The following is a 112,619-nucleotide window of genomic DNA, read 5'->3' as shown; positions in this document are numbered from 1 at the left end:
TTTCGGGTGGGGTATTCCCAGCCGAGCGCGAGGATGCGCTCATGACCCTTGATCGCCGTGTCGAGAATATCGACGGCGTAGGTGAGACCGAGGATGCCGAAGAACCATTTGCGCCGCGAGATGAAATATTCCTCGTAGCCGCCATATTCATCGAGGCTCGCCGGAAAGAGCAGGGCGCAGAGCAGGAAGAACAGGCTGCAGAAGCAGACGAGGAAGAGGTAGATGCCGAAGCCGATGGCCGGCACGGCCTGCAGGCGATATTCCCACCACCAGATATGGATGATGAACAGGAACATCGACAGCGCCCAGCCAAGATGGACGGCATAGACCTTCGCCTTACCGGGATGCTGGACGATGCCGGCAACGCCGGTCAGCATTCTGGCAAGCGAAAGGCTGATGACCATGCCCATCACCACCTTGATGTGAAGGAAGACCTCCGGCGAGCCGACCGTTTCCATGCTCTCGACCCCTGGTGCGTCACGCCTCGGGAACTTGTTTCGGTTTGCCGTCTTCGTCGAGCGCCACCATGATGAAGGTGCCGGCTGTGACTTTTTCCATCTTGGCGTAACGTGCACGATGCGCCCAGGCTTCGACGATCAGGGTGATCGAGGTGCGGCCGACGCGATCGATATCGGTATAGACCGACAGCGTGTCGCCGATCTTGACCGGCAGCTCGAAGGCCATCTCCTTGACGGCAGCGGTGACGACGCGGCCTCTGGCGCGTTCGGTGGCGCGGATGCCTGAGGCAAGGTCCATCTGCGCCATGACCCACCCGCCGAAGATATCGCCGGCCGGATTTGCATCGCCAGGCATGGCGAGCGTCCTGAGCGTCAATTCGCCTCTCGGCTTGGCGGCATCGGTCATCAAGGGTTCTCCATCTGGTGCGGGCCATAGGCCGGCGATTCACTGGACGATAGCCTAGTGCAAAGGCTGTGGGCTGTAAAAGACGGCGTGGCCCCGCGCTGCAGCTAAGCGCGGGGGAAAAATATTGCAGCCGTTGCAGTTTGAAATTCCATGCGATTTCAATCTGTTGATTTTAAGTGCTTCGGCCTTCCCTTACGGTATTTAACTATTCTCTAATTAAGCTTTACGCTCCAGTAATTCCGGCAATTCAAGATGGGTCTACCTCATTTACGAGAATCGCCGGGAACCTCATGCGCAACGTCAAGATTTCCACCCGCCTTTACTGCCTCGTCGGCTTCACCCTTGCCGTGCTGGCGGCGACGATGGTGTTCTTTCTGAACTATTCCTATTCCGAACTGGAAGCGGAGCGGAAGGCGGGGTTGGCGCAGATGGATGCGACGGCGCTCGGCATCTTCGACAAATATTACAAGATGGAGCAGGCGGGCACCATGACCCGCGAACAGGCGCAGGCGGCCGCCAAGGACGTGATCGGCGCGATGCGCTACGGCGCCGACGGTTATTTCTGGATCAACGACATGCATCCCACCATGGTGATGCACCCGATCAAGCCGGCGCTTAATGGCACCGACATTTCTCAGATGAAGGACCCGAACGGCAAATTCCTGTTCGTCGAATTCGTCAACAAGGTGAAGAAGGATGGCAAGGGTTTCGTCGACTATTACTGGCCGAAGCCGGGCGCCGATCAGCCGGTGCTGAAATATTCCTATGTCGCCGGTTTCGAGCCCTGGGGCTGGATCGTCGGCACCGGCGTCTATGCCGATGACCTTGCTGCGCTCTATCGTCAGAATGCGATCTGGGCGGCGGTGCTCTGCCTGCTCGGAGCCGCCGCCACGATTGCCATCGCTTACGCCATCGTGCGCAGCGTCACGGCACCGATCGCCCGGCTGAAGGCGGCGATGAACGCGATCGCCGCCGAAGAGGCATCGGTGGAGATAGCCGGCAGCGATCGGCGTGACGAGATCGGCCAGATGGCCAAGGCATTGCTGGTGCTGCGCGACTCCGTCGACGAGCGCAGCGCGCTGCGCGGACGGGAAGATGAAAGGCAGCGGCAGATCGAGGATGAGCGACGCGGCAACGAGGCAAGCCTGCGCTCGGCTTCCGACCGGCAAAACCGGGCAATGCAGGCGCTCGGCGTTGGCCTGGAAAAGCTCGCAGGCGGCGATCTGACGGTTGCGATCGATGATATCGGCGAGGATTACGCCAAGCTGAGGGGCGATTTCAACGCCGCCGTCGACGCGTTGAACGGCGTTATCCACGCAATCGCCGAATCGAGCCACGTCGTCAATGAAAGTGCTTCCGACATCAGCGAGGCGACCGGCAACCTGTCGAAGCGCACGGAACAGCAGGCGGCGGCACTTGAGGAGACGGCGGCAGCGCTCGACGAAATCACCGCAACGGTTAAGACGGCATCCGAGCGGGCAAACGAGGCGCGCGCGATGGTGGCCGAAACCAAAGTCAGCGCCGGGCGCTCCGGCGATATCGTCCGCAATGCGGTAACGGCGATGGGCCGGATCGAGGAATCGTCGAGCCGCATCAACCAGATCATCTCGGTTATCGACGAGATCGCTTTCCAGACCAACCTCTTGGCGCTGAATGCCGGCGTCGAGGCGGCGCGGGCGGGCGAGGCGGGCCGTGGCTTTGCCGTCGTTGCCCAGGAAGTGCGCGAACTCGCCCAGCGCTCGGCGAATGCTGCCAAAGAGATCAAGGAACTGATCAGCCGGTCGGCGACGGAAGTCGAAGGCGGGGTGGCGCTGGTGCGCTCGACGGGCGAGGCGCTGCTGGAAATCGAGGCGCTGGTCAACCAGGTCAACGATCACGTCGCATCGATCGCGACGGCGGCGCGCGAACAATCGACCGGGCTGAACGAGATCAACGGCTCCGTCAATCATATGGACCAGATGACGCAGCAGAACGCCGCGATGGTCGAGGAGACGACGGCGGCAAGCCGCACGCTCGCCGATGAGAGCACCCAGTTGAAGACGCTGCTTTCGAATTTCCGCCTGCGCGCCGAGCCGCAGGCCGAGGCGAGGTATACGCGGGCCGCGTGAATGCAAGAGCGAAGTAACGGCCTCACAACAGCTTCAGACCGGAACGTCAGGAAAAGAGCCGCAACGACGGCTCTTTTTCGTTGTGGCGGCGTCATCGCGGTCAGATGCACGGATCGTGACGCAGCATGTTCCGGAGTAGAGAGGATCATGGACCGGCGGAAATCCAAGATCTTCAGGCTGATATACCTGGCTGATGTGCTTGGCAAAAAGCAGCAGATTCAATCCTTAAGCGAATATCGTTGCAATTTGCCCTCCGCTATGCTTCATTCAGGTTGTAGTTGAGGGCAGGGCATTTCGAAGACAGCGATTGCTGTCGTTGCGGAAGCCACCATAATTCTCCAATTTCGCAAATTATCCGGGACCACGGTCGCGGCGGCCGTGGCATGGCCGCCGTGTGTCTCCCGAATTCGAGGATTCCAGTCCTCCGCATCCGATATCGCTGCCCCTCATCGTACCGCTGCCGCATTCCAGTTCAGTAACCGAGGGAGGCCGAAATGGCTCGCAGCAAGCATGGTTCGCCAGTAAGAGGCATGGATAGCGTCGCGCATTCGAGTGTTCGCGACCAGAGATTCGGGAGGATGTTCCGCAACCTGCCGGCCGCCGCGTTTACCGAGGACGCACTCACCGATCTTGCGAAAACGATGTTCCAGGGGGAGTTCGCCGAGAAGATCGAAGAGGGAAAACCCGTCGACGTCGCGCTGAACGAACGGGAGCCCGAAGACGAGAACCCGGCAATTCCTGCCGGCTTCACCTATTTCGGTCAGTTTCTCGATCATGACATCACATTCGATCCGGTCTCGTCGCTCGACCGCTTCAACGATCCCGATGCCCTGCAGGATTTCCGCACGCCCCGGCTGGATCTGGATTCGGTCTACGGATCGGGACCGGCCGACCAGCCTTTCCTCTACGAGGACGACGAGCTTCATCTGTTGCTCGGGGACGACAAGGATTTTGACGGCACGAGGAAAAACCGCCCCGACCTGCCGAGGAACGCGGCCAAGATCCGGCGCGCGCTGCTCGGCGACAAGCGCAACGACGAAAACGTGATCGTCTCGCAGCTCCACGCCACCTTCCTCCGGTTCCACAACAAGGTCGTCGATACGTCGCGCAGCCGCGATTTCGGGCTCTGTCAGCAGACGGTGCGCTGGCACTACCAGTGGATCGTCCTGCATGATTTCCTGCCCCGTATCATCGGTAAAGAGACCTACGAGCGCGTCATCGTGGGCAGAGGCGAAAAGCCGAATATCCGCTTCTACAATCCACAGGGCCGCTACGCCTTCATCCCCGTCGAATTCTCGGTGGCGGCGTACCGATACGGTCATACAATGGTGAGACCGAGCTATTCGCTGAACGGAACCGTCACGAAGCCCGATCCGATCGAGCAGCGGTTCAACGGGAAAAAGGCAAAGTTCAATCGCATTCCGATTTTCTCTCTGACCGACGTGATCCAGCACCCGCGGGCAAATTTGAACGGTTTTCGCGAGTTGCCCGACTTCTGGGCGATCGACTGGGCCTTCTTCTTCGACGGGGTCGCGCCCGAAGGGCCGCCGCCGGCTGGCGCAGTCCTGCCGCAGCCCTCCTACAAGCTCGATACGACGTTGGTCGATCCGCTGACGAGCCTGCCCGATCACCAAAGGGAGCCGATCCATATCCGCAGGGCGCTCGCCGCCTTGAACCTGCTGCGTGGCTGGCGGCTCGGACTGCCTTCCGGCCAGGCGGTGGCGCGCCATATGGAAATGGAGGCGCTGTCGGATGAGCAGCTGTTCGACAGCGAGGATGAGGACCGGAAGCGGGCGCGCGGCGCGCTGCTGAGCGATCATCCGGGGATATTCAAGGATAACGCGCCGTTGTGGTTCTACATCCTGCGCGAGGCGGAGATCTTTGGAAACAGCCAGCATCTCGGGCCGGTCGGCGGCACGATCGTCGCCGAAGTCCTTGCTGGTCTTATCCGTGAGGATCGCCATTCCTTCCTGGCGCAATGGCCGAAATGGCGACCGACATTGCCGGGCGCCGAGGTGGGGCATTTCACCATGGCGGATCTGGTCAATTTCACCAACAGGTAGCCGATGTCGATCAAGGCTGCGGGAGCGGCCGGGGAGGACGCCGAGCAAAAGTTGCATCTATCGCCAATCTCAAGGCCGCGAAAGCGGCCTTTTTGATATTCGTCGCGTTCAGATTGTGCCGGTAAGTTTTCATTCACCGTTCTTAATTAAAATTGGAGTGAGTTTTTTCTGTCACTGCCCAGTCGGCCTGCGGAAGCGATAAGAGTATGGCGTTTGTTTCCTTTCCTCGGCGAGCCCTTTTGCCCCTGCTGCTCTCGGCGTCGCTGACCACCTGTTCGATCAGCGACGGGCTTGTGCCGCCGGCCAATGTCGACAACGGCACCAGAGTGAGCTCGATCTCGCCGGCGGCGCGCATGGCGCCCTCGGTCCGCATGGCGCGTTCGGAGCGCCTTGCGCCCGCGGAAAGCCAGGCCTCCTATCCAGTTTCCAGTGCGCCTGCCGCTAATAGCCAGGGGTCCGTCGACTATCTCGATACGCCGAACCTTGCCGGCACCGGCCATGCCGCGCCGGCGGCGCGCAGGGGCCGCCTGCCGATGATCGACAGCGACGAGGCGCTGGCGGCGAGCCAGTCGAGCAGCAATTGGGGCGGCACGCAGAACCTTGCGGTCCCGTCCGGCGGCGTCAATATGGATGACGAGCTTGGGGCAGAGCCGGTCGTCGGGTTGGCGCAGGAACAACAGCAGCAGATCGCCGAGGGAAATGCGACGGAGCCGGTCGTTGACGGAATCGGCACCGATAGCCCGACGCAGGTGAACCAGCCGCTACGCCAGCCCGTACCGCTGGCGATGCCGCAGCCGGCGGCACAAGCGCAGATGGGCCGGGCGCCGGCCTGGAACGACGGCAGCCCTGTGGTGGCGCCGTCGCGCGTTCCGGAAGAGGACGAAAGCGAAGAGGTCGCGATGCTGCGACCGAACAATCCGATGATGAGTGAACCGGCGGCACCCGTCGACCCCAGCGTCATGCCGACCTCCGAGCTTGCCTGCCGGCGCGAGCTGAAGCGTATGGGTGTGCTCTTCGACGAAAAGGCGCCGATATCGAACGGGCCTGCCTGTCAGGTGCCCTATCCGGTGTCGCTGAAGGGGCTTTCCGGCAATATCGGCGTGCAGCCGGCGGTGACGCTGAACTGCCAGGTGACGCTCGCCTTCGCCAAATGGGTGAAGAACGAGCTGGCACCGTCTGCCCGCTACCGCTATTGGAGCGGCATCAAGACGATCCAGCCGCTCGGCGGCTATTCCTGCCGGCGCATGAACAACAGCCGGCAGAAATACAATCCGATGTCGGAACACGCTCGCGGCAACGCGATCGACGTCGGCAAGTTCGTGCTGAAGAACGGCCACGAGATCGACGTGCGCAAAAAGGGTCTCTTTTCGCTGCGCGAAGGCCGGCTGCTGAAGGCGGTGCGCAGCGACAGCTGCCGCTATTTCAACACCGTGCTCGGCCCCGGCAGCAACCCCGAACACTGGAACCATTTCCACTTCGATCTGCGGTCCCGCAAGAGCGGCAAGGTCTATTGCGACTGATGCATTTTGCCTTGAACCGTGCGGCGCGGGTGCGGCTTTTGTCGCGGCAAAAAAGCCCGCTGGCAGAAAATGGTTCATCCCTGCGGTCCGGCGCGCTATAGATCGGTCAAGCGGATTGCCGTTCGAGAGTTTGATCCATGAGCTATGATTTCCATGTCGGCCAGAAGGTCGTCTGTATCAACGATACCTTCAAGCATGTCAGCATCGACCAACTCATTCGCAAGGGCGAGATTTATACGATCCGCTGGGTCGGCGAATATACCCATTATGTCGACGGCACGTTCATCGGGGTGAAGCTCGCGGAAATCAATCGCGGCAACGACGACGGGCCGGAAGGTTACGGTGCGGCCGACATGCCCTATCGCGCGACGCGTTTCCGGCCGCTGGTGAAGGACAAGATTTCATCGCTGCGCAAGCTTCTGGCCCCGACGCCCGATGCACCGGTGGAGCCGAAGGAAAAGATCAAGAAGAAAGAAAAGGTCTGAGCGCCGGTCTGCCTCGGCCGGTCGCGATTTTGGAAGGCAGTGATCCGATCAGGCCGGCTTCCTGCTGAGGAACAGCCCGGTCTCCTTGCTGACCTCGAGCGCGCTGCCGCCTTGCCGGAAGGCATCGGCGATGGCCTGGCGGAAGCGGCTGAGCTGAGGCTCGTCGGCGCCTTCGCCGGGCGGATAGGAGGTCAGCGCCAGAAAAGCATCCTCAGGCTCGGTGATCCGCATGCTTGCCGGATACTGCGACATTGCCATGTTTTCGAATTGCCACCGCATCACTTGCTCGGCGGCGTCATGCCCAAAGGCTTCGGCGGCCGGATCGGTCGGGGCGCTGCCGAAGACGGTCGTCAGGCGATAGACCTCGCACATGTTGCCGACGCCGTTGGGTTGAGAGGGCTCTTCTTGCTTTCCAAATAAATCGTATCCGATTAAATCGGAATAGTGTTGACATCGAATTCGGTTCGGCTTATCAACGCGCATCCGATCAAATCGGATGCGAGTAAAAATCAACCGAAAGGATATGAATCATGACCGAGAAGCTTCTCTTTGCCGGCAAGACCCACATCACCGGCGGCCGCAACGGCTATGCGCGCAGTAGCGATGGCACGCTTGACATCAAACTGCCGCAGCCGCATCCGGCGGCCGAAAACCTGTTCGGCGCCGCCTGGTCGGCCTGCTATATCGGCGCCATCGAGCTCGCTGCCGCGCAGCGGAAGATCACGCTGCCGGCTGGTCCCGAAGTCGATGCCGAGATTACGCTCAACGGCGACAACGGCTCCTACTTCCTGCGTGCACGGCTCAATGTCAGCCTGGCAGACATCGATCGCGAGATCGCGCAGGAGCTGATCGAGGCAGCCCACGGCATCTGCCCCTATTCCAAGGCGGTCCACGGCAACATCGACGTCGAAACCAAGCTTGTCTGAACGGGAAGGGCCGGCCTCGCGCTGACATTCCAAGCGGGGGTCTGCCGATCGGCGGCAGACCCGTTTCTGAGCTGGCAGCAACCCTGCCGATCGGAGGACGTGCCATGATCAACAGCGATGCGCAACTGCGCCGGGCCTATGACGAGTTTTCGCTTGTGCTCGATCCCGAGGTTTACGAGCCGCTGCCTGACGATTGGCTGATCGGCATCACCGACGTCGTCAGCTCGACCGAGGCGATCCGCTCCGGGCGCTACGAAGACGTCAATTATGCCGGCGCATCGATCATCGCCGCACTCGGCAATGCCTGGGGCTCGTTCGATTTCCCCTTCGTGTTTCGCGGAGATGGAGCGGCCTTCGCCTTGCCGGCGAATGGCATCATGGCCGCGACATCGGCCCTGCGTGATGTGGCGGGCTTTGCCAAATCCGATCTTCATCTCGACCTGCGTGTCGGGCTCGTCACCGTCGGCGAAATCCGCGCGAATGGACGTGATGTCAGGATCGCGCGCTATGCCGCTTCCGAGAGTGCGACCTATGCGATGTTTGCCGGAGGCGGGCTCAAATGGGCGGAGCGGCAGATCAAGAATGGGTGCTATCTGGTGAAGCCCGGCCGTTATGCTATGAGGCCTAACCTGACCGGCCTGAGCTGCGACTGGGCGCCGTTCCCAAGCCAGCGGGGTGAGATCCTGTCGCTCTTGGTCGAGCCTCGTGACGATACCAGCCCAGAGGTCTTTGCGACGCTGGCGAAGCGCGTGCTTGGGGTTTTCGATGCCGTGCCGCGCCGGTCTCATCCGCTTTCCGGAAATATGGCTGTCCACAGGGACGGCGGAAAGCGGGTCGATGCTCCGCGCTGGTCGGAGGTCGCCTCCAATTCGGATTTCCGCAAGTTCGACGACGGCCTGCGCTTGACGCTGGACTGCACGCCGGAGCAGATCGACACCGTCGAAGCCATCCTCGTTGCGGCGCGGGCGCGCGGCGAGGTCGATTTCGGTCTGCACCGCCAATCGCATGGGCTGATGACCTGCCTCGTGCCATCCGGCAGCCCGGATTCGCACCTGCATTTCCTCGACGGAATGGGCGGGGGTTATGCCAAGGCGGCCGAGATGATGGAGGAGGGCGCGCTTGCCGTGGCATCGCATCAGCCTGAGAGGCCCATTCGCGGCAGTCGAGACATAGCCTGACAGGGTAATTGACCCCTCCATAGCCTGGGCGCATAGTCCGGGCAGACGCGAATGACCTACTGTTGCAACGAGGTCGGCCAGTCGATCCTCGTCCATTCCTGCAGATCGAACGGAGAGGAAAGCGTCATGTCACCGAAATCCCTATCAATGCCCACCCGGCGTGAACTGCTGGCCGCCACCGCGGCGGCCGGGGCCATCAGCATGCTTGGCGGGACGGGGAGCGCCGAGGCGAGCGGCGAGACGATTGCCCCCTTCAGCGTCAACTTCCCCGAGGAGGCGCTCGACGATCTGCGCCGGCGCGTTGCGGCGACCCGTTGGCCGGACAAGGAGACCGTTACGGATGATAGCCAGGGCGTACGGTGCGAGACGATCCAGAAGCTCGCGAACCATTGGGCGAGGGATTACGACTGGCGCAAGACGGAGGCCCGGCTCAATGCGCTGCCGCAGTTCGTCACCGAGATCGATGGGCTGGATATCCACTTCATCCACGTCCGCTCCAAGCAGGAAAATGCGCTGCCTATCATCGTCACCCATGGGTGGCCTGGCTCGATCATCGAGCAACTGAAGATCATCGAGCCGCTCACTGATCCGACCGCGCATGGCGGCGGCGAAGCGGACGCGTTTCATGTGGTGATCCCATCGCTGCCAGGCTATGGCTTCTCCGGCAAGCCGACTGCGCCGGGTTGGAATCCTCCTCGCATTGCCCGTGCCTGGGTGACGCTGATGCAGCGCCTCGGCTACACTAGGTTCGTGGCGCAGGGCGGCGATTGGGGGAATGCGGTCACGGAGCTGATGGCTTTGCAGGAACCGCCGGGATTGCTCGCCATCCACACCAATATGGCAGCCACGGTTCCGGCCGATATCGCCAAGGCGCTCGCAGCCGGCGGGCCGGCGCCCGCAGGCCTCTCGCCTGATGAAAAGCACGCCTGGGATCAGCTCGACGACTTCTACAAGAATGGGCTGGGCTACGCCATCGAGATGAACAACCGGCCGCAAACCCTCTACGGGATCGTCGATTCACCGGTCGGTCTCGCGGCCTGGATGCTCGACCACGACATACGCAGCTACCAGATGATCGCCCGTGTTTTCGACGGAAAGCCTGAGGGGCTGACGAAGGATGATATCCTCGACAACGTCTCGCTCTACTGGCTGACAAATACCGCAATCTCCTCTGCGCGCCTCTACTGGGACAATGCGCACTTTCCATCGGGAGGCTTCTTCGACCCCAGAGGCATCAAGATCCCGGTTGCCGTGAGTGCCTTTCCCGACGAAATTTATGCGGCGCCGAAGAGCTGGGCGGAGAAGGCCTATCCGAAACTCATACACTACAACAGGCTCGATAAAGGCGGCCATTTTGCCGCTTGGGAACAGCCGATGGCTATGACGGCTGAGCTGAGGACAGCATTTCGATCGCTGCGCCAGTAGGGCAAAAAAGTGCGTTGTGCCAAACCGGGTTCGCGCGACGGGCCTTCACTCTTTGCGGCTCTGCTGCGAGACGAGCTTTGCGAGGATTTCACCGAGCTGAGGCGGCGCCAGCTCGGTTTCGCAGTCTATATCGGCGGCGGCAAACCATCTGAGCGCTGTGTGTTCATCACCGACAAGTCGCGGGGAGCCCTGCCATCGATCGACGTGATAGACGTGGAAGGTGGCGAATACCCCGGGCGGATTTTCCGAAACGAACTTTCCTGCCGATTGCCAGTGTTGCGGCGTCACGCCGATTTCTTCCAACAATTCCCGGCGCATCGCCGTCTCTGCGTCTTCGCCGCTCTCGACATGACCGCCCGGCAGGCTCCACCGATCCGGGTGCATCTTGCGCGCGGAATTTCGCCTTGCGAGAAGAACGGTTCCATTCTCAATCAATGCGCCGATTGCAATCTCGCGCATGTCACCAGGTGCCGACATGTGTCGCGATCATGATTTTTCCGGTTTGACCTGTGCCCGTAGCAGGTTGTCGCGCAGCCGCGTCACCGATTTCTGTACGACGGGGAAATCATCGCCGAGGCCGACAGCGTCGATCAGGACGGAGCTGGGATCGGTTTCGAGAAGATCGCGTCCCGCCGGCGTCAGGCTTACCCGCACTTGCCGTTCGTCGGCGGGATCGCGATGGCGGGTGATAAAGCCTGAGGACTCCAGCTTCTTGAGAATGGGCGTCAGCGTGTTGGATTCGAGAAACAGTTTTTCCCCCAGCGTGCTGACGGTCTGTTCGTCCTCCTCGGAAAGGGCGACCATCGCGATGTACTGGGTATAGGTCAGGCCGATCGCGTCCAGGACCGGCTTGTAGGCGCGGCCGAAGGCGAGATTGGCTGAATAGACCGCAAAGCACAGGAAGTTCGAAAGCTTCCGGCCGTCACCATCAGTCTTAGGGGAGTTTGATGCGGGCTGTTTTGCTTTAGATGCGGGCATGGGTCTATCCTGTTTCAATATTTATCAATTATATATATCGCATCCGATTAAATCGCAACGGTAAAGACGGTTGTTTTATCCGGCCGTCGCCCCAATCTCCAGAGCGGCGGCCAGTGTCTTGGCCTTGCGGCCTAAGCGAACTTTTCCGTCGCATCGGCCTTGCCGAACACCCAATAACCGGACGCTTTGATCCAGCCGAGCGGGTAGCTTCTTTCCGTCAGCAGATAGGCGCGGATATCGCGTGTCACCGAGGCTTCCGCCGCGACCCAGATGAAAGTTTCCGGCAGGATATCGACCGTGGCCAGAACTTTCAGCAGCGCTGCGGCATCGGTTGTCTGCGAGAGAGGCCGATGCGCCCAGTGGACCTCCAATTCAGCTGACCTGTCGAAGGTCTGCTCTTCCAGCGGGCCGGTGACGGCGGCGACTGTGGTGATGAGTGTTCCGGCGGTGCTCTCCTCGATCCGGCGGCCGATCGCCGGCAGTGCCGTTTCGTCGCCGATCAGCAGCCATCGTTTGACGTTCGCGGAGACCACGGCGGAGCCTCTTGGCCCGCCGATTTCGAGCCGGTCGCCGGGGCGGGCGCCGATTGCCCACCGCGTCACCGGGCCTGCCTCGTGCAAGGCGAAGTCGATGGTCAATTTCCGCCCGGCATTATCACAGCGGCGCGGCGTGTAGTCACGGCGCTCTTCTCCGCCATCGGCGGCCGGTACGAAAATCTTGATGTGGTCGTCGGGCGCAAGGCTGATGAAATCGGCAAGATCGTCGCCGGTCAACGTGATGCGGCGCATGCCGGGGGTGATATCGACGACGCTTTCGGCCGTCAGCGTGCGCCGTCGCGTGTCGTGGCGCACCCGCTCGATGGCAGGGGCAGATGAAGTCTGGTCTTTGCTTTGATTGTTATCCATGTGTCCTCAGGAGCTTTGAAACTCGATCCGCAGGACACCGTCGCGCAGATCGAAGCCGCAAAGCCGTTCGATCATACGCGTTGAGTGACGTTAACGCTTACGTGGCCGGGTTTGACCGGCCATTGACGGGTTTGATGTAGCGCACGGTGGCGGCGTGGGCAACCGCATGGCGGCTGCGAAATCCGATGATTGCCGAAGTTTAACTTTTCGCGGCCAATTCGGTCGGGCAAAGTCGGCCATCAATCGCAAGGACGGAAGGGCGGGGCCGATGGACAACAGGATCGAGGAAGTGCTCGACATCTATCACGAAATGATCGAGACGGAGCGTAACAGCCCGTGCGAGATGCCTCCCGGCGGCCGCGATGGCGGACAGGATCAGCGGCTGCGCGCGGTCGGACCAGAGACCGGGCAGTTCATCAATATCCTCGCCAGGAGCCTCAAGACGCCGATAATTCTCGAACTCGGCACCTCGTTTGGCTATTCAGGGATATGGCTGGCTGAAGCCGCGCGTGCCTCCGGCGGCCGGCTGATCACCATGGAAATGCACGATTACAAGTCGGCTTATGCGCGCGACATGGCCGTCAAGGCGGGGCTTGCCGACCATATCGAGTTCAAGGTCGGGGACGCCGTCCAGATGATCGCCGCGCTTTCTCAGAGCATCGACTTCGTGCTTGTGGATCTCTGGAAGGATCTCTACCTTCCCTGCCTCGAGGCCTTCTATCCCAAGCTCAATCCGGGCGCGATCATCGTCGCCGACAATATGCTGCGCCCGGGAGGCGACGATGTCAGACGCTATGGCGAAGCCATCCGCGCCAAGCCGGGCATATCAAGTGTGGTGCTGCCGGTCGGCAACGGGCTCGAGGTCAGCCGTTTCGATCGAGGTTGAGGCAAGGTTGGTTTTAGCGATCACGTCGGCTGCGTCGAATGCCGGGAGGCGGATGACCTCGCGCCTCAGATTATGAGCGATCCGACACATTGTTATCGTCTAACCGATTTCACCGGCTCCGGATCCCCGATCTCGAACCCATGCTCTTGCCCCTTCGACAGTCTCAACATGTGAGGAAACCAGATCATGATGATGAACAGACGGGCCTTCTCGGCAGCCCTTGTTGCCGGCGCCGGCGCCACTCTTCTTTCCAGCCGCGGCATGGCCGCGACATCGGCTCCGTTGAAGGCGCGCAATGTCGTGCTGGCGCATGGGCTGTTTGCCGACGGCTCGTGCTGGACCGAGGTGATCGCGCGCCTGCAGGCGGCCGGGCTGAATGCTACGGCGGTGCAGAATCCGTTGACGACGTTGCCCGAGGCCGTCGCCGCCGTAAAGCGGGTGCTCGACCGGCAGGATGGCCCGACGGTTTTGGTGGGGCATTCATTTTCCGGGATGATGGTCACCGAGGCTGGCGTTCATCCCAACGTTTCGGCGCTGGTCTATGTCGCTGCGCGGGCGCCGGATGCGGGTGAGGATTATACCGCTCTTGCCAAAACCTTTCCGACGCCGCCGGCTTCCGCCGGCATCGTCTTCGACGGCGACGAGGGGCGCTTGAGCGAAGCGGCCTTCCTGCGCGATTTCGCCGGGGACCTGCCGGAGGCGAGGGCGAAAGTACTTTATGCCGTACAGCAGCCGTTTCAAAAGGCGCTGCTGACCGGCAAGACAACGCAGGCCGCCTGGCGTTCGAGGCCGAGTTGGTATGCCGTCTCGACGGAAGACCGGACGATCAATCCCGATCTTGAACGTTTCATGGCCAAGCGCATGGGCGCGAAAACGGTCGAGGTGAAGGCCAGCCATCTGTCGTTGATCTCCCATCCCGACGAGATCAGCCAGCTGATCCTGGAGGCGGCTGGGCAGTAATTTCCGGTGTGTGGGTGATGGTGTCTATGGCCTCGAAGGACGAGGGCGGCCACCGGCGTCTTCTTCGGTGATGACATGCCGCGGTAGGGTGCCCAATTCCCTTCGAGGCTCCGGCCTTTGGCCTGCGCATGAGCGCTGCTGGCGAGAGCGGGTGGGAAAGTAGCCGCCACATCGTCTTGCGTGGCCGGGGCTTTCACGCGACAAAGTCCAGATGAGCATCCCCACAACACACCCCTTCACCTTCGACCCGACCTACGGCATGCGGCTCGAACAGCTTCTCGCCGTCAAACCTCCCGAAGCGCCCGATGGTTTCGACGATTTCTGGGAGGCGCGCTATTCCAGGGCAATGACGGTCGATCCGCGGCCGGTGCTTTTCCGCAGCGAGATCACCCATCCTGATTGGCACGTGCTTGATCTTGTCTATCTCTCCACGGATGCGTTCCGGATCGGCGGTTGGCTCATCCTACCGCGTCAGGGGCAGGTGCGGCGCGGCCTTGTCGTCGGGCATGGTTACGGCGGGCGGGATCGTCCGGATTTCGACCTGCCGGTCAAGGAAACGGCAGTGATCTTTCCCTGCTGCCGCGGGCTGTCGCTCAGCGCCCATCCGCCGATTTCCGAAAACCCGTCCTGGCATGTGCTGCACAATATCGACAAGCTGGACTCCTACATCATCGGCGGCTGCGTCGAGGATATCTGGCTAGCCGTCTCGACGCTTGACGCGCTCTATCCCTGGCTCTCCGGGCATATCGGCTATAGCGGCATCAGCTTCGGCGGTGGCGTCGGGGCAATAGCCATCGCCTACGACAAGCGCATCGATCGCGGCCATCTGGCGCTGCCGAGTTTTGGCCACCAGCCGCTGCGCCTCGAGCTGCCGAGCGTCGGCAGCGCACAATCGGTGCAAGAATATCAGGCGGAACATGGAGATGTGCTGGAGACGCTACGTTTCTTCGATGCGGCGACCGCAGCACGGCGGATCAAGGTGCCGATGCTGACGGCGGTGGCGCTTTTCGATCCTTCGGTTGCGCCGCCCTGCCAGTTCGCTGTCGCCAATTCGATACCGAAATTTAATGAAATCTTCATCCTGGACGCCGGGCATTTCGATTACCCTGGAAGTGCTGAGCAAGAGGCGGTTCTCCGCGACAAGATTGGACAGTTCTTCAGGGTGTCATGAACCGCGAATATCTGAGCTGGTATAGCCAGCGGCTGCATCGAGACATGGAGTTGCTGGTGTTCGGCCATGCCGGCGCCAAGGTGCTGGTCTTTCCGACGCGGGAAGGGCGCTTCTTCGAATATGAACAGCTCGGCCTAGTCGCGAGCCTCGCCGACAAGCTGCAAGCCGGCCAGATCCAACTCTATTGCATCGAAGGCCTGGCTGCCGATAGTTTCTACGGCTTCCACCATCATCCGGCCGAGCGCATCCGCCGGCACGCGGCGCTCGAGGATTATATCCTCAACGAGGTGCTGCCGCTGATGGCGGCGAAGAACCCGCATGATTGCACCATGGTGCACGGATGCAGCCTCGGCGCCTTCCAGGCGGCGAGCCTGTTCTTTCGCCATCCGCATCTCTTCCGCAAGCTCGTCGCCTTTTCCGGACGCTACGACCTGACGACGAAGGTGGAATCCTTTAGCGACCTGTTCGACGGCTATTACGATGATAGCGTCTATTTCCACACGCCGACGCATTTCCTGCCCGGCCTCGGCTCCGACTGGCGGATTGACAGGCTGCGTGAGCGTGACATCGTTCTCACCATCGGCGATGCCGATCCCTTCCTTGACAATAACCGCTATCTCAGCCGGCTGCTCGGCGAGAAGAATATTCGCCATCAGCTGCATGTCTGGGACGGCCGCGCTCACCGCGCCGGCGCCTGGCGCAAGATGGCGCCGCTCTACATCTGAATCCTGTTCTCAATTAAAGAGTTAGAGGGGCGGTCACGGCCAATATAAAGCCGCCGTTGCCACTGGCGCGTCCCAGAGCGAGATCTCCTCGTCGGTCAGCAAGGCGAGGGTAACGGACAGTCCCTGCATGTCGAGGGACGTGACGTAGGTTCCAACAAGCGAACGCTCGATCGGGATACCGCTCTCCTCGATGAAGCGGCGGGCGCCGTTATAGGCGAGGTAAAGTTCGGCCGGCGGCGTGCCACCCAGGCCGTTGACGAAGAGCAGCGCCCGGGCGCCCGGCGCCACGGCGATGTCTTTGATGATGGTTTCGCAGAGATGGCCTATGATGGCGTCGGCGGTGGCGAAGGCCTGCCTGGCATGGCCGGGTTCGCCATGGATACCGACGCCCATTTCCATCTCGCCGGGTCCGAGCGTAAACGTCGTGCGCTCTGTCTGCGGCACCGTCACGCCGTTCAGCGCCACCCCCATCGAGCGGATGCGTGTGTTCAACCCTTCGCCGAGCTGCTTCAGCTGGTCAAGCGGCATGCCGCGTTCGGCTGCAGCACCCAGGATCTTTTCGACGATCAGTGTTCCGGCGACGCCGCGCCGGCCTCGGCTTTCGCCTGTTCTCGACGTTTCGATATCATCACTGACGACGACCATGTCGAGGCTGTGGCGCTCGCCAGCCATCTCGATCGCCATTTCGAAATTCATCAGGTCGCCGTCGTAATTCTTGACCACGAGCAGGCAGCCGGCGCCGGTATCGGCTTCTTCGATGGCGGCAATGATCTGGCCCGGCGTCGGCGAGGTGAAGATATGGCCAACACAGGCGGCATCCAGCATGCCGTGGCCGACGAAGCCGATATGCATCGGTTCATGGCCGGCGCCGCCACCTGATATGAGCGCCACCTTGCCCGATGTCAGATGGCGGCGGCGGATGAATCTGCGCTTCGGCCCGAACATCACGAAAGAATCATGGGCGCGCACGAAGCCTTCGACGCTTTCGGCGACCATGGTTTCCGCGGTGTTCATGAACTTCTTCATCAAGCCCCTCCCAAGGCCAAAGGCATTACGTCACGTCAATCGGCTCGCTTGTCATTCGGCACCCGATATCGCGACGATCTTCTGCACCAGATCGGAGATCGCCTCTTCCAACAGGCGGTTTTTCCGGTCGTCGCCGAAATCCGGCACCATCAGCGACAGGTGCCGCAATTTCTCGGAGTGGCCGAGATCGGGCAGCTTGCCAGGATGGGCGGCCTGATAGGCTTCGAGGAAGCGTTCCTCCTCGGTGGCGCTGAAATGGCAGACGCGGACGATCGTCGCGAGATGGCGCGCCGGCAGCGGCGTCGCATAGGTCGGGCTGGTGATCTGGGTGACGAAGCTTCGGTGTTTTCCAAGCGCCGTTGCCAGGCGCTGGCGCGTGCCCGACGGCCTGTTGTCGATGATCTGCGCCAGAATGGACTTGTAGGCAATAATGGCGTCTTCGGTGTCTTCGCGCGCCATTCTACTCTCCGGCTGCCCTTGTGCCATCGGCGTTCAGTCCGATGATCGCCGATCTTATCGCGGGACGCCGGCCCGGCGCCACGGAAAAATGCCTGAGACCGGCGGCGAGTAGTCCCGGCAGACAGCTGGGGTCGCCGGCCATGTCGCCGCAGATGCTGACCGGTTTACCGGCGGCAAGCTTCACCGCCTGGGCAATCAGCCGGAGCACGGCGGGTGCTGCCTTGCCGGCATCGGCGTCGATGTCGTCACGGGCAGAGGCGGCAAGATATTGCGTGAGATCATTGGTGCCGAACGAAAAGAATGCCGCCGACCCAAAGGTGTCGAGCATCAATGCGGCAGCCGGCACCTCCACCATCATGCCGATCGGCGGCATTCTGTGAAGCAGGGCACGGCGGCCGAGCTTTTCGGCTTCCTCACGAAACAGCTCGCGCATCCTGTCGATCTCTTCAGGCAAAGTCACCATCGGCAACATCACCGAAAGCCTGCCGAAGACGGCGGCGCGCAGCAGGGCGCGGGCCTGGACGCGGGCGATCTCAGGCCGGGCAAGCAGCAGCCGGATGCCGCGCAGACCCGAGGCGACGCCCGGCAAGTTTTCGAGGCCGGCGAGCGGCTTGTCGCCGCCAATATCAAGCATCCTAATGATCACCGGCCTGTCGTCCGCCTGTTCCAGCACGCGGCGATAGATCGCCAGCTGCCGTTCCTCATTGGCGGCATCGGCGATCGAGGTGACCGAAAATTCCGAGCGCATCAGGCCGATGCCTGCCGTCGCCGGATCGAGCGCGGCGATCTCGGCGGGATCGTTGATGTTGATGGAGATGAGGATCGGCACGCCATCCGCCGTGCGTAAATCGCCGCTTTCGGATTGCATGTCGCTTGTCGCCGATCGTGCGGGCACCATCGGCGGGATCAGCATTCTGCCGGCCTGAAGGACGACGGCGCCGGCATCGCCGTCGACGCGAACAGGATCTCCGTCTTCGGCCGAAAAGCGGCCCGTGCCAACCACCATCGGCACCGACTTCGCCCGCGCGAGCAGAGCGACATGACCGGCGGTGCTGCCAGAGAAAAGCGCGATGCCGCCGCCTTTCGACCAGTCATGGGCGAGAAAGCGGCTCGGCTCCATGTCCTTGCCGACAAAGACGGAGCCGGGCGGGAAATCGGCGGTCGGGGTGCCGGCGAGCGCACCGAGCACACGGTTCTTGATATCGAGAATATCGACGGCGCGCGCCCGCATCGGCTCTTCGTCGGCCGTTTCGAGTTCGCCGATATAGGCGTCGAGGGTGGCGACCCAGGCAAAAACGACATTCTCGTCGGCTTCCGTGCGCGCGCCGGTCGCTTCGGCGATCGACGGATCGCGCAGCACCTCGATCTGGAAATCGATGATATCGCGGCTTTCGGCGTCGGCTCCCTCGGCAAGGCGCTCGAGTTCACCGATCGAGATATCGATCGCCTTCTCCAGCGCGCCGTATCCGCCGGCGGTCTGAGGCTGAGGATCGGCGCCCGGCCGCTCGGGAGCGGAAGGAGCCTTCAGCTCCTCCGCGAGAAAGGCCGGGCCGGATGCGATGCCCGGGGATGCGCTCTTTGCTGTCAGCCTAAGCGGTTCGGCCATGTTTCTTTTCTTCATCGAAGTTGCGCTCGATGAGTTCCTTCAGCGCACGGATCGCCTCTTCGGCGAGGATACCGTCGGCGCGGATCCTGAGGATCGACCCTTTACGGATTCTCGCGCCCATGATCTTGATGATGCTCTTGCCGTTCAGCCAGACATCGCTGCCATTGACCGCGATCTCGATCGAACAGGGGAAGGACTTGGCAAGCCGCGTGAAGGTGACGGAGGGGCGGGCATGCAGCCCGACGCCATGCTTGACTTCCACCTCCGTCTGGCAGTTCACCTTAAATGGCTCGGGCAATGGCTCGGGCTCCTGTTTCTCTATGCGCAATCCGCCGGTCATCAGGGGGACAATTCCTCGGCTGTGGCGACGACCTTGGCCAGTGACGCACCCCCCGACGCTTCGGCGGCAGCGATGACGGCGCCCTCGACCAGTGGGGCGTTGCAGATGGAGACGAGGGCCGAGCGGGGAAGCCCCAGCATTTCGATTGCCATCTCGCTGTTGGTTTCGGCGCCGCCGAGATCGACGAAGACGGCAACGCCGGCATCGGACCAGGCGGCCTCGATCGCTCTCAGGATGCCGCCGGCATCGGTGCCGAGTTCGCCATCGACATTGCCGCCGGACCAGGAGAGCGGCACACAGTCACCGACCATCTGCCGCACCATGTCGGCGATACCCCTTGCCACCAGCGGCGAGTGGGAGACGATCACGATGCCCACATTTGCGGTCTTTCCGTTCATTCCGGACGATGCTCCCCGAGATAACGGCAGATCGCCGTGGTTAGCAGCGCGCAGCTCGACGCGCCGGGATCGACATGGCCGATCGAACGGTCGCCGAGATAGGCGGCGCGCCCGCGCATTGCCTTCATGTCAGCGGTGCGGCTGGCGGAGCGTTCGGCCTTGCGGGCGATGTCACCGAGTGGAGACCGCTTTGCCAGCGCGGCATGCACAGGATAGAGCACGTCGAGCAGCGTCTTGTCGCCGGCATGCGCGCGGCCGCGCCTTGCGACGGCATCGATCGCCTGCTTCAGCACCAGCGAAAAATCGGCCTTTTCCTCGCCTTTGCGAAGCTCACGGCCGATCTCCATCAGCAGCGTGCCGTAGAGCGGCCCGGCGGCACCGCCGACATTCATCACCAACGTCAGGCCGATCTTTTCCACGGCGTCGGGGAAGGGCAGGCCGGACAGGCTTTCGCCTTCGGCGCTCACCGCCTCGCAGCCCCGCCGCATATTGGTTCCGTGGTCGCCATCGCCGATGGCCCGATCAAGCGCGCAGAGGTGATCGCTGTTTTCCGCGATCGCCGCGCGGCACACCTCGATCAATCCCGCAACTAGCACCGGTTCCGCCTGCACTGCCATCCTCCCTGTCGCCGCGCCTGCGGCGCGGCTCTCAAACTCTACTCCGGTCAGACGAGGCTTGCCACCACGGCGAACGCGCCGGCAACCGCGACGGCGCCGGGATCGGCGACGCCCGCCAGATCCCTTTCGCCGACATAGGAGGCGCGTCCGGCTCTTGCCTTCGTCATCGTCTTCGTCGACTCCGCGCCTGACGCCGCAGCCTTTGCCGCTGCGGCAACATCGCCGGATGCGAGCGCCTGCAAGGCAGGCGATAGCGCATCGACCATCGTCCGGTCGCCGACTCCGGCGCCGCCATAGAACGTCATCCTGTCGAGCCCGGCAAGAAGAGCGGCGGCAATGTCGGCCTTGTCAGCCATCGCCTTTGCCGCTGCGGTGAAGAAGATCGACAGCAGCACGCCGCTCGACCCGCCCATGCTGGTGCCGAGGATGTCGCCGAGCGAGGCGAGCGTTGCCGCCGGCCGATCGAGCGGCAGCGTGTCGAGGCGGGCAAGCACGCTGCGGGCGCCTGTCGCCACCGTCGAGCCGGTATCGCCGTCGCCGACGCGGCCGTCCAGCCTGTTGAGTTCGCTTTCCTGCGAGATTAGATGCTCGCAGAGCGCCGTGATCAGGCGACGGTTGCGCGTGTTTTCCCCGACTGCGGCCGCGCCATTCATGCCGGCCGCCGTCCTCGGTGCTGCGACGATGTTGATCTCGTGGCGTTCAACTGCGGGCATCCAGGCATGCGGTTCGACTGCTGCGGTCAGCGCCGCCTCGCGAGCGGCATCCAGCCGGATCAGCGACAGCGAGAAGCCGTTCATATTGAGCGCGGTCATCATCGGCGCCGGTCCGATGATCAGCCGGACGCGGCGGCCAAGCGGCGAGGAGAGCACGGTATTGGCAATGACCGCCATTTCGAGCGGCGGCACGGCGCCGAGATTGTTGATGAGGAGGGCGTGGCTTGCTCCTTCGCGCAATGTCGGAGACAGGCGCGCCACCATGGTCGCGACAATATCGGCAACTGGCTGCAGCGCGATGCGCTCGACCCCCGGCTCGCCATGGATGCCGAGGCCGAGTTCGCCCTCGTCGGCACCGAGACGGTCCTCATGCGCCTGGCCGGGCACGCTGCAGGTGGAGAGTGACATGCCAAGCGAGACGATGTCGCCCGCTGCTGAGGCGGCATGGGCCGCGACGGTCTTCAGGTCGTCGCCCCTTTCGGCGTGATAGCCTGCGATCTTGTGGACGAACAGCGTGCCGGCGACGCCGCGCGGCTGATTGATGTCGGGGATGGCGATGTCATCCGCGACGATGACCATCTCGACGTCGAAGCCCTCGGCGCGCGCCTTCTCGGCGGCGAGGCCGAAATTCAGGCGGTCGCCGGTGTAGTTCTTGACGATCAGCAGCGCGCCCTTCGGGCCGGTCACGGCGCGGATCGCCGTCAGCACGGCATCGACGCTTGGCGAGGCGAAGATCTCGCCGGATACGGCTGCCGTCAGCATGCCCTTGCCGACGAAGCCGGCATGGGAGGGTTCGTGGCCGGCGCCGCCGCCGGATACGATCGCCACCTTCGACTTGTCCCAATCCGCGCGCAGGATCACCTTGATGTCGGGAAAGCTGTCGAGGCGAGCGAGACGACCGCTGCCGCTCGTCAGGAGCAGACCGTCCAGAGCTTCGGTAACGATGTTTTCCCTGCGGTTGAAGAAGTGTTTCATCGATTGAGACCCGTCTGTTTGCTTTTCATGCCATCATCATGCCTGTTTGCCGGTCAGGACAGGCGCTGTCCAGCCGCATCGAAATAAAGCGGATCGCGCAGCGTCAGGCTGATCCGGTCACCCGGCGCAATCGCCAGATATGGATCTGCAAGTGTCACCAGCTTGTGATCCCGCGCGGGCTGCTTGGGATCGGCAACCCTGATGTGCAGATGGTTCTGGTCGCCGAGATGTTCGATCCAGTCGATCTCGGCATTGGCTTCCTTGCCGACTGCGATGTCGAGATGCTCGGTGCGGGCGCCGACGGTCTTCGTGCCGGCCGGCGGCTGGCCGCCCGGAAGCAGGTTCGCCGGCAGAAGGTTGATATGCGGCTGGCCGAGGCGGGCGGCGACATGCAGGTTGGCGGGATTGCCATAGATCTCGCGCGGTGTTCCCACTTGCATCAGCCGACCCTCGGCGACGATGCCGATGCGGTCGGCCATGGTCATCGCCTCCACCTGGTCGTGGGTGACATAGAGCAACGTTGAGCCCATCTCCTTCTGGATGCGCTTCAGCTCCAGGCGCAGTTCAGCGCGCAGCTTGGCGTCGAGCGAGGAGAGCGGCTCGTCCATCAGATAGATCGCCGGCCGGCGCACCAGCGCCCGGCCGATGGCGACACGCTGCATCTCGCCACCGGAAAGCTTGGTCGAGCGGTTCTCCAGCTTGTGGTCGATCCGGACCATACGGGCGACCTCGCGGACGCGCCGGTCGATCTCCTCCGCGCTCAGCTTGCGGACCGGCGCCCTCAGCGGGAAGGCGAGGTTCTCGTAAACCGTCATGTGCGGATAGAGCGAATATTGTTGGAAGACGAAGGCGACGTCTCGTTCGGCGGGCGCTTCGGCCGCGACATTGCGGCCGCCGATCTCGATGCGGCCGCTATCCGGCTTTTCCAAGCCGGCGATCAGCCGCAGCGTCGTGGTTTTGCCAGCGCCTGTCGGACCGAGCAGCACGACGAACTCGCCGTCGCGGATCGAAAGATTGAGGTCAGCCAAGGCCTGGGTATCGCCGAAGCGTTTGGCGAGGTTCCTGAGGATGACATCAGCCATGCCGGGTCTCCTGATAGAGCGAGGATGCCACCGCACGGCCCGACATGCAGTCGAAGAGCGCGAGTTTTTCCGGGTTGAATTCGAGGCCGACGGTTTCGCCGATCCGGAAGCTGCGATTGGCCGGAACACGGGCCTTGATCAGGCCGCCCGGGGTTTCCACAGCGACGACCTGGTTGGTGCCGAGATATTCGCTGCCGTAGACGGCGCCGCGCAGCCGCGAGGCGTCGCTGAAGCGGATATGCTCTGGCCGCACGCCGAGCGCCAGCTCGCTTTCGGCCATGTCCTCTCGGATCTCGGGAACGGCGACATCGGCGCCGTCGAGCAGGATGGACTTGTCGCCGCTTTTCAGGCCGGAGGTGAAGCGCATGAAGTTCATCGGCGGCGAGCCGATGAAATCGGCGACATACATGGTCGCCGGCTTGGCGTAGATTTCCTGCGGCGTGCCGAACTGCTCGATGACGCCATGGTTCATGACGGCGATCTTGTCGGCCATCGCCATCGCCTCGTGCTGGTCGTGGGTGACGTAGACGGTGGTCGCGTGGATGCGGTTGTGCAGTTCACGCAGCTCGTGGACCATGATCTCGCGGAACTCGGCGTCGAGCGTACCGAGCGGCTCGTCCATCAGGAAGCATTTCGGACGCCGGACGATGGCGCGGCCGAGCGCCACGCGCTGCCGGTCGCCGCCGGCAAGGCCGGAGACCGAGCGGTTGAGAATATGATCGATCTGCAGCAGCCGAGCGGTCTCTTCGACACGCTGACGGATTTCGGCCTTGGCCATGCCCTGCGACAGCAACGGGAAACCGATATTCCTGCGAACGTTCATGTGCGGGTAGAGTGCGAAGAGTTGGAAGACGAAGGCGATGTCGCGGGCGCTGGCGCGGTTGAAGGTGACGTCCTCGCCGTCGAGATAGATCTTGCCGCTGCTCGGCAGCTCTAGGCCGGCGATCATGCGAAGCGTGGTGGTCTTGCCGCAGCCTGAAGGCCCGAGCAGCGCCAGGAACTCGCCGTCATTAACGGTGAAGCACGAATCCTGGACGGCGACGAAGCTGCCGAACTCCTTGCGGAGATTTTCGATCCGGATATCCGCCATGGTTCACTCCGGAAATTTCGAGACGATGATGAACATGACGGTGCCCGCAAGCAGGGTGACCAGCGAATAGGTGTAGAGCAACAGCAGGAAGGGCTGGAACAGCATTATGAAGCCGAGGCCAATCAGAACGGTTGCGATGGTCTCCATCGGGCCGCGGCGCAGGAAGAATGGCCGTTTCGGGCGGGCAGGGGTGCGTGTTTCGATCAGGTGGGTCATTTGCGGACGGCTCCGAAGGTGATGCCGCGCAGCAGCTGCTTGCGCAGGAGAATGGTGAAGACGAGGATCGGGATCAGGAAGATCGTCGTGCCGGCGGCAACAGCTGGCCAGTCCTGCCCGCCTTCGCCGATGATCGTCGGGATGAAGGGCGGGGCGGTCTGGGCCTCGCCCGAGGTCAGCAGGGCGGCGAAGGCATATTCGTTCCAGGCAAAGATCAGGCAGAAGATCGCGGTCGCGGCAATGCCGGTGGTGGCCTGTGGCAGCACGACCTTGCGGAAGGCCTGCAGCCTTGTATAGCCGTCGATCATCGCCGCTTCCTCGTATTCGCGCGGGATCTCGTCGATGAAACCCTTGAGCAGCCAGACGGCGAGCGAGACGTTGACTGCAGTGTAGAGCAGGATCATGCCCACGGCCGTGTCCGACAGGCCGAGCTCGCGATACATCAGGTAGATCGGGATGGCGACGGCGATCGGCGGCATCATGCGCGTCGACAGGATGAAGAACAGCAGATCATCGGCAAGCGGCACCTTGAAGCGCGAGAAGCCATAGGCGGCGAGCGTGCCGAGGAAGACCGCGAGGAAGGTGGAGCCGAAGGCGATGACCAGCGAATTGACGAAACGCGGCAGGAAATTCGACGGGCCGGCGATCACCATGTTGCGCTTGCGCGTCACCTCCTCGCAGGTGCCGACCGGCGCCGGCAGCGAGGCGATATAGTCGGGCGTCTGTCGTGTCCGCGTGGTGAACAGGTTGCAGTAACCTTCGAGCGACGGCGTGAAGACGATCTTCGGCGGATAACTGATCGAATCCGGCGGCGATTTGATGCTGGTCAGGAAGATCCAGACGAGCGGGATGAGAGTGATCAGCGCATAGAGGATGACGATCGTGGCGGCGATGCGCTTGCTGGAACGGTTCGGTTCGACGACCGAATGGGCTGAGTTGGCGGCGCTCATCGTTGCTTCACCCTGTTCAATGCCTTGACATAGATGTTGGCGAGGCCGAACACCGCGACGAAGAGGACGATGGCGAAAGCCGAGGCCCGGCCGGTCGCCCAGCTTTCGAAGGCGACGCGCTTCAGCGTGATCGAGGCGACCTCGGTGACGGAACCCGGCCCGCCGCCGGTGAGCAGCGTCACCATGTCGAACATCTTGAAATTCTCGATGCCGCGGAAGAGCACGGCGAGCATGATGAAGGGCAGGGCCATCGGCACGGTGATCGACCAGAACTGGCGCCACGGCGAGGCGCGGTCGACCTCGGCGGCTTCGTAGATATAGTCGGGGATCGAGCGCAAGCCGGCGAGGCAGATCAGCATCACATAAGGCGTCCACATCCAGGTATCGACGATGATGATCGCCCAGGGCGCCAGAGTGACATTACCGAGCATCTGGATATCCGAGGTCGGAATGCCTGATACCAGCGACACCGCATAGGCGAAGAGGCCGATTTGCGGCTCGTAGAGAAAGCGCCAGAAATTGCCGACAACGGCGGGCGACAGCATCATCGGGATCAGGATGATCGTTGTCCAGAAGGCATGGCCGCGAAACTTGCGGTCGATGAGATAGGCAAGGCTGAAGCCGATCACCGTCTGTAGGACGATGGTCCAGAAGACGAAATGCGCGGTGGTCTGCATCGCCTGCCAGATATCGGGGTCGTTCAGAACGCGCTGGTAATTTCCAAGGCCGACTCCCTGAACCGGCGCATTCGGCCGGTTGGCGCGGTAATTGGTGAACGAGAGATAGATTGCCCAGATCAGCGGGAAGATGTTGATCGCCAGCAGCAGGATGATGGCCGGAGCGATGAACAGCCAGGCGATCGCTCTGTCGGAGAGGCCGCGGACGCGCCGGGCGACCGAGACCGGCGTTGCCCTTGCTGTCGCATCGACTGCATTCTCGACGATGGAGGAATGGGAAATGGTCAAGTTTTCATCCGATCTTTGGGATGTCGGGCTATGGAGATATGAAAGATCTGGCGGCCCGGCTCGTTTGCCGATCCGGGCCGCCATCCTGGTGAGGATGGCGCGCAGAGGGGTGCCGCCCGTCCTATGGTCGGACACTAGATCTTGCCGTCGTCCTTGAAGACTTCTTCCCAGTCCTTCACCAGACCGTCGAGGGCTTCCTTGGCTGTGCCGTTGCCGGCGACGACGTAGTTATGGACGCGTTTCTGCATATCCTGCAGGAGGGTGGCATAGCTTGGCTCGGCCCAGAAATCCTTGACGATCGCCATGGAGTCCAGGAAGGCCTGGGCGTAGGGCTGGCTCTTGGCAAAGCCTGGCGCATTGACGACGGAATTCAGGCAGGAATAACCGCCGAGTTCCCACCACTTGGCCTGAACGTCAGGCTGGGCGAACCACTTGATGTATTGAAGTGCTGCGTCCTTCTTGTCGGAATAGGAGACGACAGAGATACCCTGTCCGCCGAGCTGGGCGAAATGCGCCTTTTCAGCCGGATTGGGAAAGAAGCCGATCTTGTCGCCGCCGACCTTCTCGTCCTTGTAGAGGCCGGGCCAGGTGAAGGCGAAGTTCATCTGCATGGCAACCTGGCCGGATTTGAAGGCATCGGCGGATTCGACCATGTAAACGTTCGAGCTGCCGGGCGGTGTGCAGCAATCATAAAGGGACTTGTAGAATTCCAGTCCCTTGACCGCATCGGCCGAGTTGACGAAGCCCTCCATGTCGTAAGGCTTCTTCGGGTTCTCGTACTGGAAGCCCCAGTCGTAGAGGACGTTGGTCACGCCCATGGTGATGCCTTCGGAGCCGCGCTCTGTATAGATCGAGGCGCCGTAGACGGTCTTGCCGTCGATCTCGCGCTTCTGGAAGAATTCGGCGATCTGCTTCAGTTCGTCGTAGGTCTTCGGGGCTGCGAGATCGTGGCCGTATTTCGCTTTGAATTCCTTCTGCAGTTCCGGCTTCTCGAACCAGTCCTTGCGGTAGGTCCAGCCGACGACATCGCCCATGGCAGGCAATGCCCAGTAGTTGGGCGTATTCTTCGGCCATTCCGAGTAGCCGACGACCGTCGCCGGCACGAAGTCATCCATCTTGATGCCTTCCTTGTCGAAGAAGTCGTTGAGCTTGACGTAGTGGCCGTTCTCGGCCGAGCCGCCGATCCACTGGCTGTCGCCGATGATGAGATCGCAGAGTTTGCCATGGGAATTAAGCTCGTTGAGGAAGCGGTCGGCATAACTCGTCCAGGGAACGAATTCGAACTTCATTTGCGTGCCGGTCTTGGCGGTGAAGTCCTTCGACAGCTCGACCAGCGCATTGGCGGGGTCCCAGGCGGCCCAGCAGAGCGTCAGTTCATCGGCTTTGGCGAGATTGGGCAATGCCGACGACATGACGAATGCCGCAGCCAGCCCCAAAAGGGCTTTCGATGTTTTCTGCATAAGTTCCTCCCAGAACCAAGGGCCGGCTCCCCGCCAGCGTCGCATGTTCACCCATTTCAGAGAATGCTCACATGAACTCCTCAATCATCATGTTTAGCAATATGTTTAGTGATAACTCTTTTTATAAACATTGCAAGCGGCAATCGTTGCTGCGGTGCACAGCGCTGCGGTGCACAGCGCTGCGGCAGCGGGTCCGACCCAAACATTTTCGGAAAATCCCGGAAATTTTGTCGCAGGCGTACCAAAGGAACGAAATCTGGCCTCGCTGCGATATGAGCCGCAGGATATGGACCTCGATGCCGCTCCTGTTTTCCCGGGAGGGTTCAAACTTGGCCTCGCTTCGGCGGGGCTTTTTCTTTGGACCGACCGCCTGGAGTATCGGGAATATTCCGTCCGACTGCAAGATTTAGCCTTTCCGCCCTGATGCAACGGGCGTATTCAGCCAATGCGCGGCGTCGTTCGCGCGCTTCCCGCGGCAGATCCTCCGATCGGCTCTCCTTCCCTTTTTCCTGCCGCGCCGACAATTCGTATTGTGAGATCGATGACCACGGCAGAGACGAGCGAGAATGGGCAAGAGGCGGCAAGCGGCCGCCAGGCTAAGATCGTGGCGCTGGTTGTTGCCGTTTCCTTCTTCATGCAGATCCTCGACGGCACGATCGTCGCCACCTCGCTGCCGCAGATGGCGGCAAGCTTCAACGTGCAGCCGGTGTCGATGAGCATCGGCATCACCGTCTACATGCTGACGATGGCAGCCTTCATTCCGTTGTCGGGCTGGCTCGGCGACAGGTTCGGTGCGCGCCGTATCTTCCTGATGTCGATCGCCGTCTTTACCGCCGCCTCGCTGTTTTGCGGCCTGTCCGGCAGCCTGGCGGAATTTGTGTTCTGGCGCGCCGTCCAGGGCGCTGGCAGCGCACTGATGACGCCTGTCGGGCGCATTATCGTGCTGAAAAACGCCCGCAAGTCCGAACTCGTCCAGGCGATCGCGCTGATCACATGGCCGGCGCTGACGGCGCCGGTAATCGGCCCGGTGCTCGGCGGCTTCATCACCACCTATGCCAGCTGGCACTGGAACTTCCTCATCAACATCCCGATCGGCATTCTCGGCATGGCGCTGGTGCTGCGCTTCGTGCCGGAGCAGCGCGAGGCCAATCCCGGCCGGCTGGATTTTGTCGGCTTCATCCTGAGCGCGGCAGGGCTGACTTTCCTGCTCGCCGCCCTGGAGCTTTCGGTCAAATGGGACGGCGGGCTTTTGCCCGTCATATCAATGCTGGCGGCGGGCATCGTGCTGTCTGTGATGGCGACACGGCATTTCCTCGCCGTCGACAATCCGCTGCTCGACCTTTCGGCCTTCCGCGTCCAGACCTTCTCGATGTCGACGCTGTCGGCAGGCACGGCCTGCAGGGTGGCGATCAATGCGACGCCGTTCCTGCTGCCTCTGCTGTTCCAGCTCGGTTTCGGGCTGAGCTCGATTGCCGCCGGCACCTATCTGCTCGTCTATTTCCTCGGCAATCTCGGCATGAAGACGGTGACGACGCCGCTCCTGCGCTTCTTTGGATTCCGCTTCGTGCTTGTGTTCAACGGGCTGATCGCCGCACTTTCGATCGCCGCCTGCGGCTTTCTCTCGCCGGAAACGCCGCTGTTTTTCACCTATGCGCTGCTTTTCCTCGCCGGCCTGTCGCGGTCGATGGAGTTCACTGCGCTGAACACGCTCGCCTTCGCCGATATCGGCCCGGCGCAACGAAGCTCGGCCTCGACGCTGTCCAGCATGCTGCAGCAGGTATCGATGCTGCTCGGCGTGGCGGTGGCGGCGGCGGTGCTTAATATCGCCGCGGCTCTGAGAGGCGCAGACAATCCCGTCCTTGCCGATTTCCGCTGGGCTTTCGTCGTGGTTGGCGCGATCGGCATGGTCTCGGTGCTGCGTTTCCTGCAATTGCCGGCGGAGGCGGGGGCTGAAGTATCCGGACATCGGAAATTCCGGAAAAATTAGCCTGCCCTGTGAAACAATCGGCGCCATCCCGTTCCGCGCTGTCTGCTGCAAGAGTGAGGGATAACCGCTGTTTACCTCAGGCGGCCAATGCAATACGACATTGCAATGCGGACGACTCGGACGCTTGCCGGCGGTCGTCGCTGCGAGAAAAAGCCGGGAGACGGAATGAGCAATTCTAGCGGCGATGCGGATGCCCTGATCCACATCCTCTATATCGACGACGACGAGGGGCTCGCCCTCTTGATGCAGAAGAACCTTGGCCAGCGCGGCTTTTCGGTCGAATGGGCTGAGAACGGTGCGGCCGGCCTTGCCAGGCTCGGCAACGGCGGCTTCGACGCCGTCGTGCTCGATCATGTCCTGGCTGACGAGACCGGCCTCGACATTCTGCCCTGCATCACGGCGCTACCGGATCATCCGCCGGTCATCTATGCGACGGGCTCGGACGATACCAGCATCGCGGTCGCGGCGCTCAAAGCCGGCGCCGACGATTACATGCTCAAGGGAATCTCGGCCGATTATTTCGATCTGCTTGCCGCCGCCCTCGAACAGGCGCTGGAGCGGGCGCGGTTTCGCCGCGAAACGGCGCAGGCGCAGGAGATGATCCGCCAGCAGCGCGACCTTGCCGAAATGCTGCTTGCCGAAGTCAATCACCGCATCGCCAACAGCCTCGGCCTCGTCGGTGCGCTGATCCGCATGCAATCCTCGATGACCAAAGACCAGGTGGCGATCGACGCGCTGCACGAAACGCAGATACGCATCAACGCTATCGCCAGCGTGCATCGCCGGCTCTATACCAACCGTCAGGTCGGCTCGGTGCAGGTGGATGAATATTTGAACAGCCTGCTCACCGAACTCGAAGCCTCGATGCGCGACGACAAGCGGCCGCACCGCGTCGTGCTGACCGCCGAGCCGGTCAATCTGGCGACCGACAAGGTGATCACGCTCGGGCTGATCGTCAGCGAACTCGTCACCAATGCCTTCAAATATGCCTATCCGGACGGCGTGCCGGGCGAGATCCGCGTCTTTGTCGATCAGACGGACGAGGCGTTGAGGGTTGTCGTCGAGGATGATGGGGCGGGGTTCGATCCGGAGAGCCCGGCGAGGGGAACGGGGCTCGGCGCGCGTATTTTGACGGCGATGGCCGCGAGCTTGAAATCGGATGTCGCCTATGATCCCGGGCATGATGGGACGAAGGCGACGCTGGTGTTTTCGTTGCATGAGGGGAAGTAGGCGGCGGTGTAGGGTGTGCCGTGTGGCCCCCTCATCCGCCCTACGGGCACCAACCGGGGCGAGCCGCAGGTCTCGCCCGTCCTTCGGACCCCCGAGGGGAGAAGAGGGAATCGAGAGGTGGCGGCGTATCCCTTCGCCCCAGCGGGGAGAAGGTGCCGGCAGGCGGATGAGGGGGCCACACGGCACACTATTATCCATTTTCTGCAATAGCTTACCGACAGCGCATTATCAAACATAACGTCAGGGGAGGCGAGCATGACGACGATCCGTACGCCACGGGAAGTTTACGATTTCTGGTTCGTTCGATGCGGCCGGGAGCTGTGGTTCCGCCCGCCGCCGGAACTCGATCTGGAGATCCGCGAAGGCTTTCGCCATACGCATCTCGCCCTTGCCGCGGGTATCGGTGACGAATGGCGGGCCGATGCCGAAAGCCGGCTCGCGGCCGTGATCGTACTCGACCAGTTTCCCCGCAACATCTATCGCGGCACGCCGCTGGCCTTCGCAACCGACGGGCTGGCGCTTCGGGAGGCCAAGCTCGCGCTTACAGCCGGCGCCGACCAGGCGGTCGAATCTGCCTGCCGCACCTTCTTCTACCTGCCGTTCGAACATGCCGAAGACCTTGATGAGCAGGAAGGGTCGGTGGCATTGTTCACCGCGCTCGGCGATGAGGAATATCTGGATTATGCGATCCGCCATCGTGACGTGATCGCCGCCTATGGCCGCTTTCCGCATCGCAATGCCATGTTGGGACGGGAGCCGACGCCCAGGGAACGCGACTATCTTTCGACGCCAGGCGCGGGTTTCTAAAGCGGGTCGCGATCTTTCGGGTTCACTTGTCGCGCTTTCGTTCTTTGTTCTACGCATGTCGTTTTCGCAACCGGTTCACACTTTTGCGCGACATGCTTTAGGCCTTTCCAGGCGCTTCCGCCTTTCTGTCGCCTTTCTTTGCTATGACAAGCTGGCATTCTATCCTGACGAAATCTTTCCGGAGGCGCTTTTGCGGCTGAGACCGATCCTGCTTCGCACCATTATTCTGCTGATGCTGGCGGTGGCCGGCGCGCATTTCAAGGGTGCTGCCGCCTTCGCGCAGGAGCCGCAGGCATCGTCAGCCGCGCAGGCGCCGCTTGCCGACACGCCGCTCGACCAGGCGACGAAAGAGATCGACAAGGCCAAGGTCCAACTGACGGCACTCCAGGACGGCGTCAAGCAGAATGCCGAGGATGATGATGCCCTGGTCGGGCTTGCGACCAAGGCCGACGAACTCAGCCGCGCCGTCATCACCATATCGGTCAATCTCAGGCCGCGCTTCGACCAGATCAAGAACCGGCTTACCGAGATCGGCGATCCGCCGAAGGACGGGCAGCCGCCGGAGGCCGGGATCGTCACCCAGGAGCGTAACGCGCTCGCCAGTGAGCGCGCGCAGATCAACGCGGTGACCGGCGACGCCGAAAACCTGTCGATCACGGTGACGAAGCTCGTCAACGAGATCACCGAGATGCGGCGACAGTTGTTTGCCGATACGCTGCTCAGGCGTACCGAAATTTCGGTCTCGGTGCTCGACGATGCCGCCAGCGCCTTCGTGCATGAGGCCAGCGAGTTCACGCAAGCCCTGTCGAGCTGGGCTGCCTTCGTATGGAAATTCAAGCGTTTTCCACTTTTTGCCGCGATCTTCCTGTCGCTCGCCTCAGCCTTGATCCTGCTTTCCGGCAGCTACCGGCTGTTTGGCTCGTATCTGCGCCGCGACGAAGCCGTCGAAAACCCGTCCTATATCGGGCGGCTGTCGATCGCCTTCTGGTCGACGCTGATCCGGACCCTGGCGCTGTCGGTGCTGCTCGTCACCTCGTTCTTCTTTCTCAATAGCTTCAACGTTCTGCGGCCCGACATCGCACCTGTCATCGGCGCCTTGTTCGGGGCGATCGGGCTTGTTTATTTCGTCGGTCGCTTCGTCAACGCCATTTTCGCGCCGAACGAACCGCGCTGGCGGCTCGTCCATCTTTCCAATCTCGGCGCGCGCTCGATCGGCTATTGCCTGCTGGCGATGGCCGTCGTCAATGCGCTCGATTATCTGTTCGGGACCGTCGGAGAGACGATGGGCTCGCCGTTGGTGCTGACCGTGGTCAGAAGCCTGATTGCCGCGTTGATCATCGGCCTGATCCTGATCTCGGTCTCGTTCGGTAAGCCGATGCTGGCGAAGAACGGCGATCCGGATGCGCCGGGCCGGCATTGGCCGCGTGGCATGGCGATCATCCTGCGCGTCGTCGGCGCTGGCCTCATCCTCACCGCGCTGACCGGTTATGTGGGGCTGGCGCGCTTCGTCGCCACGCAGCTCATCGTCACCGGCGCGGTCGTCGTCACCATGTATATCGGCCTGCTTTCCGGCAAGGCGATATCCAGGCAGGAGAGCTTTGGCGACACCTTCTTCGCGCGCTTCCTGACGCGGCGCTTCAAGCTCGGGCCGGTGGCAATCGACCAGGCCGGTCTGCTCGTCGGCCTTGCGATCTATGCGGTGGCGCTTCTCGTCGGCATCCCGCTGATCCTGCTGCTCTGGGGTTTCCATGTGCAGGACCTGCAGATCCTTGCCTACAGGCTGTTCACCGAGGTCAGGCTCGGCGGCATCAGCATCTCGCTGCTCGGCATCTGCACCGGCATCCTGTTATTTGCCGGCGTCTACCTGCTGACGCGCTGGCTGCAGCGCTGGCTCGACGGCAATGTGATGGCGCGAAGCCATGTCGATCTCGGCGTGCGCAATTCGGTCAAAACGGGCATCGGCTATCTCGGCGTCGGCATCGCGGCGATCATCGGCGTTTCCGCCGCCGGCATCGACCTCTCCAGCTTTGCGCTTGTCGCCTCGGCACTTTCGGTCGGCATCGGTTTCGGCCTGCAGAATATCGTTTCCAACTTCGTCTCCGGCTTGATCCTGCTGGTCGAGCGGCCGTTCAAGGTCGGCGATCATGTCGTTTCCGGCACCGCCGAAGGCATCGTCAAGCGCATCTCGGTTCGCGCCACCGAGATCGAGACTTTCCGCAAGCAGTCGATCATCGTGCCGAATTCGGAGCTGATCAACGGCCTGGTCGGCAACTGGACGCATCGCAACAGGATCGGCCGCTCGGAAATTCCGGTTTCCGTCAGCTACAATGCCGATCCGCAGCAGGTGATGGATATCCTGCTCGAGTTGACGGCCAAGATACCGCTCGTCATGCGCAATCCCGAGCCGCATGTCGAATTCCTGCGCTTCGGCCCCTATTCCCTGGATTTCGAGCTACGCTTCTTCCTCGCCGACATGGGCGACGGCATGACGGTGCGCAACAATCTCAGGATCGAGATCCTCCGGCGCTTCAAAGCCGAGGGCATCGAGATCCCGCTGCCGCAGAGCGACCTCACCATCCATCGCGATGCTCCGCCTGTCCTTGCCAATGCCGTCAAGGAGCAGACGGATGGCTGGGACGATCCAAAGAACAAGCCCATGGAGGAAGACGAGCGGCCGGTCCGGCAGCTGCGCGGGCGAACGGCGGATGGCAGCCTGAAGAGCTGAACGGCTCATTCAGCCATCATTCACAGGTCTATGTGCATCATCTCTCGCAATCGGGATCGCTGCCGCGGGCAGCACCGATCGTTCGAGGGGAGGGCGCGCCAGCGCCGCCGCACATGATGGCAAGGTTTGCCGCCGTTCTGCTTGTCCCGCTGCTTGCCGCGCCCGCGGTCCAGGCGGCATCCATCACCAACACCGATCCAGCCGCCGTGGTGCTCGTCATCACCGAGAGCGGTCAGCGCGTCGAAGTCGTGGTTGATGCCGGGGCTTCGGAAAGCCTCTGCTCCTCCGGCTGTTTCATGACGACGCCCGACGGCGACCGCATCGGCCTCGACGGCGGCGAGACCATCGAAATCGTCAAGGGCTCGGCGGTCGTCAAGTAGGCGGGATCAGTCGATCCGCTTCCCCCGGGCATCGAAGACTTTCTCGCCGTCTTCCTTGGTGAAGGCGCCCTTGTGGGTTTCCGGCAGGATTTCCAGAACCAGCTCGGAGGGCCGTGAGAGACGCGTGCCGAGCGGTGTGACGACGAACGGCCGGTTGATCAGGATTGGCTGCGCGAGCAGGGCGTCGACAAGCTGGTCGTCGCTGAGATCAGGATCGTCGAGGCCGAGTTCGGCGTAGGGCGTATCCTTCTGGCGAATGGCGTCGCGTACGGTAAGGCCGGCATCGGCAATCATCCTTCGAAGTCAGCGACGGCGTGCGGCCGATGCAGCTCTATTGCGCAGCGACGCCCCTTCTCCGCGCCGGTGCCGTGCATGTGGCGCTTTCACCGCGGCAGACAAGCTGCACGCCGCGTGACCGGTGGCTGGCGGAGGAAAGCAAAACAAACGTCGCCTACTGCGGCCCAAACACGGTGCGGAGAGGTTGCTGCGCCTAGAAACTTCACATTGTACCCGGCAAGGCCGGGGCTCTCGCCCCGTCAGGCGACAGATGCTTGGGCATCCCACCATCTGAGCACCCGCATCGCGCGGAGCGTGATCCATCGCGAGGGCTTGCCTTGCCCGTCGTCGACTTCGAACCACACGCGCCCCGGCAGGCTCCAGTCGAGCGGCCAGCGGCCGTCCTGAAGGCGTCGCGAGCGCAGATGCTTGATCGCCTCGCCGAGGCGCGGATCGGAAGCGGCGCCGGTCAGGATGGCGCTGGCGCGGAAATAGTCGAGCGCACGCAGAATGTCATAGCGCCAGCGGTTCGGGTGCAGGAACTGCAGGAAGTTTTTGTCGGCGGGCTCGCCGGTGCCGAGGCGGCGGAAGAGGCTGCGCTCAAGCAGGAATTCTTCGCCCGTCCGGCGCGCCTCGCGGGATCGCGGCGTGCCGCCGGTTGATCTGTCGAACTCCAGCAGGCCTTCCAGCACATTGATGGTGCTGGCGAAGGAAGAACGAACGGAGCCGCGGGTTCGCTCACAGTTCCATCCGCCGTCGTCGAGACGCTCGCCGGCCAGCCTGTCGACAATCGGCGAGACATCGATACCGAAATAAGCGCCGTCGGCGACGGTACGGCCGTTGATGCATTCTTCGACTTCGCCTTGCCAATAGGGCTGGCCGCCTTCTTCCCAATGGGCATTGGCGCTGATCAATTCGACGGTGTGTCTGGCCGGTGCGCAGGCGGGATCGAGACCGAATTCCCTGAGTTGCGACAGCGAGAAGGTCGTGGCCGTCCATGGCTGGCCGTGTTCACGCCACTCGCGAGGGTCGAAACCGGCGGGCAGGAAGGCGCCGCCAGCCCATTGCCCGTCCTTATCTCGGCAGGCAAGCAGCCTTGCACCCCAGCCCTCGGTCTCGACCTTAGCCTGCTCCGCCATCCACTCCCGATCCGGGGCGTCGAGCAGATCGCGCATCACCTGCCAGCGGATCGACGGGTCGGAGTCAAGAAGCCATTCGATCACCGGGTCGGATTGGGTCATGGGCGAACCTCTCGGCGGGTCGGTCGATGGACCGTTTATAATCGCTTCGGCCGGGCGCTGCCAGCCAATGAGCGCGCGGAAGTCGGAGCTTCACCCGGGCGGCCACCGGCATAGTCTTCGCCAATGCGATTCCAAAGAAGCGCGGCGCCTCGCGGCTGATTTCTTAATCATATCTGCAAGAAATCGGAGGCGGCCCCATCGGCCCGCTTCTTCGTTACGCATCCAGCAGCGCTGATTAATAATTATTCAAATCAATTGATGTACCAATTTGATCCGGGGACAGAATTTACATCAAAGGTTTGCTATGGCGTTTCTAGGTATTTCGGGGATGCAATATTCCGGGGAAATGTTTGCTGGCGCGCGTATTATTGTCGCGGAAGATTCCAACGTATTCACGTCGATGATCAGCAAACGCCTCAAGGAGCTGTTCGACATCGACGTCGAGATCTGCCGCAGCTTCGAGGAGTTGCAGGTTTCCTATGACAAGTCTTCCGATCCGATCACGCTGGCAATCTCGAACATCAACCTGCCCGGCGCCGAAAACGGCGAAGCGCTCGAATATCTGGTCGATCTTTCCATCCCGACCATCGTATTTACCGGCACCTTCCATGAAAGCATGCGCGACAAGCTGATGGCCAAGGACATTGTCGATTATATCCTCAAGGACAATATCTTCGCCGTCGACCTTCTGGCGGAATCGATCTGCCGGTTCCTGACCAATCATCGTCACCACGTGCTGATCGTTGACGATAGCGCGACGGCCCGCGCGCTGCTGTCGAGCCGGCTGAAGCGGTATAATTTCCGCGTCAGCGTCGCCGAGAACGGCGGCAAGGCGCTGGAGATCCTCAAGGCCAACCGCGATATCGGCCTGATGATCACCGACTACAACATGCCCGACATAGACGGCTTCGAGCTGACGCGGCGCATCCGCTCCAGTATCGGCTCGCACGAGCTGCGCATCATCGGCGTTTCCTCCTCGTCGAACCGGCTGCTTTCGGCGCGTTTCCTGAAGGCTGGCGGCAATGATTTCATGCTGCGTCCCTTCATCGACGAGGAGTTCTACTGCCGCGTCAACCAGAACCTCGATACGCTGCTGCAAATCCAGTCGATGCGCAGGGAGCGGGCGGTTGCCTGAAGCCCCTTACAGTATCGTCGCCAGAGGTGCGGAGATGACGGAAATAGGCCGTCGTCGAATTTCTGCAATTACAAGTAACGCCGCCATTTGTCCCCTTCACGCGCGCAGGCCTCTCGGTTATCCTCCGCCCCGCCGGGGAGAGGGCCGAGTCGAGGCCATCGGACGCATGGGGGAGTAGCGGACTGTGGCTTTTCAAGCGGATTTTCAGCGAGATGGCATCGGGCTGCGCTCCGGCGGGCTCAAAATACTTCTGGTTGAAGATTCCCGGATGTTTTCCGCCGTGCTTTGCCATCGGTTCCAGACCGAGCTCGGCCTTGCGGTCAAATCCTGCTCGTCGCTGAAGGCTCTTCGCAAAGAACTTGCCGAGGACGGTCACGGCTACACCATGGCCGTGGTCGACCTCAACTTGCCGGATTCGCCCTATGGCGAAGCGCTCGACTGCACGATCGAGCACGATATCCCGGCGATCGTCTTCACCGCGACATTCGATCTCAACACGCGCAACAGGATCATGGAGCGCAATGTCATCGATTACGTGCTGAAGGATAATGAATTCGCGCTCGACAACCTCGTCGCCACCGTCCGGCGGGCGATCTCCAACCGCAAGACGCGGGTGCTCGTCGTCGATGATGTCGTCTCGGTGCGCCAAGTGTTGGTCGACCTCCTGAAGGCGCAGCAATATCTCGTCGTCGAGGCAAATTCGGGCCTCGAGGCGCTAGCCGCACTCGAGGCCTATAGCGATATCGAGCTCGTCGTCACCGACCACCATATGCCCGACATGAGCGGCTATGAGCTGACGCGGCGCATCCGCCATCGCTTCGGTTCGGACAGGCTGCGCGTCATCGGCGTTTCCTCCTCCAACGACCGCATGCTTTCGGCAAGTTTCCTCAAAGCCGGCGCCAGCGATTTCGTCTACCGGCCTTTCGTCGCCGAGGAACTTCAATGCCGCATCGCCAACAATGCCGAGACGCTGGCGCAGATGCGGCAGCTCAGGGCGGCAGCAGCCTGCGATTACCTGACCGGCCTCTATAATCGCCGCTATTTCTACGACAACGGCCCGAAGCTGGTGAACGAGTGCCTGCGGCTGAAGGTGCCGAGTTCGGTGGCTATCCTCGATATCGACCATTTCAAACGGCTGAACGACACCTATGGCCATGAGATCGGCGACAAGGTGCTGAAGGCTGTCGCAAACAGGCTGTTCACGATCTTCGAAGGCAGCGACAATCTTCTTTCGCGGCTAGGTGGCGAAGAATTCGCCATCCTCTTCCCGCAGATGGATTCCCTTGCGGCGACCAAGCTCTGCGACGAGATCCGCTCGGATATTTCTCGGTTGAAAGTCACGGCAGACGACGAGGAGCTCGGCGTCACGATTTCGATCGGCATCGCCGAGATCGGCGGCTACGAGACCTTCGAAAATTATCTCAACGCCGCCGACCAATTCCTCTATATGGCCAAGCACCGAGGCCGCAACCAGGTCTATTCGGACGCCAAGATGACGGAAGAGGCGGCGCAATAGGGCGCTTTCGCCTTGTCTATCCACGCCGTTTATTGTTTGGCGTCGTCCTCGGCCTTGTTGTGCCGAGGATCTACCGACAGTAGATGCCCGGGACAAGCCCGAGCATGACGAAGAGTCGTCGGCAAGCCGCCTTTGTCGTTTTGCCCACTCGGCGACTGTCTCTGTTTATCTCAGGCCGCAACCGGCTGCTGGCGCGCGGTCGCCATGCTCGTCTTGCGCTCGGCACGCTCCTGCTGCGGTGAGCGATGGTAGAGTTCGCGATAACACTTGGAGAAGTGCGAGGCCGAGACGAAGCCGCAGGCGACGGCAACCTCGACCACAGGCATCGAGGATTGCACCAAGAGGTGGCGGGCGCGGTCGAGGCGGATTTCCAGATAGTAGCGGGCCGGGGAACGGCCCATCTCCTGGCGGAACAGCCGCTCGATCTGTCGGCGGGACAGGCCGGCGCCATCGGCGATCTCGATCAGCGACAGCGGCTCGGCCAGATTGCCTTCCATCAGCTCGATGATCGACAGCACCTTGGCGTTCTGCACGCCGAGACGGGCGCGCAGCGGCAGGCGCTGGCGGTCATGCGGATTGCGCACGCGGTCGGTCAGGTGCTGTTCGCAGATGCGGTTGACAAGGCTCTCGCCGAAATCCTCGCCGACGAGGTTGAGCATCATGTCGAGCGAGGCGGTGCCGCCGGCGCAGGTATAGAGATTGCCGTCGATCTCGTAGAGATCGGCATAGACCTCCGCCTGCGGGAAGGCCTCCGAAAAGCCCGGCAGATTTTCCCAATGGATGGCGCAGCGCTTGCCGTTCAACAGCCCGGCCTGGGCCAGCACATGCGCGCCCGTACAGAGGCTGCCGACGGCGACGCCGCGGTTGTAGCATTCGCGCAGCCAGGCATTGACCGACTTGTTGTTGAACTGCTCGACATCGATGCCGGAACAGACGAGCACCATGCCCGGCCGGTTTTCGCCGCCGAGATGGCGGCGCTCCTCGGCCAGCGAGGAATTCGCCTCGACGCCGATACCACAGGAGGAATAGACCTTCTCCCCGTCGAGGGAGGCGAGCCGCCAGGTATAGGCCTGATAGCCGAGCATGCGATTGGCGATGCGCAAGGTGTCCACGGCCGCCGAAAAGGGCAGCATGGTGAATTGCGGTACCATAAAGAAGACCAGCGAACGCTTCTTGATCTGCATCCTGTTCATAGCGAAATCCATGCTCGAGGGGCGATAACACATTCGTTGCGCGGATTGCGTCGCGTCGATGTCCTGAAAGCGACACTGGCATGGAAAAATGCGGCCGGGAAGAGCAAATATGCGACATTGGTCGCGATCTGGCCACTCAACCCGTCAAGAGGGGCGTGGGGAGGGCAAAGAACAGGCTGATAGGCATCTGAAATTCAAGATCGAGAACGGCTTGGGAATGGACGGTCAGCCTACGAAAAAGGCGGCGTTGCGTTCGGCAAACGCCGCCCTCATCTTGGGAGAAATATCGCATTCATTACACGGTCCGGTGTTTGTTGTCGTCCGTGCTCGGCCAGCCGATGTCCTTGCGGATGTCAAAGGGCATGGCTTCGATTTCGCGAGCCGTCTGCCAGCGCGTCCAGGCGAGCACAAGCCTGCGGGCGTAGTGTGCCAGATCAAAGCGGCCTTCGCCGGAGGTAAGGGTCTTGCCGGCACCCCGATAGGTGAGCGTGGTCATTTCCGGATCCTTTCTTGGGTCGGGGACATGGTCTCGATGGGAGGTTTCGTCCATGTCCGTGATCACAATATGGGCCTGCTGAACTCATCATTCAAACGAATAGAGTTTATGGATAACATCAGAGATATTGACTGATCGCCGTGCACCCTCCGGATTGAAGAGCTGACCGCTGCGGTGTTGGAAAATGCCAAATCTGTGCACGGCAAGACGGTTCGGAACCAACTCCGCTCCACGCCGTTGCCGCTTCGTACCTGACAATGATGAAAAGGAGGAAACGATGATTTCTGCAGATCAGATCCGTGAATATATGGAAGTGCGGGCTGCCGACGGCACCCATATGGGGACAGTCGACCATCTCGATGGAACCACGCGCATCAAGCTGACGAAGACCGACTCGGAAGATGGCAAGCACCACCTGATCCCGATCGACTGGGTCGATCACGTCGACGCGCATGTTCACTTGTCGAAGAACGCCAGGGATGTCCGCAGCCAATGGGCCACCATTAACTGACCAGCGGTCGGCTGCGGCTTTTGCCGCAGCCCCCTTGCCGTAAGGAGCCTCGCATGTCCAAGCAATTGAAGAAGGGTGACGACGTGAGCTGGGACACCAGCCAGGGAAAGACAGAGGGCAGGGTGGTCAAAAAGCAGACCAGCCAGACGAAGATCAAGGGCCACACGGTGAAGGCGTCGGCGGCGGAACCCCAGTATATCGTGGAAAGCGACAAATCGCGAAAGCGGGCCGCACACAAGCCCGAGGAAATCAGGAAGCTTTGAGGAGGCCAACTCGCCGCCTCATCACCAGCATAGGGAGATCGATATGCCAGCCAAGTCCAAGGCGCAGCAGAAGGCGGCAGGCACCGCATTGTCGGCCAAACGTGGCGAGACGCCTAAGAAGGAACTCAAGGGCGCCTCCAAACAGATGGTCGAGTCTATGAGCGAAAAACAGCTCGAGGAATTTGCATCCACCAAAAGAAAGGGCAAACCAGAGCATGTCTCCAAATAAGCGAGGGCTGCGATAGTGGCGCCGTCGGGCTCAAGTCGTCGTGGAATGCATCGAGAAATTGGCGATTTCGTGCGCCTCGGAAACGGCGAAAAGTATGGCGCGTGCGGATGTGTCTGGATCTTTCGCCAGCCAGCGCAATTCGAACGCCACCTCGGGTCGGCCATCTTCGGCCTGCCCCAACGAGACAAATGATGCGCTACATTCAAGAGGTCCCAACACATCCGAAAGGTCGGGAATATCGGAACTCGTGCCATAGACGACGAGGGTCGCTTTGCGTTCGCAGCGCAGCCAAGTGTCCAGGCGTTTTAGCGGCGACAGCACGATGAAGGCAATGACGGTCGCCACCGTCCCGGTGACGATCTGGCCGCCGCCGAAGCAAAGGCCGACCACCGTCATGAACCACAGGGTCGCCGCCGTTGTGACGCCAGTCATCATGTCGCCACGCCGGAGGATCGCTCCGCCGCCGATGAAGCCGACGCCCGTGAGGACGCCGAGCGGAAAGCGTAGCACGTCCATCTGGGTGAAAAAACTCAGCGTTTTCCCATAGGTTGACAGAAGCAGATTCGCCTGGACCATCGCAACGCAGGCGGCAAGCGCCACCAGGATCGTCGTCCGGAAGCCTGCGGCATGGCCGCCGCGCTCGCGATCGAGGCCGATGAGACCGCCGGCGATTACCGTCAGCGCGAGGCGCGCGACGATATCCCACCAGTCCGGCGTCAGCGGCATGGCGTCTGTCAGGAACGAAGGCATGTTTCGCTCCGGGTTATATCGCGGGCTTTGCGCTGTTCGCCGGGCATTGATCCTCCTCGGCCACGATGCATCACGGGTCTAAACGCCATGCGGCGCGGGACGTTCCGCGTTGCCGATGAGCCAAGATTGGCGGTTCGGCTGCGGCGGGTGTATGGATGTTTCGGATGGGGAGAACTTCCCGGTCAGCTATAAGTGCACTGCGCCCAAAACGGAGTATAGAATTGGCCGTCGCATTCACCAAGGAAGAGAGTTTCGAAACCGCTTCGGAAACCCTGCTGCCCGATCGTCCGGTTTCGCAGCATCTGAACCTTGTCACGGAGGCAGGGTTGAAGGCTCTGGAATTACAGTTCCAGCAGGCTCGCGAGGCCTATGATGCGGCGAGTGTCATCGAAGATGTGAACGAAAGACGGCGGCAGGCGGCGGGACCGTTGCGCGACCTGCGCTATCTCGCGGCGAGGCTCCGCACCGCCCAACTCATGCCTACCCCCGCGTCAACCGACACTGTTGCCTTCGGCAACACGGTGACGTTCAGCCGCGACGATGGGCGCGTGCAGACCTATCGGATCGTCGGCGAGGACGAAGCCGATCCCAAGGCCGGATCGATTTCCTACGTCTCGCCGGTGGCGCGATTGCTGATGGGCAAGGCTGTCGGTGATGTGGTGGAAACAGGTGGCCAAGAGCTGGAGATCATCGCTATTGCCTAAAGCATGATGCCGAAAAGTGTGAGCGGGTTTGTTATGAAATCACGCTCTAACTCTTTAATTTGGAACAGGATTCAGATTTGAGGCCGACCGGGCCTAAGATCATCCTGTTCTAGGACGGGATACTAAAAGCGGCGCCGAGTTTGGCGATGCGCAATAATTTTTATAAAAGGGTACTTCTTAGTTCTTTATTTATCGGGCATTTAACATTCGCGGTCTAGAAAGATGACATCCAACATCGAAGGTCATCCGCATGGTCAGCGCAATTTCCAGTTCTGCATCCACCCTTTTGAGTTCAGCCGCTTCAACCTCGTCATCCAGTTCGTGGGATCAACTTGCCTCTCTCGAGGCGCAGCTTGCCGAAAAGCAGGCAGCCCTGTCGCAAACGCAGGACGAGAAAGAGAAGGCCACAATCGAAAAATCCGTCGAGACGCTGGAAGCTAAGATTGCCAAGCTCGAAGCGTCCGAGAGCAGCAAGACCGAGGCGTCGGCCGCATCGAAGCCCGCTACCGAGGCTCCGCAGGAGCTCTCCGGCGAGAGTAAGCGCATCGGAACGAAGAATTTTGACGACACCAGCGAATTCGGCAGCCGCACGACGTACGTGTGACAGCGCCTTTTTTGAGCCTCTGCATGTTCTGAGCAACGTGTCAGAGATTGCGTTTGGCCACCGTGATGACCTCGCGCGTCAGCTCCGCCAGGCGGTCGGCGGCGAGGCGGTTTATCTGCCAGTATAGCGGGACATCGAGCGGCGTGTCGGGAACCAGTTCCACGAGCGTTCCTGATGCGAGATGTTCGCGGGTGAGCTGGGCCGGGTTCATTCCCCACCCCATGCCCGAAAGGCTTGCCTCGACAAAACTTTGCGGCGACGGCAGCCAATGGGTGGGATAGTCGAGATCACGTCCGAACATGCTGTTTACCCAGCTGCTCTGCAGCCTGTCCTTCTGATTGAAGGTGAGCGCCGGGGCATTGCGGATTGCCTCTGCGGTTACGCCGCGCGGAAAGTGGCGTGCCACGAAGTCGGGGGTTGCCGTGGCGTGGTAGCGCAGAATGCCGAGCGCAAATCGCCGGCATCCGCGGACCGGCTTCTCAAGGCTGGTGACGGCTGCGATAACCCGTCCGCGGTGCAACCATTCGGCGGTGTGGTCCTGGTCGTCGACGGCGATGTTCAATAGATAGGAAGAACTCTTGGCGAAGTTGGACATGGCCTCCACAAACCATGTCCCAAGGCTGTCGGCATTGGTCGCGATCTGCAGCGTCACCCTTTGGCGGGGTTCTTCGGGGTCGACGAGAGCCGGCAGTTGCCCAAAGAGTTCGGCTTCGAGCATGCCGACATTCTCCATATGGCGGCAAAGCCATTCTCCCTTTTCGGTTGCCGTGCACGGCGTGCCTCTGACGATGAGGATGGTACCGAGACGCTCCTCGATCTGCTTGACGCGCTGCGAAACTGCCGAGGGAGTGACATTCAGCACGGTCGCAGCCCTTTCGAAGCTGCCTGTCTGGACAACAGTTGCAACGGCGCGCATGGCGGGGTAATCGAGCATGATTAGTTTCGCTTAATTGAGATAAGCCAGATTAATTAGACTAATTTTTTTCATGGCGATACGGCAACGCTTACCGAAGTCAGGGCGTTCGCCGAAACGATGAATTTTTCGATCTATCTCACTGGCCTGATGATGGGCCTCAGCCTCATTGTCGCCATCGGCGCTCAGAACGCCTTCATCCTTCGCCAAGGCTTGCGCAACGAACACGTCTTTTCCGTCTGCTTCGCATGCGCCTTATCGGATGCAGCGCTGATCGTACTTGGCGTGACCAGCCTGCAGCAAATCGCCAGGTTCATGCCTTGGCTCGATCCGGTCATGCGCTATGGAGGAGCCACATTTCTGGCGTGGTACGGAGCGAAAAGCCTCTATTCCGCCTTTCGCTCGTCCGCCGCCCTCACGGAAGCAGAAGCGAGACCGTCGAGCTTTCGCCAGACGCTCATAACCTGCCTTGCACTGACCTGGCTGAACCCGCATGTCTATCTCGATACCGTCGTGCTCCTCGGGACGATATCGACACGCTACCCGGGACAGCAGGTTTCATTTGCTGCGGGGGCGGTGACGGGTTCCTTTCTGTTCTTCTTTTCGCTCGGATATGGTGCAACGTGGCTGCGGCCGATTTTCTCGAAGCCCTCATCCTGGCGCATGCTGGAAACGCTCGTCGCTTTCACCATGTGGATCATTGCGTTCAAGTTGCTGGGCGGGATGTGATCGCCTTTCCAAAGCCGAGATGGAAATGGGCTGGATCCGGCGGTAAAACGGCTCGGTCAAGGGGCGCGGACGTCCAGAACGGCGCGCAAGCTTCTTGATGGACGGATGTTTCCGGATATGCGCACCCGATGAGGCACGCCGATCTTACAATCATTTGCAGCGGTTCGGCTAGCGGCGGAGGCAGCGACGATCAACTCTATCTTGGGCTGACAATCGGCCAGCAGATGCGAGGGAAAACGCCTTAGCTGCCGGAGTGCATGCTCATGGTTCGCATTCCTGCGCCTCTGCGACTTGAACGCGGAAAGGGCCTGTACAATATTCCAGATGCTGATGTTCGACATGTCGGGGCCTCTTTTCGTGCATCGGCTGCTGATCTTTCGAAATATGGCGAGCGATTGACATTCAATCAAACAAAATGATATGGGGTTATAAATCAGAAAAATTGAAAGATGCGACGATGAGCCTTCCCTTTCGCCGTCCCATTCCTTTGCTTGACAACGATGTGCTGCGTACCTTCGTCGCCATCGCCGAGACAGGCAATTTTTCGACCGCCGCGGAGGCGGTCTTCCGCACGCCGTCAGCGGTGTCGATGCAGATCAAGAAGCTCGAGGAACAGCTGGGCGCAACACTGTTTTTGCGCGACGCCCGTTCGGTCTCGCTGACGCGCCACGGCGAGATGCTGCTGTCTTACGCCCGCAACATTCTCGCGCTGTCGAACGAGGCGGTGTCGCGCTTCATCATGCCGGAGCTCAGCGGCGTCGTCAGGCTCGGCGCGCCGGAGGATATCGGCGAGCGGCTGCTGCCGAGCATCCTGAAGAGTTTCGCCGAGAGCTATCCCGGCATCATGGTCGACGTAACGATCGACATGAGCATCGGGCTGAAGAAGCGCATGGAGGAGCAGCGGCTCGACCTGGCCTTGATCAACTGTGCGACGCGGCCATTCCCCACAGGTGGCGAGGTGGTGTTTCGCGAGCGGCTGGTCTGGGCCGGCGCCAAATGCGGTTCTGCGCATCGCCGCGATCCCCTGCCGATCTCGATCTGGGAGGATGGCTGCATCTGGCGCCAGGAGGCGCTCTCCCAACTCGAACGCAACAAGCGGCACTACCGCGTCGCCTATCTCAGCGGCCATACCATGGCGCAGCGCGCCGCCGTGCTCTCCGATCTTGCCATTGCGCCGCTGCCGCTGTCCTATGTCAATGAAGACATGGCGATCCTCGGGCCGCAGGAAGGCCTGCCGGAACTGGGCGCATTCGATATCCGCCTGCTAACCGCTTCGCAGGTGTCGGGGCCGATCGAGACGGTGGCCGACAGCATTCGCGGCGCCTTTGCCGAGAGAGCGAAGGCGGTTGCTGCCTGATAATCTCTTTCAGGCGTTGAACCTTTTGTCCCCTTGTGCGTTATCGGCGCGAACGGCATAAGTCCCGTTCGGGGTTGATTTCAAACAAGGATATTCGAAATGACGACAACGGCCAAAATCGCCGCAGCCTTGATGGTTCTTCTTGCACTTTCCTCCTGCGGCAACACGATCCGCGGCATAGGAAAAGATACGGCAAACACCGTGAACGCCACGCAGGACGCCGGCCGCTCGGTTGATCGCGCTGCAAAGAAGTAACGGCCGTTGAGATTCCTGCGGGGATCGCAGGATCAAGTCCTAACTGGAGACCGGATCAAGTGTTGACCGGGGGATAAGCCTTTTCCAGGCCGCCGGATCGGTCAAGACCGGTCCGGAAGGCTTGGTAGGCCGGATGCTGACTGGAGCGGGCGGTTTCCATCACCCGGATCTGAAGCCGATCCGGCGCATGTGCTCCGAGCCATATTCCGAGATTTTCGAGTTTTAGCGAGTTGAGGAACCGCGACCCGGCTGCGATGTCGAGATAGCGGCGCAGGCCGTCGAGCAGGTTGTCGTCCTGAGCGACATTTTCCATGAGCAGCGTCAGATATGATTTGTCCGTCTCCGACAGCGCGGCGAGCTTTTCAGCAACGGTATCGCGGTCGGGAAAGGGAACGTTGCCTGTCATCGAATCGTCCATGCTTTGATCGTGTTTGTGCCGTTATAAGCTCGTCTTGACCTTCTCGGCTACGTCGGCGGGCACCCATTTCATCCAGAGGCCCTCGTAATTACGAAGGAAATGGATCGCGGCATCCTCGTTGCTTTCGTGGTTCTCGTCTTGCCAGGCAAGCACCTGGTTGATCGTCTGATTGTCCCATTTGCGGGTTTTGAGATAGGTGGTGACAGGTCCGGCGCGGCTGGCAAAAGACCTGGTCATCAACGTAAAGGCGCGCGAGACCGGATAGGAGTTAAGCTGGGGCCTGAGGCAGCCGGCAACCGCCGTACAGCGGTCCCACTCGGTCTTGTCATGACCGACGCCGAAGCTCAGGCGCGTCATCTGGTATTTGCCGAGGATTGCGGTCGGCGCCCAGTAATAACCGAGCCAGCCGATCTTATTGTCGAAGGCGCGGGCGATCGAAGCGTCGAGCCGTTCAGGGCTGCCGGTTTCGACAAGTTCGAAGCCCTTTTTGTCCGCGGCAAGCGCCTTGAACAGATTGGTGGTTGATATCTGACAACTCCAGTCGGCCGGGCAATTGTAGACAGCGCCCTTCGAGGCATCGTCCTCAGCAGGAAAGAGCTCGGGATGTCTCAGCGCATCTTCAACCGAACGGATGTCGGGATTGGCGTCGGCGATGAATTTCGGGATCCACCAGCCCTCGACGGCTCCGTCAGCCAGGATCTCGGCTCCCTGCACCAGCCGGCCGGAGTTGACGGCCTGATCGAGCAAGGCCCTGACGGAATTGATCCAGTATTCCGAGGCGATGTCGGGAGTGCCTTTCTCGTTCATCGAGGCGAAGGTCGGCAGGGTGTCGCCGTCGACGATGGTGACGGCACAACCGTAGCCCTTTTCCAGGATGATCTTGTCGAAGCTCGCCGCAATGCCGGCCGAGGCCCATTTCATCTCAGCGATCGAAACATTGCCGCATTCGGCGGCTTCGGCCGGCGCGACGGTAGAAAGAGCCGCGGCAAAGACGGCGGGAATCAGAAACGTCTTCATCGTCATTTCCCCGAATTCTTCTCTACAACAGCGGTCTTTTCAGATGCGCTAATGCGGCTGTAATACCTTGAATCTACGGACGTGCAGCCAGGGTCGGAAATCCGCGACAAATCCTTCCGGTACCCAAAATGAAATGACGGATGGGCGATGCCGAGACATACATTTCCGGTTCATGGGTGCCTTCCGTCCTTACGGTTCCGGCTGCTTATTGCAGGTCATGCTCGAAAATGGCGTTTTTTGGGAAGCCTACGCGTTCGCTGGCAGAAATCAACCTTCTTCTGCTGATGGTTGCGGGACTAAATTATTGAATTCGAAGAATTTATCTCAATAATCGGAAAATCGTACGCTCGAGCGAACTGCACGCTCTTCGCGATCATCGTCGGGTCTTCTGCAGAAATTTCGATCGGAATGTCAAAAAAGATCAAAATTAAGAATTGCGTAAGGCTTCAATAACTCTCCGGTAAGAATGTGCCGTTATCAGTTGGGTCGTGGCGGGAATGACCGCCGCTTCTCCGGTTCAGGTAGTGCGTACCGGAGAAAGCGAGCTTCGCCGTGTAAGGGTGAAGACGCCTGTGTTTTCGGCAAACCGCGCAGAGCCAAGGCCATGCGCGGTTTTCGCGTTTCTGCGGGAAGCTTCCCGGGCCAAGTCTTGACCCGGTGTCGCTGGCCATTGTAGGCCTCGCCTCAGCGAAAGGCGGCCACCATGGCAAGAGCGATCATGCTGCAGGGAACCGGCTCGGATGTCGGAAAAACGGTGCTGGTCGCGGGCCTTTGCCGGCTGGCGGCCAATCGCGGGCTTACTGTGCGGCCGTTCAAGCCACAAAACATGTCGAACAATGCAGCGGTCGCCGATGACGGCGGCGAGATCGGCCGAGCGCAGTGGCTGCAGGCACTGGCTGCACGCACGCCGTCTTCGGTACACATGAACCCGGTGCTGCTTAAGCCGCAATCGGAAAACGGCAGCCAGATCATCGTACAGGGCAAGGTATTCGGGCAGGCGAAAGCACGCGACTATCAGCGGCTGAAGCCGCAACTGCTCGGCGCCGTGCTCGAGAGTTTCGAAAAAATGGCAGCAGATGCCGATCTCGTTATCGTCGAGGGTGCCGGATCGCCGGCCGAGATCAATCTCAGGGCCGCCGATATCGCCAATATGGGCTTTGCGACGCGTGCCCGCGTGCCTGTCGTGCTGGTCGGTGATATCGACCGCGGCGGCGTCATCGCCTCGCTGGTCGGAACGCATGCGATCCTCGATGAGGGCGACCGAGCGATGATTGCGGGTTATTTCATCAACAAGTTCCGCGGCGACGTTTCGCTGTTTGACGACGGCATCCGCGCCATCGAAGGCTTTACCGGCTGGCCGTGTTTCGGCGTCGTGCCGTGGCTGCCGGGTGCCGCACGCCTGCCGGCCGAAGATTCGGTCGTGCTCGAACGGCTGGCGAAGGGCGGGGCGGGCGCGCTGAAGATTGCCGTTCCGGTGCTGCCGCGTATCGCTAATTTCGACGATCTCGATCCGCTGAGGAGCGAGCCGGATGTCGAGCTGGTCTTCGTGCGATCAGGCGAGCGGCTGCCAGCGGATGCGAGCCTCGTCATCCTTCCCGGCTCCAAATCGACGATATCGGATCTTGCCGACTTGAGGGCCGAGGGCTGGGACCGCGACCTCCAGGCGCATGTCAGGCGCGGCGGCCGGGTGATCGGCATTTGCGGCGGCTACCAGATGCTTGGTCGGACCGTGCATGATCCACTAGGCATCGAGGGCGGAACACTCGAGACGCCGGGGCTTGCGCTTCTCGACGTTGAGACCGAGATGGCGCCTGAAAAAACCGTGCGCAACAGTCATGCCCGCTCAACCGAATACGACGTGCCGCTTGCCGGCTACCAGATCCATCTCGGCATCACCCGTGGCCCGGATGGCACCCGGCCGTCGGCGATCATCGACGGGGCACACGATGGGGCGCTTTCGGCCGACGGCCTGATCATGGGCACCTACCTGCACGGGCTCTTCGGCAGCGACGCCTACCGCGCCCGGCTGCTGCAGAGCTTCGGGTTATCAGGCGAGCGGAGGAATTACCGCGAGAGTGTCGAGCAGGCGCTGGATGAGATCGCCGGGGAATTGGAACGTCACCTCGATCGGCGCTGGTTGGCGGGACTGCTCGGTTAGGCTCGTTCTGCTCTTGCCAAATTAGTTGACTGAGTCCATTAATTTCCCAGCGGAGCTGATCGAGAGCGGTAAGACCATGAGCGTGATGGATAGATTTTCACTGGCGGGTCAGGTGGCGCTGGTGACCGGCGGCGGCCGCGGTCTGGGTTTCGAGATGGCACGTGCTCTTGCAGAGGCCGGCGCCCATGTCATCGTTACCGGACGCACGGCGGCGACGCTGGAAAACGCTGTAAGGATCATCCGTGCGGCCGGTGGCACGGCGGAGGCTGCCGCCTTCGACATCGCCGATCGCGAGGCCCAACGTGTCTTGATGGCTGATATCGAAAGGGCTCATGGTCGCCTCGATATCCTGATCAATAATGTCGGCGCCCGTGACAGGCGCCCGCTGGCCGAGTTCGATGATGATGCCATCATCGAACTGCTGCGCACCGATCTGGCCGCTGCGATGACGCTTTCGCGGGACGCCGCCGTGCTGATGAAACGGCGCAATTATGGCCGCCTGATCTCGGTGACATCGATCAGCGGCCATGTCGTCATGCCCGGCGATTGCGTCTATCCGGCAGCCAAGCAGGGCTTGACCGGGCTGATGCGCGGCATGGCGGTCGAATTCGGCCCTTACGGCATCACCAGCAACGCGATTGCGCCGGGCTGGTTTGCGACCGAGACCAATGCGGCCATGGCCGCGAACGAGGAATTGATGCCCTTCGTGCGCCAGCGCATTCCGGTCCAGCGCTGGGGGCGCCCCGAGGAGATCGCCGGCGCGGCGTTGTTTCTTGCAAGCGCCGCAGCTTCCTTTGTCAATGGCCACGTGCTGACTGTCGATGGTGGCATGACGGTCAGGATGTGAGCGACGAGTCCGCCATCCAACCGCTTTCATATGAAAAGACTTCCCGTCCGTAATGGCTGGAAATATTGGCTTGGCGCGATTATCAATTGATATGGCGGCAACCCGGTTCGGCATCGCCGCCCATTTGCCCGATTTGCCGTCATAAGATTGCCCCGGCTGATGTGGAGATTTAAAAATTAGCGATCATATTCAATGGATTTTAGAGCGGGGAATCACCAGCGAGCATATCGGTGACCTCATTGAGGGGCTGTGCGATCGGCTGATCGCTGATGGCTTTCCGATATGGCGGGGCAGCATCGCGATGCCGTCCATTCACCCCATGTATGGCGGCGTCTCGGCCAATTTCGTGCGCGGCGGTGCCACCACCATCGAGAACGCCGAATATGGCACTGCGGCAGTGCTGAACTTTGAGAAGACGCCGATCTATTATCTGCTCGGCCGTAATGAGACGTCAGGGCGCTGGAACATCGCCAAGGGCGAGGGTGTCGACGACTATCCACGGCTTGCGGAATTCGCGCTTGACGGCGGCACGGATCACCTTGTCAGCCTGCTGGAGTTCCCGAAGGAGGCTGCGCTGCGCGGTGTCAGCCTGTCGCTTACAAGCGACAGACCGGGTGGATTCTCCGATGATCAATTGGCGATCGTTGCCAGGTTTTTCCCGGCACTGGGGCTTGCTTGCTACCGCATCGCGGCTTCGAAAACCGCCGCGGATATCCTTGCTGTCTACACTGGCGCCAAGACAAGTGCACGCATCCTTGCGGGCGATATCCAGAGAGGAACGGGAGGCTCCATCAATGCTGCGATCCTGCTTGCCGACCTCAGAAACTTCACGGCGCTGACCGAGGTCTACCAGCCTGGAGAGATCGCCGGATTTCTGAACGAACATTTCGACCTGATCGGCCGGCACGTCGAGGAAAATTCCGGCGAGATCCTCAAATTCATGGGTGACAGCGTGCTGGCGATCTTTCCGACGGACGCCGAGGACCCGCAAAAGTCATGCATGGCCGCGCTGGTCTCCGCACGGAATATTCTGGAAGCGAACAAGGCGTTGAATCATCAGCGGACGGATAATGGCGGCCCCGATATCGGCGTGGATGTCGTGCTGCATCTCGGCGAGGTGTTCTATGGAAATATCGGCGCGCGTGGCAGGCTTGACTTCACGGTGATCGGCAGCGCCGTCAACGAGGCCTCGCGGCTCGAAAAGCTCTGCGGCACGCTCGGGCACCATCTCCTGATGTCGGAGAGTTTCGCCGTGACCTGCGCGGTTGCGAGTCAATGTCTCGGATCCTTCGAATTGCGCGGTGTTTCGAAGGCGGTCAACGTTTTCAAGCCCGCCGACACTGGTTCCTAGCGGTTTAGATCTCGCCTGAGACCTCTCGACGGCGACGGTCGAGTTCTTCACTGTAGCGGCGCAGTGTATAGCTTTCGCTGAGCTGACCGATCACCTTGCGTTCGATCAGGTTGTTGACGACGGCGAGGGCTTCGCTTTCGCTCTTGTCGAAGATCGCCGCCGCCTGCCTGGCATTCATCTGCGGCTGCAGGAAATCGTTCCGGTAGTGGATGAAATCGGCAAGCGTCTTGCCCTCGTCCTGCGCATCGGTCGGATTGGCGTAGATCTCCGGCACCAGCACGAGGCCTGCATATTTGTCGCTCTCCTCGACGAGGATGACGCGCTGGGTCGAGCCGATCGGGAAAGCCTGCTTGAATTCCTCCAGGGAAATGCCCGCCCTTGCCGTCTTGACGTCGGCGCGCATCAGCTTGTCCACCGTGAGGTTGCGGATCCAGCCGACGTCATGGGCGCTGCGGATGCTTTCACCACGCAGGTGGAAGCGCCAGGTGGCGAAGGAATAGCCGAAGGTTGAGCGGACGACGAGTGAGGAGGTGATGACGGCGGCAAGCACCAGCGCGGTGATCGGAAAATCGCCGGTAATTTCGAGCGCCAGGAACGTCATCGTCAACGGCCCGCCGATGACGGCGACGGCAAGCGAACTCATGCCGACCACGGCATAGATCACGGGCGTCAGCGTCGCCTCGGCGAAATAGGGGCCGCAATAGGCAAAGAGCTTGCCGAGCAGGGCGCCCATGAACAGTGAGGCGAAGAACAGGCCGCCCCTGAAGCCGGAGCCGATCGAGATCGCTGAGGCCAGGGATTTCAAGAGGAAGAGGCCGATCAGCGCCGGGATCGCCACCTCGCGGGAGAGATTGAGATGCAGCGCGCCGTGGCCGGCCGAGAGCACCTGTGGCGAAATCATTGCCAGAAGTCCGACGACAATGCCGCCAAGCGCCGGGCGGAAGGGCGGGGCGATCGAGCTCTTGCGCGCCAACTCCTCGACGAAGGAGACGCCCTGCATGATCAGGATGCCGACGCCGGCTGAGACCGCGCCGAGCAGCATGGCTGGGACATAATCGGCCGGCACGACCGAGCCGAAGCTGCCGATATCTATGGTGAAATCGCCATGGGTAAGCAGCCTTGCGATGAGGGTGGAAACGAGGGCCGAGACGACCACAGGGGTCAACGAGACGATCGTGTAGGTGCCGATAATCAGCTCGAAGGCATAGAAAGCGCCGGTCAGCGGCGCGTTGAAGGCGGCGGCGATGGCGCCCGCCGCGCCGCAGCCGACGAGGACACGTAGGTCCGAGCGGCGAAGCTGCAGCTTCAGGCCGAATTTCGAAGCGAGGCCGGCGGCAAGCTGGGTATAGCCGGCCTCCAGGCCGACGGAGGCGCCGAACCCGTTGGAGATAAGGTTCTGCACGGCAACGATGATGCTGTCGGTCAAGGACAGGCGGCCGCCATGCAGGGCATTGGCCTCGATCGGGTCGACCATCGGTTTCTTGCGCCGTTTCGCCAGTACGAACAGCAACAGGCCGAGCAGGACGCCACCGATGACCGGGGCGGTGAGAAGCAGCAGCTTGTCTTCGATCACCGACGAGCTCAGGCGCTCGCTGTCGGCGATGCCGAAGACCATCTGATGCAATTGATTGGAGACATAGCTCATGCCGGTGACGGCAAGACCGGAGGCGATGCCGACGACGGCACCCGCCAGCGACAAGCCGACCTCGCTGCGACGGGTGAGCGCCCGCAGCCGCCCCGGATCGAAGAATACACGCAGCGCTCGGAACCGGCGCCGATCCAATTTCATAAGCATGGCAAAACAACTAGGCAGGAAGAGGCCCGGTCAAGGGCACGAGGGGCGGCGCAGTCCGCTTGCGACGTAATTGCGGCGAAAAGCCGGCGCCCGGGATAAATAATTGTGACGTAAGTATCTGATAAATGACGATGTTTTAGGTAGGGTAAGTCGTGTTGCCGGCGTTGCCCCGGCTGGCTGGCCATTCCCGGCCGTCGAGGGCGGTTGACTTCGCCCCTGAGCTTGCCTAACCATCCGTCAACGGATGGTCACCTGATCATCCCACGCGGATGGTCATCTAACTATCCGCGGATATAACGGATGGTTCCGGATCGGTGTTACGCCTTCCGGATGAAAAGGGAATGTGACGGGGCGGACCCAAGCCGGGCGTACTCATCACAGCCGACCCCGCGACTGTAGAGCGGTCAGGGTCTTCCATCCGGCATCGAGCCCTTCCTGCCGCTGCTGCAATGATGCAGGTGGGTGGGATGGGTCAAATGCCGGAAAAGCCACTGGACATGCATGGTGATCAACCGGGGTCGGACGCCTCTCAATCTACGAATCGTCCACCTTTTCATCGATGCAGCCGGGAAGGCGAGGCAGATCCGCTGGCACGATCAGGGCGACCGGTTTCCGGTCTGCCCCGATCGCGGCCGATAACCGCGAGCCAGGAGACCTGCCATCCCGTGCCGGGCGAGAAGCCCAACCCTGGGCAAAAGGCCCGCTGCCAGCACGGAGGTTGTTTTGGCTGAACGATTGAATTCGGCATGGCTTGGTGCCGCGCATGTGGGATTCTCCTTCTCCCTAGCTGGAGAGGGGGGGGTATGACGGCGTCTCGTTGTATTGCCCGTTTGAGGGGCGCTTTCCTCTCCTCCCTCATTCCTGTGCTCGTCACAGGAATCCAGCGTGCCCAAGTCCTTGGGCACAGCAGAATCCCCGCAAAGCCGCATGGAGTCATTCACGGCGCGGACGCGCCGTGGCTGGATTCCTGTGACGAGCACAGGAATGAGGGTGGGTGGGACGCAGTATCCCGTCAAAGGGCCGTTTGCGCATGACGACCGCTCTCTCCAATCCAACCTTCATCCTCGGCGGCGCACGCTCCGGCAAATCCCGCTTCGCCGAGTCCCTTGTCGTTTCGACCGGCCTCGATCGTCACTACCTCGCGACCGGCCGCGCCTGGGACGAGGAAATGCAGGCACGCATTGCCCAGCACAGAGCCGATCGCGGCCCGTCGTGGGCGACGCATGAGGAGCCGCTCGATCTTGTCGGCACGCTCGGTGCCATCGATGGCGCCGGCCGCGTCGTGCTGATCGATTGCCTGACACTCTGGGTCACCAATCTGATGATGGAGCAGCGCGATATGGCGGCGGAATTTTTAACGCTCACCAATTTCCTGTCGCAGGCAAAGGCGCAGCTCGTTTTCGTTTCCAACGAGGTCGGCCTCGGCATCGTGCCGGATAATCGCATGGCGCGGGAATTCCGCGATCATGCCGGCCGGCTGCACCAATCAATTGCGGCCAAGGCCGCTGAAGTCTATTTCATCGCGGCAGGCCTGCCGTTGAAAATGAAGGGTTAAGTTCATGAACCAGCAGAAAATTCCCGCAACCGTCATCACCGGCTTTCTCGGCGCTGGCAAGACGACGATGATCCGCAACCTGCTCACCAATGCCGGCGGCAAGAAGATCGCGCTCATCATCAACGAGTTCGGCGATCTCGGCGTCGATGGCGAGGTACTGAAGGGGTGCGGTGCTGACAATTGCACCGAGGACGACATTATCGAGCTGACCAATGGCTGCATCTGCTGCACCGTCGCCGACGATTTTATCCCGACGATGACGAAGCTGCTCGAGCGTGAGCAGCGGCCCGATCATATTGTCATCGAAACCTCGGGGCTCGCCCTGCCGCAGCCGCTGGTCGCGGCCTTCAACTGGCCTGACATTCGCACCCAGGTGACCGTCGACAGCGTCATCACCGTGGTCGACAGCGCGGCCGTCGCCGCCGGCCGTTTTGCCGACGACCATGATGCCGTCGATGCTGCGCGCGCCGAGGATGAATCGCTTGATCACGAAAGCCCGATCGAGGAGCTGTTCGAGGACCAGCTCACCTGCGCCGATCTGATCGTGCTCAACAAGACCGACCTGATCGACGCCGCCGGCCTTATCAGGGTTCGCGACGAGGTCGCCTCCCGCACGGCACGCAAGCCGGTGATGATCGAGGCGAAGAACGGAGAGGTCTCGGCCGGTATCCTGCTCGGCCTCGGCATCGGCACGGAGGGCGATGTCGCCAATCGCAAGTCGCATCACGAGCTGGAGCATGAGGACGGCACGCCGCACGACCACGACGAATTCGACAGCTTCGTCGTCGATCTCGGATCCATTGCCGATCCCGCCGGCTTCGTCGAGTCCCTGAAGGGCATTATATCAGCCCATGACGTGCTGCGTCTCAAAGGCTTCGTCGATGTCTCGGGCAAGCCGATGCGCTTGCAGCTTCAGGCCGTCGGCAGCCGCATCGACCATTATTTCGACCGTGCCTGGGGTCCGAGCGAAACGCGCGCCACCCGCCTCGTGGTCATCGGTCTGCACGAGATGGACCAGGACGCGGTAAGGGCAGAGATCGAGGCGCTGGCATAATCCCATGCACCTGCTTCTGGCCCAACAGGGAACGATCAGCGACGGCGAGGAGGCAATCGACCTCGGGCAGACGCCGGGCGATATCCTGTTCCTGTCGGCCGCCGACAGCGAGCTTGCCGCTATCGCAGCCGCCCATCGCGCGCACGGGGCGGCGGCTTCGCTGAGGCTTGCCAGCCTGATGAGCCTCAAGCACCCGATGTCGGTCGATACCTATATCGAGCGCACGGCACGGCATGCCAGGCTGATCATCGTGCGTGCGCTCGGCGGCGCCAGCTATTTTCATTATGCGCTGGAGGCGCTGCATGCAGCAGCGTCCCGCGTCGGCGCGCTGATTGCGGTCTTGCCGGGCGATGCCAGGCCGGATGCGGGGCTCGTTGCTTTTTCCAATGTTTCCCTCGAGGATTTGAATGCGCTCTGGGCCTATCTGATCGAAGGCGGCGATGCCAATGCGCGGGCCTTTCTCGATTATGCCGGGGCGATGCTGTCGGGCGCGGAAAAGCCGGCGCCGGCAGTGCCTTTGATGAAGGCGGGCATTTGGTGGCCGGGGCGAGGACGGATCGGGGTGGAGGAGTGGCGGCGGGTGACCGCGCCGTCGTCAACTGAGGCCGCGATACCCCCCTCTGTCCTGCCGGACATCTCCCCCACAAGGGGGGAGATCGGCAAGTCGCTTGGGCTTCCAACGAAACAAACTTATGAGGATGCCGCGCTCTCGGCCGAAGAGATGGAGCGAAGCCTCGCATCCCCGATCTCCCCCCTTGTGGGGGAGATGTCCGGCAGGACAGAGGGGGGTACCTCACGCTCGGTGGAAGAGGTGGAATTCCAACCCACGGCCCCAATCGTCGCCATCAGCTTCTACCGCGCCCTCGTGCAAAGCGGCGAGACCGCCCCGATCGAGGCGCTGGTCGAGGCACTCGCCACGCTTGGCCTCAGGCCATTGCCGGTTTTTGCCTACAGCCTCAAAGACCCGATTTCGACAGCTATTCTCGAAAGCGTGTTTGCGGCACTGAGACCCGATGTCGTCATCAACACGACCGGCTTTGCCGTCTCGGCACCGGGTGCGGACAGGCAGCCGACGGTGCTGGAGGCGAATGGGGCGATCGTGCTGCAGGCGATCCTGTCGGCCTCTTCGCGGGAGGCGTGGACCTCTTCCGCGCAAGGCCTGTCCGCACGCGATCTCGGCATGAACGTGGCGCTTCCTGAAGTTGACGGCCGGGTGCTGGCGCGGGCCGTCTCTTTCAAGACGGCAGCGCGTTATGACGCGGCTGTCGAGACCAACATCGTCTCCAGCGAACCCGATAGCGGCCGGGTGCGCTATACGGCTGAACTTGCCGCCAACTGGGCGCGGCTGCGGAAGAGATCGGCCGGGGATCGCCGCATCACGCTTGTCTTGGCGAATTATCCGAACCGCGACGGCCGGCTCGGTAATGGCGTCGGCCTCGATACGCCGGCCGGCACCATCGCGGTGCTTCGCGCCATGGAAGCGGCAGGTTACCCGGTCGCCGGCATTCCGGCCGACGGCGACGCGCTCATCCGGCATCTGATGGAAGGGCCGACCAATTCCGGCCACGACGGCAAGGTCATCCGCGAGACGCTTTCCCTCTCTGGCTACAACAGCTTCCTGCAATCTCTTCCCAACAAGATTCAAGATGAGGTGAGGGCTCGCTGGGGCAATCCTAAGGACGATCCGTATTTTCGCGAGGGCGGCTTCGCCCTGCCTTTCGCCCGCTTCGGCGGCGTGCTCGTCGGCATCCAGCCGGCACGCGGCTATAATATCGATCCGAAGGAAAGCTATCATTCGCCGGATCTCGTACCGCCGCACGGCTATCTTGCCTTCTATGCCTTCCTGCGCCAGGAATTCGGTGCGCATGCGGTCATCCACATGGGCAAACACGGCAATCTCGAATGGCTGCCGGGCAAGGCGCTGGCGCTGTCGGAAAACTGTTATCCCGAGGCGATCCTCGGGCCGCTACCGCATCTTTATCCCTTCATCGTCAACGATCCGGGTGAGGGCACGCAGGCCAAGCGCCGGACTGCCGCCGTCATCATCGATCACCTGACGCCACCTTTGACGCGGGCCGAGAGCTATGGGCCGCTCAAGGATCTGGAGGCGCTGGTCGACGAATATTACGAGGCCTCCGGCGGCGATCCCCGCCGCATCCGCCTGCTCAGCCGGCAAATCCTCGATCTGGTCACCGATATCGGCCTCGACCGGGATGCCGGCATAGTCAGCGGCGAAAGCGAAGGTGAGGCGCTGAAGAAGCTCGACGCCTATCTCTGCGACCTCAAGGAAATGCAGATCCGCGACGGGCTGCATGTCTTCGGCGTTTCGCCCGAGGGGAGACTGCTGACCGATCTGACGGTGGCGCTGGCGCGAGTGCCGCGCGGGCTGGGCGAGGGCGGGGATGCGAGTTTGCAGCGGGCGATTGCGGGGGATGGGCTGAAAAACCCCTCCCCACCCCCTCCCGACAAGGGGGAGGGACTTACCGCTGCGTTTGCGGCAACATCCGCCATCAAAGATGATGTGGAGACGGTGCGCCCAGCAAGCCCCTCCCACCTGTGGGGAGGGGTTGGGGAGGGGCCTTCTTTCGACCCTCTCGACTGCGATATGGCCGCACCCTGGATCGGGCCGCGTCCCGTAATGCTTGCCGATATTCTCGATGCCCCATGGCGAACCAATGGCGATACCGTCGAGCGCATCGAGCTGCTGGCGGCGAAGTTCGTTGCGGGTGAAATGGAATGCCCGGTTCTCTGGTCCCAAACCAGACTGGTGCTTTTCGAAATCGAGACCCGGCTCAAGCCCTCGATCCTGGCCTGCGGACCAGCCGAAATCGCAGGCCTGCTCAACGGCCTCGACGGCCGGTTCGTGGCGCCTGGTCCCTCCGGCGCGCCGACACGCGGGCGGCCCGACGTGCTGCCGACGGGCCGTAATTTCTATTCGGTCGACAGCCGTGCGGTGCCGACGCCGGCGGCTTACGAACTCGGCAAAAAATCGGCGGAGCTGCTGGTTCGCCGCTACGCGCAAGATCACGGCGAATGGCCGGTTTCCCTAGGGTTGACGGCCTGGGGCACGTCGAACATGCGCACCGGTGGCGATGATATCGCCCAGGCGCTGGCGCTGATCGGCGTCAAGCCGCTCTGGGACATGAGTTCGCGCCGCGTCACCGGCTACGAGATCATACCGCAGGCAATGCTCGGGCGGTCGCGTGTCGACGTGACGCTCAGAATCTCCGGCTTCTTCCGTGACGCTTTTCCCGAGCAGATCGCGCTGTTCGACAAGGCGATCCGCGCCGTCGGCGCGCTTGAAGAGGACGAGGCCGACAATCCGATCGCAGCCCGTATGCGCGGCGAGGCGGCACGGCTTGCCGCAGCGGGCCTCGACGAGGTCTCGGCCAGAAGGCGAGCGGGCTACCGGGTGTTCGGCTCGAAGCCCGGCGCTTATGGCGCGGGGCTGCAGGCGCTGATTGACGAAAAAGGCTGGGAGCGGCGCGCCGATCTTGCCGAGGCCTATCTCGTCTGGGGCAGCTATGCCTATGGCGCCGGCGAGGAGGGCAAGGCCGAACGCGGCCTGTTCGAGGAGCGGCTGCGCTCGGTGCAGGCTGTCGTTCAGAACCAGGACAATCGCGAGCACGACCTGCTCGACAGTGACGAATATTACCAGTTCGAGGGCGGCATGGCGGCGGCGGCGGAACAGCTGACCGGCGCCCGTCCCTCGATCTATCACAACGATCACTCCCGGCCGGAGCGGCCGGTGATCCGTTCGCTGGAAGAGGAGATCGGCCGCGTCGTGCGCGGGCGCGTCGTCAATCCGAAATGGATTTCGGGCGTCATGCGCCACGGCTACAAGGGTGCGGCCGAGATTGCCGCCACCGTCGACTATCTCTTCGCCTTTTCGGCGACGACGGGTGCGGTCGGCGCCCATCATTTCGAGGCGGTATACCAGGCCTTCGTCGCCGATCCCACTGTGCGCGATTTCATGGTGGAGAAGAACCCCGCGGCATTCGACGAGATGACGGAGCGGCTGTGCGAGGCGATCGACCGCAGCCTCTGGACGCCGCGCAGCAATTCGGCCCGGTTCGACCTGGCCGCCAACAATAGAACAAGGTGAACCGATGAGCGACGAGACCCCGGAGAGCGCGATCCCAGAAGGCGAAGCCGGCAAGGACGATGCGCGCCATGCCGAGAAGATGGCCAAGAAGAAGGCCGCGCGCGACAAGATCATGGCAACCAAGACCGATGGCAAGGGGTTGATCATCGTCCACACAGGCAAGGGCAAGGGCAAATCATCCGCCGCCTTCGGCATGATCTTCCGCCATATTGCCCACGGCAAACCGTCAGCTGTGGTGCAGTTCATCAAGGGTGCGATGTGGACGGGTGAACGTGACCTGATCGAGAAACATTTCTGCGATCTCTGCCAGTTCCACACTATGGGCGAGGGCTTTACCTGGGAAACGCAGGACCGCGCCCGCGACGTCGCAGCCGCCTCGACTGCCTGGGAAAAGGCCAAGGAATTGATCCGCGACGAGCGCAATTCCATGGTGTTGCTCGACGAGATCAACATCGCGTTGCGCTACGACTATCTCGATATTAACGAGGTCGTGGAATTCCTGAAGAGCGAGAAGCCGGCCATGACCCATGTCGTGCTGACCGGCCGCAACGCCAAGGAGGAACTGATCGAGATCGCCGACCTAGTGACCGAGATGGAGTTGGTCAAGCATCCGTTCCGCTCCGGCATCAAGGGGCAGCCGGGTGTCGAATTCTAGGCGCTTAGTTTAGCGCGAGGCGGTTAGACGCCGAGCCAGACGCGCAGCGGATTTGCCGGGTCGGCGAGCAGCTTGACTGCAAGAGCGACGCAGACGATCACCAGCAGCGGCTTGATCAGCTTCGAACCGATGCGCATGGCGAGCCGCGAACCGAGCTGCGCGCCGAGGAACTGGCAGACGCCCATCAACAGGCCGATCTTCCAGAGTATCGCGCCAAAGCTTGCGAAGACGATCAGCGCGCCGAAATTCGAGCCGAGATTGAGAAGCTTGGTGTGGGCGGTTGCCTTCAGCACGCCGAAGCCGGCGAGTGTGACGAAGGCGAGCATGAAGAAGGAGCCGGTGCCCGGGCCGAAGACCCCGTCATAAAAGCCGATAGCCGGGACCAGTGTCAGACCGAAGGCGAAGGGCGTGATGCGGCGATGGGTATCGACATCGTTGAGGTTAGGCTTGACGGCAAAGAAGATCGCGATCGACAGCAGCAACACCGGCATGATCGCCTGCAGCACCTGTCCGGGCACGATCGTGGCAAGGGCAGCGCCGAGTGCCCCGCCCATGACCGCCATCAGCGCCATCGGCAATTGTTCGCGAAGCTGCACGTGGCCCTTGCGGGCATAAGCGAGCGTTGCCGAGGCGGCACCAAAGATCGACTGCACCTTATTGGTGCCGAGCGTCTGCAGCGGCGGAATGCCGGCAATCAGCATGGCGGGAACGCTGATGAGACCGCCGCCACCGGCAATCGAATCGACGAAACCGGCAAAAAACGCAGCCGCGCAGAGCAGCAGAAGCAGATGGAAGGTGATATCGGGCAAGACGGAGTTCCGGAGGGGCTTTCGGGCAGCCTTCTTGCATTTCCCGCCTCGGGCTGCAATGGCTGCAAGGACACGGCAAGGCGCATTCGGCAGCAACATGAGCGACATTACCTTCGACGGGAGCAGACATCACGTGCTCGGGCTCGGCTGCGAGCGCAAAACGCCGCCGGCCGAAGTGCTGGCGCTGGCCATCGAAGCGGTTGAAGCGGCGGGTATTATCGGGGCGGAGCTTGCTGCCATCGCCTCGATCGACAGCCGTTGCGAAGAGGCGGCGATCCTTGCCGTTGCCAGGCATTTTGCCGTGCCCGCCGTCTTCTTCGATGCGCCGCGGCTGGAAGAGGAAACGCCGCGGCTCAAAAATCCCTCTGCCATCGTCTTTGCCCGTGTCGGCTGCCATGGCGTGGCGGAATCTGCGGCGCTTGCGGCCATTGGCCCGGATGCGGAGTTGCTGCTCGGCAAGATCAAATCCGCGCATGCGACAGCGGCGATTGCCGGCATCGGGTTGCGGAAAGCCTGACGGGCGTTATGGTGGCCACACGTTGCGACGCCGTCCGGCAGCTTCGCGATCTACATTTAGAGGATATCAATGCACAAGGTCATTTATGACACGGATCCGGGCGTCGATGACGCCATGGCGCTTCTTTTCCTGCACCGCCACCCCGAAATCGATCTGATCGGCATCACCACCGTTTTTGGCAATGCCTCGGTCGAGACGACGACACGCAACGCGCTCTTCCTCAAGCGCGATTGGAATATTCCCGCACCCATTGCCAAGGGCGCCAGCGTCACCATCGACCCCTCGCGCGCCGAGCGGCCCTGGCCGGCCATGGTGCATGGCGATAACGGCCTCGGTGATATCGACGTGCCGGAGACGATCGACCTGCCGCCCGATCCGCGCCCGGCGCATCGCTTCATCATCGATACCGTGCGCGCCCATCCGGGCGAAGTGCGCCTCGTCGCCGTCGGGCGGATGACCAATCTGGCGCTGGCGCTGAAGGAAGACCCCGAGATCGCAACGCTGGTCAAGGACGTCGTCATCATGGGCGGCAATTTCTATGTGCCGGGCAATGTCTCGCCGGTCGCCGAGGCCAATATCCATGGTGATCCCGAAGCCGCCGATATCGTCATGACCGCGCCTTGGAAGGTGGTCGTCATCGGCCTCGACGTCACCGCGGTCACCACGATGAGCCGCAGCTATCTTGGCGAGATGGCGGCCAAGGGCGACAAGGCGGTCAAACAGCTCAATGAAATCTCGCAATCCTACATCGATTTCTACAAGCATGCGGTCGAGGACGGCATGATGGTGCATGACAGCTGCGCCTCCGTTTATATCGTGGCGCCCGAACTGTTCTCGTCGATATCGGGTGCGGTGCGTGTCGTCTGTGGCGGCATCGCCGACGGCCAGACCATCGTCAAGCCGGACGGTCGCCATTTCCCGCCGGGCGACTGGGATGGCCTGCCGAGCCACATCGTCTGCACCGGCATCGAATCGAAAAAGGTTATCGATCTCATCCGCGACACGCTGCTCACGGCCTGACCGATTGGAAGACCGGCCGCTTCGCGGCCGGTCTTCGCGACTATATGATAATATATTCATATTGTTATTCGGGTTTTCCGAGAGTTTGATTCGGCTTCCTCGCAAAGTGAGTCGTGGTCATCTCAGCAACTTCAGGTGAGGCAGGGCGCCCGACGGATCTAAATCAAACAGGTGAGCATAATGTCGTCCGAAAACCGCTTACACTTTTCGGATTCATGCTCTAGATCAGCAGGATGATCGATGCCGCATTCTCCCATTTTCCGGCCCTGGAGCCGGGCAGCGTCTGGCTGGTCGGCGCCGGTCCCGGCGATCCCGGGCTTTTGACGCTGCTTGCCGCAAAAGGGCTTTCCGAGGCCGACGTCATCGTGCACGACGCGCTGGTCAACGAAGAATGTCTGGCGCTGGCGCGGCCCGAAGCGGTGGTGGAATTTGCCGGAAAACGCGGCGGCAAGCCTTCGGCCAAACAGCGTGACATCTCGCTGCGGCTGGTGGAACTGGCGCGCGCCGGCAAGCGGGTGCTGCGGCTGAAGGGCGGCGATCCCTTCGTCTTCGGCCGTGGCGGCGAAGAGGCGCTGATGCTGGTCGAGCACAACATCCCCTTCCGTATCGTGCCCGGCATCACCGCCGGCATCGGCGGGCTTGCCTATGCCGGCATCCCGGTGACGCATCGCGACATCAACCATGCCGTGACCTTCATCACCGGCCATGATTCCTCCGGCATCGTGCCCGACAGGATCAACTGGGAGGCGATCGGCCGGGGCTCTCCGGTGATCGTCATGTATATGGCGATGAAACACATCGCCGAGATCAGCGCCCGGTTGATCGCCGCCGGCAGGCCGCCGACCGAACCTGTCGCCTTCGTCTGCAACGCCGCCACCGGCCGGCAGCAGGTGCTGGAAACGACGCTGGGCGAGGCGCCGGTCGCCGCCTCCGGCCTCGAACCGCCGGCCGTGGTCGTCGTCGGTGAGGTGGTGCGGCTCAGGGCCTCGCTCGACTGGCTCGGCGCGCTCGCCGGCCGGCGTCTGCAGCCCGATCCATTCCGCCGGTCCGGCAAGGTGCCGATATGAGCGGCCTCCTGATCGCAGCCCCTTCCTCCGGCGCCGGCAAGACGACGGTGACGCTCGGGCTGCTGAGGGCGCTTCGCCGGCGCGGCGTGGCGGTCGCGCCCGGAAAGGCCGGCCCCGATTACATCGATCCCGCCTTCCATGCGGCCGCAAGCGCCACGCCTTGCCTGAATTTCGATCCCTGGGCGATGCGCCCGGAGCTGATTTCGGCCAATTCAGCCCTTCACCGCTCCGGCGACCGCATCCTGGTCATCGAGGCGATGATGGGGCTTTTCGACGGAGCGGCCGATGGAAAGGGAACGGCGGCCGATCTTGCCGCCCAGCTCGGCCTGTCCGTGGTGCTCGTCGTCGACGCCTCGCGCATGTCGCAATCCGTGGCGCCGCTGGTATCGGGTTTTGCCGGCTTCCGCGCCGATGTCCGCGTTGCCGGCGTCATCCTCAACAAGGTCGGCAGCGACCGGCACGAGGCAATGCTGCGCCAGGCGCTGGAGGCGATCCGCATGCCGGTCGTTGCGGTGATCGGCAGCGACAAGGCGCTCTCCCTGCCGGAGCGCCATCTCGGTCTCGTCCAGGCCGGTGAACACGCGACCCTCGATAATTTCATCGAGCATGCGGCGGATGCCGTTTCTGAGGAATGCAATTTCGAATTCCTGTTGCGCATTGCAAGGCAGGGGCTCAACCGGCCGTCTGCCGCCAATATCGACCGGCTGATGCCGATCGGCGCCCGCATCGCCGTGGCGCGCGATGTCGCCTTTGCCTTTTCCTACGAGCATATGCTGCTCGGCTGGCGCCGCCGCGGGGCTGATATTTCGTTCTTCTCGCCGCTCGCCGACGAGGCGCCGACCGGTGACGCCGATGCGATCTATCTGCCGGGCGGCTATCCCGAGCTGCATGGCGGGCGGCTTTCGGCGGCGCAGAATTTTCGCGCCGGCATGCTCGACGCGGCGGCACGCGACATCAGGATCTATGGCGAGTGCGGCGGCTACATGGTGCTCGGCGATGGGTTGATCGATGCGGGCGGAAAGCGCCACGAAATGCTCGGCCTGCTGCCCGTCGTCACCAGCTATGCCGAACGCCGGCGCCATCTCGGCTATCGCCGTGTGACGCCGCTCGACGGCGCCTTCTTCGCGCGGACGATGACGGCGCATGAATTTCACTATTCCACCGTTGTCTCCGAAGGCGAGGGAAAGCGGCTGTTTGCAGCGCAGGATGCGCTCGGAACCGATCTCGGTGCTGTCGGGCTGCGGCGCGGCCAAGTGGCAGGGTCCTATATGCACCTGATCGATCTTGCGAGAGTTGCCGCATGAGCGCGCCCATCGCCCATGGCGGCGGCATCACCGTCGCTGCGGCCGCCTTCGGCGGCAGGCCGGAAGACTGGCTCGACCTTTCCACAGGCATCAATCCGTGCCCCGTCGCCCTGCCGGACGTTCCGGCAAGGGCATGGCATCGTCTGCCGGACCGCCATCTCGCCGATGAGGCAAGGCATGCTGCGCGCGAGCACTACCGCAGCGGGGCGATCCTGCCGCTGCCGGTGCCCGGAACGCAATCGGTGATCCAGCTTCTGCCGCGCCTGCTCCGACAGGACAGGCAAGTCGCTTTGACGGACGGGGTCGCAGTGACGGACGACAGGGTCGCCGTGACGGACGATCGTATCGCCGTGACGGACGACAGGGTCGCCGTGGTGTCGCCGACCTATGGCGAATATGCGCGCGCCTTTGCTTCAGCCGGTTGTGCCGTCGATGCGGTCGGCGACGTCAACGCGATCGGGGCCGAGCATCGGCTGGCCGTCGTCGTTAATCCGAACAATCCGGACGGCAGGGTCTGGCCGGTGGAAATGCTGATTGCCCTGCACGACAGGATGAAGGCGGCGGACGGGCTTCTCGTCGTCGATGAGGCCTTCGGTGATACCGATCCGGCGCTGAGCTTAGCGGCCCACGCGCAATCACTTTCCAACCTGATCATCTTCCGCTCCTTCGGCAAGTTCTTCGGGCTTGCCGGTATGCGGCTCGGTTTTGCGATTGCGCGCCAGGATATTCTCGAGCGTTTCGAGAACTGGCTCGGTCCCTGGGCGGTCTCGGGCCCGGCTCTTTCGATTGCAGGTTCGCTGTTGCGTTCGGACGTGTCTGCAATCCGCGCCCGCATCGATGAACGCTGCGCCGGCCTGCATGCGGTGCTGACTGCGGCCGGATTGCGGAAAGCGGGAGGAACAGCGCTGTTCACTCTTGTTGCCGACGGCAAGGCGAGCGACATTTACACCCATCTCTGCCGCCATCATATTCTCGTCCGCAAGTTCGACTATGCGCCTGATCAGCTGCGTTTCGGACTGACGCCGGATCCGGCGGCGGACCGACGACTTGGCGAAGCCCTTCAGAGATTTGAGCGATGACGATCGACGAAAACCTTCTCGTGCTGCTTCTGGCGCTGCTGCTCGACCGGATCGCCGGCGATCCGCAATGGCTGTGGTCGCGGGTGCCGCACCCCGTCGTCATCTTCGGCGCGGCGATTTCCTATGCCGACCGGCAGCTCAACTCCGCAAGTCTCACCGGCTCCCGACGCAGAATGAACGGCGTCGCCGCCATCCTGGCGTTGCTGTTGCTGGCGGTGGCCGCGGGCTTCGTGTTCAACCGGTTCTTCGCGCTGTTCGGTCTCGCCGGCATCCTGCTCGAGACCGGATTGGTGGCGATCTTCCTGGCGCAAAAGAGCCTTGCCGATCACGTGGCGGCGGTCGCCGTCGCCTTGCGCGACGAGGGGATTGCCGGTGGGCGGGCTGCCGTCTCCCGGATCGTCGGGCGCGATCCCGAGACGCTGGACGAGCCGGCGGTGTGCCGCGCGGCGATCGAAAGCCTGGCCGAAAATTTTTCCGACGGCGTCGTCGCGCCGGCCCTCTGCTATGCCGTCTTCGGCCTGCCGGGCTTGCTCGCCTACAAGATGCTGAACACGGCGGATTCGATGATCGGCCACAAGTCGGAAAAATATATCGATTTCGGCTGGGCCTCAGCCCGGCTCGACGATATCGCCAACTGGCCGGCCGCGCGCCTCTCCATCCTGCTGATCGCCGCCGGCGCCTGGATCCGGCGCGGTACCAGCGCCTGCCGCGAGGCTGTCCGCGTGGCGATGCGCGACGGCGGCCTGCACCGTTCGCCGAATTCCGGCCGGCCGGAGGCGGCAATGGCCGGCGCTCTCAACGTCCAGCTCGCCGGCCCGCGCATCTACGGCGGTGTCATCGTGACGGAGCCGATGATCAACAATGCTGGCCGAGAGGTTGCTACCGCCGGCGACGTCGAAGACGGCGTATCGGTGTTTTATGCCAGCTGCATGGTGCTCGCCGGTCTGACATTCGGGTTGTTTCTGTGTTTTCTGTAGGGTGGCACACACCGCGTGTACACCGCGGTGGACAGCTCCGGCTCAAACGTTTATGCGAAACGCCTCATACCTCCATCAGACCGGAAGCAGAGCAATGACAGTTCAGGTTGAATTACCGTGCCCGAAGTGCAAGAGCACCAAGATGAAGTTCGAGCGTCCCGAGATACGGGAGACCGACATCATCACCTGTGCCGCTTGCGGTCATAATCTCGGCACCATGGCCTCTATCCGCGAGAGGATGAACAAGGCCTACCAGCGGGTGAACCCGCCTTCGGCTCCACGCAAGCTTCAGTGAAGCGGGCGGCTGTCCTGCGGCGGCGCTTCCGGCTTAAACGTGTTAAAATTGTGATTACCATTCGGGTTAAAGCTATCTAATAAGTATTGCCGTAGTCTCTCTTTCGTGAGGGCGCAATTAAACTGCGCGGGTCCGAAGAGGGGTTATCATGAAGACAGTTTTGGCGGCTGCGGCCGCAAGTTTATTGCTGCAGTTTTCTCCCGTTGCCGCTCAGGCAGCAACGCTGGTTGCCAATGTCAGCATCGGCAAGCAGACGATGACCGTCACCGAGAACGGCTTCGTCAAGTATCGTTGGAAGGTTTCGACCGCGCGCAACGGCTACGTCACGCCGACCGGTTCGTGGAGCGCCAAATGGCTGTCGCGCGATCACCGTTCCCGGAAATACGACAATGCACCGATGCCCTACGCGGTGTTCTTCAACGGCGGTTACGCCGTTCACGCCACCTTCGACCTGAAACGTCTGGGCCGGCCGGCCTCGCATGGCTGCGTCCGCCTGCATCCCGACAATGCGGCCGAGTTCTTCTCGCTGGCGCGCCAGGCCGGCCTTGCCAATACCCGCGTGGTGATTACCCGCTGATTTTCTTTTCCAGCTCATCCATATCGGGGACGACGATATGTCGGACGTTCTCGATGCGGATGACGCCGCTCTTGCGCAGCCTGGTCATCTGGCGGCTGACGGTTTCGATCGTCAATCCGAGGAAATCGGCGATCTCGGCGCGCGATAGCGGCAGGTCGAAAGCGGTGCTCGCCGCCGATTGCGGTTCGGCGTGCGTGGCGATGAGGTAGAGCAGGCTTGCGACCTTTTCCTCGGCGGTGCGCCGGCCGAGCGTCAGCATCCATTCACGCGCGGCATCCAGCTCCTTCAGCGCCTGATCGTGCAGGCTGCGCTGCAGCTCCGGCGTCTCCGATATCATGCGGTCGAGCAGGTTGCGGGGGAAGACACAGATCTCCGCGTCGGTCGCGGCCTCGGCCGACAGGGTGCTTTCACGCACGAAGGGCCTGCCGACGAAATCGGGGGCGAATTGCAGGCCGACGATCTGCTGGCGCCCGTCCGGCATCACCTTGCAGAGCTTTACCACGCCGCGCGTGATGTTCGAGTAAAACGAGCTTTCCGACCCTTGAGCGATGATCTCTGAGCCGGCATCGACCTTACGGCGCAGCGAGTGGCGGCCGAGTTCCCGGAGCTGGCCGCTGGACAGGGCGCCGCAGACGACGCCGTGCTGCGCCTGGCAGGAGCGGCAGGCGACGGGCGTGCCGGCCTCGGGAACCTGACTGCGTGCGACGTCCATGTCCTGATCCCTTCGAAATCCGCGTTTGCCAGCGCCGTATAGCCGAGACGATTACGCCGCGATTGCTGGTTCGGCTATCCCGATTTCTTCCAGCGCGACTTGATGCCTATCAATTTCGCCGGGATCGCGATTTGATCCAGATCAAAGTTTCGGTAGCCTCGCTCTCGTTGGAAGTTCCCGCGCCGAGGCGAGCCGGTCCGTCGGCCCGATTCGGACGGCTTCTTTACTCCGCTCGAGCCGACGAGGTTTTCTGCAGCAGCAACACCTCCCGCCTCGGGTGACGGCAAAGGTCCGCTTTCATTGCTGTTTAGGCAACACCCAGCCGGCAAATTGCCGCCACGCGGGGATGAAAGCATTGGCTTTTGAAATGGATTTGCCTATGAGGGGTTTAAATCGTCATTTCATGAGGTACAGCGCGTGACCGCTACATTCGATAAAGTTGCCGACATTATTGCAGAAACCAGCGAGATCGATCGTGCGACGATCACGCCGGAGAGCCATACGATCGACGACCTCGGTATCGACAGCCTCGATTTCCTCGACATCGTCTTTGCGATCGACAAGGAGTTCGGCATCAAGATCCCGCTCGAAAAGTGGACGCAGGAAGTCAATGAGGGCAAGGTTTCCACCGAAGAATATTTCGTGTTGAAGAACCTCTGCGCCAAGATCGACGAGCTCAAAGCCGCCAAGGCCTGAGCGACATATCAATCTTTTTTGACCGCCCTGCCGCCTTGAATATGGCGGCCGGGCGGTTTCGTTCTTAAGTAGGCGTCACCGGCGGGCGGATCTGGCCTGTCGGGCCGGAGGATCCGAATGCTGCTGGAATATTTCCAGATGATTGACCGCGTCGAAGCGGTGGACCTGACCAAGGGCACGCTGAAGGCGCGATCCGTCGTGCCGGCCAAGAGCCCCGTCTTCGATGGCCATTTTCCCGGCATGCCGCTGGTTCCCGGCGTGCTCCTCATCGAAACCATGGCGCAGGCCTCCGGCATGCTGGTGCTTGCCATGACCAATTTCGCCGCCATGCCCTTCCTGATGACGGTCGACGGGGCCAAGATGCGCACTTTCATCGAACCGGAAGCCGTGCTCGACATCGAGGCGGTGCTCGAGCACGACGGTTCTGGTTTCGCGGTTACCAAGGCTAAAATCACCAGCGCCGGCAAGAAGGTCTGCGATGCGCAGCTGAAGCTTCGCACCATGCCGTTTTCCGAGGTGCCGCTCGGCGATATCGTGAAGAAACGTGCCGGCGAAATCGGGCTTCTCGAAGCGATCGCGGCGCAGGGAGTGATTGGATGAGCAAGGCTGCAAACGACGTCGTCATCTCCGGTATCGGCATCGTCACCTGTCAGGGCGTCGGCAAGGATGCGCATATCGCGCTGCTTTCGGCCGCAAGCGCGCCCAAGACGATCGTCGAGACCGAGAAGTTCAAGCCCTATCCGGTGCATCCGCTGCCCGAGATCGATTGGTCGCAGCAGATCGCCAAGCGCGGCGATCAGCGCCAGATGGAAAACTGGCAGCGCATCGGTGTCTTCGCCGCGGGCTTGGCGCTCGACGATGCCGGTTTCAAGGATGATCTCGAGGCCTGCGGCGCGATGGATATGATCGTGGCAGCCGGCGGCGGCGAGCGCGACATCAATGTCGATACGCTGATCGTCGACGAGGCGCTGAAGCGCAACGACCGCGAATTGCTGCTGAATGAGAAGCTGACGACGGAGCTGAGGCCGACGCTGTTTCTCGCCCAGCTTTCCAACCTGCTCGCCGGCAACATCTCGATCGTGCACAAGGTCACCGGCTCGTCGCGCACCTTCATGGGCGAGGAAGCGGCCGGCATTTCAGCCGTCGAGACCGCCTTTTATCGCATCAAATCAGGCGAATCCTCGCATGCGTTGGTCGGCGGCGCCTTCGCGGCGGAGCGGCCGGACATGATCCTGCTCACCGAAGCGATCGGCGCCCATGCGCGCGGCAACTGGGTGCCGCTCTGGTCACGCAGACCGAGCGACGGCGGCGGCATGATCACCGGTACGGCAGGCGCTTTCCTAGTGCTCGAATCGCGCCAGCATGCCGAAGCGCGCGGCGCTCATATCTATGCCGTCATCGACGCGGTCGAGGGCGACCGCGGCAACCGCAACGCCGGCAATCTCGAGGTCCGGCTGGAGCGGCTTTTAGCACCCGCCACCGGGCTTGCGGCCGAAAGCACGGCAATCTTTTCCGGCTCGACCGGCATGCACGATCTTGCCGCCCGCGAGCGGGCGGTGCTTGAACATCAATTGCCCGATGTTGCGATCCGCGGTTTCGGCGGCGTCACCGGCCATACGATCGAGACGCAGTTCACCCTGGGTCTGGCGCTTGCGGCGCTTGCCGTCGACGGCAAGGCCAAGGTTCCGCCCTTCGATGCCGCCCATGAGGCGCCGATGCGGGCAGGCGCCACCGCCGCCGTCGTGACCGCGGTCGGGCACCAGCGCGGCGAGGGCGTCGCCGTTCTTTCCGCCAATGCGTGAGGAGTGAAAGATATGACAGCTTCCGCTTACAGGGATCACCTCGGCCGTCCAATCGTGGCCGTGACCGGCATGGGTATCATCACCTCGCTCGGCCAGGGCCTTAGCGATAACTGGGCAGCGCTTTCGTCAGGCACGTCGGGCATTCACGAGATCAATCGTTTCCCGACCGAGGGACTGTCGACGCGGATCGCCGGCACCGTTGATTTTATCGGCATCCCGGTCCCGAACGCCGTCGAGCGCTCCTACGCCTTCGCACGGGAAACGACGATCGAGGCGCTGGCTGATGCCGGCCTTTCCGGCGATTTCAACGGCCCGCTGTTCCTCGCCGCCCCGCCGATCGAACCGGAATGGAGCGCGCGTTTCGAACTTGCCGACCGTTCGCCGGCCTCCGAGCATCCAGGTGATGCTTATGAGCGTTTCCTGACGGCGCTGCGCCAGCGCCCGGACCCGGCCTTCCATGAGGCGGCCCTGTTCGGCGCGATTTCGGAGCGGCTTGCCGACCGGTTCGGCACGCGCGGCCTTCCCGTCACGCTGTCGACGGCCTGCGCCTCCGGCGTCACGGCGATCCAGCTCGGCATCGAGGCAATCCGCCAGGGCCGCACGACCCGAGCGCTGACGGTTGCGACCGATGGATCGCTGAGCGCCGAAGCGCTGATCCGCTTCTCGCTGCTGTCGGCTCTTTCGACGCAGAACGACCCGCCGACCAAGGCCTCCAAGCCGTTCAGCAAGGATCGCGACGGTTTCGTCATCGCCGAAGGTGCCGCGACGCTGGTGTTGGAATCGCTGGAAGCGGCGGTCGCCCGTGGCGCCAAGGTGCTCGGCATCATGAAGGGCGCCGGCGACAAGGCTGACAGCTTTCACCGCACCCGGTCGTCGCCGGATGGTGGCCCGGCAATCGCGACGATCCGCGCCGCCCTTGCCGATGCCGGCATCGACGAGAGCGGCATCGGCTATATCAATGCTCATGGCACTTCGACGCCCGAGAATGACAAGATGGAATATGGGGCGATGTCGGCCGTCTTCGGCGAACGGATCGCTAGCATCCCGGTTTCGTCGAACAAGTCGATGATCGGCCATACGCTGACGGCGGCGGGCGCCGTCGAGGCGGTGTTCTCGCTGCAGACGATGCTGACCGGTACGTTGCCGCCGACGATCAACTATACCAATCCCGATCCGTCGATCGTTCTCGATGTCGTGCCGAACAAGAAGCGGCAAGCACAGGTTTCAGCCGTGCTTTCCAACTCCTTCGGCTTCGGCGGGCAGAATGCCAGCCTTGTCATGGCGCTCGAACCGGCTTAGAGACCCTCCTTGATTTTGCAAAGAAGTGGTTTCTGACGTCATCCTCGGGCTTGTCCCGAGGATCTACTTGCGTAACTCCATGACCGCTGGCAGATGCTCGGGACAAGCCCGAGCATGACGACAATACACGTAGAAGAAAGAACTATACATCATGCGCGCTTTGCAACTGATCGACGACCGCAAGCTTGAGATCACCGATCTGCCGGAACCGGACGCACCTGGCGCCGGCGAGGTGACGCTGCGCGTCAAGGCGGTGGCGCTCAACCATATCGATCTCTGGGGCTGGCGCGGCATGGCATTCGCCAAGCGCAAGATGCCGCTGGTCATCGGTGCTGAGGCTTCCGGCATCGTGGAATCGATCGGCCCGGGCGTTGCCAATGTACTACCCGGCCAGCTCGTCTCGATCTACGGCGCGCGCACCTGCGGCCTCTGCCGCCCCTGCCGCGAAGGCCGCGATAATCTCTGCGAACATGTCTCCGGCGTGCACGGCTTCCATCTCGACGGCTTTGCGCAGGAAAAGGTCAACCTTCCCGCGCGCCTGCTGGTGCCGGCCCCTCCCGGTGTCGATGCGATTGGCGCAGCACTTGCTCCGGTCACCTTCGGCACGGTCGAGCACATGCTGTTTGACAACGCCAAGCTCGAACCCGGCGAAACCATTCTCGTCCATGCCGGCGGCTCGGGCATCGGCACGGCGGCGATCCAGCTTGCCAAGAAGATCGGCTGCACCGTCATCACCACGGTCGGTTCGGACGACAAGATCGAAAAGGCCAAGGCGCTCGGCGCCGATCACGTCATCAACTACCGCACCGACCGCTTCGAGGGCGTGGTGCGCAAGCTCACCAAGAAGAAGGGCGTCGACGTCGTCTTCGAACATGTCGGCAAGGATACCTGGGCGGGCTCGATGCTCTGCATGAAGCGCGGCGGGCGCCTCGTCACTTGTGGCTCGACCTCGGGTGTTTCCACGGAGATGAACCTGATGATGCTGTTCCAGCAGCAGTTGAAGCTCTTCGGTTCGTTCGGCTGCCGCATGGAGAACATGGCGAATGCGATGCAGAAGATGGGCCGCGGGCTCGTCCATCCTGTCATCGATACCGAGGTCAGCCTCGGCGATATCGATCGGGCGCTCGAGCGGATGGAATCGCGGCAGATCTTCGGCAAGATCATCCTGAAGATGGATTGAGCCCCAAGTGAAGCTGTTCATCACCCGGATCGTTTTGGCGCTCAGGCACTTCCAGCAATGGTCGGTGGCGCAGTTGATGTTCGGTTTTCTGAATTTCCTGAAGCTGTTTCCGGCTGATGGCGCGATCCGCTTCGCCGACAGGACGATGCGCCGTCTTGGCCGGCTGACCAGCCGCCACAGATTGATGCTGACCAATCTGCGCAACGCTTTTCCCGAAAAGAGCGAGGCCGAGATCGAAGAGATCGCGCTGGCAAGCTGGGGCAATATGGGCCGTCTTGCCGCCGAATACGTCTTCCTCGACCAGCTGTTCGACTATGATCCCGAAAATGCGGAGCCGGGCAGGGTCGAGGTATCGGGCATACCGATCTTCCTCGATCTGCGCGACAATCCGCGCCCCTTCATCGTCTTTACCGGCCATACCGCCAATTTTGAGCTGCTGCCGGTGGCGGGTGCCGCCTTCGGCCTTCATGTGACCGTGCTCTTCCGGCCGCCCAACAATCCCTATATCGCCAAGAAAGTGTTCGATTTCAGGAGCGCGCGCATGGGCAAGCTGGTGCCGTCGCATGCCGGCTCCTCCTTCGCGCTCGCCCGGCAGCTGGAAGCCGGCCAGGGCGTGGGCGTGCTCGTCGACCAGAAATTCCGCAAAGGGTTGAAGGGGATCTTCTTCGGGCGCGAGGTCAAGACCAATCCGCTGCTGCCGAAGCTGGTGCGCCAGTTCGACTGCGAGGTCTATCCGGCGCGTTGCATTCGTCTTCCCGGCAATCGCTATCGGCTGGAGATCGAGCCGCGGCTGGACATGCCGCGCGACGCCATGGGCAATCTCGACCTGCCAGCCGCCGCCCAGCTGCTCAACGACAAGGTGGAAAACTGGGTGCGGGAATACCCGGAGCAGTGGCTTTGGTATCACGACCGCTGGCAGATCAAGCAGACGCTCAGCGCCTAGACTTTCGGCATCATGCTGCAGAAACGTCCACCCTCATTTATCAGCGGTGAAAAGCGGCAGGCGCTCTCGGATTGAAACTGAGGGCACTTCATGTTACCCCGTCACCACTAAAGCGCGAATAATATCTACCGTGAGGCGCATTCTACAGCGCAGTGCGTCTTTCGGACGCGCAAAGACGCTGTAGTACTTTGAATTGCTGCATATTCTATTTTTAAATCGATTCCGATTTAAGGATAGAATTATGCAGTAGAGATGCGGCCCCGTCAGGTTTCGGACTCGTCTCTTGGGACTGTGGGATGGGAGGCGTTTTGCTGGAGCTTTTTCGAGCTTTCTCCATGCGTTGCACGCAAATCGAGGAAGCCATACGGCTGGGTGACGATCAGCGCGTCACAGCGCTCGACGGCCATGTCGAGCCGCTGGTCGAGGCAATCCTCGCCCATCGAGCGGTCAATCTGCTCGAAGTGTATATGCAGTTGCAGTTCGTCAGCCACTTGATTAGCCAGGACGCCGACGACAGCGCCAGCGTCACCGAGCACACGACGGTGCTTTCCTATCTGCTCGATCGCTATTTCGGCACGCATGGGCCAGACTGGCGCGTGCCTTCGCCGCAGGACGTGCGTATCGAGCCACCGGCCGCCTATGTGCCGGATACCGACAACGGGCAGTTTCTCAATGCGGCGATCCTCGAAACCCTGCCGGACCGCGTCGCGGTGCTGACACGGGATTACCGCTATCTCTATTCCAACCCGGCCAACTGTGCCGATCTCAACATGAAGCCGATGGAACTCATCGGACGTCATATTTCCGAATTCATCGGAGAGGAGTTCTTTGCCGCGTGCGCCAAATACAAGCTCGACGCCTGCTTTGCCGGTGAGCAGATCGATTACACCTATGAGCGCCCGACTGGTCGTGCCGGTTCGGGGCGGGTGCGCTGCCGCATGTCGCCGTTGCGTGATGCTGGCGGTACGGTGATCGGCGCCCTGCTCGTCATGGAGGATATCGATCTGCGGCGGCTTAGAACAGGATGATTCTAGGCCGGGTTGGCCTGAAATCTGAATCCTGTTCTAAATTAAAGAGTTGGAGCATGATGTCATAAGAGAACCGCGCACACTTTCGGCGTCATGCTCTGGCGGATCAATCGGCTGCCTTCAGGCCGTCGCCCAGACTGCGAGTTCATACCCGTCGCGGTCGAGGAAGTGGAAACGGCGGCCGCCGGGAAAGTCGGTGATCGGCCGGACGATCGTACCGCCGGCCCTCTCGACCGACGTCAGCACCTCTTCAAGATCTCTGGCATAGACGACAACAAGCGGGCCGCCCGGCCGCACGGGTCCGAAATCGGTGAAGCCGCCTTTCAGCCGGCCATCGTCGAATTCGCAGTAGTTCGGGCCGTAATCGGTGAAGCGCCAGCCGAAGGCCGAGCCGTAAAAGGCTTTGGCGGCGGCGATGTCGGCGACGTTGAATTCGACATAATCGATGCGGCGATCGTGGTTTTCTGACTTCTCTGCCATCTATCTCTCCATCAGGGCTTTCAGCATGGCGAGGTCCTTCTCGACATGGGCGGCATCGGCTGAAAACTGCGCATCGGTCATGCCGGGTAGGCGCAACAGCGTGAACATGACCTCGCAGCCATCGCCGTTCGGCACGATGCGCAGCGCATTATAGACCCTGAGGCCGGATTCGATCGTCACCGTGTGGTCGATCACGCCGAATTCATTGGTCGGCACGAAGCTCACCTTGACGGTGCCAAGCGCGCCATGGGCAATCCAGTCGGCGCCGTTTGGCACGAGGCCGCTCGCAAGGCCGGAGGCCCAGAGCGGCATGTTCTCCGGCTTGCCGGCGAAATCATAGACGTCGCGCCAGTCGCGTTCGATCGATTGGTGGATGATTTTCGCGGGCATCGTCGACATGGCTTGCAGGTCCTTGGTATTTGGTCTGGCTGTCATAACAGGCCGATCCGCTGCGTCTTGAACAAAACGGTCAGCCTGGCCTTTTCGAGATGCTGAGCTGGCCGAGAATGACGGCGGGTGTCAGGCTCGAGAACTCGCCGACCTCGCGCGTCATGTGGGCCTGGTCGGTAAAGCCAGCCTCGAGTGCGATGCCGGCAAGCGGCATCGTGTCCGAGCTGCGGCATAAGTTGAGGAAACGCTGGAATCGGCGGATCCGTTCCAGCGTCTTGACGCCATAGCCGAAATGATGGTGGCAGCGGCGGCGCAACTGCCTTTCGCTCATGCCGAGCCGGCCAAACGGACCGGATACCGGGCGACCGCTGTCGGCGGCGGCGAAGATAATGGCGGCATCCCGGGCAGGTTCGTCCTCATCGCGGATGGCTTCTTCCAGCAAGCGGCCAAACAGCGCCATGGCTGCCGAAGGCCCGCGACAATCGCCAAGTCGTGCCTCGAATTCGGCCGCGTCCTTCCAGCCGATGTCAGCAAGCGGCACCAAGCGGCCGACCAGCGCCGAAAGCGGCGTCTTCAGCCAGGCTGCCGCGGCGCCCGGCGCAAAACGTGCGCCGACGACCGTCGCGCCAGGCCGGAGGACGGGAAAGGCCGCGGTCCTATCGGGACCGGCGACAACCAGTCGGCCGTCGATCCAGAGGAGATCGCAATAACCGTCCGGCACGATCGCCACCATTGCCGGTGGTCCGTCATGGAGTGCATGCGACCAGAGCCGGCAGAAATAGCGCCGTAGCGGCGGCGGCGGTGTGCATTCGCCGTAGCGGCCGGCGCGGGCCGCAAGCAGAGCCGTATCGTTTCGTTTTTTCGAGGCCAAGGCGATATCTCCCGAAACGCCGATGATACCATCAGATAGGGCATCAAGGGGAGGTCGCGAGAAAACTTGGTTGCCGATGAGCCGGCGCAAACGGTTGTCGGACAAGCCGGGATCTTGCAAGCTTCATTTCATTGGTTTTTGCGAACCGATTAGACCCTTGCGAGACTTGCCGTTTGACCGAGACAGTGCCACAACACCGGTCCAAATGACACATCGGAGGTTTGTCGTGGAAAAGGCAGAAATCGGACTGATCGGTCTTGCGGTCATGGGCTCCAACCTGGCGCTCAACATCGCCGAGAAAGGCAATAAAATTGCGGTCTTCAACCGTACGCCTGAGAAAACCGACGAGTTCTACGAAAGCGCCGGCGATCTGAAAAAGCAGATCATTCCGTGCAAGACCATCGAAGAATTCGTCGATGCGATCCGGCCGCCGCGCCCGATCATCATCATGATCAAGGCGGGCGATCCCGTCGACCAACAGATGGAGTTGCTGCGCCCGCATCTGTCCAAGGGCGACATCATGATCGATGCCGGCAACGCCAATTTCCGCGACACCGTCGCCCGCTTCGACCGCTTGAAGAATACCGATCTGACCTTCATCGGCATGGGTGTGTCCGGCGGCGAGGAAGGTGCGCGCCACGGCCCGTCGATCATGGTCGGTGGCACGGAGGATTCCTGGAAGCGCGTCGAGAAGGTTCTGACCTCGATTGCCGCCCGCTACAATGACGAGCCCTGCGTTGCCTGGCTCGGCAATGACGGCGCCGGCCATTTCGTCAAGACCATCCATAACGGCATCGAATATGCAGATATGCAGATGATCGCCGAAATCTACGGCATCCTGCGCGACGGCCTCGACAAGAGCGCCTCCGACATCTCTGGCATCTTCGGCGAATGGAACAAGGGCCGGCTGAACTCCTACCTGATCGAGATTTCCGAGAAGGTGCTTGCCGCCGCCGATCCCGTTTCCGGTGGGCCGATGGTCGACATGATCCTCGACAAGGCCGGCCAGAAGGGCACCGGCAAATGGTCGGCGATCGAGGCACAGAACATGGGCATTCCGGCAACGGCGATCGAAGCCGCAGTCGCCGCCCGCAGCCTCTCCTCGATGAAATCGCAGCGCGAAGCCGCCGAAAAGATCTTCGGCAAGCAGGCGGCATCCTTCCCGATCGCTTACGGCCCCGAGCTCAACAAGGATCTGGAGCTGGCGCTGTTTGCCGCCAAGATCGGCGCCTATGCGCAGGGCTTCGCGGTGATGGCGGAAGCGTCGCGTGAGTTCAACTGGTCTCTGCCGATGCCGACGATTGCCAGGATCTGGCGCGCCGGCTGCATCATCCGCTCGCAGTTCCTCGACGAGATCACCTCGGCCTTCACCAAGGCTCCGGACGCTGCGAACCTGATCGTCACGCCGGCCTTTTCCGACATGGTCAAGGAATCGATCCCGGCCTTGCGCCGCGTCGTCACTGCGGCCATTTCAGCCGGCCTGCCGGTGCCGGCGCTGTCCTCGGCGCTCACCTATTTCGACGCTTACCGCCAGGGCAGGGGAACGGCCAACCTCATCCAGGCGCAGCGCGATTTCTTCGGCGCCCACGGCTTCGACCGCCTGGATGGCAAGGATTTCCATCACGGCCCTTGGGGCAGCGGTGCGGCGACTTTCTAAGGTTTGCCGAGACGACATCAAGCAAGAGCCCGGCCGTCGCGCCGGGCTTTTTAATGAATTGCGTCGCGGTGCTTCAGCAGGATACGAAAACCGGGCGCTAGAATTTCGAGAAAATGTAGGATTTAATCGTGCTCCATGCGATAAGGATGGAGCACGAGAGTCAATTCTATGCGGACAACTCAATCTTTAAGTATCACCTTGCCGATCGAGATGGCCGAAATGGTGAAGGCTAAGGTCGCGTCGGGAGAATACGCCACAGAAAGCGAAGTCATCCGCGATGGGCTGCGAACCCTTGCGGCGCGAGATGCTGCGGTGGAGCGTTGGCTCCGCGAAGAGGTTGCACCTGTTTACGATGAGCTCAAGGCTCATCCTGAGAGATCGGTATCCTTGGACGATGCGTTCGAGGGTTTCGGCAAAAGCATCAAATCCATCGCGGCCAAAACCAAGTAATGAAATACACGGTCCGGCTGAGTGTCGCGGCTCGACAGGATGTCGATGCGTTGTTGGAATATCTTGTACCGCGCGCCGGAGAGGCTGCTGCTCAAAATTATATCGATCGCCTTCAAACATTTCTGGAAGCTTTTCAAAGCTTTCCAAAGCGGGGAACGGTTCGCAACGAGATTCGTGATGGCCTTAGGATCGTCGGCTTCGAACGAAGCCTGAGCATTGCTTTCTCAGTTGAAGAAGAAACGGTCTATATTCTCAGGATCATGTCCGGCGGGCAGGAACTGCGTCTCTACGAAGAGTGATGCCATCGATGTCGCCGAGGGAGCTAAAAGATGCTGATGCGATACGAGGCGCCGGGGGATATCGGTGCGATCCACGATCTGACCTCGATTGCCTTCGCGCCGATGCCTTACAGCGAGGGTACGGAAGCGGAAATCATTCGCAGACTTCGTGCGAGCGGCGATCTGGCGATTTCGCTGGTTGCAGAAGATGAAGGCGAGATCCTGGGGCATGTCGCGTTTTCGCCGGTGACGATCAACGACGTGCAAGACGGCTGGTTCGGACTGGGTCCGATATCGGTCAAGCCGGAGAGACAGCGGCAGGGGATCGGCAAGGCGTTGATTGTGAGGGGACTTGAGCTGTTGAAGGAGAGAGGTGCCACCGGCTGTGCTTTGATCGGAAACCCAGAAATCTATAGCCGCGTCGGCTTCAGCAGCGACGGGCAGCTGATGTATCTCGATCTCGATAAGCGGCTCGTGCAGCGTATTGTTTTTCATGGGCCTACGCCAAGCGGAATGCTGCAATTTTCCCCGGCCTTTGAAACTCCAAACCCCACCTGACAGAAGCGACGACATGTCGGAAATCGGCGCGATAAACATCCGAACCGAGCGTCTGAGACTCCGCATGCCTGTTCTCGACGATTTCGCCGCCTATGCGCGGCTGATGGCCTCGCCGCGATCGGTTGGAATGGGCGGGCCGTTCGATCTGCGCGCGTCCTGGGGAATGTTCTGTCACGACGTGGCGCTCTGGCAACTTTTCGGGCACGGGGCGCTGATGATCGACCTTGCCGAGACCGGCGAATGCGTCGGCCAGGTCGGGATCAATCACGGGCCGCTCTTCCCGGAAAAGGAACTGGGATGGTTCGTTGATGAAGGCCATGAGGGCAGAGGTTATGCGACCGAGGCAGCCCTGGCGTTGCGCGACTGGGCCTTTGCGACGCTCAGCGTGCCGTCGCTCGTCAGCTATATCGGCCCCGGAAACGCCGCCTCGATTGCTGTCGCGCAACGGTTGGGCGGGCGTCTTGATCTGACGGCTCCTCGAACCGATCCTGAGGATCTCGTTTATCGTCATTTCGCGTCCTGAGAAAATGGTCATAGGAACGGCGCTTGGAGGCAGACGTCTTCGACCGTACGTGTTGATCCGGAACAGCCTGAAATCAGGACCGACCTGTTCATGCTCAGACAGCCCGGCCGGCGCGCGCCAGGCCGTGGTCCACTAGGCGGTCGATGATCTCGGCGTAACCGACGCCGCTGGCCGCCATCGCCTTGGAATACATGCTGATATTGGTAAAGCCAGGGATGGTGTTGAGCTCGTTGATGAGGAATCGCATGTCGTCCGTCAGGAAAAAGTCGACGCGGGCCATGCCGTCGCAGCCGACCGCCCGGAAAGCTCTTGCGGCCATGTCGCGCATGGCAGTCTCGACCTCCTCAGGCAGTTCGGCCGGGACTTTCAGCGCCGCGCCCTTCTCGTCGACGTATTTGGCATCGTAACTGTAGAAGCCGTGACTTTCGGCCGGCACGATCTCGCCCGGCCGGGAGACGAAGAGTTCGCCTGCCCTATCCTCCAGCACGCTGAATTCGATCTCGCGGCCGGCAACGAACTCCTCGGCGAGCAGTATACGATCGTGGCGGAAGGCCTCGGCAAGGGCGGGTGCGAATTCCTGGCTGGCATGAACCTTGGCGACACCGACCGACGATCCCTGCCGCGCCGGCTTGATGAAGAGCGGCAGTCCAAGCTCGCTTTCGAGGGCTGTCAGCGAGGGGACCGCATCCTCACGCATTGTCATCGAGCGCGCCACCGGCAGGCCCGCCGCCTTCAGCAGGCGCTTGGCGATATCCTTGTCGAGGGCCGCGGCCGAACCGAGAATGCCGCAGCCGGCGAGTGGCACGCGCGCCACCTCCGCCAGGCCCTGCACCGATCCGTCTTCGCCATGCAGGCCGTGCAGCACGGGAAACAGGATGTCGATCCCAGGCAATTCGTGGGCCGCGCCATGGGCCGGGATCGCCAGCATCCGGCCGCGTCCGCCCGGCACGAGGCAGATTTCCACGCCTGATGACGGTGTCGCCAGTATGCCGTCCTCGAAATTGCTCAGCAGCCATTGTCCCTCGCGGGTGATGAAAACGGGGATGGCGTCATATTTCTCGGGCATGAGCGCGCCCAAGACATTGGTTGCCGAAAGGATGGAAACCTCATGCTCGGCCGAGCGGCCGCCGAAGAGCACGGCGATGCGCAGCCTGTTTGGGGAAGGGGTCATTCAAGCCTCCGAAGCGATTTGGTGTTGAAAAGGGTCAGGCGTCGACAGATATGCCGCGATTGGCGAAGAAGCGGTCGAAGACGGCAAGCGGCAGCGTCACATCGGTCTGGCTCGCCTCGTCATGGCCGGACGGGTTGTGGAAGCGGATCGTCTCGTCGCTTGCTGCCGTCACCAGCACCAGATGGCCGCCTTTCGATGGCGGCTCGCGCTCTGGCCAGCGGATGCCCGAATGCACCGAGGCGATAAAGAAGCGGCGTTTCGATAGAAGCTCCGGAATGGCCGATATCTCGACGCCTGTCATCGTCTCCGCGCTCAGCGCGAATCGGTCGGCGGCGAAGCGGATGAAGGGTGCGTAGATCAGCCCCTTGATCGAGGCATCGATCTCGTTGACGACATAACCACCATAGGCCGTGCAGGCCCGGGCAAGCTCGAGGGTCGGATGGATCTCACCGCGCGCGGCAAGGATCATCTTCAGGCAGGCCATGCCGCAGACATTGACCGCCCAGCGCGCATATTCCTCGATCGTGCAGGCTCCAGAATGGCGCCAGAGGGGATCACGCAACAGGGCCTGCGACCCCTCGGCAAGCACCGGCAGCGTCATGCCGGGTGTTTCCCACTGGCTGAAATAGGGCACGCCGCTCGGCTGCATTCTGTCGATCTCCCTGACACGCTGTGAGATGGCGGGTAATCTTGGCTTTTTTGGAGCCGATATTTGGCTTGCGAATCCGAGGGTAGGATGAGAATTTCTCCAAATCTACTTAATTAAAATGAGGTTATAGATTAAAAATTTTGGCCGATTGATTGGCAGGAGGAGCAGGGTTTGGACTTTTTCCGATTGCGCACGCTTCGCGAACTCTCACGCCGGGAGACGATGGCGGCGGTCGCCGAGGCGCTCGGCATTTCATCGTCGGCGGTTTCCCAGCAGATCGCCCAGCTCGAGGACGAGGTCGGCATCGCGCTCGTCGAGCGGCGTGGGCGAGGGGTGACGCTGACACCGGCCGGCCAGCGGCTTGTCCTGCATGCCGATCGTATATTTGCCGTCGTCGAAGAAGCCAGAACCGATATTGCCGAGCTGCAAAACATTGTCGCGGGTGAGCTCCGGATCGCCGCCCAACCCTCGGCGGCGTCATCCTTTATTCCGGTTGCGATGCGTCAGCTTGCGATCGACCATCCGCATCTTGATATCGTTATGACGACGATGGGACCTGCCGAAGGGGTCGCGGCGCTCAGAGGTTGGCAGGCCGATATCGTCGTTGCCGACGACATATCGTTCGATCCGCGCACGCTGGAGGGCGCAGTCGACACGCTACTCCTCTGCCGCGACCAGCTCTTCGTGCTTTTGCCACCCGGCCACAGGCTGGAAGGCGAGCCGGTCATCGACCTCGCACAGCTGAAGGGTGAATGCTGGGCGCTCGACGTCGCCTCCAGCGCATATTGCAAGGCGATCCGCCAGGCCTGCCGCGATATCGGTTTCGAGCCGGTCATCAACGGCTTCAGCGACAGTTTCGAAGTTATCTTCGCGCTTATCGAGGCCGGGTGCTCGATTTCGGTGATGCCCGGACTGGCGCTTCGGGAGTTTGACGGAAGCCTGATCGTCAAGCCGCTGGTGCCACCGGTCTATCGCGGTATCCACGCCATCACGCGGCGCGGCGAGGGACGCAACCCGAAGATCGCAGCGGTGCTGGGGCAACTGGCGAGGAGTGCGCGACCGGAATTGACGGAACGCTGATTTGGGTTTGCTGGCGGCTTTGGACCGTTTGCGGCGGCCGTCACGAATTTGCCAGCCGATTGGGGATGAGTTCCGACTGCATCCAGTGCGTTTCACTTTGCACATGACCTGACCGCACATATTTTCCCATGCGAACCGACATTTCGGCTTCGGGAAACGCATCAGCGATCCGAACGACAAATCCCTCCTGCCTGGCTCGATCCAGCGAGGCCGCGGTCTCCTCGAACAGGCCGGCTTTATATGGTCCGCGATACAGAGTTGGTACCGGAACGATGCCCAGTTCTTCGAACCGGGTCTGCGTCAGATCCCAGGATTGGACTTCGTCGTCGATAATCCAGGCGAAGCCGAGGAAATAAGACCGCAGATCATTATAACCGACGGAGTGCCGGGCATAGAGATTTTCGCCGACGACGCGCTCACCATCCGCCAGTTGCGGCTGTATCCCTGCGGCAAAAGCTTTTATCCAATCGCGCGACGGATGGTAACGGCTATCGGGACTACGGGCATGAGACCCGCGTCGATGGATGGTCGTGTTCTCACCATCCATCTTCTCGGTGATGAGGAGATCACCGACCATCAGCCCGTCAAGCGTCGCCATAACCTTGTCGTCGCTTGTCGCTCCCGGTGAAATCGGCAGGTGATAGGTTCGTCCGTATTTCTTCATGATGATGAGGACATAGCGGTTGGCGATTGCACAATGCAACATCGTCTTTGGGCTTGAGCTGCCGCCGGCAGCTTTTCTCGGCAAATGACGGATGAAACATGCCGAGGCCGGGCGTTGTCACTCGCGAGGCTTCCACCTCCACGCTCGCGCTACCTGCCGCCCTCCGGCCAGATCGGCTGGCTGATGCTCTGCAGCAGTTCCGGTTCGACGCCGTCGATGCGGGCGATGACGGCTTTGGCCATTTCGCGGCCAGCTTGGCGCACGTCTTCCTGGACGGTGATGATCTCCGGGCGGATCCAGTTCAGGATCGGCACCGATTGCTTCGCCACCATGTCGAGATCGCGGCCGAGCGCCTTGCCGGCAGCCTCGATGCCGGCATTGACGGCAATCGCCGCGCTGCCGGCCGAACAGACGATGCCGTCAGGGGCGTTTTCCGAGCGCATCATCACTTCGACGACGTCGCGGATATCGGCCAGCGGCGCATCGCTGTTGATACGCAGCGGCACTTCCTCGGCGCCGTAATCGTGCAGGCCGGTCTGGAAGCCGATGCGGATGTGGGCGTAATAGGTAAGCTTGCTCGGCGGCTGCAGCAGGGCGATGCGCCGCCGGCCGCGCTTGACCAGCCGTTCTACCGCCTGATGGGCGAAGGCTTCGTTGTTGAAATCGTGGAATGGGTGGCTGAGACCCGCATCGGTGCGTCCATGGGTGGCGAAGGGCATGCCGCGTTCGGTCAGCAGTCGCACGCGCGGATCGTCCGGCTCGATGCGCGAGATGATGACGCCGTCGGCAGAGCCGGTATCGAGGATGTAGCGCACCGGCAGCATCGGATCCTTGCTGTGGGAATGCGGCGTGACGACGATATGATAAGGCGTGCCGGACAGCACCTCGGAAATGCCGAAGACCATCTGGCTCGAAAAGCCCATGATCTCCTCATCGATGCTGAGGACCAGGGCGATGACGTTGGTCTTGCCGGTGCGCAGGCGTACGCCGGCCCTATTCGGCTGGTAACCGAGCTGGCGGGCGACCATGCGCACCCGCTCCTTGGTCTCAGCCCCGATGTCGGGCGCATCCTTCAGGGCGCGGGACACTGTCGTCACGCCGAGGCCGGTCATGAAGGCGATCGTCTTCAACGTCGGACGCTCGCGCGCCGCTGGCGATGCCGCTTGCCCGAAATTTCCCTTGTTTTCCATCCCTGTAGGCCTGCCTTGCGCGAATTGGTGTCGCTTATAGAGGCTTTTTCAGGCGCCGTAAGCCAGCCGCCTGCCAAAATCGCGCCTCCCTAAGAAGCGCAATCTGTAACGATACAGTAGAAATGTCGAGAGCTTTTTCCAGTGTGCTTTGCAGCATTGTGTGCGTAGGTTGAATCCGTAGTTCGCTCGCTGATTTTTTGCGTTTGCGAAGAGGATACAGCGGAGTTGAGGACGATTTTCGAGATTTTTATGTGTATTTTCATTATAATAAAGAGAAAGTGCATCTGCGAGATCGTGTAGGGGAATGCCAGTTCGGAGGGGAGGGTCGGGCCGACAGGAAACAGGCACAAGTAGTAATTCCCGTTGTCGCGGAAAAAATTAACGGCGGGCGGTTGCGTGCTGAAATCGATTGATCTAAGTTTTTCCGGCAACGTTTCAGTGAGGGAGGAAAACTCATGAAAATTCGTATTATGGCAGCAATGCTTGCCGCTTCGGTCGCGCTTCCGTTCGGCGCCGCCAATGCTACCGATCTCGAAGTCACGCATTGGTGGACATCAGGTGGCGAATCGGCCGCCGTCGCCGAGCTGGCAAAGGCATTCGACGCCACCGGCAACCATTGGGTCGACGGCGCAATCGCCGGTTCCGGCGGCACTGCCCGTCCGATCATGATCAGCCGCATCACCGGCGGCGACCCGATGGGCGCCACGCAGTTCAATCATGGCCGCCAGGCTGAGGAACTCGTCCAGGCCGGCCTGATGCGCGACCTGACCGACGTGGCGACCGCGGAGCACTGGAAGGATATCATCCGTCCGGCGAGCCTGCTCGATTCCTGCACCATCGACGGCAAGATCTATTGCGCGCCCGTCAACATTCACTCCTGGCAGTGGCTGTGGCTTTCGAATGCCGCCTTCAAGAAGGCCGGCGTCGAGGTTCCGAAGAATTGGGACGAGTTCGTCGCTTCCGCCCCGGCTCTCGAAAAGGCCGGTATCATTCCGCTCGCCGTCGGCGGTCAGCCGTGGCAGGCGACAGGCGCGTTTGACGTGCTGATGGTTGCGGTCGCCGGCAAGGATACCTTCAACAAGGTCTTCAAGGACAAGGATGCGAAAGTTGCTGCCGGTCCAGAAATCGCCAAGGTCTTCAAGGCCGCCGACGATGCCCGCCGCATGTCCAAGGGCAGCAACGTTCAGGATTGGAACCAGGCGACCAACCTCGTCATCACGGGCAAGGCCGGTGGCCAGATCATGGGTGATTGGGCGCAGGGCGAGTTCGCACTCGCCGGCCAGAAAGCAGGCTCCGACTATACCTGCTTGCCGGGCCTCGGCGTGAACGAGATCATCTCGACCGGCGGCGATGCCTTCTATTTCCCGCTGCTGAAGGATGAGGAAAAGTCCAAGGCGCAGGCGGTGCTTGCCAAGACCCTGCTCGATCCCAAGACCCAGGTTGCCTTCAACCTGAAGAAGGGTTCGCTGCCGGTTCGCGGCGACGTCGATCTCGCCGCCGCCAATGATTGCATGAAGAAGGGTCTCGAAATCCTGGCCAAGGGCAACGTGATCGAGGGCACCGACCAGTTGCTTTCGGCAGACAGCCAGAAGCAGAAGGAAGATCTCTTCTCCGAATTCTTCGCCAATCCGTCCATGACCCCGGAAGACGCTCAGAAGCGTTTCGCTGGGATCATCGCTTCGGCCGATTGATCGGGTAGATTCGCCGCTTTGCGATCCGGCTTCTCTAGAGCCGGATCGTGTCACCGGACTGATGTTCGGCTGGCGGCGTCTTTCCGGCATCCCCGGCAAATCCCGGGGGCAGGGATGGGCAGACGAGCAAGGCTCGTTCTGTCACCGGTCGCAGTTGCGATTTGAGGAGAAGCGTTCATGACAGGTCAAGCGCAAGCAGGCCGGCCAATCAAGTTACTGCGCAATCTGAATGCCAAGATTGCGTCCATTCCGATGATCCTAACAGCGCTGGTGATTTTTGTCGGTGGCACGCTCTGGACCGTCTTTTATTCCTTCACCAATTCGAAGCTCCTTCCGCGATTGAGCTTCGTCGGGATCGACCAGTATGAGCGTCTTTGGGCGGCACCGCGCTGGGTAACGGCGATCGAGAATCTGGCTCTCTACGGGGTTCTTTCGCTGATCTTCAGCTTGGTCATCGGTTTCCTGCTGGCTGCGCTGATGGATCAGAAGATCCGTTTCGAAAATACGTTCCGCACAATCTTCCTCTATCCCTTCGCGCTGTCCTTCATCGTGACGGGCCTCGTCTGGCAGTGGATTCTGAACCCCGATTTCGGCGTTCAGTCGGTTGTGCGTTCGCTCGGCTGGGAGAGCTTCACCTTCAATCCGCTCTACACGCCTGAAATCGTTATCTATGGCATCCTGATCGCGGCGCTATGGCAGGGAACGGGGCTGGTCATGTGCCTGATGCTTGCCGGCTTGCGCGGCATCGACGAGGACATCTGGAAAGCGGCGCGCGTCGACGGCATTCCGATGTGGAAGACCTATCTTTTCATCGTCATTCCGATGATGCGGCCGGTCTTCATCACGACGATCGTCATCATCGCTTCTGGTATCGTCAAGGTCTACGATCTCGTCGTCGCCCAGACATCCGGCGGTCCAGGAATCTCATCGGAAGTGCCGGCGAAGTATGTCTACGACTACATGTTCCAGGCGCAGAACCTGGGGCAGGGTTTTGCCGCCTCGACGATGATGCTGGTGACGGTCGCGATCATTATCGTCCCGTGGGCCTATTTGGAATTCGGTGGAGGGCGCAAGCGTGGCTGATACAGGAACTCTCAACACCGTTGCCGCCGGCGTCGACGCCGTTGCACCGAGACTTGGCGAAGGCCCGAGCGGCGCGAAGCCGCGCCCGGCGCTGTCGTCGCGCAACATCATGCTCTATGGCACGCTGGCTGTGGCGGCGCTTTACTATCTGCTGCCGCTCTACGTGATGGTCGTGACGTCGCTGAAGGGCATGCCGGAAATCCGGCTCGGCAACATTTTCTCGCCGCCGATGGAGATTACCTTCGAACCCTGGGTGAAGGCCTGGGCGCAGGCCTGCACCGGGCTGAACTGCGATGGACTGTCGCGCGGGTTCTGGAACTCGGTGCGCATCACGGTGCCGTCGGTCGTCATCTCGATCGCCATCGCCTCGGTGAACGGCTATGCATTGGCAAACTGGCGCTTCAAGGGGTCCGAGATGTTCTTCTCGATCCTCATCGTCGGGGCGTTCATTCCCTATCAGGTAATGATCTATCCGATCGTCATCATCCTTCGCGAAATCGGCCTTTACGGCACGCTGAGCGGCCTCGTCATCGTGCATTCGATCTTCGGCATGCCGATCCTGACGCTGCTGTTTCGCAATTATTTCGTATCTTTGCCGGAAGAACTGTTCAAGGCGGCACGCGTCGACGGCGCGGGTTTCTGGCAGATCTTCCTGAAGATCATGGTGCCGATGTCGCTGCCGATCTTCGTCGTCGCTATGATCTTGCAGGTGACAGGCATCTGGAACGACTTCCTGTTCGGCGTCGTCTTTACCCGGCCGGACACCTATCCGATGACCGTGCAGCTCAACAACATCGTCAATTCCGTCCAGGGCGTGAAGGAATACAACGTCAACATGGCCGCGACGATCCTGACGGGTCTCGTGCCGTTGATCGTCTATTTCGTGTCGGGACGGCTTTTCGTCCGTGGCATCGCCGCCGGCGCAGTGAAGGGTTGATCCCATGAACATGAATTCAAGTGTCTCCAACTCAAGCGTCTCCATCAGGGATCTGTCGCTGAATTTCGGTGCGGTCAGCGTCCTCAAGGACTTGAACCTCGACATCAACGACGGTGAATTCCTGGTGCTGCTCGGCTCGTCCGGCTGCGGCAAGTCGACCTTGTTGAACTGCATTGCCGGCCTGCTCGACGCTTCGGAAGGGCAGATCTTCATCAAGGGCAAAAACGTCACCTGGGAAGAACCGAAGGACCGCGGCATCGGCATGGTCTTCCAGTCCTATGCGCTTTATCCGCAGATGACGGTTGAAAAGAACCTTTCCTTCGGCCTTCGCGTCGCCAAGGTGCCGCAGGCCGAGATCGACAAACGCGTGGCGCGTGCCTCCGAAATCCTGCAGATCCAGCCGCTCTTGAAGCGCAAGCCGGCCGAGCTTTCCGGCGGCCAGCGCCAGCGCGTGGCGATCGGCCGGGCACTGGTGCGCGATGTCGACGTCTTCCTGTTCGACGAGCCGCTGTCCAACCTCGACGCCAAGCTGCGCTCGGAATTGCGTGTCGAAATCAAGCGCCTGCACCAGTCGCTGAAGAACACAATGATCTACGTCACACACGACCAGATCGAGGCGCTGACGCTCGCCGACCGTATCGCCATCATGAAGAGCGGCATCATCCAGCAGCTCGACGATCCGACGACGATCTACAATAAGCCGCGCAATCTGTTCGTTGCCGGCTTCATCGGCTCGCCGTCGATGAACTTCCTGCACGGCGAGCTGGTCAAATCGGGCGACGGCATTGCCTTTTCCGCCAACGGCGTCATTTTCTCGCTCGCCGCCTACGACGCCAGCGAGACGCTGCAGCCCGGCCGCAAGGTGGTGCTCGGCGTTCGCCCCGAGCACATCAAGGTCAACGAAAATGCCGGCGGCGAAGAACATGACGCCACCGTCGATATCGAGGAGCCGATGGGCGCGGACAATCTTCTGTGGCTGAAACATGCCGGTCACACGATGTCGGTACGCGTCAACGGCGCGCGCCGCTTCAATGTCGGGGCCAAGGTGAAACTCAACTTCGACATGACGGTCGCCTCGGTCTTCGATGCCGAGAGCGAGTTGCGACTTTAGAGAGTTCTGTGGATCGAGGCCACTAGCCGGAGCGAGTTTGACGAAAAGGCCAACCCCGCTCTCCGTCATCCTCGGGCTTGACCCGAGGATCCATGCCCGCTGCCGCAGGTGGATGCGGTGTAGATCCTCGGGTCAAGCCCGAGGATGACGGAGAGCGGGGTGGGCGGATGAGGAGAAAAACGAAACGTCTCTGACGAACGACTAGGTGAAGGCCGCCGAACGGTGACATTTGCCCTTCCTTCAAGACCACAATCCTTTTCAAAATCGGAAACGATATCGTGACGCAACAATCGACCACCTCCAACATCGACCTTTCCGGTTCGTGGCAGCTCGCCTCCGTCGACGGCGAGATTCGCGCCGCGATCATCCTGCCGGGCGACGTGCATACGGCGCTCCACCGCGCGAGCCTGATCCCCGATCCCTATTTCGGCCGCAACGAGGAAAAGGTGCAGTGGGTTGCGACGCGTGAATGGGCGGTCGAGCGCAGCTTTCCGCTTCCGGAGGTCGAGGGCGATTGGTATCTCGATATCGATTATCTCGACACGGTCGCCAGCGTCTACGTCAATGGCTTTCTGGCGCTCGAAGCCGACAACAGCTTCCGCCGCTACCGGCCCGATGTTTCCAGCATGCTGAAATCCGGCGATAACGTCATCCGTATCGTCTTCGCCTCCAACCCTGCTGTGGGCGCGGAACGTCAGAAGAAGCAGCCTTTCTATATTCCCTACAGCACGGGCAATTCGCCGATCCCGGACGGCAACATGCTGCGCAAGCCGCAATGCCATTTCGGCTGGGACTGGAATATTGCCATTGCGCCGTTCGGCCTCTACGGCACGATCGCGCTGAAAAAACTCGAGACCGCGCGCATCGAACATGTGGTCACCCGCCAAACTCATAATTTCGACGGTTCAGTCGATTTGACGGTGACCGCGACGCTCTATTCCAAGAGGCCAAGCGTTGCCCAGGTCTATTTCGATCTCGATGGCGAGCGCGTGCGGCTCGATGTCGGGGTCCATGGCGAGACCCATGTCAACCATCTCTTCCATATCGACAATCCGCGCCTATGGTGGCCATCGGGCAGCGGCGAGCAGGCGCTCTACAGCCTGTCCGTCGAATTGCCGACCGATGAGGTGACGAAGCAGATCGGCCTTCGCACCATCGAGCTGATCACCACGCCGGATGCATCCGGCAGCCGCTTCGCCTTCAAGGTCAACGGCCGCGAAATCTTCTGCCGCGGCGCCAACTGGATTCCGGCCGACGCGCTGTTTTCGCTCTCTTCGCCGGGAAAGACCGAGGACCTGTTGCAATCGGCCAAGGCCGCCAACATGAACATGATCCGCGTCTGGGGGGGCGGCTTCTACGAGCAGGATCATTTCTACGATCTCTGCGACCGTCTGGGCCTGATGGTCTGGCAGGACTTCATGTTCGCCTGCAATCTTTACCCCTCGACCGACGATTTCCTCGACAATGTGACGATCGAGGTCGCTTACCAGGTGCGGCGGCTCTCCTCGCATCCCTCGATCGTGCTTTGGTGCGGCGACAACGAGCTTGTGGGAGCGCTCACCTGGTTCGAGGAATCGCGGAAAGACCGCGACCGCTATCTCGTCTCCTACGACCGTCTTAACCGCACGATCGAGCAGGCGGTGAAAAAGGCGCTGCCCGGCGCGCTCTGGTGGCCGTCGAGCCCGGCTTCGGGCTATCTCGATTTCGGCGATGCCTGGCATGCCGATGGCTCCGGCGACATGCATTACTGGTCGGTCTGGCACGAGAACAAGTCGTTCGACAATTATCGTTCGGTGCGGCCGCGCTTCTGCTCGGAATTCGGCTTCCAGTCCTATACCTCGCTGCCCGTCATCAAGACCTATGCCGAGGAGAAGGACATGAACGTCGCTTCCCCGGTGATGGAGCTGCACCAGAAGAATGCCGGCGGCAATGAACGCATCGCCGGCACGATGTTCCGCTATTTCCGTTTCCCCAAGGATTTTCCGAACTTCGTCTATCTCTCGCAGATCCAGCAGGGGTTGGCGATCAAGACGGCGGTGGAATATTGGCGCTCGCTCAAACCCCATTGCATGGGCACGATCTACTGGCAGCTCAACGACACCTGGCCGGTCGCCTCGTGGTCGAGCCTCGACTATGGCGGCCGCTGGAAGGCGATGCATTATCTCGTCAAGCGCTTCTTTCAGCCGGTCGCGGTCGCCGCCATTCCTTCCGAGGACGGCAAGACGATCCGCTTCTCGCTGGTCAACGACACGCTTGCTGATGTCAGTATCGATCTTTCGATCTCGGCTCTGACGATGAAGGGCGAACGCCTGCACCTGAAAGACGTGCAAGCCGTGTGCTCGCCGGATGCGGCGGTGACGGCGGCGAGCATCGACGTCTCCGACATTCCCGCCGACACGCTGCTTGCCTGGCATTTCACCGCGTCGAACGGCATGGGCGGCGAGGGACATTATGTCAACGGCACCTATAAGGCGCTGGAATTGGAGCCTTCGGGCCTGACGGTCACCCACGACTATGTCGAGGAGAGTGGCGCGATCGATATCAACGTCACCGCCAGGGGACTTGCGCTCTTCGTGATGATCGAGACGGAGACCGACGGCAAATATTCCGACAACGCCTTCGATCTTGCGGCCGGTGAAAGCCGCCGCATCACCTTTATTCCGGCACGGCCGCTCGATCGCGGCGCGTTTCCGGAGTTCCGGTTGTATGACCTGCATTCCTGCCAGTCGGCGGATTGATCTTTGCAAGAATGGGCACGAGGCCCAAGGAGAACATGATGACGAAACTCAGCTACCAGCTTTATAGCGCCCGCAACTTCCAGCCGTATTCGGCTATTTTCGAAAAGCTTGGCAAGGCAGGTTATGCCGAGGTCGAGGGCTTCGGCGGCATCTATGCCGATCTCGACGATGCCGGCCTGAAGAGCCTTCGCGCCGATCTCGACAAGAACGGCCTGGTCATGGCGACCGGTCATTTCAGCCCCGATTTCCTGGAGAAGGACGTGCAGAAGTCGCTGAACATTGCCAAGACTCTCGGCATGGATTCGATCTATGCGCCGCATCTGGCCGCTGACCAGCGCCCCACCGATGCCGACGGCTGGGTCGCCTTCGGCAAGCGCCTGCAGGAGATGAGCAAGCCCTACAAGGATGCCGGCTATGAATTCGGCTGGCACAATCATGACTTCGAATTCTTTAAGCTGCAGGATGGCTCGCGGCCGATCGAGCGCATCTTCGAAGGCGCGCCTGACATTTCCTGGGAAGCCGACATCGCTTGGGTCATCCGCGGCGGCGCCGATCCTTTCGCCTGGGTTGAAAAGCTCGGACCGCGGATCACCGCCGTGCATGTCAAGGACATCGCGCCGGCCGGCGAAGCGACGGATGAAGACGGCTGGGCCGATGTCGGCCACGGCAAGGTCGAGTGGGCGAAGCTGATGACGGCGTTGCGCGCCACCAAGGCCAAGCACTTCGTCGTCGAACATGACAACCCGAAAGATATCGACCGCAATATCAGCCGCTCGATTGCATCCTTCCAGACTTATTGAGGCACATCATGACCAGGGAACTTGGCGTCGGCATCATCGGATGCGGCAACATCTCCACCACCTACTTTTCGCTGGCACCGCTCTTCAAGGGGCTGAAGGTGCTCGCTTGCGCCGATATCAACGTCCAGGCGGCCGAGGCGCGCGCCAAGGAATATGGCATCAAAGCGCAGACGATCGACGCGCTTCTTGCCAATGACGAGATTGACGTCGTCGTCAACCTGACGATCCCGGATGCGCATTTCCGAGTGTCGAAGGCGATCATCGAGGCCGGAAAACACGTCTATTCCGAAAAGCCGCTGGTGCTTTCGCTCGAAGAGGGCGAAGAGCTTCGCCGCATCGCCAAGGCAAAGAACCTTGCGGTCGGCTGCGCGCCCGACACTTTCCTCGGCGGCGCCCATCAGCTCGCCCGCAAGTTCATCGACGACGGCGGTATCGGCCGGGTGACGTCGGGCGCCTGCTACGTGATGAGCCCCGGCATGGAGATGTGGCATCCGAACCCGGATTTCTTCTTCCTGCCGGGCGGCGGCCCGATCCTCGATCTCGGGCCTTATTACATTGCCAACCTGATCAACCTGATCGGCCCGGTCAAACGTGTCGGCAGCATGACCTCGATGGCGTCGCCGACCCGCACCATCACCAGCCAGCCGCGCAACGGCGAGATCATCCCGGTCAAGACGCCGACGACGATCCAGGCGCTGCTCGAATTCGTCAACGGCGCCACCGTGACGTTGACGGCGAGCTGGGATGTCTGGTCGCATCGCCATGCCAACATGGAGCTCTACGGCACCGACGGCTCGCTCTACGTGCCGGACCCGAACTTCTTCGGCGGTGTCGTCGAGGCAAGCGGCCGCGACAAGGAGATCAAGCCGCTCGACGCCTGGGAGCATCCGTTCGGCAAGATCAACCAGGAAAGCCCGAACGGATCGCGCGCCAATTACCGCACTGCCGGTCTTGCCGACATGGCGATGGCGCTGATTGCGGGCCGCGACGCACGCTGCTCGCTCGACCGCACGCTGCACGGCGTCGACGTTATGACCTCGATCCTGAAATCGGGCGAGGAAGGCCGTTTCATCGACCTGAGCACGACCTGCACCCAGCCGGCCGCGCTCGGTATCGAAGAGGCGCAGGCGTTGTTGAAGTGATAGGGTGATGCCCGGGGTCTGCCGGGCGCCCGTCCAACTCGTCATCCTCGGCCTTGTGCCGAGGATCTGCAAACAGCGCGGTAGATGTTCGGCATGCGGCCGAGCGTGACGAAAGTACAGGGTGTTCGCCAAAATCGCCTATGGTGTATGAAGCAGGCACTCGCGGAACATCAAGACCGATATTTTTGCAGGAGAGTTTTATGAGCTGGCAACCAGCCGCAGACCGTTATTCGAAAATGAAATATAACCGCACGGGCCGTTCCGGCCTGAAGCTGCCGGCCGTCTCGCTCGGCCTATGGCACAATTTCGGCGGCGACACGTCGCATGACCGAAAGATCGACATGTGCCGCACCGCCTTCGATCTCGGCATTACCCACTTCGATCTCGCCAACAATTACGGTCCGCCTCCCGGCAGCGCCGAGACTGCTTTCGGCGAGATCCTGCGCACCGAATTTTCCGGGCTTCGCGACGAACTGATCATCTCCTCCAAGGCCGGTTACGACATGTGGCCGGGACCCTATGGCGAGTGGGGCAGCCGAAAATACCTGATCGCCTCCTGCGACCAGAGCCTGAAGCGCATGGGCCTCGACTATGTCGATATCTTCTATTCGCACCGCTTCGACCCGGAAACGCCGCTCGAAGAAACCTGCGGCGCGCTCGATTACATTGTTCGCTCCGGCCGGGCGCTCTATGTCGGCATCTCCTCCTATAATTCGCAGCGGTCGCGCGAAGCCGCCGCGATCCTCAAGGATCTCGGCACGCCGTGCCTGATCCATCAGCCGAGCTATTCGATGCTCAATCGCTGGGTCGAGGACGACAGGCTGCTCGATACGCTCGATGAGGTCGGCATGGGCTCGATCGTGTTCTCGCCGCTCGCCCAGGGCATGCTGACGACGAAATATCTCGGTGGCATTCCCGAAGACAGTCGCGCTGCGCAAAACCATTTCCTGAAGCGCGATTTCATTCGCCCTTCGATCATCGACAATATTCGCAAGCTCAACGGGATCGCCGAAAGGCGCAGCCAGACGCTGGCGCAAATGGCGATCGCCTGGGTGCTGCGCGGGGGACGCGTGACCTCGGCGCTGATCGGCGCCAGCCGCTCGTCGCAGATCGTCGATTGCGTCAAGGCGCTGGATAATCTGGAATTCACGGCTGAGGAGCTCGCGGAGATCGATGTTTATGCCCGTGAGGCGGATATCAATCTGTGGGCGAAGTCGGCGGAGCGGGAATAGGGCAGGTCGAGGTAATTTAAGACCCGGAGTTCGGGCAGTCTTTTGCCACACCCTCCCTCATCTCTGTGTTCTCAGGGCTTCGCCCGAGGGATGTCACAGAGATCCAGCCAGCCCAAGTCCTTGGGTTGGAAAAACTCTTCTCGCCGCGCAGACGCGCGGCGGTTGGATTCCTGTGACGAGCACAGGAATGAGGGTGGGGAGGCGAGATAACCGCCTTCATCTGACGTACGTACCACAGCAATAGTCTAGGAGGAGGCCGCACCTATGATCCGCAATCCCATCCTGCCCGGGTTCAACCCCGATCCGTCGATCTGCCGCGTCGGCGCGGATTATTACATCGCCACCTCGACCTTCGAATGGTATCCCGGCGTGCAGATCCATCATTCGCGCGACCTGGTGAACTGGACGCTGGTGCGCCGGCCGCTCGAGCGCCGATCGCAGCTCGACATGCGCGGCAATCCCGACAGCTGCGGCATCTGGGCGCCCTGTCTTTCCTACGCCGACGGGCAGTTCTGGCTGGTCTATACCGACGTCAAGCGTTTCGACGGCAGTTTCAAGGATGCGCCGAACTACATTGTCACGGCGCCCTCGATCGAGGCCGAATGGTCCGATCCCGTCTATGTCAATTCCTCCGGCTTCGATCCCTCGCTGTTCCATGATGACGACGGCCGCAAGTGGTTCCTCAACATGCAGTGGAACCACCGCACCGAGAGCTATGGCGGTTCGCCAAAATCGCCGGCCTTCGATGGCATCCTGCTGCAGGAATGGGACCCGGCGACAAAGGTGCTGAAAGGGCCGCTCAAAAACATCTTTGCCGGCAGCCCGCTCGGCCTCGTCGAGGGCCCGCATCTCTTCAAGAAGAACGGCTGGTATTATCTGACCACCGCCGAGGGTGGCACCGGTTACGACCACGCCGTCACCATGGCGCGCTCGCGCAACATCGACGGACCCTATGAGATGCATCCGAACATGCATCTCATCACCTCCAAGGACCATCCCGGCGCGGTGCTGCAGCGGGCAGGGCATGGCCAATATGTCGAGACATCAGACGGTGAGGCCTATCACACCCATCTTTGCGGCCGGCCGCTGCCGCCGAAGCGGCGCTGCACGCTGGGGCGAGAGACGAGCTTACAGAAATGCGTCTGGCGCGACGACGACTGGCTCTATCTCGAAAATGGCACCTCAGTGCCCGATGTCGATGTGCCGGGTCTCTTTAATGCCATGCCTGCGGAAAAACCGATGCGCAGCGAATACAGCTTTGACGGCGGCGCGCTGCCGGCCGATTTCCAGTGGCTGCGCACGCCCGAGCCCGCGCGCATCTTCAATCTGACGGACCGCCCCGGCCATCTCAGGCTGATTGGGCGCGAAAGCATCGGCTCCTGGTTCGAGCAGTCGCTGGTCGCCCGCCGACAGGAGCATCACAGCTTCCGCGCCGAGACCGTGGTCGAATTCTCGCCCGACACCTATCAGCAGGTGGCAGGGCTGACGCACTACTATAACCGCCATAAATTTCACGCCGTCGCGGTAACGCTGCACGAGACACTCGGCCGTTGCGTGACAATCCTCTCCTGCAACGGCGACTATCCGAACGGACGCCTGAGCTTCCCCGCCGAAGGCGGTGTGGCGATTGCTGCCGAGGGCCGCGTCCAGCTCGCCATGGAAATCCGCGAGAACGACCTGCAATTCTTCTGGCAGACCGAAGGCAAGGGCGCCTGGCAGCCGATCGGCCCGGTCCTCGACGCCGGCGTGATTTCCGACGAAGGCGGACGCGGCGAACACGGCTCGTTCACCGGCGCTTTCGCCGGTGTGTTTGCTTTCGATACGTCAGGGCGAGGGAAGGTCGCGGATTTCGACTGGTTCAATTATGACGAGTTGTGAGGGGGAACCGCCGCTGCACCCGCCCTCGTCTTTCGAGGCTCCGGCCTTTGGCCTACGCCCCAGCCCAAAAAAAGAAAGCCGGCGCGGGGCCGGCTAAGACGAACGCGGCTGAACAGGGGATGCTCGCCGGTTCCAAGCACTTCGTGACTGAACAATAACTTTCACTACATGCCGAGGCAGCGGAAAAAGGGTGCAACGAGAACACCCGGAGACGGCTCCGCAAAGGGGTGGGCGGCGGGGCGGATGCCGGTGCTGGCCTCGGCTTTCTTATCGAACATGAAGATCACCGGATGATGACATCCGAAACCGGCTGCGGCCTTTCTTTTCGCCGAAGGGAGCAGCGCGTGGCAAAGACCCGATGCTGGCTGTGTCAGCCGGCCGGCTGCGTCAACGGCCGTGGTGTTAGCGGGGCGCGAATGCTGTGTTCACGTCTTCAAGGATGTCAAAGCGTCATGAAGGGCCTATATAGCGGGCCGAAGTAACACTTAAGAATCCGCAAGAGTATCGCATGGCCCCCATTATTTCCGTTCAGAATCTCACCAAGACCTACGCCAATGGGTTCGAGGCCCTGAAAGGCATCAACCTCGACGTCGAGAAGGGTGAGATCCTGGCATTGCTCGGGCCAAACGGCGCGGGCAAGACGACGTTGATTTCGATCATCTGCGGCATCGCCAATCCGAGCGGCGGCAAAGTGCTGGTCGCCGGCAACGATGTCGTGAAGGATTTCCGCGCCACCCGCGGAATGATCGGGCTGGTGCCGCAGGAACTGACCACCGATCAATTTGAGACGGTGTTCAATACGGTCAGCTTTTCGCGCGGGCTGCACGGCAAGAAAGCCAATCCCGCTCATATCGAGAAAGTGCTGCGCGCGCTTTCGCTCTGGGACAAGAAGGACAACATGCTGCGTCAGCTGTCAGGCGGCATGAAGCGGCGGGTGTTGATCGCCAAGGCGCTTTCGCATGAGCCGGATATTCTCTTCCTCGATGAACCCACAGCCGGTGTCGACGTGACGCTGCGCAAGGATATGTGGAATGTCGTTCAGGAGCTTCGGGCCTCCGGCGTCACCATCATCCTGACCACCCATTATATCGAGGAGGCCGAGGAGATCGCCGACCGCGTCGGTGTGATCAATGGCGGACAATTGCTGCTCGTCGAAGACAAAGCGGCGCTGATGGCCAAGCTCGGCCGCAAGCAGCTGATCCTCGATCTTACCGAGCCGCTCGAGCGGCTCCCGGAATGTTTTGCCGGCAACGGACTGACGCTGGAAGCCGGCGGCAGCCGGCTGACCTACGACTTCGACGCCGACAACGAGCAGGAGAGCATCGCCACGCTGCTGACCCGGCTCGGCGAAAACAATATCCATTTCAAGGATCTCTCGACGCGGCAGAGCACGCTCGAAGACATCTTCGTGGCGCTGGTAGGAGCAGACAAATGAACGTCGAGGCGATCAAATCGATCTATTTCTTCGAGATGGCGCGCACGCGGCGCACGCTGCTGCAAAGCGTCATCTCGCCCGTGATTTCGACCTCGCTCTATTTCATCGTCTTCGGTGCTGCGGTCGGCTCACGCATCCAGGAGGTGGAGGGCGTGTCCTACGGCGCCTTCATCACGCCGGGCCTGATCATGCTGACGTTGCTCGGCCAGTGCATCAGCAACGGCTCCTTCGGCATCTATTTCCCGAAATTCACCGGCACGATCTATGAGGTGCTGTCGGCGCCGGTGGCGATGACGGAAATCCTGCTCGGTTATGTCGGGGCGGCGGCGACCAAGGGGATGCTCATCGGCTTCATCATCCTCCTGACAGCCAATCTCTTCGTCGATGTCAGGATCGAACATCCCTTCATGATGATCCTGTTCTTCCTGCTGACGGCAATCACCTTCAGCCTGTTCGGCTTCATGATCGGCATCTGGGCCGGCAATTTCGAACAGCTGAACCTCATTCCCATGCTGGTCGTGCCGCCGTTGACCTTCCTTGGCGGCAGCTTCTATTCGGTCAATATGCTGCCGCCCTTCTGGCAGGCGGTCAGCCACCTCAATCCGGTGCTCTATCTCGTCAGCGGTTTCCGCTGGAGCTTTTACGGGATCGCCGATGTCAACCCGGCGATCAGCCTGGGGATGATCACGGTATTTCTGGTGGCCTGCCTCGGAACACTCGGCTGGATCTTCAAGACCGGCTACCGGCTGCGCAATTGATCGCTTCCTGAATAGCATCATCGGGAAAGCCGATGATGCTATCGGTTTCTCCCGTTTGTCTTCCGCTTCGACCCGAGGCATCTGCTCTCCCATTCAAATGGAGATGCGAGATGACTGAAATCAGGATCGAAGGTGCGAATGTGGTGATCGTCGGCGGCAGTTCGGGAATGGGACTGGCGCTTGCCAGGCGCCTGCTCGATGAGGGGGCGTCGGTGACGATCGCTGGGCGCAGCAAAGAGAGGCTTGCGGCGGCTTGCCGCCACCTCGACGACCATCCAAAACTCGGGACGTGCGCCGTCGATATATCGCGGGAGGAGGAGGTCGCGGCGCTGTTTCGGGATAGTGAACCGGTCAATCATATCGTCAGCACGGCCGCCGATATAGAAGGCGCCTATCAGTTGCTGCCGTCGATCGAGCTTGCTGCAGCGCAACGGGTAGTCGAGAGCAAGTTCTACGGGCCGCTGCTGCTGGCGAAATATGGCGCCGCCCATCTGCCGCCGTCAGGATCGATCACCTTTACGTCAGGTATCGCGGCCTATCGGCCGGCGGCGCGCGGATCGGTGGTCGCCGCCGTCAATGCGGCGCTTGAAGGTCTGGTCAGGGCGCTTGCCGTCGAATTGGCACCGATCCGTATCAATGCCGTGTCGCCGGGATGGGTGGATACGCCGATCTGGAGCGTTGTTGCTGGTGACGCCAAGCAGGCAACGCTCGACGCGATGGCGCAGCGCCTGCCGGCCGGACGTGTCGGCCAGCCGGAGGATATCGCCGATGCGATCCGCTTCCTGATCGGTAACGGTTTCAGCACAGGCACTATCCTGCATGTCGAAGGCGGGCATCGGCTGGTCTGACGGGTGAAAGGTGTTCGCTGGCCGATTGCAGCAGGAGGGTGAGCGCCTCTGGCTGAATGCGCCGGCGCCGCCACATCATCACCAGCGCGGCGGTCGGGGGGGCGCCCGGCCAGGGCAGTTCGACGACGTCGCTGCGCGCAGCGGCCGGGCCGACCGCAAGTCGCGGGACCAGACCGTAACCGGCGCCGGATGCAACGAGCCGGATTATCGTCGCGATGCTGTCAGCTTCCGTTACGATGAGCGGCGCAGTCACGCCCGCCTCGGCAAAGGCTGTATCGAAAAGGTAGCGATAAACGCAGCCGGTTTCGGTCGCGACGAAGGGTGCCGTGCTCAGCGCTGCGAGACTTTCAAATGCTGGGGCCTGCGAGCCGCGGCCGGCGATCAACACCAGCGGCTCGCTGGAGATATGGCGCGTCGCGAAGCGCTCGTCCTGCTGGCCGCGATCGAAGGTGAAGGCGACGTCGATCAAGCCGTGCTGCAATTGCGCACGAAGCTCGCCACTGCCGCCGATCTTGAGTTTGAGACCGAGGTCGGGGTTCTGCCTACCGAAGAGGGAGAGCCAGGGTGCCAGCTTTTCGGCGGCTATCGTTTCCAATGTACCCAAGGCGATTGATGTTTCGGCGCGGCCGGCGGCAACCCGGACGGCGGCTTTCGCCTCATCATTCAGCGCCAGGATCTCCTCCGCATAGGCCTTCAGCGCTGCCCCTGCCGGTGTCGGGGCGACGCCCTGGCGGGAGCGGAAGAGGAGTTCGACGCCGAGTTCTTCCTCCAGCGCCTGTATCTGGTCGCTGAGGCTCGATTGGGCGAGATTGACCTCGGCGGCGGCGCGGGTGAGATTTTCATGCCGAATCGCTGCAAGGAATGTCTTCAATTGTCGTGGATTCATCTGAAGCTCCGGTGGGCGCGCAGCCGCCTTGTCGCAGGATATCAACAAAGCGGAACCTGCTGCAACGCAGGAGAATTTTGGCGACGAAGGGTTCGTCTGTGTTGCGCCCCTCAGGCGCTGCTGACCAGCAGGGCGCCTGAGATGATGAGGAGGGTGCCGGCGCCGAGCTTCATTAGGTTCAGCTCGGCGGCTTCGCCGAGAAACAGGGCGCCGATTGCCAGCGTTACCAGCACGTTGCAGCTCCAGATCGGGGCGAGTTTCGAGACGGGGACGCCGTAAGCGAAGAGTGCAAAGCTGATGAGACCGGTGCCGACGGCGAAGCAGGCGCCCGCGGTGGCGGCAAAACCAAGACCTTCAGCCGTCCAGGGAGCCGGGCGCCAGATCAACGCGGCGACCAGGCCCGCAAGCGCGCAAGCGGTGCCGAAGGCAATCAGATAGACAGCTGAGCCGGTGGCGGCAGCTGCACTCTGTTTTTGGAAGATGGCGGTTACACCCCAGAAAATGGCGGGCAGAATACCGCCGATGACGATCGGCCAGAGTGAATTCATCGCGAACTCCTGTCGCACCCATGGATCAAGGCCTTCGCCTTACGCGAATGCCGGTCGAACATGCGGTGCCACCAGACTAGGAGTTTCTTTTTGCTCTTTGTGGTCTTGTTATTGCGCGTAAAGGTGACAGATCCGACCGCTGCCGTAAAGCCGAGGCGACGGTAGATCGTGAGCGCAGCGGCTTAGTCGCGCAGGCGCAGCTCGTCGGTCTGCATCTGCAGCGAGCCCAGCGTTTCCAGGAAGCTCATGCCGAGCAGACTCTGGTCGAGCCGGCCGTCCTCGGCGACGCTGGCTGCGACATTGTTGCGGACGATCGGGCCGATCGCCACCTGGTCGAGCGTGACGGGGGCTGCGCGGCCGCGACCATTGGCGGTCATGACGGTCATGGAATAGGTGAGGCGGGAGAGATCGATGCCGATCCGCTCGGCATCTTCGCGCGACAGCGCCACCATGCTGGCGCCGGTATCGACGAGCATCTGGATCGTTTGGCCGTTGACAGCGACATCGGCTTCGAAATGGCCGTTCAGCAGCTTGTGCAGGATGATCTCCTGGCCGCGTTCGCTGGTGGTGACGACGACGGCGCGGCCGGGAACGAGGCCGGCGAGCAGCCGGTTGCCGACGCCGAGTGCTTCCTGACGATAGAGATAGACCGTGACGAGCGCCAGGATGATCACCAGCCAGATCATCATCTGGCGCATCGTTTCGCCAATGCTGCGCCGGCTCGCCCAGATGCCGGCCGACAGCATCAGCGCGATCGGCAGCAGGTAGACGACACGGCCGAAGTCATCGCTCTGCAGGCCGAGGATCCGGCTGCTGTCATTGTTGACGATCAGCACGGCAAGGCCGAGGCCGATGACGACGAGGAAGACGGTCAAACGGATCATAAAGGCCGCTCCGGCCGGCCGGAAAGGCCTGTTTCCCCGTGGTTCGACACCGCGGCGGCGCCCGCAAGCCTTGCCGGCAGCAACGCCATGATCCGTCTTCTCTCGGTGTCGGAGTAGCTCACCCAGCTGCCGATTTCCCGAAGAGTCCGGCCGCATCCGGCGCAAAATCCGGTGGCTGAATCCAGGGAGCAGAGGTGAATGCAGGGTGTTTGCATGAGCGATATATCGGAGTTTCAAAGAGCCGTGGCAAGGGCGCAAAGGCTGGCGATCTCGCAAATTTGCTGCATTGCGCCCAGCGTGTCGCCGGTGTGGCCGGCAAGCTTGCGGCGGATGAAGGCGGTGAAGGCAAGCCCCGCGATGCCGGTGGCAAGCAGGCTTGCGACCAGCGGCCGCAGGCCGAAAGCAGGCCAGATCAGCAGCGCTGCAACGAGGCCAGCCGAAGCGAGCGCAATCTGCATCGCCGTCTCGTCCGGCTGGCCGGTCGAGGCGGCCACGCCATCGGCTTTTGCCGGCGGCAACCGCTGCCAGTGCCAGGCGATGGCGCCGCGGCTAAGCGCCGCGACGGCGGGAATGGCAAGGGCTGATGTGAGCGGCGTTGCGTGGCGGGCGATGGCGGCAAGTGCTGCGGCGCGGATCGCGAAGGAGAGGATCAGCGCTATCGCTCCATAGGTGCCGATCCGGCTGTCCTTCATGATGACGAGGCTGTGCTCGCGGCTCTTGCCGCCGCCAATGCCGTCGGCCGTATCGGCCAGCCCGTCCTCGTGCAGCGCGCCGGTGGCGAGAACCTGGATCGAAAGCGCGATCAGGGCCGCCATCAGCGGATCGGCATGCAGCCCCAAAAGCAGCAGGAGAGCAAGCGCGGGGACGAAGCCGATGACGATGCCGGCGAAGGGAAAAGCCCGCACCAGCCTACCGAGTCTGCCGTCATAGGCTTTGAACAGCGATTGCGGCATCGGAATGCGGCTGAGGAAGGCGACGGCGCGGGCGGTATCGACCGCAAGGTCCTTGATGTTCATTCTGCTTCGTTCTGCCGTAGGTTTCGGCTTATGGTCTCGGCTTATGGTCGCACCTTATGGTCACGGGGCGCTTTTGGAGTTGTTCGCCTCGTCGGCCCGCTTTAAGAGAGTTGCGACCCGCAAAGAAGCTGATTTGCTCGACGCAAACAAGTGGTTTGCGTGAAAACAAGAATACCCGGATTCATAGGAAAACCGCACAGATGAGCGTTTCAGGCCTGCCGTTCGACGATTTCCGTACCCTGCTTCGTGACCTGCCGGGGCCGGATGCCCGTGCGCTGGTCGCGGCGCGCGAACGTGACGCGCAACTGACCAAGCCGCCGGGCGCGCTCGGACGGCTCGAGGAAATCGCCTTCTGGCTTGCCGCCTGGACGGGTCGCACCCCTGCCGTCAACCGGCCGCTGGTGGCGATCTTTGCCGGTAATCACGGCGTCACCAGGCAGGGAATTACGCCGTTTCCGCCAGCGGTGACGCAGCAGATGGTCGAGAACTTTGCGGCCGGAGGGGCTGCGATCAATCAGATCTGTGTCGCCTATGATCTCGGGCTGAAAGTCTTCGATCTGGCGCTGGATTATCCCACTGGCGATATCACCGAAGAGGCAGCGCTTTCCGAGCGTGACTGCGCCGCGACGATGGCCTTCGGCATGGAGGCGATTGCCGGCGGCACCGACCTGCTCTGCATCGGCGAAATGGGCATCGGCAATACGACGATTGCGGCGGCGATCAACTATGCGCTTTACGGCGGTTCGGCGCGAGACTGGGTCGGGCCCGGCACCGGTTCGGCAGGCGAGATGCTCGAGCGCAAGATAGCGGCGGTGGAAAAGGCGGTGGCGTTGCATGGCGACCACCTCGATGATCCGCTCGAGATCATGCGGCGGCTCGGCGGCCGCGAGATCGCGGCGATGGCCGGGGCCATTCTTGCCGCCCGCATGGAACGCATTCCCGTGCTGATCGACGGTTATGTTGCGACCGCGGCGGCGGCAATCCTGAAAGCCGCCAACCCGTCGGCGCTCGATCATTGCCTGATCGGCCACGTGTCCGGCGAGCCCGGCCATTTGCGCTCGATCGAGATGCTCGGCAAGACGCCGCTTCTGGCGCTCGGCATGCGGCTCGGCGAAGGCACCGGGGCAGCGCTTGCCGCAGGGATCGTCAAGGCCGCCGCCGCCTGCCATTCCGGCATGGCGACCTTCGCCCAGGCGGGTGTGACGAATAAGCATTGATGCGGGTGGGCGACCCGCACGCGGGTTTGCTTGCGCCCGCCAAATCGATTGGGTACCTGCGGATCGGTCATCAAGGGAAGGCAAAGTCTTCCCAGTCTGCAAGAGGAGAGAGGCGCCTTGACGAAGCCTGCGGTGACGAAAGAGAACGGGTTTCGACATTTCACCGCCGCCGCCGGCTATTCCTGGGCGGGCTTCCTGCGTGTGCTGAAAGAGGCAGCCTTCCGCCAGGAACTCGGTTTCTTCGTCGTTTCGATCGCGACGCTCGCATTGGTCGGGGCGACTGCCGGCGAGATTGTCGTTGCGGTGGTTCTGTTCCTCGGGCTCTTTTCGATGGAGGCGATGAATACCGCCGTCGAGGAGGTGATCGACCGGATTTCGCCGGAGATCTCGATCGTCGGCAAACATGCCAAGGATCTCGGCTCCTTCGCGGTGACCTGCATGATCGCCGCCTGCTGCCTCTATTTCGGCTTCGTTCTCAGCAAGCACCTGTTTTTTGGTTGAATCAGGCAAAACTCTTGCGTTTGCGCGCGACGGCGTGAGCTTCTTCCACAGCCGGCAAGCTCTGGAGCACGCGCCTGGCGGGCAGGATGGCGATCACTTCGGTGCCCTCGCGCAGCTTCGATTTCAGCAGGAACTGTCCGTCATGCTTGGCAAGGATCGCCTGGACGATTGGCAGGCCTAGACCCGTGCCCTGCTCGGCGCTCTTGATGGCGATCGAGCCCTGGCCGAAAGCCGAAAGGACGACGGGGATCTCTTCTTCCGGAATGCCTGGGCCGTTATCCTTGATCGAGATGTACTGTCCGCCGCCGGCCGTCCAGCCGACCTTGACGTGGATTTCGCCGCCCTGTGGGGTGAACTTGACGGCGTTGGAGAGAAGGTTGAGCACCACCTGGCGCATCGACTTCTCGTCTGCCCAGATGGCTGGCAGCTGCCGTTCGAATTGATCCGAAATGGCGATGTTCTTGGCGCGGGCGCGCAACTGAACCATGCCGATGCAATCCTCGGTGATATCGAGGAGCGAGATCGCCTCTTCGCTCAGCTCGTACTTGCCGGCCTCGATGCGCGAGAGATCGAGAATCTCGTTGATGAGATCAAGCAGATGCTGGCCGGAGCGGTGGATATCGCCGGCATATTCCTTGTAGGTCGGATTGGCGAGCGGCCCCATGACTTCGGCCGACATCACCTCGGAGAAACCAAGGATGGCGTTGAGCGGGGTCCTGAGTTCGTGTGACATGGAGGCAAGGAAGCGTGACTTGGCGAGGTTTGCCTCTTCGGCGCGGCGGCGAGCCTCATCCGACATCGATTTCGCCACCTCGAGCTCGGCAATGAGGTCATCTTTCTCCGACTGGTAGGAGAGGATCCGGAGGTTCGACTTGAACAGCCGGTCGCTGATATAGTTGAAGAAGACGAGGGTGCTGGTGAAGAGCCCTGTCAGGCTGATTTCGAGAAGGTCGCGCGACAGGCCGCTCTTGGCGGCGAGCGCCAGGACCGCCGGCGCGAAGGCGGCGAGCACGGCAGGCGTCAGCATGAAATTCGACATCGCCGTGACGGAGAGCGCGATCAGCAGTGTCGCACCCTTATAAAGAGTGAAGCTTGACGGCTCGCAGCTGTCGCAGCCCTGCAGCGCGAATATGGCCCAGCAGCAGCCGAGCAGGAATTGGCCGAACAATAGCAGGCGCCGCCATTTGCGGGCGCTTTCGGGGGTGATCTCCCGCCGGCTCGCACGCCGCGCAAGCAGAATATTGCCGGTGTGACAGGTGAGCGTCAGCAGCGCCCAGAAGAGCAATTGCGTATCTTGGGTGAAATAAACGCCAAGCGCGGTGATGATGACGACGAAGAGCGGCATGATCGTCGCGCCCTGCAGCATCGACGCCACATACATCTTCAGCACGTCACGGTCGAAGGAGGAATTGGACGCATGGCCGGACTGAAGACGTTCGCGCGTCTGCCGCACGGCCTTGGAAACGGCCTTGTTGCGGTGGCTGCGCGACCTGTCGACGATAATCTTGTCGGTCGATGTGCTTACGCCGGTACTCATGTGCACGTTGAAACTTCATCCCAGGGTGGATAAGAGCTTAACCGGCAATTCTTAAGAAGATGTTTGCCATCTTTGCCAAGGATTTGTTTTTTAAGGAGGCAAAAGCGTGACATGGAGCCTGCGCCTGATTCGCGACGGCCTGACCGCTTTTGCCCTGCTGGCGCTCGTGGCGCTGATCGCCGCCAAGCTGAACGATGCAGCAAAAATTGAGCATGCCGGCGCTTTCCATGCCGCCGACGGCGATAGCCTGACTTCAGGAGGCGAACGTTTGCGCCTGGAAGGCATCGATGCACCGGAGCTCAACCAGAGCTGCGAACGGGCGGGTAGGGCTTGGGCCTGCGGTCGGGCGGCGCGCGAGGCGCTGCAGGGCATGGTTCTGGCATCGGGAACGCTCTGCCAGGGCAGCCGGCGCGACCGCTATGACAGGCTGCTTGTCATTTGCCGGAGCGGGGCGGGCGGCGACATCAATGCCGCCATGGTGCGCCGGGGCATGGCCATCTCTTATGGTGGATATGCCAGGGAGGAGACCGAGGCGAAGGCCGCGAAGGCGGGCCTGTGGGCCGGCACTTTCGAGCGGCCGCGCGATGTGCGCGATCATGCGCGCCAGGGTTCCGGTTTCGATGGCCCGTTGCGCTTTATCAGGCGGATCGTCGGGTGGGAGTGAAGCCATGAGCGACGAATTCGAGCTGGAGATGCTGCGGCGGGAGATCGCTTCCTGTCGCATCTGTCGTGACACGCCGGCGAAGGGCCTCGAATATCGGCTGCCGCACGAGCCGCGGCCGGTGGCGGTGATCTCGTCGAACGCGCGCATCCTGATCGCCGGGCAGGCGCCCGGGCTTCGGGTCCATGAGAGCGGCTTGCCGTTTGACGATGCTTCGGGCGACCGGTTGCGTTCATGGCTCGGCGTTGACCGGGCAAGCTTCTACGACCGTGACCGATTCGCCATTGTGCCGATGGGCTTCTGCTTTCCCGGCTATGACGACAAAGGCGGAGATCTGCCGCCGCGTCGCGAATGCGCGCCATTCTGGCGACGACGGGTGATCTCGGCGATGCCGCAGATCGAACTGGTGCTGGTCATTGGCCAATATGCCCAGGCCTGGCATATGGGGGCGGAAAGACAGGGCAATATGACCGAGACGGTGCGGGCGTGGCGCGACAGTCTTCTGTCCAACCGGTCGCCGGCGGTGCTGCCATTGCCACATCCCAGCTGGCGCAACAGTGGCTGGCTGAAGCGCAATCCGTGGTTCGAGACAGAATTGCTCCCGATCCTGCAGGATCGAACGAAAATGCTGGTTTCCTGAAACAAAATTCTTTTCGTCGCGCGGAATCGCGTTATACAAAGAAAATAATTCGAAAGGACTGTTGTGCGCATGGACCGCCTCGACCGAAAAATACTGCGTCTGCTGCAAGAAGATTCGACGCTTGCCGTGGCCGATCTCGCCAAGAAAGTCGGGCTTTCGACGACCCCATGCTGGCGGCGCATTCAGAAAATGGAAGAGGACGGCGTCATCAAGCGCCGGGTCGCCATCCTTGATCCTGAAAAGGTCAACACCAAGGTCACCGTTTTCGTGTCGATTCGCACTGCCACCCATTCGATCGAATGGCTGCGGCGCTTTTCCGAGGTGGTTGCCGAATTTCCCGAAGTGGTCGAATTCTACCGGATGAGCGGCGATGTCGACTATCTCTTGCGAGTCGTCGTGCCCGATATCGCAGCCTATGACGCTTTTTATAAGCGGATGATCGCCAAAATCGAGATTCGCGACGTCTCCTCCGCCTTTGCGATGGAGCAGATCAAGTATTCGACGCAGCTGCCGCTCGATTATATGCTTCTGGACAATGCCAAATCCAACGAGGATTGAATCCGCCGTGCGGCCTGCAGCCGCCCCGCCTGTCACGTGGGGGATTGGGCTGCCTCAGGCTATCCGAGCACAGCCGAGCACGCCGATCCGGTAAACGCTGCGCCGGGCAGAATGTGGTTGCGATTGCAGAAAAGCTCTGGAAATAGCGAAAAAACGCTTGAATCGCGCCACAGTTCTGAAAAATACATAGCCTGGTAACCAATACGAAGTTACGTTGAAGGTATCAGGGAGTGCTGTGCCATCATTTTGTCTCATTGGTATCGAATTCAGGACACTATGTTCTAGCCCGCTGCCTTGTATGTGTTGATTAGCCGGCGGTAGAGTTGCACACTTCACCAATATGTCCGACGGGGGTCGGTGGTGGAGAATTTGACAAATGGGGTGTAGTGTTTGCGGCTTGCGATGGAGGATTTCCGTCGCGGAGCCGTTTGGCATGTCTGTGGTTTAAATATTTGGAATTGTTGTATAAAAATCACGTTTCCGGTGAAAGTCACTGTCGGGGACCCATCCGGCGTGTATCGAGAATTGCCTGATAGGGCCTTGTATGTGATGACGGTTTGGCGGTTCGATCGATCCGCACGCCGAGATGGCTGTTCAAACTGGGCCGGCTTCAAATCGACTACCCGATTGGAAGCCAGCCCCGATCGACAAAGAAATGGATTGGTAAATGAACATCAGAATGGTTTTGCTTGCATCAGCAGCAGCATTTGCTGCATCGACGCCGGTTCTTGCAGCTGACGCTATTGTTGCTGCTGAGCCGGAACCGGTTGAATACGTTCGCGTCTGCGACGCTTACGGCACCGGCTACTTCTACATCCCGGGCACCGAAACCTGCCTCAAGATCGAAGGCTACATCCGTTTCCAGGTCAACGTTGGCGATCGGGTCGGCAATTCCGACACTCGCG

The 112,619-nt window shown here is 61.5% G+C and carries 112 protein-coding genes, 4 pseudogenes and 1 riboswitch (1 of these 117 running past the window's edge); of the genes and pseudogenes, 73 read left to right on the top strand and 43 right to left on the bottom strand.

Features of this window, described 5'->3' with window-relative positions; translation table 11 throughout:
• Positions 1–458, bottom strand: the 5' portion of a protein-coding gene (locus tag GR197_RS18530) for a hypothetical protein (RefSeq protein WP_164012067.1). Its footprint begins 130 nt before the window's first position; 458 of the gene's 588 nt are visible here — the first part of the coding sequence; its start codon is at positions 456–458; its stop codon lies beyond the left edge, outside the window.
• 19 nt (positions 459–477) lie between these two features.
• Complete coding sequence (locus tag GR197_RS18525; RefSeq protein WP_164012065.1) at positions 478–864, bottom strand: acyl-CoA thioesterase; 387 nt, start codon at positions 862–864, stop codon at positions 478–480.
• A gap of 290 nt (positions 865–1,154) precedes the next feature.
• Between GR197_RS18525 and GR197_RS18520 the strand changes: the two genes are divergently transcribed.
• From GR197_RS18520 to GR197_RS18505, 4 genes are all read left to right on the top strand, one after another.
• Positions 1,155–2,972, top strand: a complete 1,818-nt coding sequence (locus GR197_RS18520; protein WP_164012063.1) for a methyl-accepting chemotaxis protein — start codon at positions 1,155–1,157, stop codon at positions 2,970–2,972.
• 494 nt (positions 2,973–3,466) lie between these two features.
• Positions 3,467–5,035 carry a peroxidase family protein gene (locus GR197_RS18515; protein ID WP_246724615.1) on the top strand — a complete coding sequence of 523 codons (1,569 nt, stop codon included), beginning with the start codon at positions 3,467–3,469 and terminating at the stop codon, positions 5,033–5,035.
• Positions 5,036–5,241: 206 nt separating this feature from the next.
• Positions 5,242–6,555 (top strand): extensin-like domain-containing protein, encoded by a 1,314-nt coding sequence (locus tag GR197_RS18510; RefSeq protein WP_164012061.1) that lies wholly within the window; start codon positions 5,242–5,244, stop codon positions 6,553–6,555.
• A 137-nt stretch (positions 6,556–6,692) separates the two neighbouring features.
• The gene (locus tag GR197_RS18505; protein WP_007629739.1) at positions 6,693–7,040 is read left to right on the top strand and encodes a hypothetical protein; all 348 of its coding nucleotides are present in this window, start codon (positions 6,693–6,695) and stop codon (positions 7,038–7,040) included.
• 48 nt (positions 7,041–7,088) lie between these two features.
• Here GR197_RS18505 and GR197_RS18500 read toward each other — a convergent pair.
• Positions 7,089–7,427, bottom strand: a pseudogene (locus tag GR197_RS18500) (class I SAM-dependent methyltransferase); the annotation flags it as partial.
• Between the two features lie 143 nt (positions 7,428–7,570).
• Here GR197_RS18500 and GR197_RS18495 point away from each other — a divergent pair.
• The 3 genes from GR197_RS18495 to GR197_RS18485 all read left to right on the top strand — a co-directional run bounded on the left by GR197_RS18495 (position 7,571) and on the right by GR197_RS18485 (position 10,569).
• Positions 7,571–7,966 (top strand): Ohr family peroxiredoxin, encoded by a 396-nt coding sequence (locus GR197_RS18495; RefSeq protein ID WP_164012059.1) that lies wholly within the window; start codon positions 7,571–7,573, stop codon positions 7,964–7,966.
• A gap of 104 nt (positions 7,967–8,070) precedes the next feature.
• On the top strand, positions 8,071–9,144 hold the full coding sequence (locus GR197_RS18490) for a DUF3095 family protein (RefSeq protein ID WP_164012057.1): 1,074 nt from the start codon (positions 8,071–8,073) through the stop codon (positions 9,142–9,144).
• Positions 9,145–9,270: 126 nt separating this feature from the next.
• On the top strand, positions 9,271–10,569 hold the full coding sequence (locus tag GR197_RS18485; protein WP_164012056.1) for an epoxide hydrolase family protein: 1,299 nt from the start codon (positions 9,271–9,273) through the stop codon (positions 10,567–10,569).
• Positions 10,570–10,614: 45 nt separating this feature from the next.
• On the opposite strand, the gene GR197_RS18480 is transcribed toward GR197_RS18485, so the two are convergent.
• The 3 genes from GR197_RS18480 to GR197_RS18470 form a co-directional block, all read right to left on the bottom strand.
• Positions 10,615–11,028 (bottom strand): NUDIX hydrolase, encoded by a 414-nt coding sequence (locus GR197_RS18480; protein ID WP_164012054.1) that lies wholly within the window; start codon positions 11,026–11,028, stop codon positions 10,615–10,617.
• 27 nt (positions 11,029–11,055) lie between these two features.
• Positions 11,056–11,547, bottom strand: coding sequence for a MarR family winged helix-turn-helix transcriptional regulator (locus GR197_RS18475; protein ID WP_164012052.1), 492 nt, complete (start codon positions 11,545–11,547; stop codon positions 11,056–11,058).
• A gap of 131 nt (positions 11,548–11,678) precedes the next feature.
• On the bottom strand, positions 11,679–12,452 hold the full coding sequence (locus tag GR197_RS18470) for a siderophore-interacting protein (protein WP_164012050.1): 774 nt from the start codon (positions 12,450–12,452) through the stop codon (positions 11,679–11,681).
• Positions 12,453–12,720: 268 nt separating this feature from the next.
• Between GR197_RS18470 and GR197_RS18465 the strand changes: the two genes are divergently transcribed.
• The 4 genes from GR197_RS18465 to GR197_RS18450 all read left to right on the top strand — a co-directional run bounded on the left by GR197_RS18465 (position 12,721) and on the right by GR197_RS18450 (position 16,194).
• Complete coding sequence (locus tag GR197_RS18465) at positions 12,721–13,338, top strand: O-methyltransferase (RefSeq protein WP_164012048.1); 618 nt, start codon at positions 12,721–12,723, stop codon at positions 13,336–13,338.
• 186 nt (positions 13,339–13,524) lie between these two features.
• Entirely contained in the window at positions 13,525–14,298 is a 774-nt protein-coding gene (locus GR197_RS18460; protein WP_164012046.1) for an alpha/beta fold hydrolase, read from the top strand.
• A 211-nt stretch (positions 14,299–14,509) separates the two neighbouring features.
• A complete protein-coding gene (locus GR197_RS18455) occupies positions 14,510–15,469 on the top strand; it encodes an acetylxylan esterase (RefSeq protein ID WP_164012045.1) in 960 nt (319 codons plus the stop codon).
• On the top strand, positions 15,466–16,194 hold the full coding sequence (locus GR197_RS18450) for an esterase family protein (RefSeq protein ID WP_164012043.1): 729 nt from the start codon (positions 15,466–15,468) through the stop codon (positions 16,192–16,194). The genes GR197_RS18455 and GR197_RS18450 overlap by 4 nt, the downstream gene beginning before the upstream one ends.
• 33 nt (positions 16,195–16,227) lie before the next feature.
• On the opposite strand, the gene GR197_RS18445 is transcribed toward GR197_RS18450, so the two are convergent.
• From GR197_RS18445 to GR197_RS18385, 13 genes are all read right to left on the bottom strand, one after another.
• A complete protein-coding gene (locus GR197_RS18445) occupies positions 16,228–17,220 on the bottom strand; it encodes a dihydroxyacetone kinase subunit DhaK (protein ID WP_164012041.1) in 993 nt (330 codons plus the stop codon).
• Between the two features lie 51 nt (positions 17,221–17,271).
• On the bottom strand, positions 17,272–17,679 hold the full coding sequence (locus tag GR197_RS18440; RefSeq protein ID WP_010001912.1) for a hypothetical protein: 408 nt from the start codon (positions 17,677–17,679) through the stop codon (positions 17,272–17,274).
• Between the two features lies 1 nt (position 17,680).
• Positions 17,681–19,285 carry a putative PEP-binding protein gene (locus GR197_RS18435; protein ID WP_164012039.1) on the bottom strand — a complete coding sequence of 535 codons (1,605 nt, stop codon included), beginning with the start codon at positions 19,283–19,285 and terminating at the stop codon, positions 17,681–17,683.
• Positions 19,269–19,625: an HPr family phosphocarrier protein gene (locus tag GR197_RS18430; protein ID WP_164012037.1), complete on the bottom strand. Its 357-nt coding sequence runs from the start codon at positions 19,623–19,625 to the stop codon at positions 19,269–19,271. The genes GR197_RS18435 and GR197_RS18430 overlap by 17 nt, the downstream gene beginning before the upstream one ends.
• Positions 19,625–20,023: a dihydroxyacetone kinase phosphoryl donor subunit DhaM gene (gene dhaM, locus GR197_RS18425; RefSeq protein WP_164012035.1), complete on the bottom strand. Its 399-nt coding sequence runs from the start codon at positions 20,021–20,023 to the stop codon at positions 19,625–19,627. The genes GR197_RS18430 and dhaM overlap by 1 nt, the downstream gene beginning before the upstream one ends.
• Positions 20,020–20,640: a dihydroxyacetone kinase subunit DhaL gene (dhaL, locus tag GR197_RS18420; protein WP_164012033.1), complete on the bottom strand. Its 621-nt coding sequence runs from the start codon at positions 20,638–20,640 to the stop codon at positions 20,020–20,022. The genes dhaM and dhaL overlap by 4 nt, the downstream gene beginning before the upstream one ends.
• Positions 20,641–20,687: 47 nt before the next feature.
• On the bottom strand, positions 20,688–22,328 hold the full coding sequence (locus tag GR197_RS18415; RefSeq protein WP_164012031.1) for a dihydroxyacetone kinase subunit DhaK: 1,641 nt from the start codon (positions 22,326–22,328) through the stop codon (positions 20,688–20,690).
• A gap of 53 nt (positions 22,329–22,381) precedes the next feature.
• On the bottom strand, positions 22,382–23,410 hold the full coding sequence (locus GR197_RS18410; RefSeq protein ID WP_164012029.1) for an ABC transporter ATP-binding protein: 1,029 nt from the start codon (positions 23,408–23,410) through the stop codon (positions 22,382–22,384).
• Positions 23,403–24,500: an ABC transporter ATP-binding protein gene (locus GR197_RS18405; RefSeq protein WP_164012027.1), complete on the bottom strand. Its 1,098-nt coding sequence runs from the start codon at positions 24,498–24,500 to the stop codon at positions 23,403–23,405. The genes GR197_RS18410 and GR197_RS18405 overlap by 8 nt, the downstream gene beginning before the upstream one ends.
• A gap of 3 nt (positions 24,501–24,503) precedes the next feature.
• On the bottom strand, positions 24,504–24,716 hold the full coding sequence (locus GR197_RS18400; RefSeq protein ID WP_164012025.1) for a hypothetical protein: 213 nt from the start codon (positions 24,714–24,716) through the stop codon (positions 24,504–24,506).
• On the bottom strand, positions 24,713–25,666 hold the full coding sequence (locus GR197_RS18395; protein WP_164012023.1) for a carbohydrate ABC transporter permease: 954 nt from the start codon (positions 25,664–25,666) through the stop codon (positions 24,713–24,715). The genes GR197_RS18400 and GR197_RS18395 overlap by 4 nt, the downstream gene beginning before the upstream one ends.
• Positions 25,663–26,631, bottom strand: coding sequence for a carbohydrate ABC transporter permease (locus GR197_RS18390; RefSeq protein ID WP_164012021.1), 969 nt, complete (start codon positions 26,629–26,631; stop codon positions 25,663–25,665). The genes GR197_RS18395 and GR197_RS18390 overlap by 4 nt, the downstream gene beginning before the upstream one ends.
• Positions 26,632–26,765: 134 nt before the next feature.
• On the bottom strand, positions 26,766–28,091 hold the full coding sequence (locus GR197_RS18385; RefSeq protein WP_164012019.1) for an ABC transporter substrate-binding protein: 1,326 nt from the start codon (positions 28,089–28,091) through the stop codon (positions 26,766–26,768).
• Positions 28,092–28,632: 541 nt separating this feature from the next.
• Between GR197_RS18385 and GR197_RS18380 the strand changes: the two genes are divergently transcribed.
• The 5 genes from GR197_RS18380 to GR197_RS18360 all read left to right on the top strand — a co-directional run bounded on the left by GR197_RS18380 (position 28,633) and on the right by GR197_RS18360 (position 35,220).
• Positions 28,633–30,078, top strand: coding sequence for an MFS transporter (locus GR197_RS18380; RefSeq protein WP_164012018.1), 1,446 nt, complete (start codon positions 28,633–28,635; stop codon positions 30,076–30,078).
• A gap of 165 nt (positions 30,079–30,243) precedes the next feature.
• Positions 30,244–31,308 carry a histidine kinase dimerization/phosphoacceptor domain -containing protein gene (locus tag GR197_RS18375; protein ID WP_164012016.1) on the top strand — a complete coding sequence of 355 codons (1,065 nt, stop codon included), beginning with the start codon at positions 30,244–30,246 and terminating at the stop codon, positions 31,306–31,308.
• A 255-nt stretch (positions 31,309–31,563) separates the two neighbouring features.
• Positions 31,564–32,115, top strand: a complete 552-nt coding sequence (locus GR197_RS18370; RefSeq protein WP_164012014.1) for a DUF924 family protein — start codon at positions 31,564–31,566, stop codon at positions 32,113–32,115.
• A 190-nt stretch (positions 32,116–32,305) separates the two neighbouring features.
• Entirely contained in the window at positions 32,306–34,840 is a 2,535-nt protein-coding gene (locus GR197_RS18365) for a mechanosensitive ion channel family protein (protein WP_164012012.1), read from the top strand.
• 113 nt (positions 34,841–34,953) lie between these two features.
• Positions 34,954–35,220: a hypothetical protein gene (locus GR197_RS18360; protein WP_003593919.1), complete on the top strand. Its 267-nt coding sequence runs from the start codon at positions 34,954–34,956 to the stop codon at positions 35,218–35,220.
• A 6-nt stretch (positions 35,221–35,226) separates the two neighbouring features.
• Here GR197_RS18360 and GR197_RS18355 read toward each other — a convergent pair.
• A pseudogene (locus GR197_RS18355) lies at positions 35,227–35,523 on the bottom strand (ArsC/Spx/MgsR family protein); the annotation flags it as partial.
• On the opposite strand from GR197_RS18355, the pseudogene GR197_RS32360 reads away from it, so the two are divergent.
• A pseudogene (locus GR197_RS32360) lies at positions 35,514–35,714 on the top strand (DUF6428 family protein); the annotation flags it as partial. The pseudogenes GR197_RS18355 and GR197_RS32360 sit on opposite strands and share 10 nt — an antisense overlap.
• A gap of 42 nt (positions 35,715–35,756) precedes the next feature.
• Here the strand turns inward: GR197_RS32360 and GR197_RS18345 are convergent.
• On the bottom strand, positions 35,757–36,737 hold the full coding sequence (locus GR197_RS18345; RefSeq protein ID WP_164012010.1) for a squalene cyclase: 981 nt from the start codon (positions 36,735–36,737) through the stop codon (positions 35,757–35,759).
• 304 nt (positions 36,738–37,041) lie between these two features.
• On the opposite strand from GR197_RS18345, the gene GR197_RS18340 reads away from it, so the two are divergent.
• Both GR197_RS18340 and GR197_RS18335 read left to right on the top strand, forming a co-directional pair.
• Positions 37,042–37,872: a response regulator gene (locus tag GR197_RS18340; RefSeq protein ID WP_037078243.1), complete on the top strand. Its 831-nt coding sequence runs from the start codon at positions 37,042–37,044 to the stop codon at positions 37,870–37,872.
• 184 nt (positions 37,873–38,056) lie between these two features.
• Positions 38,057–39,388, top strand: coding sequence for a diguanylate cyclase (locus tag GR197_RS18335; protein WP_164012009.1), 1,332 nt, complete (start codon positions 38,057–38,059; stop codon positions 39,386–39,388).
• Positions 39,389–39,558: 170 nt separating this feature from the next.
• Here GR197_RS18335 and GR197_RS18330 read toward each other — a convergent pair whose 3' ends face one another.
• Positions 39,559–40,581 (bottom strand): GlxA family transcriptional regulator, encoded by a 1,023-nt coding sequence (locus GR197_RS18330; protein WP_164012007.1) that lies wholly within the window; start codon positions 40,579–40,581, stop codon positions 39,559–39,561.
• 295 nt (positions 40,582–40,876) lie between these two features.
• Entirely contained in the window at positions 40,877–41,077 is a 201-nt protein-coding gene (locus GR197_RS18325; RefSeq protein WP_164012004.1) for a hypothetical protein, read from the bottom strand.
• 277 nt (positions 41,078–41,354) lie between these two features.
• Here GR197_RS18325 and GR197_RS18320 point away from each other — a divergent pair, with 277 nt between their 5' ends.
• Genes GR197_RS18320 through GR197_RS18310 form a run of 3 tightly spaced genes read left to right on the top strand, consistent with a single transcriptional unit; the run spans position 41,355 to position 42,080 of the window.
• Entirely contained in the window at positions 41,355–41,588 is a 234-nt protein-coding gene (locus GR197_RS18320; RefSeq protein WP_164012003.1) for a DUF2171 domain-containing protein, read from the top strand.
• 53 nt (positions 41,589–41,641) lie between these two features.
• Positions 41,642–41,851 carry a DUF2945 domain-containing protein gene (locus GR197_RS18315; protein ID WP_164012001.1) on the top strand — a complete coding sequence of 70 codons (210 nt, stop codon included), beginning with the start codon at positions 41,642–41,644 and terminating at the stop codon, positions 41,849–41,851.
• A 43-nt stretch (positions 41,852–41,894) separates the two neighbouring features.
• Entirely contained in the window at positions 41,895–42,080 is a 186-nt protein-coding gene (locus GR197_RS18310) for a DUF3008 family protein (protein ID WP_164011999.1), read from the top strand.
• 30 nt (positions 42,081–42,110) lie between these two features.
• On the opposite strand, the gene GR197_RS18305 is transcribed toward GR197_RS18310, so the two are convergent.
• Positions 42,111–42,830 carry an MgtC/SapB family protein gene (locus tag GR197_RS18305; RefSeq protein WP_164011997.1) on the bottom strand — a complete coding sequence of 240 codons (720 nt, stop codon included), beginning with the start codon at positions 42,828–42,830 and terminating at the stop codon, positions 42,111–42,113.
• 221 nt (positions 42,831–43,051) lie between these two features.
• Between GR197_RS18305 and greA the strand changes: the two genes are divergently transcribed.
• Together greA and GR197_RS18295 are read left to right on the top strand one after the other, a co-directional pair.
• Complete coding sequence (greA, locus tag GR197_RS18300) at positions 43,052–43,534, top strand: transcription elongation factor GreA (RefSeq protein ID WP_164011995.1); 483 nt, start codon at positions 43,052–43,054, stop codon at positions 43,532–43,534.
• A gap of 244 nt (positions 43,535–43,778) precedes the next feature.
• Complete coding sequence (locus GR197_RS18295) at positions 43,779–44,138, top strand: hypothetical protein (protein ID WP_164012309.1); 360 nt, start codon at positions 43,779–43,781, stop codon at positions 44,136–44,138.
• A gap of 40 nt (positions 44,139–44,178) precedes the next feature.
• Here the strand turns inward: GR197_RS18295 and GR197_RS18290 are convergent, their stop codons facing one another.
• A complete protein-coding gene (locus tag GR197_RS18290; protein WP_164011992.1) occupies positions 44,179–45,072 on the bottom strand; it encodes a LysR family transcriptional regulator ArgP in 894 nt (297 codons plus the stop codon).
• A gap of 99 nt (positions 45,073–45,171) precedes the next feature.
• Here GR197_RS18290 and GR197_RS18285 point away from each other — a divergent pair, with 99 nt between their 5' ends.
• The 3 genes from GR197_RS18285 to GR197_RS18270 all read left to right on the top strand — a co-directional run bounded on the left by GR197_RS18285 (position 45,172) and on the right by GR197_RS18270 (position 47,392).
• Positions 45,172–45,780: a LysE/ArgO family amino acid transporter gene (locus tag GR197_RS18285; protein WP_164011990.1), complete on the top strand. Its 609-nt coding sequence runs from the start codon at positions 45,172–45,174 to the stop codon at positions 45,778–45,780.
• Positions 45,781–46,195: 415 nt separating this feature from the next.
• Positions 46,196–47,137, top strand: a complete 942-nt coding sequence (locus tag GR197_RS18275) for a LysR family transcriptional regulator (RefSeq protein WP_204330280.1) — start codon at positions 46,196–46,198, stop codon at positions 47,135–47,137.
• Between the two features lie 99 nt (positions 47,138–47,236).
• Positions 47,237–47,392, top strand: coding sequence for a hypothetical protein (locus tag GR197_RS18270; protein ID WP_003540537.1), 156 nt, complete (start codon positions 47,237–47,239; stop codon positions 47,390–47,392).
• A gap of 55 nt (positions 47,393–47,447) precedes the next feature.
• Here GR197_RS18270 and GR197_RS18265 read toward each other — a convergent pair whose 3' ends face one another.
• On the bottom strand, positions 47,448–47,810 hold the full coding sequence (locus GR197_RS18265) for a hypothetical protein (RefSeq protein WP_204330279.1): 363 nt from the start codon (positions 47,808–47,810) through the stop codon (positions 47,448–47,450).
• A gap of 21 nt (positions 47,811–47,831) precedes the next feature.
• On the bottom strand, positions 47,832–48,833 hold the full coding sequence (locus tag GR197_RS18260; protein ID WP_204330278.1) for a glycine betaine ABC transporter substrate-binding protein: 1,002 nt from the start codon (positions 48,831–48,833) through the stop codon (positions 47,832–47,834).
• A 697-nt stretch (positions 48,834–49,530) separates the two neighbouring features.
• Between GR197_RS18260 and GR197_RS18255 the strand changes: the two genes are divergently transcribed.
• The 3 genes and pseudogenes from GR197_RS18255 (at position 49,531) to GR197_RS18245 (ending at position 53,183) form a co-directional block, all read left to right on the top strand.
• The gene (locus GR197_RS18255; protein ID WP_164011985.1) at positions 49,531–50,985 is read left to right on the top strand and encodes a cobyric acid synthase; all 1,455 of its coding nucleotides are present in this window, start codon (positions 49,531–49,533) and stop codon (positions 50,983–50,985) included.
• Between the two features lie 76 nt (positions 50,986–51,061).
• Positions 51,062–51,832 (top strand): SDR family oxidoreductase, encoded by a 771-nt coding sequence (locus GR197_RS18250; protein ID WP_164011983.1) that lies wholly within the window; start codon positions 51,062–51,064, stop codon positions 51,830–51,832.
• Between the two features lie 122 nt (positions 51,833–51,954).
• Positions 51,955–53,183 (top strand): annotated as a pseudogene (locus tag GR197_RS18245) (adenylate/guanylate cyclase domain-containing protein).
• A gap of 4 nt (positions 53,184–53,187) precedes the next feature.
• Here GR197_RS18245 and GR197_RS18240 read toward each other — a convergent pair.
• Entirely contained in the window at positions 53,188–54,978 is a 1,791-nt protein-coding gene (locus GR197_RS18240; protein ID WP_164011978.1) for a chloride channel protein, read from the bottom strand.
• A 284-nt stretch (positions 54,979–55,262) separates the two neighbouring features.
• A riboswitch (cobalamin riboswitch) is annotated at positions 55,263–55,655 on the top strand.
• 353 nt (positions 55,656–56,008) lie between these two features.
• Here GR197_RS18240 and cobU point away from each other — a divergent pair.
• From cobU to cobO, 4 genes are read left to right on the top strand one after another with little or no spacing between them, the layout of a single operon-like run.
• On the top strand, positions 56,009–56,533 hold the full coding sequence (cobU, locus tag GR197_RS18235; RefSeq protein ID WP_164011976.1) for a bifunctional adenosylcobinamide kinase/adenosylcobinamide-phosphate guanylyltransferase: 525 nt from the start codon (positions 56,009–56,011) through the stop codon (positions 56,531–56,533).
• A gap of 4 nt (positions 56,534–56,537) precedes the next feature.
• Positions 56,538–57,587, top strand: a complete 1,050-nt coding sequence (gene cobW / locus GR197_RS18230; protein WP_164011975.1) for a cobalamin biosynthesis protein CobW — start codon at positions 56,538–56,540, stop codon at positions 57,585–57,587.
• 4 nt (positions 57,588–57,591) lie between these two features.
• Positions 57,592–61,692 carry a cobaltochelatase subunit CobN gene (gene cobN, locus GR197_RS18225; RefSeq protein ID WP_164011973.1) on the top strand — a complete coding sequence of 1,367 codons (4,101 nt, stop codon included), beginning with the start codon at positions 57,592–57,594 and terminating at the stop codon, positions 61,690–61,692.
• 4 nt (positions 61,693–61,696) lie between these two features.
• Positions 61,697–62,347 (top strand): cob(I)yrinic acid a,c-diamide adenosyltransferase, encoded by a 651-nt coding sequence (gene cobO / locus GR197_RS18220; protein ID WP_164011970.1) that lies wholly within the window; start codon positions 61,697–61,699, stop codon positions 62,345–62,347.
• A 23-nt stretch (positions 62,348–62,370) separates the two neighbouring features.
• Here the strand turns inward: cobO and GR197_RS18215 are convergent, their stop codons facing one another.
• Positions 62,371–63,156: a TSUP family transporter gene (locus tag GR197_RS18215; RefSeq protein ID WP_164011968.1), complete on the bottom strand. Its 786-nt coding sequence runs from the start codon at positions 63,154–63,156 to the stop codon at positions 62,371–62,373.
• Positions 63,157–63,253: 97 nt separating this feature from the next.
• On the opposite strand from GR197_RS18215, the gene GR197_RS18210 reads away from it, so the two are divergent.
• The 8 genes from GR197_RS18210 (at position 63,254) to GR197_RS18175 (ending at position 69,992) form a co-directional block, all read left to right on the top strand.
• The gene (locus tag GR197_RS18210) at positions 63,254–63,673 is read left to right on the top strand and encodes a cobalamin biosynthesis protein (RefSeq protein WP_164011966.1); all 420 of its coding nucleotides are present in this window, start codon (positions 63,254–63,256) and stop codon (positions 63,671–63,673) included.
• A 69-nt stretch (positions 63,674–63,742) separates the two neighbouring features.
• Positions 63,743–64,693: a nucleoside hydrolase gene (locus tag GR197_RS18205; RefSeq protein ID WP_164011964.1), complete on the top strand. Its 951-nt coding sequence runs from the start codon at positions 63,743–63,745 to the stop codon at positions 64,691–64,693.
• A 233-nt stretch (positions 64,694–64,926) separates the two neighbouring features.
• Positions 64,927–65,760, top strand: coding sequence for a uroporphyrinogen-III C-methyltransferase (gene cobA, locus GR197_RS18200; RefSeq protein ID WP_164011962.1), 834 nt, complete (start codon positions 64,927–64,929; stop codon positions 65,758–65,760).
• Positions 65,757–67,064, top strand: a complete 1,308-nt coding sequence (locus GR197_RS18195) for a cobyrinate a,c-diamide synthase (protein WP_164011960.1) — start codon at positions 65,757–65,759, stop codon at positions 67,062–67,064. The genes cobA and GR197_RS18195 overlap by 4 nt, the downstream gene beginning before the upstream one ends.
• Positions 67,061–68,143 carry a threonine-phosphate decarboxylase gene (locus GR197_RS18190; protein WP_164011958.1) on the top strand — a complete coding sequence of 361 codons (1,083 nt, stop codon included), beginning with the start codon at positions 67,061–67,063 and terminating at the stop codon, positions 68,141–68,143. The genes GR197_RS18195 and GR197_RS18190 overlap by 4 nt, the downstream gene beginning before the upstream one ends.
• Complete coding sequence (gene cbiB / locus GR197_RS18185; RefSeq protein ID WP_164011956.1) at positions 68,140–69,120, top strand: adenosylcobinamide-phosphate synthase CbiB; 981 nt, start codon at positions 68,140–68,142, stop codon at positions 69,118–69,120. Before GR197_RS18190 ends, cbiB begins: the two co-directional genes overlap by 4 nt.
• Positions 69,121–69,214: 94 nt before the next feature.
• On the top strand, positions 69,215–69,415 hold the full coding sequence (locus tag GR197_RS18180; protein WP_164011954.1) for an ECs_2282 family putative zinc-binding protein: 201 nt from the start codon (positions 69,215–69,217) through the stop codon (positions 69,413–69,415).
• Between the two features lie 148 nt (positions 69,416–69,563).
• Positions 69,564–69,992 (top strand): L,D-transpeptidase, encoded by a 429-nt coding sequence (locus GR197_RS18175; protein WP_164011952.1) that lies wholly within the window; start codon positions 69,564–69,566, stop codon positions 69,990–69,992.
• Here the strand turns inward: GR197_RS18175 and GR197_RS18170 are convergent.
• Positions 69,982–70,704, bottom strand: a complete 723-nt coding sequence (locus GR197_RS18170; protein ID WP_164011950.1) for a Crp/Fnr family transcriptional regulator — start codon at positions 70,702–70,704, stop codon at positions 69,982–69,984. The genes GR197_RS18175 and GR197_RS18170 overlap by 11 nt on opposite strands.
• Positions 70,705–71,121: 417 nt before the next feature.
• Between GR197_RS18170 and GR197_RS18165 the strand changes: the two genes are divergently transcribed.
• The 7 genes from GR197_RS18165 (at position 71,122) to GR197_RS18135 (ending at position 77,652) form a co-directional block, all read left to right on the top strand.
• Positions 71,122–71,400 carry an acyl carrier protein gene (locus tag GR197_RS18165; RefSeq protein ID WP_003540486.1) on the top strand — a complete coding sequence of 93 codons (279 nt, stop codon included), beginning with the start codon at positions 71,122–71,124 and terminating at the stop codon, positions 71,398–71,400.
• Between the two features lie 117 nt (positions 71,401–71,517).
• Positions 71,518–72,000 (top strand): 3-hydroxyacyl-ACP dehydratase FabZ family protein, encoded by a 483-nt coding sequence (locus tag GR197_RS18160; RefSeq protein WP_164011949.1) that lies wholly within the window; start codon positions 71,518–71,520, stop codon positions 71,998–72,000.
• A complete protein-coding gene (locus GR197_RS18155) occupies positions 71,997–73,202 on the top strand; it encodes a beta-ketoacyl-ACP synthase (RefSeq protein ID WP_164011946.1) in 1,206 nt (401 codons plus the stop codon). Before GR197_RS18160 ends, GR197_RS18155 begins: the two co-directional genes overlap by 4 nt.
• A gap of 12 nt (positions 73,203–73,214) precedes the next feature.
• Complete coding sequence (locus GR197_RS18150) at positions 73,215–74,501, top strand: beta-ketoacyl-ACP synthase (protein ID WP_164011945.1); 1,287 nt, start codon at positions 73,215–73,217, stop codon at positions 74,499–74,501.
• Positions 74,502–74,652: 151 nt separating this feature from the next.
• A complete protein-coding gene (locus GR197_RS18145; protein WP_164011943.1) occupies positions 74,653–75,681 on the top strand; it encodes a zinc-binding dehydrogenase in 1,029 nt (342 codons plus the stop codon).
• Between the two features lie 7 nt (positions 75,682–75,688).
• Entirely contained in the window at positions 75,689–76,624 is a 936-nt protein-coding gene (locus GR197_RS18140; protein ID WP_164011941.1) for a lipid A biosynthesis lauroyl acyltransferase, read from the top strand.
• 308 nt (positions 76,625–76,932) lie between these two features.
• A complete protein-coding gene (locus GR197_RS18135) occupies positions 76,933–77,652 on the top strand; it encodes a PAS domain-containing protein (RefSeq protein WP_164011939.1) in 720 nt (239 codons plus the stop codon).
• Between the two features lie 120 nt (positions 77,653–77,772).
• Here GR197_RS18135 and GR197_RS18130 read toward each other — a convergent pair whose 3' ends face one another.
• The 3 genes from GR197_RS18130 to GR197_RS18120 all read right to left on the bottom strand — a co-directional run bounded on the left by GR197_RS18130 (position 77,773) and on the right by GR197_RS18120 (position 79,393).
• Positions 77,773–78,132 carry a VOC family protein gene (locus GR197_RS18130; protein ID WP_164011938.1) on the bottom strand — a complete coding sequence of 120 codons (360 nt, stop codon included), beginning with the start codon at positions 78,130–78,132 and terminating at the stop codon, positions 77,773–77,775.
• Positions 78,133–78,531, bottom strand: a complete 399-nt coding sequence (locus GR197_RS18125) for an SRPBCC family protein (protein WP_164012302.1) — start codon at positions 78,529–78,531, stop codon at positions 78,133–78,135.
• A gap of 70 nt (positions 78,532–78,601) precedes the next feature.
• Positions 78,602–79,393 carry an AraC family transcriptional regulator gene (locus GR197_RS18120; RefSeq protein WP_164011936.1) on the bottom strand — a complete coding sequence of 264 codons (792 nt, stop codon included), beginning with the start codon at positions 79,391–79,393 and terminating at the stop codon, positions 78,602–78,604.
• A gap of 205 nt (positions 79,394–79,598) precedes the next feature.
• Between GR197_RS18120 and gndA the strand changes: the two genes are divergently transcribed.
• The 5 genes from gndA to GR197_RS18095 all read left to right on the top strand — a co-directional run bounded on the left by gndA (position 79,599) and on the right by GR197_RS18095 (position 82,859).
• Positions 79,599–81,050, top strand: a complete 1,452-nt coding sequence (gene gndA, locus GR197_RS18115; RefSeq protein WP_204330277.1) for an NADP-dependent phosphogluconate dehydrogenase — start codon at positions 79,599–79,601, stop codon at positions 81,048–81,050.
• Between the two features lie 168 nt (positions 81,051–81,218).
• Positions 81,219–81,500, top strand: a complete 282-nt coding sequence (locus GR197_RS18110) for a ribbon-helix-helix domain-containing protein (RefSeq protein WP_164011932.1) — start codon at positions 81,219–81,221, stop codon at positions 81,498–81,500.
• A complete protein-coding gene (locus GR197_RS18105) occupies positions 81,500–81,799 on the top strand; it encodes a type II toxin-antitoxin system RelE/ParE family toxin (protein WP_164011930.1) in 300 nt (99 codons plus the stop codon). Before GR197_RS18110 ends, GR197_RS18105 begins: the two co-directional genes overlap by 1 nt.
• Positions 81,800–81,829: 30 nt before the next feature.
• Complete coding sequence (locus GR197_RS18100) at positions 81,830–82,336, top strand: GNAT family N-acetyltransferase (protein ID WP_164011928.1); 507 nt, start codon at positions 81,830–81,832, stop codon at positions 82,334–82,336.
• A 13-nt stretch (positions 82,337–82,349) separates the two neighbouring features.
• Positions 82,350–82,859: a GNAT family N-acetyltransferase gene (locus GR197_RS18095; protein ID WP_164011926.1), complete on the top strand. Its 510-nt coding sequence runs from the start codon at positions 82,350–82,352 to the stop codon at positions 82,857–82,859.
• Between the two features lie 94 nt (positions 82,860–82,953).
• Here GR197_RS18095 and GR197_RS18090 read toward each other — a convergent pair whose 3' ends face one another.
• Positions 82,954–84,030, bottom strand: coding sequence for a D-alanine--D-alanine ligase family protein (locus GR197_RS18090; protein ID WP_164011924.1), 1,077 nt, complete (start codon positions 84,028–84,030; stop codon positions 82,954–82,956).
• A 34-nt stretch (positions 84,031–84,064) separates the two neighbouring features.
• On the bottom strand, positions 84,065–84,679 hold the full coding sequence (locus GR197_RS18085) for a C39 family peptidase (protein ID WP_164011922.1): 615 nt from the start codon (positions 84,677–84,679) through the stop codon (positions 84,065–84,067).
• Positions 84,680–84,850: 171 nt separating this feature from the next.
• Here GR197_RS18085 and GR197_RS18080 point away from each other — a divergent pair, with 171 nt between their 5' ends.
• Positions 84,851–85,759 carry a LysR family transcriptional regulator gene (locus GR197_RS18080; RefSeq protein ID WP_164011920.1) on the top strand — a complete coding sequence of 303 codons (909 nt, stop codon included), beginning with the start codon at positions 84,851–84,853 and terminating at the stop codon, positions 85,757–85,759.
• A gap of 40 nt (positions 85,760–85,799) precedes the next feature.
• Here GR197_RS18080 and GR197_RS18075 read toward each other — a convergent pair whose 3' ends face one another.
• Complete coding sequence (locus GR197_RS18075) at positions 85,800–86,357, bottom strand: RNA ligase family protein (protein WP_246724614.1); 558 nt, start codon at positions 86,355–86,357, stop codon at positions 85,800–85,802.
• A gap of 215 nt (positions 86,358–86,572) precedes the next feature.
• Positions 86,573–87,613, bottom strand: coding sequence for a LacI family transcriptional regulator (locus GR197_RS18070; RefSeq protein ID WP_164011918.1), 1,041 nt, complete (start codon positions 87,611–87,613; stop codon positions 86,573–86,575).
• 455 nt (positions 87,614–88,068) lie between these two features.
• Here GR197_RS18070 and GR197_RS18065 point away from each other — a divergent pair, with 455 nt between their 5' ends.
• The 12 genes from GR197_RS18065 to GR197_RS18010 all read left to right on the top strand — a co-directional run bounded on the left by GR197_RS18065 (position 88,069) and on the right by GR197_RS18010 (position 103,266).
• Positions 88,069–89,304, top strand: coding sequence for an ABC transporter substrate-binding protein (locus tag GR197_RS18065; RefSeq protein ID WP_164011909.1), 1,236 nt, complete (start codon positions 88,069–88,071; stop codon positions 89,302–89,304).
• Positions 89,305–89,481: 177 nt separating this feature from the next.
• Positions 89,482–90,387 carry a carbohydrate ABC transporter permease gene (locus tag GR197_RS18060; RefSeq protein ID WP_164011907.1) on the top strand — a complete coding sequence of 302 codons (906 nt, stop codon included), beginning with the start codon at positions 89,482–89,484 and terminating at the stop codon, positions 90,385–90,387.
• Positions 90,380–91,324 carry an ABC transporter permease subunit gene (locus tag GR197_RS18055; protein WP_164011905.1) on the top strand — a complete coding sequence of 315 codons (945 nt, stop codon included), beginning with the start codon at positions 90,380–90,382 and terminating at the stop codon, positions 91,322–91,324. Before GR197_RS18060 ends, GR197_RS18055 begins: the two co-directional genes overlap by 8 nt.
• 4 nt (positions 91,325–91,328) lie before the next feature.
• Positions 91,329–92,435, top strand: a complete 1,107-nt coding sequence (locus GR197_RS18050; RefSeq protein ID WP_164011903.1) for an ABC transporter ATP-binding protein — start codon at positions 91,329–91,331, stop codon at positions 92,433–92,435.
• A 278-nt stretch (positions 92,436–92,713) separates the two neighbouring features.
• Complete coding sequence (locus GR197_RS18045) at positions 92,714–95,173, top strand: glycosyl hydrolase 2 galactose-binding domain-containing protein (RefSeq protein ID WP_164011902.1); 2,460 nt, start codon at positions 92,714–92,716, stop codon at positions 95,171–95,173.
• Positions 95,174–95,211: 38 nt separating this feature from the next.
• On the top strand, positions 95,212–95,973 hold the full coding sequence (locus tag GR197_RS18040; protein WP_164011900.1) for a sugar phosphate isomerase/epimerase family protein: 762 nt from the start codon (positions 95,212–95,214) through the stop codon (positions 95,971–95,973).
• A gap of 8 nt (positions 95,974–95,981) precedes the next feature.
• Entirely contained in the window at positions 95,982–97,115 is a 1,134-nt protein-coding gene (locus GR197_RS18035) for a Gfo/Idh/MocA family protein (protein WP_164011898.1), read from the top strand.
• A gap of 200 nt (positions 97,116–97,315) precedes the next feature.
• Positions 97,316–98,347 carry an L-glyceraldehyde 3-phosphate reductase gene (gene mgrA / locus GR197_RS18030; protein WP_164011896.1) on the top strand — a complete coding sequence of 344 codons (1,032 nt, stop codon included), beginning with the start codon at positions 97,316–97,318 and terminating at the stop codon, positions 98,345–98,347.
• 264 nt (positions 98,348–98,611) lie between these two features.
• Positions 98,612–100,225, top strand: coding sequence for a glycoside hydrolase family 43 protein (locus GR197_RS18025; protein ID WP_164011894.1), 1,614 nt, complete (start codon positions 98,612–98,614; stop codon positions 100,223–100,225).
• A 508-nt stretch (positions 100,226–100,733) separates the two neighbouring features.
• Positions 100,734–101,660: an ABC transporter ATP-binding protein gene (locus tag GR197_RS18020; RefSeq protein ID WP_164011892.1), complete on the top strand. Its 927-nt coding sequence runs from the start codon at positions 100,734–100,736 to the stop codon at positions 101,658–101,660.
• Entirely contained in the window at positions 101,657–102,418 is a 762-nt protein-coding gene (locus GR197_RS18015; RefSeq protein WP_164011890.1) for an ABC transporter permease, read from the top strand. Before GR197_RS18020 ends, GR197_RS18015 begins: the two co-directional genes overlap by 4 nt.
• A 110-nt stretch (positions 102,419–102,528) precedes the next feature.
• Complete coding sequence (locus GR197_RS18010) at positions 102,529–103,266, top strand: SDR family oxidoreductase (RefSeq protein WP_164011888.1); 738 nt, start codon at positions 102,529–102,531, stop codon at positions 103,264–103,266.
• On the opposite strand, the gene GR197_RS18005 is transcribed toward GR197_RS18010, so the two are convergent.
• From GR197_RS18005 to GR197_RS17985, 5 genes are all read right to left on the bottom strand, one after another.
• Positions 103,229–104,152, bottom strand: a complete 924-nt coding sequence (locus GR197_RS18005) for a LysR family transcriptional regulator (RefSeq protein ID WP_164011886.1) — start codon at positions 104,150–104,152, stop codon at positions 103,229–103,231. The genes GR197_RS18010 and GR197_RS18005 overlap by 38 nt on opposite strands.
• A gap of 110 nt (positions 104,153–104,262) precedes the next feature.
• Entirely contained in the window at positions 104,263–104,700 is a 438-nt protein-coding gene (locus GR197_RS18000) for an EamA family transporter (RefSeq protein ID WP_164011884.1), read from the bottom strand.
• Positions 104,701–104,882: 182 nt separating this feature from the next.
• Positions 104,883–105,584: a TIGR02281 family clan AA aspartic protease gene (locus GR197_RS17995; RefSeq protein ID WP_164011882.1), complete on the bottom strand. Its 702-nt coding sequence runs from the start codon at positions 105,582–105,584 to the stop codon at positions 104,883–104,885.
• On the bottom strand, positions 105,581–105,799 hold the full coding sequence (locus tag GR197_RS17990) for a DUF1289 domain-containing protein (protein ID WP_164011880.1): 219 nt from the start codon (positions 105,797–105,799) through the stop codon (positions 105,581–105,583). The genes GR197_RS17995 and GR197_RS17990 overlap by 4 nt, the downstream gene beginning before the upstream one ends.
• A gap of 18 nt (positions 105,800–105,817) precedes the next feature.
• A complete protein-coding gene (locus tag GR197_RS17985; protein WP_164011878.1) occupies positions 105,818–106,600 on the bottom strand; it encodes an adenosylcobinamide-GDP ribazoletransferase in 783 nt (260 codons plus the stop codon).
• A gap of 200 nt (positions 106,601–106,800) precedes the next feature.
• On the opposite strand from GR197_RS17985, the gene cobT reads away from it, so the two are divergent.
• Together cobT and GR197_RS17975 are read left to right on the top strand one after the other, a co-directional pair.
• The gene (cobT, locus tag GR197_RS17980) at positions 106,801–107,817 is read left to right on the top strand and encodes a nicotinate-nucleotide--dimethylbenzimidazole phosphoribosyltransferase (protein WP_164011876.1); all 1,017 of its coding nucleotides are present in this window, start codon (positions 106,801–106,803) and stop codon (positions 107,815–107,817) included.
• 117 nt (positions 107,818–107,934) lie between these two features.
• Entirely contained in the window at positions 107,935–108,318 is a 384-nt protein-coding gene (locus tag GR197_RS17975) for a diacylglycerol kinase (protein WP_164011874.1), read from the top strand.
• Between the two features lies 1 nt (position 108,319).
• Here the strand turns inward: GR197_RS17975 and GR197_RS17970 are convergent, their stop codons facing one another.
• On the bottom strand, positions 108,320–109,855 hold the full coding sequence (locus GR197_RS17970; protein WP_164011872.1) for a sensor histidine kinase: 1,536 nt from the start codon (positions 109,853–109,855) through the stop codon (positions 108,320–108,322).
• A gap of 106 nt (positions 109,856–109,961) precedes the next feature.
• Here GR197_RS17970 and GR197_RS17965 point away from each other — a divergent pair, with 106 nt between their 5' ends.
• The 4 genes from GR197_RS17965 to GR197_RS17950 all read left to right on the top strand — a co-directional run.
• The gene (locus GR197_RS17965; RefSeq protein WP_164011870.1) at positions 109,962–110,519 is read left to right on the top strand and encodes a thermonuclease family protein; all 558 of its coding nucleotides are present in this window, start codon (positions 109,962–109,964) and stop codon (positions 110,517–110,519) included.
• Between the two features lie 4 nt (positions 110,520–110,523).
• On the top strand, positions 110,524–111,156 hold the full coding sequence (locus GR197_RS17960) for a uracil-DNA glycosylase family protein (protein WP_164011867.1): 633 nt from the start codon (positions 110,524–110,526) through the stop codon (positions 111,154–111,156).
• Between the two features lie 69 nt (positions 111,157–111,225).
• Entirely contained in the window at positions 111,226–111,714 is a 489-nt protein-coding gene (locus GR197_RS17955; protein WP_007629545.1) for an Lrp/AsnC family transcriptional regulator, read from the top strand.
• Between the two features lie 667 nt (positions 111,715–112,381).
• Positions 112,382–112,619: porin (locus tag GR197_RS17950; protein ID WP_204330276.1), on the top strand; the 238-nt coding region annotated here is incomplete at its 3' end.

This window comes from Rhizobium phaseoli (genome assembly GCF_010668805.1).
In the GTDB taxonomy this organism is placed as follows: Bacteria; Pseudomonadota; Alphaproteobacteria; order Rhizobiales; family Rhizobiaceae; genus Rhizobium; species Rhizobium phaseoli_A.
This window is presented reverse-complemented; position numbering and strand designations above follow the sequence as displayed.

Coding starts and splice junctions, on each gene's coding strand:
- GR197_RS18525 (WP_164012065.1), bottom strand. CDS start 864: ATGACCGATGCCGCCAAGCCGAGAGGCGAATTGACGCTCAGGACGCTC.
- GR197_RS18520 (WP_164012063.1), top strand. CDS start 1,155: ATGCGCAACGTCAAGATTTCCACCCGCCTTTACTGCCTCGTCGGCTTC.
- GR197_RS18515 (WP_246724615.1), top strand. CDS start 3,467: ATGGCTCGCAGCAAGCATGGTTCGCCAGTAAGAGGCATGGATAGCGTC.
- GR197_RS18510 (WP_164012061.1), top strand. CDS start 5,242: ATGGCGTTTGTTTCCTTTCCTCGGCGAGCCCTTTTGCCCCTGCTGCTC.
- GR197_RS18505 (WP_007629739.1), top strand. CDS start 6,693: ATGAGCTATGATTTCCATGTCGGCCAGAAGGTCGTCTGTATCAACGAT.
- GR197_RS18495 (WP_164012059.1), top strand. CDS start 7,571: ATGACCGAGAAGCTTCTCTTTGCCGGCAAGACCCACATCACCGGCGGC.
- GR197_RS18490 (WP_164012057.1), top strand. CDS start 8,071: ATGATCAACAGCGATGCGCAACTGCGCCGGGCCTATGACGAGTTTTCG.
- GR197_RS18485 (WP_164012056.1), top strand. CDS start 9,271: ATGTCACCGAAATCCCTATCAATGCCCACCCGGCGTGAACTGCTGGCC.
- GR197_RS18480 (WP_164012054.1), bottom strand. CDS start 11,028: ATGCGCGAGATTGCAATCGGCGCATTGATTGAGAATGGAACCGTTCTT.
- GR197_RS18475 (WP_164012052.1), bottom strand. CDS start 11,547: ATGCCCGCATCTAAAGCAAAACAGCCCGCATCAAACTCCCCTAAGACT.
- GR197_RS18470 (WP_164012050.1), bottom strand. CDS start 12,452: ATGGATAACAATCAAAGCAAAGACCAGACTTCATCTGCCCCTGCCATC.
- GR197_RS18465 (WP_164012048.1), top strand. CDS start 12,721: ATGGACAACAGGATCGAGGAAGTGCTCGACATCTATCACGAAATGATC.
- GR197_RS18460 (WP_164012046.1), top strand. CDS start 13,525: ATGATGATGAACAGACGGGCCTTCTCGGCAGCCCTTGTTGCCGGCGCC.
- GR197_RS18455 (WP_164012045.1), top strand. CDS start 14,510: ATGAGCATCCCCACAACACACCCCTTCACCTTCGACCCGACCTACGGC.
- GR197_RS18450 (WP_164012043.1), top strand. CDS start 15,466: ATGAACCGCGAATATCTGAGCTGGTATAGCCAGCGGCTGCATCGAGAC.
- GR197_RS18445 (WP_164012041.1), bottom strand. CDS start 17,220: ATGAAGAAGTTCATGAACACCGCGGAAACCATGGTCGCCGAAAGCGTC.
- GR197_RS18440 (WP_010001912.1), bottom strand. CDS start 17,679: ATGGCGCGCGAAGACACCGAAGACGCCATTATTGCCTACAAGTCCATT.
- GR197_RS18435 (WP_164012039.1), bottom strand. CDS start 19,285: ATGGCCGAACCGCTTAGGCTGACAGCAAAGAGCGCATCCCCGGGCATC.
- GR197_RS18430 (WP_164012037.1), bottom strand. CDS start 19,625: ATGACCGGCGGATTGCGCATAGAGAAACAGGAGCCCGAGCCATTGCCC.
- dhaM (WP_164012035.1), bottom strand. CDS start 20,023: ATGAACGGAAAGACCGCAAATGTGGGCATCGTGATCGTCTCCCACTCG.
- dhaL (WP_164012033.1), bottom strand. CDS start 20,640: ATGGCAGTGCAGGCGGAACCGGTGCTAGTTGCGGGATTGATCGAGGTG.
- GR197_RS18415 (WP_164012031.1), bottom strand. CDS start 22,328: ATGAAACACTTCTTCAACCGCAGGGAAAACATCGTTACCGAAGCTCTG.
- GR197_RS18410 (WP_164012029.1), bottom strand. CDS start 23,410: ATGGCTGATGTCATCCTCAGGAACCTCGCCAAACGCTTCGGCGATACC.
- GR197_RS18405 (WP_164012027.1), bottom strand. CDS start 24,500: ATGGCGGATATCCGGATCGAAAATCTCCGCAAGGAGTTCGGCAGCTTC.
- GR197_RS18400 (WP_164012025.1), bottom strand. CDS start 24,716: ATGACCCACCTGATCGAAACACGCACCCCTGCCCGCCCGAAACGGCCA.
- GR197_RS18395 (WP_164012023.1), bottom strand. CDS start 25,666: ATGAGCGCCGCCAACTCAGCCCATTCGGTCGTCGAACCGAACCGTTCC.
- GR197_RS18385 (WP_164012019.1), bottom strand. CDS start 28,091: ATGCAGAAAACATCGAAAGCCCTTTTGGGGCTGGCTGCGGCATTCGTC.
- GR197_RS18380 (WP_164012018.1), top strand. CDS start 28,633: ATGACCACGGCAGAGACGAGCGAGAATGGGCAAGAGGCGGCAAGCGGC.
- GR197_RS18375 (WP_164012016.1), top strand. CDS start 30,244: ATGAGCAATTCTAGCGGCGATGCGGATGCCCTGATCCACATCCTCTAT.
- GR197_RS18370 (WP_164012014.1), top strand. CDS start 31,564: ATGACGACGATCCGTACGCCACGGGAAGTTTACGATTTCTGGTTCGTT.
- GR197_RS18360 (WP_003593919.1), top strand. CDS start 34,954: ATGATGGCAAGGTTTGCCGCCGTTCTGCTTGTCCCGCTGCTTGCCGCG.
- GR197_RS18345 (WP_164012010.1), bottom strand. CDS start 36,737: ATGACCCAATCCGACCCGGTGATCGAATGGCTTCTTGACTCCGACCCG.
- GR197_RS18340 (WP_037078243.1), top strand. CDS start 37,042: ATGGCGTTTCTAGGTATTTCGGGGATGCAATATTCCGGGGAAATGTTT.
- GR197_RS18330 (WP_164012007.1), bottom strand. CDS start 40,581: ATGAACAGGATGCAGATCAAGAAGCGTTCGCTGGTCTTCTTTATGGTA.
- GR197_RS18325 (WP_164012004.1), bottom strand. CDS start 41,077: ATGACCACGCTCACCTATCGGGGTGCCGGCAAGACCCTTACCTCCGGC.
- GR197_RS18320 (WP_164012003.1), top strand. CDS start 41,355: ATGATTTCTGCAGATCAGATCCGTGAATATATGGAAGTGCGGGCTGCC.
- GR197_RS18315 (WP_164012001.1), top strand. CDS start 41,642: ATGTCCAAGCAATTGAAGAAGGGTGACGACGTGAGCTGGGACACCAGC.
- GR197_RS18310 (WP_164011999.1), top strand. CDS start 41,895: ATGCCAGCCAAGTCCAAGGCGCAGCAGAAGGCGGCAGGCACCGCATTG.
- GR197_RS18305 (WP_164011997.1), bottom strand. CDS start 42,830: ATGCCTTCGTTCCTGACAGACGCCATGCCGCTGACGCCGGACTGGTGG.
- GR197_RS18290 (WP_164011992.1), bottom strand. CDS start 45,072: ATGCTCGATTACCCCGCCATGCGCGCCGTTGCAACTGTTGTCCAGACA.
- GR197_RS18285 (WP_164011990.1), top strand. CDS start 45,172: ATGAATTTTTCGATCTATCTCACTGGCCTGATGATGGGCCTCAGCCTC.
- GR197_RS18275 (WP_204330280.1), top strand. CDS start 46,196: ATGATATGGGGTTATAAATCAGAAAAATTGAAAGATGCGACGATGAGC.
- GR197_RS18270 (WP_003540537.1), top strand. CDS start 47,237: ATGACGACAACGGCCAAAATCGCCGCAGCCTTGATGGTTCTTCTTGCA.
- GR197_RS18265 (WP_204330279.1), bottom strand. CDS start 47,810: ATGGACGATTCGATGACAGGCAACGTTCCCTTTCCCGACCGCGATACC.
- GR197_RS18260 (WP_204330278.1), bottom strand. CDS start 48,833: ATGACGATGAAGACGTTTCTGATTCCCGCCGTCTTTGCCGCGGCTCTT.
- GR197_RS18255 (WP_164011985.1), top strand. CDS start 49,531: ATGGCAAGAGCGATCATGCTGCAGGGAACCGGCTCGGATGTCGGAAAA.
- GR197_RS18250 (WP_164011983.1), top strand. CDS start 51,062: ATGAGCGTGATGGATAGATTTTCACTGGCGGGTCAGGTGGCGCTGGTG.
- GR197_RS18240 (WP_164011978.1), bottom strand. CDS start 54,978: ATGCTTATGAAATTGGATCGGCGCCGGTTCCGAGCGCTGCGTGTATTC.
- cobU (WP_164011976.1), top strand. CDS start 56,009: ATGACGACCGCTCTCTCCAATCCAACCTTCATCCTCGGCGGCGCACGC.
- cobW (WP_164011975.1), top strand. CDS start 56,538: ATGAACCAGCAGAAAATTCCCGCAACCGTCATCACCGGCTTTCTCGGC.
- cobN (WP_164011973.1), top strand. CDS start 57,592: ATGCACCTGCTTCTGGCCCAACAGGGAACGATCAGCGACGGCGAGGAG.
- cobO (WP_164011970.1), top strand. CDS start 61,697: ATGAGCGACGAGACCCCGGAGAGCGCGATCCCAGAAGGCGAAGCCGGC.
- GR197_RS18210 (WP_164011966.1), top strand. CDS start 63,254: ATGAGCGACATTACCTTCGACGGGAGCAGACATCACGTGCTCGGGCTC.
- GR197_RS18205 (WP_164011964.1), top strand. CDS start 63,743: ATGCACAAGGTCATTTATGACACGGATCCGGGCGTCGATGACGCCATG.
- cobA (WP_164011962.1), top strand. CDS start 64,927: ATGATCGATGCCGCATTCTCCCATTTTCCGGCCCTGGAGCCGGGCAGC.
- GR197_RS18195 (WP_164011960.1), top strand. CDS start 65,757: ATGAGCGGCCTCCTGATCGCAGCCCCTTCCTCCGGCGCCGGCAAGACG.
- GR197_RS18190 (WP_164011958.1), top strand. CDS start 67,061: ATGAGCGCGCCCATCGCCCATGGCGGCGGCATCACCGTCGCTGCGGCC.
- cbiB (WP_164011956.1), top strand. CDS start 68,140: ATGACGATCGACGAAAACCTTCTCGTGCTGCTTCTGGCGCTGCTGCTC.
- GR197_RS18180 (WP_164011954.1), top strand. CDS start 69,215: ATGACAGTTCAGGTTGAATTACCGTGCCCGAAGTGCAAGAGCACCAAG.
- GR197_RS18175 (WP_164011952.1), top strand. CDS start 69,564: ATGAAGACAGTTTTGGCGGCTGCGGCCGCAAGTTTATTGCTGCAGTTT.
- GR197_RS18170 (WP_164011950.1), bottom strand. CDS start 70,704: ATGGACGTCGCACGCAGTCAGGTTCCCGAGGCCGGCACGCCCGTCGCC.
- GR197_RS18160 (WP_164011949.1), top strand. CDS start 71,518: ATGCTGCTGGAATATTTCCAGATGATTGACCGCGTCGAAGCGGTGGAC.
- GR197_RS18155 (WP_164011946.1), top strand. CDS start 71,997: ATGAGCAAGGCTGCAAACGACGTCGTCATCTCCGGTATCGGCATCGTC.
- GR197_RS18150 (WP_164011945.1), top strand. CDS start 73,215: ATGACAGCTTCCGCTTACAGGGATCACCTCGGCCGTCCAATCGTGGCC.
- GR197_RS18145 (WP_164011943.1), top strand. CDS start 74,653: ATGCGCGCTTTGCAACTGATCGACGACCGCAAGCTTGAGATCACCGAT.
- GR197_RS18130 (WP_164011938.1), bottom strand. CDS start 78,132: ATGGCAGAGAAGTCAGAAAACCACGATCGCCGCATCGATTATGTCGAA.
- GR197_RS18125 (WP_164012302.1), bottom strand. CDS start 78,531: ATGTCGACGATGCCCGCGAAAATCATCCACCAATCGATCGAACGCGAC.
- gndA (WP_204330277.1), top strand. CDS start 79,599: ATGACACATCGGAGGTTTGTCGTGGAAAAGGCAGAAATCGGACTGATC.
- GR197_RS18110 (WP_164011932.1), top strand. CDS start 81,219: ATGCGGACAACTCAATCTTTAAGTATCACCTTGCCGATCGAGATGGCC.
- GR197_RS18105 (WP_164011930.1), top strand. CDS start 81,500: ATGAAATACACGGTCCGGCTGAGTGTCGCGGCTCGACAGGATGTCGAT.
- GR197_RS18100 (WP_164011928.1), top strand. CDS start 81,830: ATGCTGATGCGATACGAGGCGCCGGGGGATATCGGTGCGATCCACGAT.
- GR197_RS18095 (WP_164011926.1), top strand. CDS start 82,350: ATGTCGGAAATCGGCGCGATAAACATCCGAACCGAGCGTCTGAGACTC.
- GR197_RS18090 (WP_164011924.1), bottom strand. CDS start 84,030: ATGACCCCTTCCCCAAACAGGCTGCGCATCGCCGTGCTCTTCGGCGGC.
- GR197_RS18085 (WP_164011922.1), bottom strand. CDS start 84,679: ATGCAGCCGAGCGGCGTGCCCTATTTCAGCCAGTGGGAAACACCCGGC.
- GR197_RS18075 (WP_246724614.1), bottom strand. CDS start 86,357: ATGGCGACGCTTGACGGGCTGATGGTCGGTGATCTCCTCATCACCGAG.
- GR197_RS18070 (WP_164011918.1), bottom strand. CDS start 87,613: ATGGAAAACAAGGGAAATTTCGGGCAAGCGGCATCGCCAGCGGCGCGC.
- GR197_RS18065 (WP_164011909.1), top strand. CDS start 88,069: ATGAAAATTCGTATTATGGCAGCAATGCTTGCCGCTTCGGTCGCGCTT.
- GR197_RS18060 (WP_164011907.1), top strand. CDS start 89,482: ATGACAGGTCAAGCGCAAGCAGGCCGGCCAATCAAGTTACTGCGCAAT.
- GR197_RS18050 (WP_164011903.1), top strand. CDS start 91,329: ATGAACATGAATTCAAGTGTCTCCAACTCAAGCGTCTCCATCAGGGAT.
- GR197_RS18040 (WP_164011900.1), top strand. CDS start 95,212: ATGACGAAACTCAGCTACCAGCTTTATAGCGCCCGCAACTTCCAGCCG.
- GR197_RS18035 (WP_164011898.1), top strand. CDS start 95,982: ATGACCAGGGAACTTGGCGTCGGCATCATCGGATGCGGCAACATCTCC.
- mgrA (WP_164011896.1), top strand. CDS start 97,316: ATGAGCTGGCAACCAGCCGCAGACCGTTATTCGAAAATGAAATATAAC.
- GR197_RS18025 (WP_164011894.1), top strand. CDS start 98,612: ATGATCCGCAATCCCATCCTGCCCGGGTTCAACCCCGATCCGTCGATC.
- GR197_RS18020 (WP_164011892.1), top strand. CDS start 100,734: ATGGCCCCCATTATTTCCGTTCAGAATCTCACCAAGACCTACGCCAAT.
- GR197_RS18015 (WP_164011890.1), top strand. CDS start 101,657: ATGAACGTCGAGGCGATCAAATCGATCTATTTCTTCGAGATGGCGCGC.
- GR197_RS18010 (WP_164011888.1), top strand. CDS start 102,529: ATGACTGAAATCAGGATCGAAGGTGCGAATGTGGTGATCGTCGGCGGC.
- GR197_RS18005 (WP_164011886.1), bottom strand. CDS start 104,152: ATGAATCCACGACAATTGAAGACATTCCTTGCAGCGATTCGGCATGAA.
- GR197_RS18000 (WP_164011884.1), bottom strand. CDS start 104,700: ATGAATTCACTCTGGCCGATCGTCATCGGCGGTATTCTGCCCGCCATT.
- GR197_RS17995 (WP_164011882.1), bottom strand. CDS start 105,584: ATGATCCGTTTGACCGTCTTCCTCGTCGTCATCGGCCTCGGCCTTGCC.
- GR197_RS17990 (WP_164011880.1), bottom strand. CDS start 105,799: ATGCAAACACCCTGCATTCACCTCTGCTCCCTGGATTCAGCCACCGGA.
- GR197_RS17985 (WP_164011878.1), bottom strand. CDS start 106,600: ATGAACATCAAGGACCTTGCGGTCGATACCGCCCGCGCCGTCGCCTTC.
- cobT (WP_164011876.1), top strand. CDS start 106,801: ATGAGCGTTTCAGGCCTGCCGTTCGACGATTTCCGTACCCTGCTTCGT.
- GR197_RS17970 (WP_164011872.1), bottom strand. CDS start 109,855: ATGAGTACCGGCGTAAGCACATCGACCGACAAGATTATCGTCGACAGG.
- GR197_RS17960 (WP_164011867.1), top strand. CDS start 110,524: ATGAGCGACGAATTCGAGCTGGAGATGCTGCGGCGGGAGATCGCTTCC.
- GR197_RS17955 (WP_007629545.1), top strand. CDS start 111,226: ATGGACCGCCTCGACCGAAAAATACTGCGTCTGCTGCAAGAAGATTCG.